This window comes from Mycolicibacterium sp. XJ870 (assembly GCF_053483975.1).
Genome location: NZ_JBEFTI010000012.1, coordinates 1 through 112502, shown reverse-complemented (window position 1 = coordinate 112502; position 112502 = coordinate 1). Strand labels below are relative to the sequence as shown.

The following is a 112502-nucleotide window of genomic DNA, read 5'->3' as shown; positions in this document are numbered from 1 at the left end:
GCGGCCAACGCGATCGACTGCCACAGCACGATTGCGGCGCGGGGGGCGCGCAGCGGCCAGGATGCTCGGGCCAGCATCGCCGGCACCGGCCCGACGAGGGCCAGCGCGACGAGAGTGAAGGCCAGCGCGGACACGCCGTAAGTGTCTCTCAGTCGGTGCTGGAATTGCCAGCCGGTGGTGGGATCCGATGCTTGCTCTCGAGCTCGTCGAGTGCTCGGCGAAGCGCCTCGGCCTCGTCGGCACCGACCCGTTCTACGAAGTGGACCAGCGCGGCCTGGCGGCTTCCGGTGTCCGCGGCCTGGTCGAGTGCGTCGACCATGAGGCCGGCGACCAGCTCGTCGCGGCCATGGGTCGGAGCGTAGCGATGTGCGCGGTCGTCGCGATGCTGGACGACGAGATTCTTCTTCGCCAGCCGCTGTAGCACGGTCATGATCGTGGTGTAAGCCAGGTCGCGGCGGGCGGCGAGCGCCTCATGGACTTGGCGCACTGTTTGGGGTTCGGGTGCCGACCACAGGTGGTCCATCACCTCGCGCTCAAGCTCCCCAAGACGCGTTTGTTTGGCCATGTTTCGTTCACTCTCCTGAGCAGTAAGGCCAGCGTACTACGGGCTTACTACCGTGTGTCGTATCCAAGTGCCACCGGCCGCCGCACCGCCTTTGGTGAGCGTTAATTGCAAGGTCACCGACCGTTCGCGGCCCTGTTGTGAATCGGGTCACAGCGACTGGTCCTCGATGAACTCTTCACTATAGTAAGGCTAACCTAAGTCACATTGGAGCCTTCGGAGGTGTCATGACGGTTTTGATCGAGGATCCGCTGATCGCGGGGATGGCCTTCACGCGGACACTGCCGCTGCATGAGTCGAGCCGGCGTCTGCGCGAGTTGTATCCGGAGTGCCCGCGGGTCTACGGCGTTGCCGTCATGGGTGATCTGTCGCGCAGACGGTGGTGGCCGCTGGCAGAGGCGCTCGGCGGTGACCGCCTGCAGGTGATGTTCGACGTCGCGAGCGCCGAGACCGACAACCGCGCCGCGGTGGCCCAGCAGTTGGCGGCCACCCTTGCGCACGTCGTCATCGGTCGAGTGGTGCCGCTGCTGGTGTTGGAGGGTCGCGCCTGGGATACCGGCCTGGAGAACCTGTGGGTACACGTCGACTCGGAGGGGGCTATCGACTGGGTCGGCGTTGTCGACCCGATCTTGCGGGCGCTGCCCGACGATCCGTACTTCCGGGGCGGGGTCACCCGGATCGCGAGCGCCGCGCGCGACGGGATCGTCGGGTTGCCCAATGAGGCGGCGCTGACCACCTGGGTGGCGCACCGCAGCCATCGTGCGCTGGAACCGCTTTTCCTGCGGTTGGCGGAAATCAGTGGCGGGGCCATGTCGGTTGCCGCCATGTGGCACATGGTCGGCGCTGCTGTTGTCAGTGCAGCCACCCAGGTTCCGCTGCTCGCCGGCTCCAGCGAGTTGGTCAGCATGCGCCGGGGTCAGGCGGTGCTCGACGCGCTGGTGGGGTTCGGTTTGCCCGTCCGCGGGGCCGGCCGGGCAGGGAAGGTCTTGCTTAATTAGGGCAGCCTTGCCTATTCTTTCGGTACGAGGCTAACGGACCGAGCCGGAGTCCTGAGGGCTGCAGAGACCCCCGGTCCACTCGAGGGCGGGTCCCGCGTTGAACGCGCGGGACCCGCCCGCATCTTTATCTGTAGGAGCCGTGTAGACACGGAGGCTGTGACCACAGCAGAGCCCGCCGGCCGCCCTGAAGGGCTCGGCAAAGGATTCGACACCGAACTCGGCCTCACCTATCTCGACCTCAGTGCGGACGGTGGCCGTGCCCAGCTGACAATTCACGACAAACTGTTGCAGCCGTGGGGGATTGTGCACGGCGGCGTGTATTGCGCGATCGTCGAGAGCCTGGCCAGTGTGTCCGGACATGTCTGGTTGTCGGAGAACGGCGGTGGAACCGTCGTGGGCGTCAACAACAACACGGATTTTCTGCGTGCCATCGGGTCGGGCACGGTAACCGCGGTATCGACACCCATTCACCGCGGACGCCGCCAGCAGCTGTGGCTGATCACCATCACCGACGAGAACGACCGTCCGGTGGCGCGCGGTCAGGTCCGCTTGCAGAACGTCCCCGACGAATCGAGCGCGGCGTAGCGAGTCTGCAGGCGAGCGCTGCTGATTTGCGCGCGTCATGGCAATATCGCGCACTATGCGTTTAACGCCGCATGAACAAGACCGGCTGCTGATCTCGTATGCAGCAGAACTGGCGCGCCGCAGGCAGGCTCGAGGGCTGCGGCTGAACCATCCCGAAGCTGTCGCCGTGATCACCGATCACCTGCTCGAAGGTGCACGCGACGGCCGCACGGTCGCCGAGTTGATGGTGAGCGGGCGCACTGTGCTCGGCCGTGCCGAGGTCATGGAGGGAGTGCCCGAGATGCTGTCCGACGTCCAGGTCGAGGCGACCTTCCCGGACGGCACGAAGCTGGTCACCGTCCACCAACCGATCGCTTGAGCCAGGCCCGATGATTCCAGGCGAAATCGTGTTCGGCCAAGGTGAAATCGAGCTCAACGCCGGTGCCCCACGCTTGACGCTCGACGTCGTCAACACCGGCGACCGGCCGGTGCAGGTCGGCAGCCATGTCCATCTGCCGCAGGCCAACGCGGCGCTGGACTTCGACCGGGCGGCCGCCCGCGGCCACCGGCTCGACATCCCGGCAGGTACCGCGGTGCGCTTCGAACCCGGTGTGGCCCAACGTGTCTCCCTCGTCCCGCTGGGCGGCAGGCGGGAAGTACACGGCATCAGTCTCGACCCGCCCGGCCGATTGGATTCGCCCTCATGACCGAACTGACCAGGGCACGCTACGCCGCGCTGTTCGGCCCGACGACCGGTGACCGCATCAGACTCGCCGACACCGACCTGTTCGTCGAGATCACCGAGGACCGCAGCGGGGGTCCCGCCCTCGCCGGTGACGAGGCGGTGTTCGGCGGCGGCAAGGTGCTACGCGAATCGATGGGGCAGGCCAGGGCCACCCGCGCCGATGGTGCCCCCGACACCGTGATCACCGGGGCGGTTATCATCGATTACTGGGGAATCATCAAGGCCGACATCGGTATTCGTGACGGTCGCATCACGGCCATCGGCAAGGCGGGCAATCCCGACATCATGACGGGCGTGCATCCCGACCTTGTCGTCGGCCCGTCCACGGAGATCATCGCCGGCAACGGCCGCATCCTGACCGCGGGCGCGATCGATTGCCACGTGCACCTGATCTGTCCGCAGATCATGGCCGAAGCGCTCGGCGGCGGAATCACCACGATCGTGGCGGGCGGCACCGGCCCGGCCGAGGGCAGCAAGGCCACCACTGTCACACCAGGCTCGTGGCATCTGGCGCGCATGCTGGAATCGCTGGACTCCTGGCCGCTCAACGTCGCGCTGCTGGGCAAGGGCAACACCGTGAGTGCCGAAGCGATGTGGGAACAACTCCGCGGTGGCGCAGCAGGTTTCAAGCTGCACGAGGACTGGGGCACGACGCCGGCAGCGATCGACGCGTGCCTGAGGGTCGCCGACGCGGCGGGTGTGCAGGTGAATCTGCATTCGGACACGCTCAACGAAGCCGGGTTCGTCGAGGACACCTTGGCCGCGATCAACGGACGCGCCATCCACGCCTATCACACCGAGGGGGCCGGTGGCGGCCACGCGCCCGACATCATCACCGTCGCGGGCCACGCCAACGTGCTCCCGAGTTCGACGAATCCGACCCGGCCGCACACCGTCAACACACTCGACGAGCACCTCGACATGCTCATGGTGTGCCATCACCTCAATCCCGCTGTCCCCGAGGACCTGGCGTTCGCCGAGAGTCGGATTCGACCGTCCACGATCGCGGCCGAAGACCTGCTGCACGACATCGGCGCCATCTCGATGATCGGCAGCGACTCACAGGCGATGGGCCGAGTCGGCGAGGTGGTGCTGCGCACCTGGCAGACCGCGCATGTGATGAAACGTCGGCGCGGAGCGCTTGAGGGGGACGGTCCCGCCGACAACAACCGAGCCAGACGCTACATCGCGAAATACACCATCTGCCCGGCCATTGCGCACGGCCTCGATGACGAGGTCGGCTCGGTCGAGGTGGGCAAGCTCGCCGATCTGGTGTTGTGGGAGCCCGCCTTCTTCGGGGTCCGCCCACACGCCGTGCTCAAGGGCGGAATGATCACCTGGGCGGCGATGGGCGATGCCAACGCCTCGATTCCCACCCCGCAACCGGTGCTGCCCCGGCCGATGTTCGGCGCTGCACCGGCGGCCGCGGCCGCCACCTCAGTGCATTTCGTGGCACCCCAGGCAATCGAGGATGGCCTGGCGGACCGTCTCGATATCCGTCGAAAGCTGGTTGCGGTCAAGGATGTTCGCAAAGTCGGCAAACGGGATATGCCGCTCAACGATACGCTGCCGCGTATCGAGGTCGAGCCGGACACCTTTACCGTGCGCATCGACGGCGACGTCTGGCAGGAACAGCCTGCCGCCGAGCTGCCCATGGCACAGCGATACTTCCTCTTCTAGATGAGCAGTCTCGCAACACTTCTGACCTTGGCCGACTCGCGCCTGCCGACCGGCGGGCACGTCCATTCCGGCGGTGCCGAGGAGGCGGTGACGAGCGGCCTGCTCACCGACCTCACCACGTTGCGTGCCTACCTCGTGCGGCGTATCCGCAGTCACGGCCTGGTGACCGCCTCGCTGGCGGTCGCGGTGCACACCGGTGCGCTGACGCGCGAGAACGCCGACGCCGAAACCGACGCGCGCACACCGGCCCCGGCGGCCCGCGAGGCGTCCCGGGCTCAGGGGCGCGGACTGGTCCGGCTGGCCCGGCGGGTGTGGCCGAGTGAGCAGTGGGCAGCGCTGGGCACCCGGCCGCATCTCGCGGTGGCGGCCGGAGCGGTGGGCGCTGCCGGTGGACTGCATCCTCCGCAGACCGCGCTGTCGGTCGTGTACACGACGATGACCGGGTCGGCCACCGCCGCCCAGCGGCTACTCGCGTTGGACCCCGGAGACGTGGCCGCATTGACATTCGAGCTGTCGGGACTGTGTGATGCAGTCGCCACCGAGGCCGCCGCCGGGCTGGCCGACCTGTCCGATCCGTTGCTCGACGTGCTGGCCCAGCGCCACACCGAACGCGAGCGTCCGCTGTTTGTCTCGTGAAAGGCCTGCCATGCCACCGCATTTCCTCGACGGAGAACCGCACACCCACGCCGATCGCCCGAAACGGGTACGGCAGCCCGGCGAGCCGTTGCGCATCGGTGTCGGCGGTCCCGTCGGCTCCGGCAAGACCGCCCTGGTGGCCGCGTTGTGCCGGCAGTTGCGCGACGAGCTCTCGCTGGCCGTCCTGACCAACGACATCTACACCACGGAGGACGCGGACTTCCTGCGCAGGCATGCGGTGCTGCCCGACGAGCGGATCGCGGCCGTCCAGACCGGGGGATGCCCGCACACCGCGATCCGCGACGACATCACCGCGAACCTCGACGCCATCGACGATCTGATCGAGGCCAACCCGGCCCTGGACCTGATCCTGGTCGAATCCGGTGGCGACAACCTCACCGCGACGTTCTCCTCTGGTCTGGTGGACGTGCAGATCTTCGTCGTCGACGTGGCAGGCGGCGACAAGGTGCCGCGCAAAGGCGGGCCGGGCGTGACGTATTCGGATCTGTTGGTGGTCAACAAAACTGACCTCGCCCCGCTGGTGGGCGCTGATCTGGACGTCATGCGCCGGGACGCGGCCAAGGCCCGTGCACACCGGCCGACGGTGCTCATCTCGCTGATCGACGACCCCTCGGCGGGCCCGGTGCTGACCTGGGTGCGTGAGCAGCTGGAGGCCGCGCAGGCGCAGTCGGTCTGATGCACTCCGAGGTCGTCATCGTGGCATGCCCCGGTCGGCTGCCGCGGATCGAGGCCGTCGGCGGGCTCACCGGTCGTCGTACCGAACTCGACACCGTGCACCTGGTGTCCACGGCCGCCACGCCGCTGGGCGGCGACTCGCTGACGGTGCGCGTGGTGGTCGAAGCCGGTGCTCGGCTGCGGATCCGGACGGTTGCCGCGACATTGGTGTTGCCCGGCGCGGAGACGCCGGCCTCGACCGCGCTCTGGGAGATCGAGGCGGCCGGACATTTGGACCTGGATCCGCAACCGACCGTGGTGGCCGGTGGCTCTGTGCATCAGACCACGACGCGGCTGCAGCTTGCCGACACCGCTCAGGTGCGGCTGCGGGAGCGGGTCCAGATCGGCAGATCCGGTGAGCAGGCGGGTTTTTGGGCCGGGACGCTGCACGCAGACGTGACATCAGCCGGTGACACCACACCGCTGTTGCGGCATAGCATCGAGCTGGGCTGCGGTGCCGTCGGCGACGACGCATTGGCCTCACCCCGCGCGTGCATCAGCGAATTGCGCTATCCCGCACCTTCATTCGAAGGGCTGGGGGCGGTGCTGACGCTGGCGCGCGGCGGCAGTCTGGCCACCTGGCAAGGCGACCGGCTACCGGCGTGAACGCTTAGGACGCCGCCTTCTCGGTCTCCTGCACCGAGGCCGCGATCTCTTCGAGTTCCTCGATCCTGGTGCGGGCATATGCCTGCTGCTCGGTGATGGTGAGTTGACCTCGCTTGGTGCTCAGGAAGGTCACCGTCCACGACAGCAGGGTGACGATCTTGGTCTTGAACCCGACCAGGTAGACCAGGTGCAGCACCAGCCAGCACAGCCACGCGAAGAACCCGGCGAATTCCAGCCTGCCGACCTTGGCCACTGCGGAGAACCGCGACACCGTCGCCATCGAGCCCTTGTCGAAGAACTCGAACGGCGCACGGATCTTCGGGCTGGTGCCGCTGACCTCGCGCTTGATCAACTTGGCGGCATACTTTCCACCCTGGATCGCGCCCTGCGCCACACCGGGCACGCCCTCCACGGCCGCCATGTCGCCGACCACGAACACGTTCGGATGGCCCGGAAGCGTCAGGTCGGGCTGAACCTTGACCCGGCCCGCCCGGTCGAGCTCGACTCCGGACTGCTTCGCGAGATCCGTGCCGAGCGGGCTCGCCGATACCCCGGCGGACCAGACCTTGCAGGCCGATTCGATACGCCGGAGAGTGCCGTCAGAGTCCTTGACGGTCAACCCGTTTCGGTCGACGTCGGTGACCATGGCGCCGAGTTGCACCTCGACCCCCATCTTCTCCAGACGCGCCTGTGCTTTCTTTCCCAGCTTCTCGCCCATCGGCGGGAGCACGGCGGGAGCGGCGTCGAGCAGGATCACCCGGGCCTCGGTCGGATCGATGTGGCGGAAGCTGCCGTGCAGGGTCTGATCGGACAATTCGGCGATCTGCCCGGCCATTTCGACACCCGTCGGTCCGGCACCCACCACCGTGAAGGTCAGCAGCTTGGCCCGACGCACCGGGTCGCTCGACCGCTCGGCCTGCTCGAATGCGCCGAGAATCCGGCCGCGCAGTTCGAGTGCGTCGTCGATCGACTTCATGCCGGGCGCGAACTCGGCGAAATGGTCGTTGCCGAAGTAGGACTGCCCTGCGCCGGCCGCGATGATCAGGCTGTCGTACGGAGTCGAGTACGTGTGGCCCAACAGAACGGAGTCCACGGTCCGCTTCTCGAGATCGATGTGGGTGACGTCGCCCAGCAACACCTGCGCGTTCTTCTGCTTGCGCAGGATGACGCGGGTGGCCGGGGCGATCTCGCCTTCGGAGATGATCCCGGTCGCGACCTGGTACAGCAGTGGCTGGAACAGGTGATGGGTGGTGCGTGCGATCAGCTTGACGTCGACGTCGGCACGTTTGAGGGTCTTGGCGGCGGTCAGCCCGCCGAAACCCGATCCGATGATGACGACTTTATGCCGATCCGACGCCGTAGCTCCCGGGTGGCTCATTGCTGCTCCTCGCGGACGTTTTCCCACTTGGTACAACCGATAGGTTAGTCGGCGCGATTCCCCTCGGTGCGGTGAGATGGGCAACCACGCCGAATGTTTACCCGGATATCAGTGGTTTCAACGCTTCGCCGACTGCTGTTACGCCGCCGGGCACGTAGCCGCCCATGGTCACCGGGCTCAGAATCACCCCGTCCACACCGGCGTCGAAGACCTTTGTCTTGAGCTGTTCCGCCACTTGCTCGGGACTACCGAACACCGCCTGCTGCTTGAAGTCATCCGGAATCACGTCCGCGGTGAAATGCTCACCGATCAACGCGACTACCAGCATGCTGGTCTCCAAAGTCGCGGGGTCACGGTCGATCTCCTCGCAGCTCTTGCGCACGACGTCCAGCTTGCGGGCCAATTCATCGAAGCCCGCGATGATGTTGAGATGGTCGAAGTGCCGGGCGGCCAGCGGGATGGTCTTCTTCTCACCGCTGCCGCCGATCATCAACGGAATGTGGTCGCGGAAGCGGGGATTGGCCACTGCCTCAACCGTCCGGTAGTACTTGCCGGAGAACGTCGGGCGCTCCCCGGCGAGCATCGGCAGGATGATCTGCAGGGCCTCGCCGAGCTTGTTGAAGCGGTCGGTGAATGTGCCGAATTCATAGCCGAGCTGGTCGTGTTCGAGTTCGAACCAGCCGGTGCCGATACCGAGAATCGCGCGGCCCTGGCTGATCACGTCGAGTGTGGTGATGGCCTTGGCGAGCAGGGTCGGGTTGCGGTAGGTGTTGCCGGTGACGAGCGTGCCCAGCTGAACGTTCTGCGTCGCCGTGGCGAGCGCGCCCAGAGCGGTGTATGCCTCAAGCATCGGCTCTTCGGGAGCGCCCAGTCCGGGCAGTTGATAGAAGTGGTCCATCACGAAGACGGAGTCGAAGCCGGCGGCCTCGGCTTCTTGGGCTTGGGCGATGACGGTGGGAAAGAGTTCCGAAACGCCGGTGCCGTAGGAGAAGTTGGGAATCTGAAGTCCGAGTCGGATTGTCACTTCTCCGACCCTAACGTGTTATCCCACAGAGGCGAGGACGCCGCGGCTGACGTGCAGTGTCTGCCCGGTGATGTGGCGGGCAGCCGGCGTGGAGAGGAACAGAGCCAGCCGGGTGAACTCGTCGGCGACCGACGGCGGCGTGCTGCCCAGCCCGTCGTAGCCCGGTTCGGCGCTGCGGCCCGAGGCGACGAGGTTGACGGTGATTCCACGGGTGCCGAAGTAACTCGCCTGTCCGGCGGTCCAATCGGCCAGAGCCGCCTTGACGGCGGCTTCCGCACTGCCCTGCCGCGGGCTTTCCGGCACGACGTTGACGATCGAGCCACCCGATCGCAGATGATCGCCGACCATCTGGACCGTCAGCGCGGCCGAAACCACGGTGGCGTCGAGCGCGTTGCGCCAGGCCGCGGCCAGATCGGTCATCGTGTAGGTGCGCGGATCCTTGGCTTCCCACAGCGGGGCCGGCACATTGACCAGCGTGTCGAGGTGGCGCGGGAACTGGCTGCGGGCCTCTTCGAGGCTCGCGGGATCGGTGTTGTCGAACACGATCGACTCCACGTCGAGTTCCTTGGCGGCGACCTCGAGGTCGTCGCGGCGAGAGCCGGCGATGACGACGTTGTGTCCGGCGTCCCGGAAACCTGCCGCAATCACGCGACCGAGTTCCGTATCGCCGCCGGTGACCAGCACCTCCGCCATGATGTACCTCCATGTACCAGGGATCGCCGCGCCGGTTGGGGACGATCAACGACCGATGTTACTGGACAGTAGCTAGGTCACGAAACTCAACGCGCCAAGTGCCGGTCATCCGGTTCACCTAGGGTTTCTCCAATGACGCAAACCAGCGCCCTCAGCAGGCCTTGAAGACCTCGCCCGGCCTGCCGCGCTGGATCTACCTGCCTGCCGCGCTCGGTGCAGGGTTCGTTGTGCTGCCGGTGGTCGCGATGGCCGCGCGCGTGGACTGGCCGCGGTTCTGGTCGCTGATCACCAGTGACGCGTCGACCGCCGCGCTGTTTCTCAGTTTGAAGACCGCTGCCGCGAGCACGCTGTTGTGCCTGGTGCTTGGTGTTCCGTTGGCGTTGGTGCTGGCCCGCGGCGACGGCCTGGTGGTGCGGTTCATTCGACCGCTGATCCTGCTACCCCTGGTGCTGCCTCCGGTGGTGGGCGGGATCGCGTTGTTGTACGCATTCGGCCGACTCGGGCTGATCGGGCGGTACCTGGAGGCGGCCGGCGTACAGATCGCGTTCACGACGGCCGCGGTGGTGCTGGCGCAGACGTTCGTGTCGCTGCCATTCCTGGTGATCTCACTCGAGGGTGCGGCGCGCACCGCGGGCGCGGACTTCGAGGTGGTCGCGGCAACGTTGGGAGCGCGTCCCGGCTCGGTGTGGTGGCGGGTGACACTGCCACTGCTCGGGCCCGGGCTGATGTCAGGCGCGGTGCTTGCCTTCGCTCGCGCGCTCGGGGAGTTCGGCGCCACGTTGACCTTCGCCGGATCCCGTGAGGGGATCACCCGCACGCTACCCCTGGAGATCTATCTCCAACGGGAGAGCGACGCCGACGCCGCCGTGGCGTTGTCGGTGTTGCTGGTCGCGGTGGCGGCAGTCGTCGTCGTGGGGCTGGGCAGCCGTCGGTTGCGGGTCGGCGGTTGGACATGACCCGCCTACAGGTGCATGCCGTCGTCGAGCACCGCGGTCTCGACGTCGAATTCGATGTGGCCGCAGGCGAGGTGCTGGCTGTGCTGGGGCCCAACGGCGCGGGCAAATCGACCACATTGCATGCGATCGCCGGTCTCGTCGATCCGCACCCCGGCCGTATCCAGGTAGGGGACAAGGTGCTGACCGACACTGCGGCGGGAGTGCAGATCGCCACCTACGCCCGCCGGGTGGGCCTGCTGTTGCAGGATCCCCTGTTGTTCCCACACCTGAGCGTGGCCGCCAACGTCGCGTTCGGTCCGCGCAGCACGCACCGTCTGGCCAGGGCGGAGGCCGCCGCACACGCGCAGCGGTGGCTGGCCGAGGTCGATGCCGCGGACCTGGCTCACCGGCGGCCGCGTCAGCTCTCCGGCGGGCAGGCGCAGCGGGTCGCGTTGGCGCGCGCGCTTGCCGCCGACCCCGAGGTGCTCTTGCTCGACGAGCCGCTGGCGGGGCTGGACGTTGCCGCGGCGGCTGCCATGCGCAAGGTGCTGCGCGGTGTGCTGACCCGCGACGGCCGGTGCGCGGTAATGATCACCCATGACCTGTTGGACGTGCTGACCCTGGCCGACCGGGTGCTCGTCCTCGATGCCGGAAAGGTGGTCGAAAGTGGTTCTACGGCAGCCGTTTTGGCAGTACCCAAGAGTCGTTTTGCCGCTCGGTTCGCCGGCGTCAACCTGGTCAGTGGCATGGCGGCGGGCGACGGCGTGCTCACCACGGCATGGAATGCACGCTGGCATGGCAGTCCAGCTGCCGGTGTCGTGGCGGGCGGTTCTGCGGTAGCCGTCTTCGCCCCGGCGGCGGTCGCCGTGTACCGGGAGCGGCCGCACGGCAGTCCACGGAACACCGTCGAAGTGACCGTGGCGGAGCTGGACAGCCGCGGGCCGGGAATCCGGGTGCGCGCCGACGAGCAACCCGACGGTGCGCCCGGGCTGGCCGCGGACATCACCGCGGAGTCGGCCGCCGAGCTGCGGCTGGCGCCAGGCGAGCGAGTGTTCTTCTCCGTCAAGGCTCAGGAAGTAGCTGTGCATCCGGCGCCGTAACGAGCTGCGGCCGGTCTCCGATGAACTGGTCAGTTCTCCGTCGCCGCGGGGTATGGGCCGCATCAGGCGGTCCGGGCGTGGCGCGCGGAGCCTTGCTGCGCCAGCAACGACGAAAATGCGTCTGGCATGGTCAGGTTCGGTTCACAGCAATCGCTCAGATAAACACTCTAAGAGCAACTCACACTTGCGTCACGGCGGTAACACGGTAGTTTCTTCCCCATGGACGAGTCGGACGCGATGTCACATCGACGCAGAGGCCTGTCACAGAAGCTGACGCTGGCCGCGGTTACCGGTGCAGTTGCGGTGGCCGTGGCGCTGCCGACGGTGGCGCATGCGGATCCTGAGCCGCCACCTCCGCCGCCTGGCAACACCTTCCTGCCCGCCGCGCCGGGCGCGGCGGCACCGGCGCCGCCACCACCCGCTCCGGGTGCACCCGCACCGCCACCACCCGCTCCGGGTGCACCGGCACCAGCACCCGCACCCGTGCCTCCTGGCGCACCCCTGGCTCCTGGCGCGCCCGCACCGGCGCCTGCACCGCCCGCCGATCCGAACGCTCCTGCGCCGCCGCCCGCTGATCCGAATGCGCCCCCGCCGCCTTCGGCACCCGAACCCGGCCGCGTGGACAACGCCGCAGGCGGGTTCAGTTATCTTGTGCCGCAAGGTTGGACGGTGTCCGACGCCACCCAGCTGTCGTATGGGCAGGCGCTGTTGACCAAGGTTCCGCCGGAGGGCACCCCGGAGCCGCCCAATGACACCAGCGTGCTGCTGGGTCGTCTGGACCTGAAGTTGTTCGCCGGAGCCGAGGCAGACAACAGCAAGGCTGCTGTTCGGCTGGCGTCGGATATGGGTGAGTTCTTCATGCCGTTCCCGGGGACTCGGCTGAACCAGGAGACGGTGCCGCTCGACGCGAACGGAATGACCGGCGTTGCTTCGTATTACGAGGTCAAGTTCACCGACGCCAACAAGCCCACCGGTCAGATCTGGGCGGGCGTGGTAGGCGCACCGACGCCGCCGGGAACTCCGCGCGGGCAGCGTGCGCCCGAGCGCTGGTTCGTCGTCTGGCTTGGTTCGGCCAACAATCCGGTGGACAAGGGTGCCGCTGTGGCCCTGGCCAACTCGATCCGGCCATGGGGTCCGCCACCGCCTCCGCCGGCGGACCCCAACGCACCGCCACCGCCGCCAGACCCGAATGCGCCACCGGCGCGTCCAGGCGTCGGCGTCCCGGTTCCGGTCACCGATGCTCCTCCGGAGATGCTGCCCCCGGCCTGACCCGCCGGGCGGGCCCTACGGTCCGACGTACGGCACGTTGCCGGCAAGGTTGTTGACGTTGAGCAGGTAGCAGTTGGTGCCACCGAAGCCCATCGCACCCGCGGTCACGCATCGCTGGAACGTGCCGTCATGGGCGATCGGCCCGTCGCACGTGGTGCCGCCGCCCCACGGGGTCCAGCCGCCCTGGCAGCCGGCACTTGCCGGTGACGCGGTCGCCAGTGCGATGCCGCTCGCTGCCAATGCGCCGACGGCCAATCCGATCAGTGCCTTCATCTCTGCCTCCTACGTCAAAGGCCTGTTATGTTTGCTGACTGCCAGCTGTTACTGGTGTGTCCGATGTGGCTGATGGGGCATATGTGAGATAGCCGCCGGCCGAACGAAGGCCGCCGCCTGAGGGGGCAGCGGCTTCGTGGTCATCGACCCGGCGCGACGTCTACGCTGCACATCGCCACCTTTCCCAAGCCGGCGGCGTCAGACTCGGTCGGCGCCACGCAGGTCAACAGCGAGTTGCCAGATATTGATGAGAGTAGTCAACCGCCGACCCCGCGACAATGTGATATTCGTTTGCCCACCCCGGCATTGGCTGCGCCGGGCCGCCATTCACCGAGCGCTGATCGTTCCCAATTAGCCAACCGAATCGTTACGTTCGCCGGGTACATCTGATGGATCAGCGGAAAGGGAGGCCCTCGTGGGAACCATCATTGGCACGATCATCTTCGGTGCAATCATCGGAATTCTGGCAAGGTTGCTCATCCCAGGGCAGCAGGCCATGGGATGGATCATCACCGTCGTAATCGGCATAGTCGGTGCGCTTGCCGGCTACTGGCTCTGGGGTTTGATCGCAGGTGAGGGCAATGCGGACACCGGCGGTATCGACTGGATCCGCTGGATCATCAGCATCGTCGTGGCGGTCGTACTGACTCTGGGCTACACCGCAGCAACGCGCAAACAGTAATGAGCCATCGGACAAATGGCCTTGGCTGAGCATTGTGCGGTCATATGAATCCATAAGGTCATGACCACGGCCACCATGGCCGCATGGCAGGTCGTCAGTCCCGGTCCGGTGAGTTCACGTCCGCTGCAACGCGTGACGGTCCCGCGACCCGAACCGGGTGCTGACGACCTGCTCGTCGCGGTACGGGCCTGTGGCGTCTGCCGCACCGACCTGCATATCGCCGAAGGCGATCTGGCCGTGCACCGGCCGCGCGTCATACCGGGCCACGAGGTCATCGGGGAAGTGGTCACTGTCGGTGCGAATGCCAGAGGCGTGTTCAGCGCGGGGGACCGCGTCGGGGTGGCGTGGTTACGCCACACCTGCGGTCGCTGCGGCTATTGCACCCGCGGCAGGGAGAACCTCTGTCCGCGGTCCTTGTACACCGGTTGGGACGCAGACGGCGGGTACGCCGAATTCACCACCGTCCCCGCGGCATTCGCGCACCGGCTCCCGGGCGGTTATTCCGACACCGAGCTGGCGCCGCTGCTGTGCGCGGGCATCATCGGCTATCGCGCTCTGCTGCGCACCGACTTGCCTGCCGGCGGGCGGCTGGGAATCTATGGCTTCGGCGGCAGCGCGCATCTGACCGCCCAGGTGGCGCTTGCCCAAGGCGCGCGGGTGCACGTGATGACCCGGAGCGAGCCGGCCCGCGCACTGGCGCTCGCCTTGGGTGCCTCGTCGGCACAGGGCGCGTCCGAAATGCCGCCCGAGCCGCTCGACGCCGCAATCCTCTTCGCGCCCGCCGGGGAACTGGTGCCACCCGCGCTGGCAGCGCTGGATCGCGGCGGCGTGCTGGCTGTCGCCGGAATCCACCTCAGCGATATCCCGGGCCTGAACTATCAGCAGCACCTGTTCCAGGAACGCGAGATCCGCTCGGTGACCGCCAATACCCGTGCTGACGCGCGGGATTTTCTGGCGTTCGTCGCGGAGCACCGCATCGAGGTCACCACGCCGCAGTATTCGATGGCTCGTGCCGACCAGGCACTTGACGATCTGAGCACTGGTCGCATTTCCGGCGCGGCGGTGTTGTCGCCGTAGCGCCGCCATGCGCTGAAACCGCCGTACGGATTTCGACCACTTCGTCGGTCTCGGCGAGACAGCAGGCTCAGAGCGCCGCGAGCGCTGCACCCAGCCTGCCGGTGAGATCACCGCGACCGTATGCATACAGCGGTCCGCTGCCGTCGCTCAGCACTCGATTCAGCCGCGCCATCCCGCGGGCGCTCACCGGCCGCGGCGAATGCAGCCGCAGCGTGATGGCGTCGATCATCGGCTCGGCCGCCGCGATGTTGGTGCGGTGCAGCGGGATCCGCGTGGACAGGTGCACGCTGGCGCCTTGTGGTTGTGCGGCTTCACTCACCGCGCGGCGCAGCGCGCGGGCGATCATCTGCCGTTCCGAGGTGGACGTCAGCCTGTCGGCGCGTACGGCAAGCGGGCTGCCCGACGGGGCCGCCACACCGACGGCCAGCATGGCGTCGAGCTTGCCCGGTCGCAGCCATGCCGTGAGCCGGGCATGTATCGAGGGTCGGCAGGCGGGATGCGCGTCGACCACGCGGTCGGTGGCGGGAGTCGCAGAAATTCGGTTGTCACTCATAGCCGCTACCTCGTAGTTTCTGGATGTCCGATCCTCTCGGATCGTGACTGCCTAAAACGTTACGCCAGTCATGGGTGACTGGTCAATCTGTTTAGCCGGTCACGGGTGACGTAGACTGGATGCATGACGCCGTGGGCCGGGGATGCCGAGACCAAACCCGCTCCGGGGCCGCTGGTGCGTGTGCAGGCCTTGGTGAACACCGTCGAGTTGCCTGACGGGCCGGACCGGTTGGCCGATCCGGCCGAGGCCGCGTCCTGGCTGGTCACCAACGGGTTGCTCGCTGCCGGCTCCGATCCGACGGAGGCAGAACTCAGTGTGCTGCGCGAAGTCCGGGAGGCGTTGCGCCGGTTGCTGATTCACAACGCGGGTGGCCCGCCCCCGGATGCGGCCGCACTAGAGACGCTGCGCCGTGCCGCCGCGGGTGCCACCGCGCGGGTCGATCTGGGTCCCGACGGTCGGATGGACCTGTTCGCGACCGGTGACACGGTGGCCGAGCGGCTGGTCGAACTGCTGTTGGTGGTCCGTGACGCGCAGAGGGACGGAACCTGGGCACGACTCAAAGCGTGTGCGAACGACGAATGCGCCTGGGCGTTCTACGACCGGTCCCGCAACCACGGCGGAACCTGGTGCGATATGGCCGATTGCGGCAACAAACTGAAGAACCGGCAGTTCCGAGCCCGCAAGCGCGCTGCCAGATCCGAGTCAGGTCGACAAATGCCACACCAGGGCGGCCGCCAGCGCGCCCATCCCGTTCAGTGACCAGTGCAACGCAATCGGAGCCAACAGGCTACCGCTGCGGCGACGTAACCAGGTGAAGACGAAACCAGCGATGCCGGTGGCCACCACAGCCAGAACCACGCCGGCGACCGTGCCGAGGATCCCACCGCCGAACAGTCGCGTGAACCCGACGTTACTGCTCGTCAAACCCAGGGACGTGCTGATGTGCCAGAGGCCGAACAGCAGCGACCCACCCGCGGCGACACCGCGAAAACCCCAGGCCCGGTTCAGTGCACCGTGCAGTACGCCGCGGAACGCGAGTTCCTCGGGAATCACGGTTTGCAGCGGGATGATGATCATCGACGCGATGAGCGCACCCGAGAGGGTCGCATAGTTGTCGTTCATGAACATCGGGCGCGTCCAGGGCAACAGCGCGCCCACGGCGATCACCGTGACCACGAGCGCCACCGCGGCCAGCGCGTACCCGGCGCCGGATTTCCAATGCTCTCGACCCAAGCCCAGCTCGGCCCACCCCAGGCCGCGTGCCCGCACCAGGGCCAGCAGACCGATCGCCGCGGCGGGGACGGTGGCGATGCTTGCCCACGGGGTGGTGAAGTGCGCGATCAGGTTGGTGATCGCCAGCACAACCACGACGATCGCGATGTCGGCGTATACCCGGAAATGGTGCAGTGCGGAAAGCTGGGCTACCAGTGGGTGAGGGGGTGCCGCCACGGCGCTCTGGTCAGACATTTGCCGCAATCATACCGGCGACCTGCCCACATTCAGTTGGGGAATTCGTCACAGTTTGCTGGCAGGGCGGTAGTCGGAGTCCCATGTCCACCCGGAGATCGCCGGATCGTCCTCGCCGTGCTCGCGGGTGTAGGCGCGAGCCGCCAGCCGGGCATCGGCCATTTCCTGGCGTAGCCCTGCCGCGCTGGCACCGAGTCCGTCGACGCGGTCGATGACGTCCATGACCAGATGGAAACGGTCCAGGTCGTTGAGCATCACCATGTCGAACGGCGTCGTCGTAGTTCCGCGCTCTTTGAACCCGCGCACATGCAGTTGATCGTGGTTGGCGTGACGGTAGGTGAGCCGGTGGATCAGCCACGGATAGCCGTGGTAGGCGAAGATGATCGGCTTGTCCGTGGTGAATATCGAATCGAACTCGTGGTCGGACAAGCCGTGCGGATGCTCCGACTCCGGTTGCAGCCGCATGATGTCGACGACATTGACCACCCGCACCAACAGGTCGGGCAGCTTCCGGCGCAAGATGTCGGCGGCGGCCAGCGTCTCCAACGTCGGGACGTCACCGGCGCAGGCCAGCACCACGTCGGGGTCACCTGAGGTACTTCCCGGGTCGCTACGCTCCTGCCCTCCGCCAGCCGTGCTGGCCCACTCCCAGATCCCCAGCCCGCGCGTGCAATGGGCCACGGCCTCGTCCATGGTCAGGTAGGTGAGCCCTGGTTGCTTGCCCGCTACGACGACGTTGATGTACTGGCGGCTACGCAGGCAGTGGTCGGCGACGGACAGCAGGGTGTTGGCGTCCGGCGGCAGGTACACCCGGACCACCTCGGGCCGCTTGTTGGCGACGTGGTCGATGAACCCGGGGTCCTGATGCGATGCGCCGTTGTGGTCCTGACGCCACACATGAGAGGTCAGCAGGTAATTGAGCGAGGCGATGGGACGGCGCCAGGACAGGTGCGAGCTGCTCGACAGCCACTTGGCGTGCTGGTTGAGCATCGAGTCGACGATGTGCACGAACGCCTCGTAGCAGCTGAACAGGCCGTGGCGGCCCGTCAGCAGATAGCCCTCGAGCCAGCCCTGGCACATGTGTTCGGAGAGCACCTCCATCACCCGGCCATCGGGCGCGAGGTTCTCGTCGTCCGGGCTGGTCTCGGCCTGCCAGGTCTTATCAGTGGATTCGAAGACCGCCGACAGGCGGTTGGACGCCGTTTCATCGGGGCCCATCAGCCGGAACCGGTCGGGGTTCCGCGCGATGACGTCGCGCAAGAACGTGCCGAGCACCCCTGTAGCTTGAGCTGCCTCGACGCCTGGTTTGTCGACGGCGACCGCGTAGTCGGTGAAATCGGGCAGGTCGAGGTCGCGCAACAGCAGCCCGCCGTTGGCGTGCGGGTTGGCGCTCATCCGGCGCGCACCGCTGGGCGCAAAGGCACGCAGGTCTTCCCGCAGCCCGCCGGTGTCGTCGAACAACTCCTCGGGTCGGTAACTACGCAACCACTGCTCGAGCTCGGCCATGTGCTCGGGATTGGTGCGGGTCTCCGACAGCGGCACCTGGTGTGCGCGCCAGGTGCCCTCGACCTTCTTGCCGTCCACCTTCGCCGGACCGGTCCAGCCTTTCGGTGTTCGCATGATGATCATCGGCCAGAGCGGACGGCCCGGCTCGCCGTCGAGTCGCGCCGCGCGCTGAATCGCGGCGATCTGGTCGAAAGCCTCGTCCATCGCAGTGGCCAACTGCTGGTGGACATTTGCCGGGTCGTCGCCGGCAACCGTGATCGGCCGGTATCCGTAGCCGAAGAACAGCGATTCGAGCTCCTCCTGCGGAATCCGGGCCAACACTGTGGGATTCGCGATCTTGTAGCCGTTGAGGTGCAGGATCGGCAACACCGCCCCGTCGGTGACGGGGTTGAGGAACTTGTTGGAATGCCAGCTGGTGGCGAGCGGTCCGGTTTCGGCTTCGCCGTCGCCGACCACACACGCCACCACCAGGTCGGGGTTGTCGAACGCGGCGCCGTAGGCGTGCACCAGCGCGTACCCGAGTTCGCCGCCTTCGTGGATCGACCCAGGTGTCTCGGCAGCCACGTGACTGGGGATTCCGCCGGGAAAAGAGAACTGGCGGAACAGTTTTCGCATGCCATCGGCATCCTGACCGATTCCCGTGTAAACCTCGCTGTAGGTGCCTTCGAGATAGGCGTTGGCCACCAGGCCGGGCCCACCGTGACCGGGTCCGGTGATGTAGATGACGCTGAGGTCGCGGTCCCGGATGATGCGGTTGAGGTGCGCGTAGAGCAGGTTCAGGCCCGGAGTCGTGCCCCAGTGTCCGAGCAGCCGGGGTTTGATGTGTTCAGGCGACAGCGGTTCGGCCAGAAGCGGATTGTCCAGCAGATAGATCTGTCCGACCGACAGGTAATTGGCGGCGCGCCAGTACGCGTCGAGCTGTTCGAGCTCCTGGTCGGTCAGGGCCGGGGAGAGGGTCGCGTCGCTCATATCTTCCATCGTGACTGATGTCGGTGAACAGCGGGTGCGATCGGGGTACCCGAATGGGCGCCGGATAACCACCTACCGCGTCAGCTAGGTTCTACTGCATGCCAATCGCCCCCAGGACGCCGGTGCTGGTCGGGTACGGCCAGGTCAATCAGCATGATGACAATCCCCAGGTGGAGCCGGTCGACCTGATGGCGGCGGCCGCCAAGGTAGCCGCAGATCCACGGCTGCTTCAGGCCGTCGACTCCGTGCGGGTCGTCAACCTGCTGTCCTGGCACTATCGCGACCCGGGTCTGCTTCTCGCGCAACGTATCTCCGCTACTGACGCCACGACGCGCTACACCGGGGTCGGCGGTAACGTGCCGCAGACCCTCGTCAATGAGGCCTGCCTGGACCTGATGGCCGGACGCGCCGGGGTGGTGTTGATCGCCGGTGCCGAGGCCTGGCGGACCCGTAGCCGGTTGCGGGCACGCGGGGCCAAACCGGACTGGACCCGGCAGGAGGACGCGGTGCCCGAGGCCCCCGGCGCCCACGAGGGCGTGCCGATGGCCGGCGACGCCGAGCTCCGCATCAACCTGGACCGCCCGGCGTTCGTCTATCCGATGTTCGAGCAGGCGCTGCGCATCGCGGCCGGGGAAACTCCGGATCAGCACCGCCGCCGGATCGGCGAACTGTGGTCGGATTTCAGTGCGGTCGCCTCTGGTAACGGGCACGCGTGGAGCCGGGAGCGGTTGACGGCCGAGCAGATCGCCGAACCCGGCCCCGGCAACCGGATGATCAGTTGGCCATACACCAAACTGATGAACTCCAACAACATGGTCGACCAGGGTGCCGCGCTCATCCTCACCACCGTGGAGAAGGCGACGTATTTGCAGATTCCCAGAGACCGTTGGGTTTTCCCGTACGCCGGCACAGATTCACACGACACCTATGCGATCGGCGAGCGTGCGGAGTTGCACCGGTCTCCGGCGATAAGGATCGCCGGGCGCCGAGTGCTGGAACTGGCCGAGACCGGTGTCGACGACATCGATCTGGTCGACGTGTATTCGTGCTTTCCGTCAGCCGTTCAGGTCGCGGCTGCCGAACTCGGTCTGCCGCTGGATGATCCGTCCCGTCCGCTCACCGTCACCGGTGGCCTGACCTTCGCAGGCGGTCCATGGAACAACTACGTGACCCACTCGATCGCCACCATGGCCGAGAAACTGGTGGCCGATCCGGGGACACGCGGCCTGATCACCGCCAACGGCGGCTACCTCACCAAGCACAGCTTCGGTGTGTACGGCACCGAGCCGCCGGAACATGAATTCCGCTGGGAGAACGTACAATCCACCGTCGACGCCGAGCCGGTTCGCAGGCTCGCCGTCGAATGGTCGGGCACGGGAACCGTCGAGTCGTGGACGACGCCGTTCAATCGCGAGGGGTTGCCCGACAAGGCCTTTCTGGCCGTGCGCACCCCCGATGACGCCCGCACGCTGGCGCGGATCACCGACGGATCGGAGGCCGCGGCGACCGTGGCGGCAGACATCGCCGGGGCCAAGGTTCAGGTGCACGCCGACGGCACAGCCACGCTGGTGTGAGCGGTTACTTGATGGTGTAGCCGCCGTCGATCAGCAGGTCGGCGCCGTTGATCATTCCGGCGGCATCCGACGCCAGGAACACGGCGGCGGCAGCGATCTCGTCCGGATATGCGAACCGGCCGGTCGGGATCAGCTTCTTGAGTGCGTCCCCGCGAGGACCGTCCCAAGCACGGTGGCCCAACTCGGTCAGCACCACGGTGGGCGAAATGGTGTTGACGCGGATGCCGCGGCCACCCCATTCGGCGGCAAGGACTTTCGACACTCCGACGACCCCGAACTTGGAGGCGCAGTACGCCACGTGTTGGTCGAGCGCGACCGTCGCGGCCTGCGAGGCCATGTTGATGATCGAACCGCCGCCGGCCTCCAGCATCCGGTTTCCCACCGCCTGACACATCAGGAAGGTGCCGCGCAGGTTGACTTGGATCGTGGTGTCCCAATCCGCCAGGGACAGTTGCTCGGCGGGTGCCAGGCGCGCGATACCTGCGCTGTTGACCAGAATGTCGATCCGCCCGAACGCTTCGGCGACGGCGTCGACCGCCTTGGTCACCGACTCGGGATCGGCGACATCACAATGGAATCCTCGGTTATCGGCACCGAGGGTGCGTGCCGCGTCCTCGGCGCCTGACGTATTGAGATCCAGGGCTGCGATGCGGGCTCCCTTGGTGGCGTACGCCGCGGCGATAGCGGCGCCGATCCCCGACGCGGCACCGGTCACCAGCGCCGTCTTGCCGTCCAGCCGGAAGTCGAAATCGACTGTGGGCTGCTCTGTTTCCGTCATCGGGACCCTTTCGGTGTTGTCGCTATTTGAGTACCGCGGCGGCGATTTCGACGTCGGTGACCAATGACGAAACCATTCCGGACCGCAGCACGGCCTGCGTCGCGGCGATCTTCTCGGGACCGGTGGCGATCGCGATGACCGTCGGAATCGCCCGAAGGGTGGCCTCGTCGATGCCCATCCGGCGGTCATCCAGACCGGCCAGCCGATTGCCATCGGCATCCAGCAGCAGGGCACAGGTTTCGGCGGACACTCCGGCAGCGTCCAGCTGCCGCACTTCCTCGCTCGTCAGTGACCCGTGGACCTGTGACGCACCCTCGATCCAGGCGCCCACCGAGACGAGGGCGCAACTGACTTTGGCGTGCTGGGAGAACGTTTCCTGAATCTGCTGATTGCCGGCCAGGCTGGCGGCGGTACGCGCATCCGATACCACCAGCGGGGCATAGAGCGGCCAGGGTTTGCCGCCGCTGACTTCGCTGATCCGGCGGACCAGGTCGGCACCGTTGTGGCTGATCGCTCCGGCCATGCCGGTGAGCTGTACGACGTCGCAGGGCGGCAGCGCGGTCAGGTGATCGGCGATGTGCGCCAGGGTGCGGCCGCAGTCCACGCCGACCACGTCGCCATCCCGCAGAATCGACTGCAGCAGTTCGGCTGTGGCCTTGGCCACCGCGGCGACCCGATTGGCGGTATCACTGGATTCGGCCGTCACCGCGTAGGCGTGGTCCAACCCGTACCGGCGTTGCAGGGCCGTGGACAACTCGACGTCGATGGCTCCCGGATTGTGGATCTTGATCTCCACCATGCCCGATTCGAGTGCCTCGTCGAGCATCCGCGCAACTTTGAAGCGGGAGATCCCGAACTCTTCGGCGATCTGGATTCTGGTGCGTCCTTCGAGGTAGTAGCGCCGTGCGACCACTACGCGTTGCAACAGCTCATCGGGCCCCATGCCGCATCCCTTCCCGCCCGTGTGCACATATGTGCAGTCCCGTTGACATATGAGCATAGATCATTGCATGATCCACCTCACAACAATCAGATGAGTGGCTGCATCAACAGATGAGCGACCGGGATCATGGAGGCGCGACGAGCATGCGGACCGAGGACACCGACCTGGCAGTGCTGGCCGGCACGGTGTTGTCCCGGGAATCCGCTGCCGTGGCCGCGCTGGCGGGAAGCGTTGAGTCGGATGTGGTCGCGGTGGCCCGTCGCATGCTCGCGATCACCGGCAAGGTCGTCACCACCGGCTCGGGAACCTCAGGGATCATGGCCGAGCGGCTGGCTCATCTGCTGTCGGTCTGCGGTACTCCGGCGGTCTACCTGCCTTCGATGGACGCCCTGCACGGCGGTATGGGCGCGATCACCGAAAACGACCTGGTGCTGGCCATTTCCAAGACCGGTCAGTCTGCTGAGCTGACCCGACTGGCCGAGCTGCTGACCAGTAGGGGAATCACGGTCGTGGCGATCACCGAAAGCCCGGAATCTCCGTTCGCCGCCGCCGCCGATGCGGTCGTCCTGTTGCCGCCGACAGCCGCTGATGCCGACCCGGGCGACATGATCGCCATGGCCAGCACGCTGGCGGTCGGCGCCTGGGGTGACGCGCTGGCCGTGGTGACGATGGCGCTGCGCGGTCACACCATGCGCGACGTCGTGGACAGTCATCCCGCCGGTGGTGTCGGTGTGCGCGGCGGGCGTCCCGGTGACGAGGCTGTGCCGGTGGTGCGCGCATGACCGAATACGCTGTGCTCGGGGTGGATTCGTCCACGCAGTCATGCAAGGTCGAGGTGCGCGAAATCGTCGGCGGGCGCCTGTTGGGTTCCGGCTCGGCGCCACACCCGCCCGCCTTCCCTCCGAGCAGTGAGCAGCACCCCCTCGAGTGGGTCACGGCGTTCGTATCGGCGGCCCGCGCCGCACTCGCCGACTGCGGGCAGGCACCCGTCATCAAGGCAATCTCGGTCGCCGCCCAATGCCACGGCCTGGTACTGCTCGACGAGCAGGGAAACCCATTGCGCCCAGCCAAACTCTGGAACGACACCACCGGAGCACCGGAGCTGGCCTGGCTGGTCGACCGCATCGGCGCGCAATCCTGGATCCGCAGTATCGGTTCGATGCCGACGGCGGCGTTCACGATCGCCAAGGTGGCGTGGGTAGCCACACACGAGCCCGATGTACTCGACCGGGCGGCCTCGGTTCTGCTGCCGCACGATTATCTGACGTACTGGCTGACCGGAGCTCGGGTGACCGACCGCTCCGAGGCATCCGGCACCGGTTACTTCAATACTGCAGCCGGACAATGGATCAGCGGGTACCTCGAGATGGCCGGCGGCGAGCGGGACTGGTCGTCCATGCTGCCCACCGTGCTCGGCCCCTGCCAGTCCGCCGGAACCATCCGGCCCACGGCGGCGCAGGCACTCGGGTTGGCCATTGACGGTGCCGACATTCTGGTGGCGCCCGGCGGCGGCGATCAGCATGCCGCCTACCTCGGGCTCGGCCTTGGCGACGGTGACCAGTACATCGGCATCGGAACCTCCGGTGTGGTCGCCACATCCTGTCGCACACCGGTGTTCGACCCGAGCGGAATGGTCGACGGGGTGGCCGATCTCACCGGCGGGTATCTGCCGCTGGTCAGCACGCTCAACGCGGCGCGAGTCGGTGAGGTGGCCGCCCGGCTGCTCGGCACCGATCTGGCCGACCTGGCGGACCTGGCGCTGGCGGCCGGCGACAATCCGGGGCCGGTGCTGGTGCCGTTCCTGGACGGCGAACGCAAACCCGATCGTCCGGCGGCCCGCGGGGCATTCGTCGACGTCACGTCACACACCACGCGCGAGGAGCTGGCCCGGGCATTTGTCGAGGGCCCCTTGCTGTCACTGCTCAGCGCGCGGGACAGCTTGCGCGCCTGCGGGGTTGACGTCAGTGGCGGTGCTGTCGCTGTCGGCGGTGGGACGCGTTCGAAGGCGACGCTGCAGCTGCTCGCAGATCTGCTGGACGACGAGGTGACGGTGCTCGACGCCGACGAGGCGACCGCCCGTGGGGCCTGCATTCAGGCGGCCGCGGTGGCGGGTGGGCTGGATGTTGCCGGGCTCGTCGACCTGTCGAAGCGCTGGCAGCCAGAAGTGCGCCTGCGAGTCTCGCCGCGCCACACCCGCCGCGACGTCGGCGCGTTGCGCGGGCGGTGGGCCGAGGTGGCCTTCTCACCACTGCTCGATTCGGGACATCAGCCGTGATCGCGCCGTGGCACGTCCACTATGCGAAGTGGCTTGCCGGATCCGTCTACGCGGCGCCGCCACCGCGCCGTGTCGCATTCGCCGGCGCACTGGCCGCCGCCGGGCTTGGCGTGCACGTGGACGTCATGGCCGAGGCCGAGGGATTGCCCGCCGGAGTGAGTATCGCGGAACTCCAGCAGATTTCGGACGACATCGGCTCATCTCGGCTGGAGGTGCACCTGATCGGTTCACCTGAGTTCGCCGACGAGATGCTGCCCGCCCTGCTGGCCCTGCGCCCGGCCCGGGTGTTCCTGCCCTGGTCGGCGTTCACCGTCGAGCGCGCAGCCGCGATCCGGTCCGCCGGCGTCGCGGCGTGGATCGCGATCTGGCAGGAATGGTCGGGCTGGGGCAGGGGTGGGACTCCCTGGCCCGCGGAACCCGACGGAGCGCTCGTGATGTTGATCGAGCCGGGCACCAGTGACCGCTGCGAAGTTCAGCGGCTTGATATCGCCGCGTCCTGCGCGCAGCGCCTGCCGGTGATCGTCGACGGGGGAGTAACCGAAGACATTGCGCCGCTGTGTATCACAGCTGGCGTCGAGGCCATGGTGGTCGGCCGGGCACTGCTCGCCGAACCGTCTGGGAGTCGAGGAAGGGACATGACATGAACGCCGTCGCAGCCGGTTCGGCCGGCACCATGCGCGCCAGCGTGATGACCGGGGTGGGCACGCTGGTCATCGAGGATCGGCCGGTGCCGTCGCCTGGACCGCACGAGGTGCTGGTCGAGGTTGCCGCGGTCGGAGTGTGCGGTTCCGACGTGCACTACTACCGCCACGGCCGCATCGGCGACTTCGTCGTCGAGGAACCGATGGTCCTCGGCCATGAATTGTCCGGCCGCATCGCCGCGGTCGGAGATGGGGTGGACCCAGCCCGAGTGGGCCAGCGTGTCGCGGTCGAACCGCAGCACGCCTGCCGTCGCTGCAAGCAGTGCAAGGCCGGGCGCTACAACCTGTGCCCCGAGATGAAGTTCTACGCCACCCCGCCGATCGACGGCGCGTTCTGCCGCTATGTCACCATCGACGACGACATGGCCCACCCTGTACCGGATTCCATGTCGGATGACGCCGCAGCGCTGCTCGAGCCGCTTTCGGTGGCAATCACCACGATGCGCAAGGCCGGCATCGTCCCGGGATCGTCCATCCTGATTGCCGGCGCCGGCCCGATCGGCGTGATCTGCGCGCAGGCCGCGCGTGCCTTCGGCGCGTCGCGCATCGTGGTGTCCGATCTGGTCCAGGCGCGGCGCGACCGCGTGCTCGAGTTCGGCGCCACGGAGGTGCTCGATCCCACGGTCGACGACGTCGCCGCGCTGGATCCGAAGGTGGACGCGTTCGTCGACGCCAGCGGCGCTGCACCGGCCGTCGTCAGCGGTATCAAGGCTGTCGCGCCTGCAGGCAAGGTTGTGCTGGTCGGGATGGGCGCCGACGATGTGTCGCTACCTGTCGGCTACATCCAGAATTGGGAGATCACCGTCACCGGAGTGTTCCGCTACACCGACACCTGGCCCGCGGCAATCCATCTCGTGACCTCCGGTGCTGTCGACCTCGACGCGCTGGTCACCGGGCGCTATGACCTCGAGCATGTCGCAGACGCTCTTGACAGCGACACCGACCCTGCCAGCCTCAAGTCGATTGTGAATCCCTCATGACATCTCCTCCACGGGCAAACCCGTTTGATCTCGCCGGCCGTACCGCCCTGGTCACCGGCGGTAACCAGGGCCTCGGTAAGGCCTTCGCGATCGGCCTGGCCGAGGCAGGGGCGCGGGTGGCCATCGCGGGCCGCAGCGCCGAACGCAACCAGACGGTGGTCGCAGAAGCAGCCGAGGTAGGCCACGACCTACACGCGATCACCGCCGACATCACGAAAGCCGAAGATGTGGACCGGATGACCGCTGACACGGTCGAGGCGCTCGGGCACATCGACATCCTGGTCAACAACGCAGGCACCTGCTATCACGGTGAATCCTGGACCGTCACCGAACAGCAGTGGGACGACGTGTTCGACCTCAATGTCAAGGCGCTGTGGGCGTGTTCGCTCGCCGTGGGCGCCCACATGCGGGAGCGGGGCAGCGGCTCGATCATCAACATCGGCTCGATGTCGGGCATCATCGTCAACCGCCCGCAGATGCAGCCCGCTTACAACGCGTCCAAGGCCGCCGTGCATCACCTGACGAAATCCCTTGCCGCCGAATGGGGCCCACTCGGTATCCGGGTGAACGCGCTGGCTCCGGGCTACTGCAAGACAGAGATGGCACCGGTGGACCGGCCGGAGTTCAAGCAGCATTGGATCGATGACACCCCGATGCTGCGTTACGCGCTGCCCGAGGAGATCGCCCCCAGCGTGGTGTTCCTGGCCAGCGACGCCGCCTCGTTCATCACTGGCTCGGTGCTGGTGGCCGACGGTGGGTACACCACGTGGTAGAAACTGGCGCGGTCAACAGAAGAGTCGTCGTCAATGCGATCGACGACGTAGACATCGAGAAGATCCCGCAACCCGAACCCGCGGCGGGCGAAGCACGAGTCCGCACAACGGTCGTCGGGATCTGCGGCTCCGATCTGCACGCCGCTTGCGGTCGCCATCCCTTCATCGAGTTGCCGTACCGGCCGGGGCACGAAGCGGTGGGCATCGTCGAGGCGGTGGGTGAGGGCGTCGATGATTCGTGGGTCGGTGCCCGCGTGACCATCGAGCCGAACCTGGCTTGCGGCGAGTGCTCCCAATGCCGCGCCGGCCGCTACAACATCTGCCGCGAGCTGTTGGTGTTCGGCTGCCAAACCCCTGGCGCACTGGCGGATTCGTTCACCATCGACGTAGGCCGACTGGTCGCACTCAATGACGATCTCGATGACCGGCACGCCATCCTCATCGAGCCGCTGGCCACACCGGTGCACACGGTGCGGCGCGCGGCCGAGGCGGTCGGTGACCTGTCGGGCCGACCGGTCGTGGTGATCGGCGCAGGCCCCATCGGCCTGTTCATGCTGCTGGCGGCCAAGCATGCCGGTGCCCGCGTCGTCGTCGCCGACCTCCTCGAATCGAAACGGGCGCGTGCCGAAAGGCTCGGCGCGGTCGGTACCTTCGACCCAGCCGCCCCTGGCGCTGTCGACACCGCGTTGCGGCTGTTGGGGGGTCCCGCCGCGGTGGTGATCGATTGCGTTTCCCGGGAGAGCTCGGTCGCTCAGGCAGTCGAGTTGGTGGACAAGGGCGGCGCGGTGATGATCGTCGGTGTCGCCGAAGGTGCCACGCCGGTGCCGCTCGGGCTGATCCAGGACCGTGAACTCGCCCTGATCGGCAACCTTATGTACGTCCGCCAGGATTTCACCGCGGCCATCGAGCTGCTCGCATCCGGGGCCGTCCCGGTCGACGAGATCATCAGCGCCGAATTCGATCTCGAGCAGTCCGATAAGGCATTCGCGGCCTCGGCCGACGCCGAGAACGTGAAAATTCTGGTCACCGTGGGGAGTTCGACATGACCCAGACGCTGGTTGAATGCACCGATATCGAAAAGAGCTTCGGCGGTGTCCCGGTGCTCAAGGGCATCAACCTGAAGCTCGAACCGGGCACGGTGACCGCGCTGGCCGGGGAGAACGGGGCCGGCAAGTCGACGCTGATGAAGATCGTCTCCGGCCAGTACAGCGCGGATCACGGCACGGTGTCGGTCCAGGGCCATCACCTGGCCGCGGGCAACACCCGCGACGCGGTCAAGCACGGCGTGGCCATCGTGCCGCAGGAACTGGCCTCCATCGAAGACATGACCGTGTACGAAAACTTGTTCGTCGGAAGGGAACTCAAGCGCGGACCGTTCCTCAACCGGCGGGCGATGATTGCCGAGGCCAAGGAGACCCTCGCGGTTTTCGACGTGGGGATATCGCCGACCGCCAGGATGGGCAGCCTGCCGGTGGGACTGCGTCAGATCGTCGAGATCGTCAAGGCAGCGCGCACCGGAGCGCAGGTGGTGATGCTCGATGAGCCCACCTCGGCCATCTCCGAGCGTGAGGTGGAAGGTCTCTACAAGATCGTGCGCCGGTTGCGCGACCGCGGCGTGGCGATGGTCTACACGACCCACAAGATGGCCGAGATCCGGGCCATCGCCGACCGTGTCGTGGTGCTCCGTGACGGTGGGTTGATCCTGGACAAGCCGATCGGCGGAGTGACCGACGACGAGATTGTGACCGCGATGATCGGCCGCGAACTCGACACGCTGTTTCCCACCAGGCCCCAACCTACCGACGAAACCGTGCTTGAAGTAGCTGACCTACAGGTCGAAGGCGCTTCCGGACCGGTGTCGTTCACCGTCAAGGCTGGTGAGATCGTCGGTCTGGCAGGGCTTGTCGGCGCCGGACGCACCGAACTGCTTGAGGCGATCTTCGGGGCCCGCCGCACCACAGCCGGTGACGTCGTGGTCCGCGGTCGCACGGTGAAGCGCAATCAGCCGGCCGCGGCGATCACCGCGGGCATGGCGATGGTGCCCGAGGACCGCAAGCTCTCCGGTGCGGTGCTGTCGATGAGCGTGCTCGACAACGGCACGCTGCCCCGGCTGTCGGCCTTCAGCGTGGCCGGCTGGCTGCGCGGCAAGGCGCGCACGCAGGCTGTTTCAGACGTGATGTCGTCGGTGCGGCTGCGCAGCCGGGGCCTGGGTCAGGAGGTGGGCACGCTCTCGGGCGGCAATCAGCAGAAGGTCGTGCTGGCCCGGTGGCTGACCGGAGACGTCAACGTCCTGCTGCTCGACGAGCCCACTCGTGGCGTCGATGTCGGCGCACGCAGCGAGATCTATCGCATCATCACCGAATTCGCAGCGCAGGGGATGGCAGTGGTGATGGCGTCCTCGGACATGCCCGAAGTGGTGGGACTGTCGCACCGCGCCTTCGTCATGCGCGGCGGTGCCCTGGTCGGCGAGCTCGACCGCGAAGCCCTCGACCATCCCGAGGTCCAGGAATCGGTGTTCCGGATGGCCACCGCTTTGGACGCAAAAGTTGAGCAAACAAGCCAGGAGGTCGCACCGTGACGACTGAACTCAAATCCGAAGACTCGGGAGCGGCCATCGTCATCTCGCCGACTACCGGCGAGCCCGTGAAGTTGTTCTCCAGGGACTGGTTCGCCGGGATCGCCGTGCGCTACGCGATGGTGTTCGTGATGCTGCTGGTCATCGTGTACTTCAGCTACCGCAGCGCGCGCTTCGCCACGCCGGACAACCTGATCACCATTCTCGTGGCGGCTGCCCCGTTCGCATTGATCGCGCTTGGGCAGACCCTCGTCATCCTCACCGGCGGCATCGATCTGTCGGTGGGCAGCGTGATCGCGGTGTCGGCCATGGCAGGCGCGGCGACCGCCAAGGCCAATCCGGGCCAGGTGTGGATGACAGTGCTCGTCGCGATGCTGGTCGGCCTGGCGGTGGGCTGCGTGAACGGATTCCTGGTGTCGCGCATCAACGTTCCACCGTTCATCGCCACCTTGGGCACGCTGACGGCGGGTTCAGGCCTGGCCTACGTGATCGGTGGTGGTGCCCCCATCAACGGGTTGCCCGCGGAATTCGGCGCCATCGCCAACACCAAGATCCTCGGCCTGCAGATCCCGGTGCTGCTGATGATCCTCGGCATCATCGCCCTGGCCATCATCATGAAACGCACCACCTACGGCATGCGCGTCTATGCCGTCGGCGGTAACCGTAACGCCGCCGAGATCGCCGGTATCAACGCCAAGAACGTGTTGTTCAGCGTCTACGCGTTCTCCGGTCTGCTGGCCGGCCTTTCCGGCGTGATGCTGGCCTCCCGGGTGATCTCGGGCCCGCCCAACCTCGGCCAAGGCTACGAACTCGATGCGATCGCCGCGGTCGTGATCGGTGGCGCCAGCTTGATGGGCGGACGCGGCACGATCTGGGGAACAGCGTTGGGCCTGCTGATGATTCAGACGCTCAACAACGGCCTGGACATTCTCGTCGTCCCGGCGTACTGGCAGGACGTCATCAAGGGCGTACTGATCGTCTCCGCTGTCGCGGTCGACGTGTGGTCGTCACGACGACGAACTTGACGCCCCAGCTCAACAATTCAAACAACGGGAGAGAAGGCAAATGAAACTGGGAACAACGGCGTTCGCCATTGCCTCGGCGGCAGCGCTCGGGCTCGGCGTGAGCGCTTGCGGCGCGGGTGACACCACCGCCAACAGCGACACCACCCGCATCGGAGTTTCGGTGTACGACATGAGTTCGTTCATCACTGCGGGCAAAGAAGGCATGGATACCTACGCCAAGGACAACAACATCGAGCTGGTGTGGAACTCGGCCAACCTCGATGTGTCCACCCAGGCCAATCAGGTCGACTCGATGATCAATCAGGGCGTGGACGCCATCATCGTCGTTCCCGTGCAGGCGGATTCACTCGGACCGCAGGTGGCGTCGGCGAAGGCCAAGGGAATTCCGTTGGTTCCGGTCAACGCGGCGCTCAACAGTCCCGACGTCGCGGGCAACGTGCAGCCCGACGACGTCGCCGCGGGCGCCCAGGAGATGCAGATGATGGCCGACCGCCTCGGCGGAAGGGGCAACATCGTGATCCTGCAGGGACCGCTCGGGCAGTCCGGGGAGCTGGATCGCAGCAAGGGCATCGAGCAGACATTGGCGAAATACCCCGACATCAAGGTGCTGGCCCGCGACACCGCGAACTGGAAGCGCGATGAGGCCGTCAACAAGATGAAGAACTGGATCTCGGGCTTCGGACCGCAGATCAACGGCGTCGTCGCGCAGAACGACGACATGGGGCTTGGCGCGCTGCAGGCGCTCAAGGAATCCGGCCGTGCCGACGTGCCGATCGTCGGTATCGACGGGATCGAAGACGGTTTGAACGCCGTCAAGAGCGGTGAATTCATCGGTACCTCACTGCAGAACGGCACCGTCGAACTGTCCGCCGGTCTCGCCGTCGCCAACGCGCTCGCCAAGGGTGAGCAGGTCAACACCGAACCGGTGTACATCATGCCCGCCATCACCAAGGACAACGTCGATGTCGCGATCGAGCACGTGGTGACGCAGCGGCAGCAGTTCCTCGACGGGCTGTCCGAGCTGACCAAGAAGAACCTCGAGACCGGCGACATCGCCTACGAGGGCATTCCCGGTCAAAAGCAGCCCTGATCCAGCGATTTGTGGAGTCTCAGCCGCACGCATCACGGCTGTAACTCCACGAAAACCGAAAAAAGAGAGCGAGAAACCAGATGAGATTGACCACCAAGCTCGGCGTCGCGGCGGCCGCCGGGATGCTCGGCCTCGGGATGACGGCGTGTGGCGCCGGTGACCCGAACGCCGGCAGCGACACCACCCGCATCGGGGTGACGGTGTACGACATGAGCTCGTTCATCACCGAAGGCAAAGAAGGCATGGATGCCTACGCCGAGGCCAACAACATCGAACTCGTGTGGAACTCGGCCAACAACGACGTGTCCACCCAGGCCAGCCAGGTGGACTCGCTGATCAACCAGGGTGTGGACGCGATCATCGTCGTTCCGGTGCAAGCGGATTCGCTCGGACCCCAGGTCGCCTCGGCCAAGGCCAAGGACATTCCGTTGCTGGCGGTGAACGCGGCGCTGGAGACTCCCGATCTGGCAGGCAACGTCCAGCCCGACGACGTCGCCGCCGGCGCGCAGGAGATGCAGATGATGGCCGACCGCCTCGGCGGCAAGGGCAACATCGTCATCCTGCAGGGCCCGCTCGGCGGATCGGGAGAGATCAACCGCGGCAAGGGGATCGACCAGGTGCTGGCGAAGTACCCGGACATCAAGGTGCTGGCCAAGGACACCGCGAACTGGAAGCGCGATGAGGCCGTCAACAAGACGAAGAACTGGCTGTCGTCCTTCGGCAATCAGATCAACGGCGTGGTCGCACAGAACGACGACATGGGCCTCGGCGCGCTGCAAGCCCTGAAGGAGGCCGGCCGCACCAATGTTCCGATCGTCGGGATCGACGGCATCGAGGACGGTCTCAACGCGGTCAAGAGCGGTGAATTCATCGGCACCTCACTGCAGAACGGCACCGTCGAGTTGTCGGCAGGCCTGGCAGTGGCCGACGCGCTGGTCAAGGGTGAGCAGGTCAAGACCGACCCGGTTTACGTGATGCCCGCGATCACCAAGGACAACGTCGACGTCGCGATCCAGCATGTGGTGACCGAACGGCAGAAGTTCCTCGACGGTCTGGTCGAGCTGACCAAGAAGAACCTCGAGACCGGCGACATCGCCTACGAAGGAATCCCGGGGCAGACGCAGCCCTAGCGCACCCTCGAAACCGGCGAAATGGTCGTAAAAACTCAGTGCGAGTGACCATTTCGTCGGTTTCGGCGTTCTAGCGGGAGATCAGTTCCCGCTGTGCCAGCTCCAGCACCTCATCGGTAGTCGGTGGGCTGGGCGGATGATGCGACAGGCACCACGGCGTCTGGATCTTGTGAAAGGCGTTGCCTTCCAAGGCCAGATAGAACTGGCCGGAACGCAGCCTGCTGATATCGGGCACCAAACCGCCCTTCACCCTGGCCATCTCCCTGGCCACCGCGATCTGAGCGGGGGAGTTCAGCAGCCCGTAGAACTGGGTGGCGGCATTGCCGGGAATGTGGTTGTGCAGTCCGCGCGGGGCCTGGGTGGCGAACACCAGCCCGAGCCCGTATTTGCGGGCCTGCGAAGACAATGCCAGCGTGCTGTGCGTGCACGCGGTGATGTGGCTCGACGGCGCGAAATTCTGCGCCTCGTCCATCACCAGCAGCCCGCCCAGGGGCCGCTCGCCCGCCGGGTTGCGCTTGATCCACGCGAACAGCGCCATCTGCAACTGGTTGACGAACCCTTCCCGCTGCTGCTCGCTGGTCAGGCCGACCATGCTGATCACCGAGACCCGGGCCCGGTAGCCCGGCGACGGCGTCAGCAGGGCACCCGGATCTGCCGCCGTCCCGGCGCCGCCGAACAGCGGGTCGTTGACGGTCGCGGCACGCAGATTCTGGCCGAGCTCAGCGGCCAGCTTGCGCGCGTCGCCCAATGCGCTGACGTCGGGCGGCAGATCGCTCAGCAGATCGATGAAACCACTCAACGTCACCGAGCGCCCGGCGCCGTAGAAGCGCAGCGCCTCGCGCAGCACTGCCCGGGATCGGGTGGCCTTGGGCGTGTTTCCGGCGATCAGCGCTCGCGGTTCCAGTGCGGCGACCGCGGACTCGACGGCATCGGAGAATTCGTCGGCGTCGTCGATCACGCTGGCGAAGTCGGGCAGCGGCTGGAACGCGAGCGGGCGTCCGGTCGAACGTCGCGGGGTCCACACCACGACCTCGGTATTGGCCAGGTAGTCCTCGCTGCGCTCGTCGTCGGCGGCGTTCCACCCAGGCGGCAACTCCGGCCACGGACTGCCCAGCCGAGACAAGTCGTTGTTGGGGTCGAGCACGATGGACGACACACCGCGCAGCGCGCATTCCTCGACGAGCCGCCGGATCAACACGGTTTTGCCCGACCCGGAGCCGGCGAAGATCGCGGTGTGTTTGCGCAGTGCGGCGAGATCGACCGAGACCTGCCTGCCGGCGGTCCCGTCGACGCCCAGCGTCACCGCGGTGGGCGAGTGCTCGAGCGCAGGCGCCTCGGGCACGGGCGCGGGTTGGCGTTCGGTTTCGGGAATCGGCGGCGGCGGGTCACCCGCGATGTCGCCGAGAGCCGCACGCAGCAGCACGATCCCGTGCCCCGGCTTACGCCTGCGCAACCATTCGGGCAGGTCGGGATGATTGTCGGCGATGAGATCGCGCAGGGCTGTCATCGTGCGAAGGTCGTCGTCGCTGATCGGCAGTACCCGGCCGCCGGCCGCCTCGAATTCGGCGATCATCGCCGCGGTCTTGGCGCCTTTGGGCCAGCCGGTGTTGCGCAACAGGAACAGCCGGCGCCGGTCCGGATTGAAACCTGTTGCTTCCCAAGCCTTCCGGACGCGGTTCTGCACTGCGACGGCATTGCCGGACGCGATCGCGCGAAACGCCCAGTGCCTCTCGTCGTCGGTGGTGGGGTCCAGACTCTGACGCAGCCGTGCATGCAGCACCACCCGTTGCCCGGGGGGTGGATCGGGGCGAAACGCTTGGTCGGCGTCGCCTAGTTCGGTGATCCACGCGTCCAGGGCTGCCGACAGCAGGCCGGGCATTGTGGTGTCCTCGCCGTCGGGGTCCAGGGCGGCAGCCGTCACCGCCCGGCTCCGGTAGTCGGCGAAGCGCCGGTCGAGTTCGCCGGTGTCCCCGCGCGGGGCGTCACCTCCGCCGGGCGCATGCGGTGCGGCCACTTCGCCGGTCAGCCGCGCCAGTTCCTCGACGGTGTCGCGTTCCAGGCAGCGGCGGACGTGGGCGTCGGCGCGCTTGAGCAGTTGCCGCGGGGTGTACTGCGTGGCCTCGTCGAATGCAGACGGCAGGATGGGCCAACTCGGATACGGGGCGGAGTAGCCCACGGCGTTGTAGCTGGCGGTGAACCGGCGCTCCAGGATTGCGCGGCCGACGTCGGGGGTCGGCAGACCCTCCAACAGAGCGGTAGCCCGGAACCGGTCGTGCACGGTGGCGGTGGCCCGGTCCTGGATCGCCTCCCACGCGGCGGGCAGGCAGGCGACCACCGGCACGGTACGGCGCATCGTCTGCCGAACCGACATGAGCCCGTGCGCAACATGTTCCAGGTCCCGGTTGTCGGGCCCGGAGAACGTTCCGCCGTTGTCGGTGCGTTGCGGGGACTGCGCCAGCAGCGTGTCTATCTGGTCGAGGGCCAGCACGGCCGGCCCGGCCAGGGCGATCAGCCGGGAGATGTCGCGCACTGATTCCTGCGGTGTCAGGGTGGGCGTGGGCAGGCCCCAGCCGTCCCGTTCACCGCGGCCGAAGTCGTCGTTGGCGGTCAGGAAGGCCTCGCCGATGTCCTGCAGTTCGAGGTCTGTCGCACCGAGCAGCACCATCGCGCGCAGCGTGTGGTGGGCACGCTTGACCGTTTGACGACGCGCCTTGTGCAGGGCATTGACGAAGTCGGTGAGGATGTCCGGCGTGAGCTCGTCGTCACCGATGATCGCGCGGCGATTGGCGCGCGAGATGTGGGCGACCGAGGACAGTTCCCACAGCAGGTCTTTGAGCTGGGTTTCGCGTTCGGACCCCGGCCGTCCCAGGCTTTCCAGGATGCCCGCCCGGGCGGATTGCCAGAAACTGGCCGCATCGAGCAGTTCGACCAGGAAGAAGAATCCACCGGCGGTCTGCACTTGTTCGCGGACCTGCCCGAGCAGGTGGGACTTGCCGGACCCGGCCGGACCGCGCACCACCACCCCGAGCGGGCTGGAATCGGCTTCTCGCGCCGCGTCGCCGAATGCGGCCATGACGTCTGCCATCGGCCGGTCGTGCAGACCGCTGACATGTAGTGCGCCCTGCGAATGCCACAGGTCGTCGGCGGTGGGCGCCCAGGTGAGGCGCAGCGCGCTGAGCGCTTCGCGTTGTTGAAGTTCCATCAGGACTCGATTGCGATCAGGTGTTTGTTCTGGTCGCCGATCCGTACGGCGGCGGCGCGGTCGGCGTCGGTCAGCACCTTCTGGTTCTCCTCAGGGATGAGGCTGACGCCAGGCTGCTGGTAGAGACTTATCAGCGCTGCGTCGACGTCGTTGCGGGGCAGGCTGGTTACTGCCTCACGCAGGTCGGCGAGGCTTACCCAGCCGCCCGCGTGATCGGTCAGCCGGGCGTAGGCCGCACGCACTTGTGCGTCCGGCGGCGGTGCGCCCGCGGCGGAAGCGGGTGGAGCGGGGGTGTCGTCGGCTGGAAGAAACACGTCAGCAGGTACCAGCTCGGCGCGGTCGAAGTAGCGGCGCAGGCCTTTGAGAACCGTGTAGAGGGCCTTGCCCTGTCCGGAGGGCCGCGGCGGCGTCTCGGCGCCGAACAACTCCCGGCACAGTGCCCATCCGGAGTCGGTCAGTTCGTGAACCAGCGGACGGCCGGTGGTCGTCTCGATCAGGCCGAGCCGGTTGAGGCGCTCACGCCCGGGCTTGTCCAGTTTCGGCCCGAGCCGATCGAGTTCCGGGTTGGGCACCGGTCGTGACTCCGCCATCAGCACCAGCAGAACCGCCTGTTCGGTGCCGGTCAGTTCGTCGGGGGCAACGCTCACTGAGTCACCTTCCTGCCGTCATCGGGTATTCCACGCCGGCCGGAAGACATTCCATGGACACCCCTTGCTGCCGCTGTCGGCTCATTCTGGCGCGGGTCGGCGCCGCACGCTGCGCGTCCGTCGGCGCCCCATGCACGTTACAGCGAACTCCTGCGAAGACGACAATATTGTTGAACCGCAGCGGAGTTGAACCGCAGTCGGTTTCCCCGGCCCAGCTACCCCGCGTTCAACGGTCGGGTCGGGTCGGCCAGGCGGCCGGGGTCGACCGCGACACGCGACCGGATCAGGGCTTTGACGTCGTCGAGCACATCCCACACGTTGACGTTCATGCCGGCGAGCACCCGGTCCTCGGCGTCGAGCCAGAACGCGACGAACTCCCGCGCGGCAACATCGCCGCGAAAAATGACGCGCTGGTAATCGGGCGCATGGCCGACGTACTCCATGCCGAGGTCGTACTGGTCGGTGAAGAAATAGGGCAGCTCGTCATACTCGGCCGGCTTTCCCATCATTGCGGCTGCTGCCACCGAAGGCTGTTTGAGGGCGTTGGCCCAGTGCTCGGTGCGGATCCGCACACCGAACAACGGATGCTGGGCAGCGGCGATGTCACCAACCGCGTAGATGTCGGGATCGCTGCTTCGCAGGGCGGCGTCGACCAGCACGCCGCCGTCGGCAGTGGAGAGCCCGGCGCGTTCGGCCAACCCGATGTTCGGTGCCGCGCCCACCGCAACCAAAACGGTGTCGGCGGCCACGGTGGAGCCATCGCCGAGGCGCAGGCCGGTTGCGGTGCCCCCGCTGGTGGAGATTTCCTCCACTGTCTGCTCGAGCCGCAGATTCACGCCGTGTTCGCGGTGCAGGCCCGCGAACACCTCGGCGGCCTCTGCACCGAGCGCACCGAGCAGTGGCAGTCGTGCGGTCTCGACCACCGTGACGTTGACGCCACGCTCGCGGGCCGCTGCCGCGACTTCAAGCCCGATCCATCCGGCGCCCACGATCGCCAGCGAGGACCCTTCGGTGAGGGCGGAGTTCAGCGCAACGGCGTCGTCGATCGTGCGCAGATAGTGCACACCAGCCGCGTCGGCGCCGGGGATCGGCAGGCGCCGCGAGGCCGATCCGGTGGCCAGCAGCAGCTTGTCGTACCGCACGGTGCTGTCGTCGGGCAGCGTGAGGGTGTGTTCAGCTGGATTGACGGCCGACACCTCGGTGCCCAGCCTGAGTTCGACGTGGTGATCGCGGTACCAGGCCGCGGGGTCGACGGTGAAATCCTGCAGGGTCTTCTTGCCCGCCAGATATTCCTTGGACAGCGGCGGGCGTTCGTAGGGCAGGTGCTCCTCCGCGGCGAACAGGACTACATGACCGTCAAAGTCGTTGTCCCGCAGCGCCTCGGCTGCCTTGGCGCCGGCCAGGCCGCCGCCGATGATCGCAAACGTGGATGGCGTGGTCATGCCGACTCAGCCTACTCGCGCGCCAGCAGCCGCTTGAGTGTTCGGGCGTTGTGGATGGCGTGACCGCCGAGGTCGTTGTTGAAGTACACGACGACGCGGTGGCCCTCGCCCTCCCAGTGGGCGATCCGGTCGGCCCACCATTGCAGCTGGTCGTCCGGGTAGGACGCGGCGTACATCGCGTGGTCCTCGGGTCCGTGCAAGCGGGCATAGACCAGATCGCTCGTGGCCACCGGCTCGCACAACAATCCCGGCCCACTCATGACGACGTAGGCGGCGCCGTGCCGGCGCAGCAGCGTGTAGACGGCCGGGTCGTTCCACGAGGGATGCCGCAGCTCCATGGCCACCCGGATGCGGTCGGGCATCTGCGACAGGAAATCGGTGAGCAGGTCGTCGTCACGCGCAACGCCTGGATGGAGCTGGACCAGGAGAGCTTCACTGCGATCGCCCAACGCGGTCCAGCAGCGGTCGAACCGTTCGATCCACGGCTCCGGTGAGCCCAGCCTGCGGTAGTGCGTCAAACCCCGGTGTGCCTTGACCGACATGGTGAATCCGTCGGGTAGCCGTTGCTTCCAGCCGGCGAAGGTGGTGTCCCGGGGCCATCGGTAGAAGCTGGCGTTCAGTTCGACGGTGCCGAACTCCTCGGTGTAGCGGGCCAATCGCGCCGAGGCCGGCGTGCCGGTTGGATACAGCACGCCGTTCCAGTGGTCGTATGACCAGCCCGAGGTGCCGATCCGGATCATCTGCCTGCGCTATGGGACGTCGGTGTATCGGAGTGTGTAGCCGTCACCGGAGAACGTGAAACCTTTGCCGGTCAATTCCCGCACGCAGGACACCCCCGTCTCTTCCTGCACGTTGCACCGAAACCCCGCGACCGCAAGCACTTTGCCGAACGGTAGGGCCTTTGCGGATGCCAGGGTGAATTGGGACTGCGGCAGCACGATCAACGCGGCCTCGTTCTCGCGATGAACCACGATCGCGTTGGCGGCGGTGGCTTCGCCGTCGACCACCACTTCAGGCGCTCCGGCGATGCCGATGCTCTCGCCGTTCGCGGACTCGCAGCCCGCCCGGTCGTGCGGGAGGATCGCGCACTGCCAGCGTCCACTGGGCGTGCTGAAGTAATAGCCGGTTCGACCCTCGACCTGGGCGGCATAGTCGGCGGCGTTCACCAGGTTCGCGGTGCCGAACTGGGGGATGGGTGTCGCCGAGCTGGGCGGGCTGTGTTGCGGCGTGTCGCCGGTGTTGATGACGGTGCCGGACGTACATCCGGGGAGCACCGCTGCCGCTGCGACGAGGACCGCACAAGCCTTCACGACGCTCGACCTTAACCAACAGTCTCAGATCGCTACGCACACCTCGCCGCCGATCAGCAGAATCGGCCACAACACGGTCACCTGGCCGAATGCCACCAGGTTGGCGCCGGCAGGTACCCGTGTGAGGAGTTCGCTTTCGATGAGTTGCACCTGGTCGGGGTGGAGGAAGGTCCACACCAGGCCGATCACGATGTACGGAATGGCCAGCCACAGCAGTGTTTCGATCAGCTGCTCGACGCTGACCTTATGACTCAGAATCCGTCGCACTCGATTCACCACCCGTTCAGATCAGCGGGCGGCCGGTTCGAGCCCGGCGGCGCGCGTCGGCCAGGAGCAGATAGCTACCGCCCTGCCGGACGAAAATCGGCAGGAACCGGTTGCCGAACGCCACCAGGAGAAACAACCACTCGAACAGCCGTTGGCGCCCGCGCCCCCAGCCGAAGCCGAGCGCGTCGCGGAAAACCGGCGCCAGGAAACCCGCGGTGAGGAACTTCAGCAGCGGCCGAAACGGTATCCGCAGCAGGGGATTGACCATCTTCAGGTTCACCAGGTCGCGCAGGTACTGCGCGACGACGTCGTCGACGGCCACCTGCTCACATGCGGTATCCCAATACACGTCGAAATCAGCTCGGGTGGGCGGCCACTGGTCCGCGGTGACCTGCAGCGTGGTGCCCAGCGTGGCCGCCGACGCGTAGAACTGTTCGGCCTGCTCGGGGGTCAGCGCCCCGCGCAGCAGCTGGTAGGTGTCCTCCAGCCCGACGAACAGGCAGGCCGCCACCCACATCTGCAGGTCTCGGTCAAATGCGTTGTAGCTCACCGGACTTGTCGGTCCGGACTTCACCTGCCGGTGCGCTACGTCGACGGCGTCACGGAACGCGACGCGATCCTCGGGCCGGCCGAGGATCGCCACGGCGAGGTATTGGAACGTGGTGCGGGCCCGCTTCCAGGGGTGCTTCAGCAGGTTTCCCGAATCCACTTTGCTCTCGACGACTCCGTGCCCGACTCCCGGCCGGGACATCTGCATGATGACGTTGGCGGCTCCGGCGGCGAAAGACCAGAAATCCATCGCATCAGCGACGGTGACGGGGCCGTCGTCCCAGCGCGCGGTGCGCCTGTTGACCCAGATCCGGGTGGCGCGGGTGTCGTCCCCGACAGACATCTGCGCGCCCGTCAGCTCATACAGACGTTGGTGAACAGCAGCACCGGCCACGACACGATCGAGCCGAGGAACGACACCACCGCATCGGCACCGTCCAGCCCCGCGAGGTGGCCGGTATGGGTCACTGACCAGATCATCCCGATGATCAGATAGGGAACGCCGAGGATGATCGCGGTGCCAATCCATTCCGCGATCGTCATCTGAAAACCGAGGATCTTGCGTACTGCGGTCAGCATGTAACCGATTCACCTCTCACCGACGTTGCCAGGCGCCCCTATGTTAATGATGATTCTGCGGTGGGTCGGGTAAACGGGTCAGATTGTCCGAACTCAGGCGTTGGCATCAGCGGGGTGCCGCGTGAGCTCAGCGCGCAGCTCGTCATCCAACGACGTGCGCACGAGCGCGGCGGCCAGCGGTGCGGTGTTGCTCGGAGCCAGCTTCGCCAGTGCGGCCGGATCGCTCGGCAGGCCCAAATCGTGGGCCGCACCGAGGGCCCGATCATCGAAGTACGGCCGCACCCAGGTCCAGGTGTCCTGTACCTCGCGCAGAAAGATGTCCGCTCCGGTATCACCGATTCCCTTGAACTGCTTCAGAAGCCGTTTCACCGCACCGATGTCCTGCTGGGCTTCGGAGGCGAGCCGGCGCAGGTCACCGTTGTAGCGGTTGGTCACCACCGTGGCGATGTCCGCCAGCCGGGTTGCCGAGCTTTCGTCGTAGCGCACGTAATGAGCGCGACCGAATGCGCGGATCATGTCCGATCGATCGGCCTCGAGTACTGCCCTCGGCGTCCGCAAGCCGCTGCCGAACAGTTCGCGGCCGGCTTGGGTCGCGATGCCGGCGTCGATCGGCTTGCTCGCGAGCATGCACAGCACCAGCAGTTCGAACAGCGGCATCGGCTTGTCCGCCAACCGAATGCCCGCATCCTCGGCATAGGTCTTGCCTGCGGTGCTCAACAGCCGGCGAACCACGTCCCGGTGTGTGTTGGACATGTCGGAGCGCATACCCGATCAGGTGGCGGGGAAACTCAGTTCACTTCGGCGGCAGGCTGTTGGCGTCCTTCCGCCGAGCGTGCGGGTCTGCCGGGCAACACGCCGTGTCGCCAGCAACAAACCCGCACGCTCGTGGAGTTTGGTCAGGCCGCTTGAGCCGCCTTCGCCCCGGCAGGCTCCAGTGCCTGCACGATGATGTCGGCCACATCGGTCATCGGCTTGACCTCCAGGGCCTCGAGCACCTCGGCCGGCACGTCGTCCAGATCGGGCTCGTTGCGCTGCGGGATGAAAACCGTTGACAAACCCGCACGTTGAGCCGCCAGCAGCTTCTGCTTGACCCCGCCGATGGGCAGCACCCGGCCGTTCAGCGTGACCTCACCGGTCATGCCGACGTCACCGCGCACCTGCCTGCCGGTCGCCATGGACACCAGCGCCGTCACCATCGTGACACCGGCCGACGGACCGTCCTTCGGAACTGCGCCCGCGGGCACGTGCACGTGGATCTGCCGGTCGAGCGTCTTGGGGTCGACACCGAGTTCCGACGCGTGGGCGCGCACGTAGGACAACGCGATCTGCGCGGACTCCTTCATCACATCGCCCAGTTGACCGGTCAGCTTCAGCCCGGGCTCACCCTCGTTCGAGTTCGCCTCGATGTAGAGTACGTCGCCGCCCAGGCCGGTGACGGCCAGGCCGGTCGCCACGCCGGGCACCGCGGTCCGCTCGCTGGACTCTGGGGTGAACCGTGGCCGACCCAGGTACTCAACGAGATTCGGCTCGTCGATGGTCAACGTTTCGGTCGCGTCTGCTGGTCCTCCGCGCGTGCGGGTGCCCAGCTTCGTCGTCACCTTCCGCAACGCCTTGGCCAGCAGTCGCTCGAACTGCCGTACGCCAGGCTCACGGGTGTAGTCCGCCGCGATCTTGCGCAGCGCCGCGTCGGTCACGGTGACCTCGTCCTGTGACAGTGCGGCGCGTTCCTGCTGCCTCGGCAGCAGGTAGTCGCGGGCGATCGCCACCTTGTCGTCCTCGGTGTACCCGTCGATCTGCACCAACTCCATGCGGTCGAGCAGGGCCGACGGGATGCTCTCGATCACGTTGGCCGTCGCCAGGAACACGACGTCGGACAGATCCAGGTCCAGATCCAGGTAATGGTCGCGGAACGTGTGGTTCTGCGCCGGGTCCAGCACCTCCAGCAGGGCAGCCGAAGGGTCGCCGCGGTAGTCCGAGCCCACCTTGTCGATCTCGTCCAGCAGCACAACGGGATTCATTGATCCCGCCTCGCCGATGGCCCGCACGATGCGGCCCGGCAGTGCGCCGACGTAGGTGCGCCGGTGGCCGCGGATCTCGGCCTCGTCACGCACCCCACCCAGGGCGACGCGGACGAACTTGCGGCCCAAGGCCCGGGCGACGGACTCGCCAAGCGACGTCTTGCCGACGCCGGGAGGCCCGGCCAGCACCATCACCGCACCGGACCCGCGTCCGCCGACGACGGCCATGCCGCGCTGAGCACGACGCGACCGCACAGCCAGGTATTCGACGATTCGTTCCTTGACGTCGTCGAGCCCGTGGTGGTCGGCGTCCAGAATTTCGCGTGCGCCCTTGAGATCCGTCGAATCCTCGGTCCGCACGTTCCACGGCAGGTCCAGCACGGTGTCCAGCCAGGTCCGGATCCAGCCGCCTTCGGGGCTCTGCTCGCTGGACCGCTCCAGTTTGCCGACCTCGCGTAGTGCGGCCTCGCGTACCTTCTCGGGCAGGTCGGCAGCCTCGACGCGGGCCCGGTAATCCTCAGACCCCTCGGGCTCACCCTCGCCGAGTTCCTTGCGGATCGCCGCCAACTGTTGACGCAGCAGGAACTCCTTCTGCTGCTTGTCCATCCCGGACCGGACGTCCTCGGCGATCTTGTCGTTCACCTCGACCTCGGCCAGGTGTTCACCCGTCCAGGCGATGAGGCTGCGCAGGCGCACCGAAACGTCCTCGGTTTCCAGCAGCTCACGCTTCTGCACGTCGGTCAGGTAGGACGCGTAACCCGCGGTGTCGGCCAGCGCGGACGGGTCGGTGATCTTGTTGACCACGTCGACGATCTGCCAGGCCTCGCGGCGCTGCAGCATCGCCAGCAGCAGCTTCTTGAATTCGGCGGCGAGCGCTTTCGTCTCGTCGTCCGAAGGCCCGTCGGCGACCTCGGTCACCTCCACCCACAGCGCCGCGCCCGGCCCGGTGGTGCCGGAGCCGATGTGGGCGCGCCGTTCACCGCGCACCACGGCGGCCGCGCCACCGCTGGGCATCCGGCCGACCTGCACGATCGAGGCGAGGACACCGTAGGTGGGGTAGCGGTCGTCCAGACGCGGGGCGATCAGGAGTTTTCCGGTGTCGGTCGCCTGGGCGGCGTCGACCGCGGCGCGGGCGGCGTCATCGAGCTCGATCGGCACCACCATTCCGGGCAGCAGAATCGGCTCGCTGACAAACAGGACGGGCACTGCGATTGGATCGGACATCAAACCTCCAAAGTTCAGTCTGATGCGCTCAACCTTGGCTGGCGTCCGTTTGTTCCCGCGGTGGCCGGCGTTCGCTCTGCGCGTACGGCGCGAAAGTTCGAGTAGCCGAGACCGTGCCCGCAGAGTCAACTGCCCGCCAAAGCAGGGAGCCTGCCGTCGGGGGTGGACGGCAGGCTCCCTGGGTGGGTGGATCTCTAGGTGACGGATTGAGCGCCCAGCACCCGCTGGATGTCGGGCTTCATCTGCTGCAACTGTGCACCCCAGTAGTTCCAGGCGTGCGTACCGTTCTGCGGGAAGTTGAAGACCGCGTTGGTGCCGCCCGCCGCAATGTAGTTGTCGCGGAACGTGACGTTGGTACGCAGTGTGAGTCCTTCGAGGAACTGCGCCGCCATCAGATTGCCGCCGGACGTGCCGGCATCCAGATCCGACGGGGTTCCGGTGCCGCAGTAGATCCAGATCCGGGTGTTGTTGGCGACGAGCTGAGCCATGTTCACCATCGGGTCGTTGCGCTTCCAGGCCGGATCGGTCGACGGTCCCCACATGCTCTCGGCGTTGAAGCCACCGGCGTCGTTCATGGACAGCCCGATCAGCATCGGCCACCAACCCTCGGACGGATTGAGGAATCCCGAAAGTGTTCCGGCGTAAATGAACCGCTGTGGGTGATGGATCGCGTACGTCAGGGCCGCGCTGCCGGCCATCGAAATGCCGACCACCGCGTTGCCGGTCTGCGACACGCCGCGATTGGTTTCCAGCCACGCAGGCAGTTCCTGGGTCAGGAAGGTCTCCCACTTGTAGGTGTAGTCCTGCCCATTGCCCTTGGACGGCTGATACCAGTCGGTGTAGAAGCTGGACTGGCCGCCGACGGGCATGATCGTGGACAGCCCCGACCCGTGGAACCACTCGAATGCCGGGGTGTTGATGTCCCAGCCGTTGAAGTCGTCCTGGGCCCGCAGGCCGTCGAGCAGGTAAACCGCGTGCGGGCCACCGCCCTGGAATTGCACCCGGATGTTGCGGTTCATGGATGGGGAGAAGACGTCGAGGTACTCGACCGGAAGGCCTGGCCGGGAGAATGCTCCAGCGCTCGCCGACCCCCCGGCGAACCCGATCAGACCAGGCAGCATCAGCGCCGCCAGGGCCCCGACCACCAACCGGCGCAGCCACATCACGCTCTTGAGGAACTTCATAACGGCAACCAACCCACCTTTCATCGCATGCCACAAGCAATTGCCGCTGCTTTGCGAGCAAAGTGAACCACTTGCCACACCAGTCACACACGTAACAACGCCGCATGTGCCGATCGCGGTTGGCTAACGATTAAGGCTCGGCGCCGACACCGCGCCGTGACGTCACCGAGATCTCGACGGCCGTCAATCGCCGGCCAGGGCCAGCGCCCGTTGGACGGTGGCTTTACGTTCTTCGATCGCGCGCCCGATCTCCTGTAACAGCAACGGATTTCGCAGGACCAGCGCCTCGATATGTTCACGGTCGACCTCGGCGACGGTGAGTTCCTCGAGCGCTCGGGCCGACGCCATCACGGGTTCGCGGGTCAACGTGGTCTGGCCAAGGTAGTCACCGCGCTCGAGGGTGCGAATGCCCACGGTGGCGTCGCTGTCGGTGGTCGCTGTGAGACGCACCCGGCCCGTCACGACGAATGTCATGTGGCTTGGCACCTCACCGGCGAACTGCACGGTTTCGTCGGCGCCGTAGCGCACGATCCGGATGTGGGGGAGCAGCGCCTCCTGATCGGTCCGCCCGATCCGCAGCGACTGCCGCATCACGGCCAGCGCGTCCTCGGCTACCTCCTGGTCGGGGAAGCCGTCTTCGGCGTCGTCGAGATGCAACTCGGCCCGTCGGGACGCATACCACAACCAGCGCAGGAACGTTGAGCGCGTAGCGGCGTCCGCGCCGGCGCTTCGCAGCGGGATCGTCGTGGTGTATTCCCCGGCGGCGCCCTTGGCGACTTCCGGTGCGGCATCGGGCCGCAACTGCGGCAGCAGTCCGGCCACCCTCGTCAGCACAGCGCACACCCGGTCGGGGGGATCGGATGTGGAGAAGATCGTGACCACTTCCATCGAGCGGCCGTCGCGCGGCAGGCTCAGGTTGATGAACCACTCAGTGGCCAGAAGCGAGTTGGGCAGTATGTACACGCCGCTTCCGGAATCGAGATGCGTTGCCCGCCAGTTCACCTCGACGACTCGGCCGCCCGGGAGCCACCGGGTGGCCACCAGATCGCCCAGCTGGAACGGCTGCTCGAACAGCACCAGCAACCCGGAGATGATCTGGCCGACGGAGTTCTGCAGGACCAGACCCAAGACGATGGACCCGACCCCGAGCGCGGCGAACAACCCGCCGACATTGGCTCCCCAGATCCAGGCGAAGATGAGCGCGATGCCGACAGCGATCACCACGAACCGCGCGACGTCGAGAAATATCGATGGCACGCGCTGGCGCCAACTGCCCTCCGGCGCGCCTTGGAACAGCGTGGCGTTGAGCCCGGACAACAACAGAACCAGAACCACGAACCCGAACCCGGTTGCGACGATCCGCACCGCCGTCGCCTCGGTCGCCACTTCGGTGGCCTTGACCAGCAGCAGCAACAATGCGCCCAGCGGCAGCACATAGTTGCGGATGAGATTCACCGGCCGCGCCAGATAACTGTTCCGCCGAACCAGAGCGTTGTGCAATTCGGTGAGGCAGACCAAAGCCATCGGCAGTCCGACCGCGATGGCAACAGCCCACCAGAACCACGGCGCCGAGAACAGCTCGCTCATCACTGCCGCTCCGACAGCCGCCAGACCGGCTCGCTACGTCCGTCCACGGTGATATCGCCCGCCGCGGTGAATTGTCTTGAGTCCCGCATGATCTCGAACACCTTGCCGGTGACGTACACGCCCGGCTCGGAGAACCCGCTCTGCACTTGATAGGCGAGATTGACTGCGGCGCCCCACATGTCGTAGGCCAGGCTGGTTCGGCCAACCAGTCCGCTGGTCACCGTGCCCGTGTTGATTCCCGCACGCAGCTTCAGGTGGTTGCCGCTCTCGCCGTTGAATCGATCGATGATGTGCTGCATTTCGATGGCGAAGTCGACGGTCCGTCGCACATTGTCCAGCCGCGGCACGTTGAGTCCGCAGCTGGCCAGGTAGCCGTTGTGCAGGGTGCGAATCTTCTCCACACCCAGGTTCACCGCTGCCGCGTCGAACTGCCGGACCAGCCGATTGACGATGGACACCGATTGGTCGGAGGACAAGTCGTTGGCGAGCGCGTCCAAGCCGACGATGTCGGCGAAGATCACCGTGACGTCTTGATGGTCCTGAGCGATGGTCTCCTCGCCCTCGCGATAACGCTGCACCACCTGTTCGGGCATCAGGGACAGCAGCAGCCGGTCGTTCTCCTGGCGCTGCTCGTTGAGTAGCTCCTCCTTGATCCGCAGGTTCCGGCTCATCTCGTTGAACGTGTGGGTGAGGTCGCCGAACTCGTCGCGCGAAACGACGGGCAGCGTGACGTCGTAGTCGCCGGCACTGATCCGGCGTGCCCCCGCCTCGAGTTGCCGAACGGGCCGCACGAACAGCCGCGCCAACAACAGCGCGGCGATACAGACGACGAAGATGATCACCGCAGTCGACAGCACCAGGGTCCGGGTGAATGTCGCCACCGGAGCGAAGGCTTCCGCGGTGTCGAGCTTCGCGACGATGGTCCAGTTCAGACCGGGCAGGTCGACCGGTGCATACGCCTGAAGGGTTTCGCGACCCTCATAGTCGGTGCCGATCAATGTCCCGCGTTGTCCCTGCAGGGCCAGACTCGCCGCCTCCGAGGCGACCGGCTGCACCAGCGTCGTGCCGTGCTGGCGGATCGCCTGGTCGGCGACGTCGGCCGGCGTGCCTGCCTGCACGACGTTCTCGCGGTACTGCTCGGCGTTCTCGAGATATATCCGGGAGTCGGACCGCAACAACTCGTCGGGCCCGACGATGAGCGTCTCGCCGGTCTTGCCCAGGCCGGCGGCCTCCCATTGCCCGCCGAACGTCATCACGCGGTTGAGTTTGGAGATGGGCAGTTGCAGCGCGAGGACACCCTGGATGCCTGCCGCCGGGCCGACGGGCGAGACCATCCAGGCGGCCGGCTCCTCGGAGGGCTGATAGTCGCCGAAATCGGTGACCGACACGTGGTCGAGCGAGTTGGAATTCAGTGCCTCGCGGTATGCACCGGTCAGGTTGCTGCCGCGATACGGACCGTTGAGGATGTTGGTGCCGAGGTCGACGCCCTTGTACGCGGAGTAGACGACATTGCCCCGGGAGTCGATCAGCAGGGCGTCCTCGAATTCGAATCGGTCGACGATCTCCCGGAAGTACTGGTTGTACCGTGCGCTCGCCGTCGACCAGGCGCTGCCGTCGCGGGCGTCGTCGAGCTTCAGCGCGGCGTCGCGGTCTTCGACGGGCGCTGTGTAATGGGCCTGCAGATACCGCTGTGCATTGGATTGCGGCAGCAGCGCGTCGACGTCGACTTCTGGGGCGCCGGCCCCGTTGCCCGGTGGGGCGAACCTGTCGGTGTAGTAATCGACCAGTGACTGCTGCTGCGGCGGGCCGATATTCGCGCCACCGAGTTCGGCGAACCCGGCGGTGAACGCGCGCATCGCGTCTTCAGTGGTGGCGCCGCGGGTGTAAACCACCATCGAATTCGTCAGGTTCCCCACGGTCGCCTCGAGATGGCGGGCTTGCGATTCGCGGATCTGGGTGAGCCGGTCGAACACCGAGTCGCGTAGTGACTCACGTCCGGACTGATAACCGATGAACCCCACAACGGCGGCCGACAAGACGCTGGTCAGCAGCAACATCACCAGCAGCTTCGATTGGATGCTGACCCTGGACAGCACACCGCGCCGGGGACTCCTCGGTTTCGGCGCAGTCACGGTTTCGGTGCGGGTCGTAGGCTCAGTGGGTGAGGTCATAGACCTTTTTCACGTTAGCGTGCGTCAGTTGGCGACGACACCGCTGGGGAGAACTTTTTGGTTAGCGTGGCTCGATGATCAGCCAGCCATGCGGGGGCACCTCGGTCTGGGAAACCACATCCTGCGGCGGAGCCCCCGAACCGGAGATCACCTGCCCGGACGGCACACCCAGCTCCGGGAGCGACAGCCGCAGCGGCGCATCGTCGATGTTGAGCGCCACCAGCAGTGCACCGGTGTCGCCGGCGGTTCGGTATACGTACTGCGTGTTGGTCAGCGCAACCGCCGAGGTGGTCGCGGTGTGCAGCCATGGATGACGGCGGCGTACTCCGATGAGGTACTGGTGCAGCCGCCGCATGTCGGCGCCCGGAGAATCCGAATCGCTTGGGGGAGAGGAGAATTCCGGACGAACCGCATCATCGCCACCGCGGCGGTCCTCCTTGACCCCGCGATAGGCCGATTCGTCGCCGGCGTAGACACTCGGTGTCCCGCCGGTGGTGAGCAGGATGACCAGCGCGTGCTCGAGATGCTGCGGATTCTCCAGCTGGCTGGCGATCCGGGTGACGTCGTGGTTGCCGATGAACGTCAGCGGCACAAAGGTTTCCAGGAAGTCGTTGTGCCGCTGCAGCGCCCAGTCGAGTTCGTGGAAGTTTCCGTCGTTCAGCGCGCTCCAGATGGCCTTCCAGAGTTCGTACTGGGTGACCGAATCGAAGGTCGCGGCGTGGACCGTCGCAGGGTAGTCGCCGTGGATCACCTCGCCGACGAACCAGGCGTCGCCGAATTCGCGGCGCACCGTCGGCAGTACCTGTGCCCAGAACCGGTCGGGCACCGCGTATGCCGCGTCCAGTCGCCAGCCGTCGGCGCCGCGGCCCAGCCAGTGCCGCAGCACGCCGGCTGTGTACTCCACCACCTCGGGGTTGTCGTGGTTGAGCGCGATCAGTTCGCCGTGGCCTTCGAACGTGTCGAACCCCGACTGCGCGCCGCGGCGGCGGAACCACGTGGACGCGGGATGGTCGCCGCCACCCTCGAGGGCTTCGCGGTACCTGCCGAAATCGGTGCCGACATGGTTGAACACGCCGTCGAGCAGGACCCGCAGCCCGCGCCGATGCGCCTCGGTGATCAGGTGATCGAAATCGGCGTCGTCGCCAAGCCTTTGATCGATGCGGAAATGGTCGGTGGTGTCGTAGCCGTGGGTGCGGGATTCGAACACCGGGCCGAGCGCGACGCCGGAGGCGCCGAGTTCCACTGCGTGGTCCAGCCATTCGACGATTCGGCGCAACCGGTGTTGGTCGGGCGTCGGCGCGGGGTCAGCGGGGAACGCGCCGACGAAACCCAGCGGATACACCTGCCACCAGATGGCGTGCGTCACCCATGCCGGCTCGCGCGAGGACCCTGTCGCGGACGAGCGCTTGCGCGAGGACCCTGTCATGCCCGAAACTTCTTTACGTACAACGCTTTCATGGCCTCGGCGAGTTCGGGAGCCGGTCCGTCGACCTCGGCGCCGGGAGCCACAGTGGTGATCGGCAGGGGTGCGACCGGTGCCGACGGTGCATCCCATTCGGCCAGCCAACCGCTCAATTGTGCGGACGAGGTCGCGTAGACGATGCGGCCCAATCCCACCCACGCATGCGCGGCCGAGCACATCGGGCAGTGTTCGCCGGAGGTGTAGACGGTCGCGGCTGCCCGTTGTCCGGGTTCCAGATGCCCGACGGCCCAGCGGGCGATCGCGAACTCGGGGTGCTGGGTGGCGTCGCCGTCCTTGACCCGATTGCGGTCCTCGAACAGCGTCCGGCCGGAGTCGTCGACCAGAATCGAGCCGAACGGTTCGTCGCCGACGTCGAGGGCTTCGCCGGCGAGCTCGACGCACCTGCGCAGATGCCGGAGGTCGTCATCGCTGATGGCCACAGCCGGAGTTTACGCGGGCGAGCCGAGGCGGCATGCGCACGACGCCGCGATCGGCACGTCGGCGCGGGCCACGGCCAGCTCCAACTGCCTGCCGATGATCGTGGCTTCGCCATCGCGGCCCAGCCGCTGCAGGCATTCGTGATAGCCGTGCAGGCTCCACACGTTGTTCGGATGCTGGCACGACCGGCTCAGCGTGGGATCGAGCCCGAGATCGGCGGCGTACACCTGTGCCGCCTCCTCGACGTGTCCCTGTTCCAGCAGCAGGGCGCCGTAGGCGTGCCGGGTCGGTTGCATCCAGCCCCACGGTTCGTCGTAGGGCAGTGCGTCGTCGAGTTCGATCGCCCGTCGCAGGTGTGCGAAACCGGTCTCGTGATCGCCTGCCCGGTAGGCGAGTTCGCCATCGAGCATTTCTGCGGCGATGGCCAGAATGTCGACGCTGGTGTTGTTGAACAGGTAGCGGCTGTCCGGGATGCGCCGGTATGCCGCGGTGAACGCTTCGCGCTCGGCCCGGGCCGCCTCAAGCTGCCCCGTCGCGGCATACGCAACGCCGCGGCCGTAGTGGATGGTCGCCGTCGTCGTGCAGTACAGCTCGGGGTCGGCGGGCAGCGGTTCGGCGATCAGGTCATCCCACCGGCCGAACCGGACCAGTACGTGGATGCGCAGCGGCACGAATGCCTCCAGCCAATCGGCCATCGGCGGTGAGGGCACGGACAGCAACTCGGGGGTGAGTTGGCGGGAAAGTTCGTCGGCGGCCTGCAGGGCGATCTGCGAACTGCCCTCGAACATCGCCGAATACACCACGAAATGCAGGTCGTGGGCGCGGTACAGCGAGTAGAAGTTCAGCGCGCCCTCCCGCTCCACGAACGCCCGGTCAGCGTGCACCGCAGCAAGATTCGCCACGATGGAGCTGCGATAGTCGCCGCACAGCACGTCGATGTGGCTGGCCATGTGCTGCAGGTGGCCTGCGTCGGGGACCAGGCCGCGGAGCAGGTCGGCGGCAGGCAACGCGGCTTGCGGCGTGGTCGACATCTCCATCGCGTGGATGTAGAGGTGCAGTGCCCCGGGATGTTCGCGCCCGGCCGGGGTACCCAGCACGCCGTCGAGGATCTGCTTGGCCTCGCGTACCCGGGAGCCGGGGGCGGGTTCGCCCGTGCGACCGTCCCACAGCGCCCATGCCGTCACGTTGAGCAGGGCATCGGCGGCCAGCGTCTGTACGTCGAGGTCGCCCGGAAGGGTGCCGGCCAGCGCCGCCATGGCGTCGGCGTAGTCTGCGTGGCCGGCCAGCAGGCCCGCGGTGTCGGTCGGATCGCCGGTGGGAAACCGCTTGTGCAGCGCCGAGATCAGATCGCGCTCCACCGTGGTGGCCCGGCCGCCCGCGGCCAGCTCGAGTTCGGCCCTGGCCCGGGTCAGCGAGGTCTCCAGGTCGACCGGGTCGAACGCCTCCCAGGCCTTGTTGTAGTTGGGGCCGATCGCATAGGCGATTCCCCAGTGGGCGATCGCCAGGTCACCGTCGAATTCCAGGGCCCGTTCGAAACAGCGGATGGCCTCTTCGTGGTTGAAGGCGTAGGCCCAGACCATGCCACGGTCGAACCAGGTCTGGGCCTGCGGCGAATCCGTCTCGATCGGCCGATGATAGGACCCGAGCTGGTAATACGGTTTGGTCGGAACAAGATCCGTCACCTTTGGCACGATAGTCCGCAGGCACTGTCGGAAGAAGACCTGCGGATCGGTTAGCCTTCCTCGGATGGCGGGTTTCACCCATGTTGAGGGCTTCAGTTCTGCCGATGTGCAGCGTCTGCGGTCGGTATACGAACCACTGGCCGCTTCGGTGCGGGAGCTCATTGACGCGACGATCCGCTCGGAGGTGGACGCCGACGAGGTCGAGGCCGCCAAAGCCCAGATTGACGCGGCGACCACGCGGCTGCGGGCCAAGCAGATCGACGGAGCGTTCGGCGTCCGCTACACCTCCGACGGTGATCGCATGCCATGGGGCAACCCGGCGATCGGCATCCGCAACGCGATTTCGCCGCCTTTGGTGATCGTCAAGGACGGGACTGGGGCGGTGTCGACAGACTTCCATCTCGGCGCGGCCTACGAAGGTCCACCGGGGCACGTGCACGGCGGCATCGTCGCCATGGTGCTCGACCATGTGCTGGGGGAGGTGGCGGCCAACGACCCGGTGAGTCCCCGTTTCACGGGCACCCTGACCATCCGTTACCTACGCGCCACGCCGCTGGGCAACCTGCACGGCGAGGGCCGAATCACCCGCACGGACGGGATCAAAGCCTTTGCCGCCGGCCATATTTCCGACGCCGACGGCATCACCGCCGAGGCCGAGGGCGTGTTCATCCTGCCGAAGTGGGCACGGAGTTGATCCGCTAGCGAGGCTCACCGGACGGCTCGACGCGGTCGACCGAGATCCCCGCGAGGCTGCGGGTGATGGTGGACAGCTCGGCCACCAGAATGCGCGCTGCGCCGTTGTCGGCGGCCAGGGTCGAGGCCACGTCGTGCACCCGCCGCAGGGCCGCCGACAACTCGGTGGTGTCCAGGGTCCACGGCACCGCCGGGCTCGGCGGTGCGCCGCGCAACACGTCCACGTAATCGTCTACGGCAGCGATGAATTCGCTGTGCAGCGCCGACGACGGATGGCTCGGCAAGTTGTTCTCCAGCGTGGTGCAGGCGCTGGTGACCGAGTTCAGCGCCGCGCGATAGGAACGCAGCCACCGGCGCAGAACCGGCGAGTCCAGCCGCGCTGCGCCCCACGCTGCCTCGAAAGCCGCCCGCGCGCGGAACGCCCGCTGCCAAGCCGCGGAGAGGGCCTCGGCGGGATGGTCCACCTCGTGCACGAAAGCCCGCACCACGAGTGCGGCGTAGTCGATCTCGGTCATCAGCAGCTCACCGGCACGTTGCCGCAACCGAACCAGCGCGTGATCGGGCAACACCACGTGTGCCATTACCGCCAAGCCGCCGCCGACGATGACGGCGAACAGTCGGTCGGCGATTCCCGACCATTCCGCTGCGCCGCTGACGCCGATGACGAAGAACGCGACCGCGCCCACGGCCACCCCGATCGCGAGGTACCCGAATCGGGCTACGGCGTATGCCACCACGACGAACAGCGCGGCGCACACCGCCGAGGCCATGCTGCCGGGCGCCCAGAGCAGGGTCAGCGCCGATGCGACGACGATTCCCGCGGCCAGCCCAGCCATCCGGCCCGCACACCTGGTGTAGGTGTGCGCGGTCTCCGGTCGCAGCACCACCACGACTGTCAGCGCGATCCAATAGGCGTGCTCCAGCCCGCTGAACCGCGCCACCGCCACGGCGAGCGCTGTCGTCGCCGACAACCGGAAGGCGTGCCGCAGAATCGGTGAGGTCCAGGTGAGGTGTGAACGGACCACCGCGGGGACCGACGCCAGTGATCCGATGACATCCGGCCGGTGCAACTGCCCGAATCGCAGTACGGCCGCCTCCCGCAACTGTTCGCATAACCGTTGGGCTAGTGCTGATTCCGGGCCGGCCACCCCGGAAGCCGCAGCATCGACCCTGGCCAGGGCATGCTCCGCATCGCGACGGGCGGTGTGCCCGTGGTCGGCGACCGCGTCGAGCAGTACCGCGGCAGCGGTCAACAACTGCGGCAGCCCGCTGTCGGCGTCCGGGGCCCGGTCGCTGTCCCGGTTTTCACCCGCGGTGGTCCGCAACGAGGCCAGCGTCGCCGCGATCCTCTCGGGCAGGCGGTATCCACCGTGATACGCCCTGGGGCGCTGGTTGACCTGGCTGTCGGCGAAGACCTCCCGCAGCCACGTCAACGGGGCGTCGTTCACGTCGGCCGTGCAGTCGGCGGCCACGCTGCGGGCGTCGGTCGCCAGCGACCGGTATGCCCGGGTCAGCCCATCCCGTTGGGCCCGCCAGCTGCGCGGTGGCCAGACCGCGATGAGCACCGCCTGCAGCACCCCGGCAAGAAACACCAATGTGGGCGCCAACAGGATGTCGCCCAACGTCGTGGCCGTGGGCGGCGTGATCACCAGAAGTGCGCAGGCCGCCGACGCCACCAGGCCGGCGTTCGCCCCGACCGACCACTGCATTCCCGCGGCGAAGCACCATGCCGCCACTGCCGCGACGAAAAGCATGCTGTGTGAGCCGGTGACGACACCGAGGAACACCACGATGGCCAGCTCGAGTGACGCGGTGATGACAAGCGGCACCCGTCCGCCCGGGCTGCGCTGCAAGGAGATTGCGCCCGCGATCACCCCGGCCCCGAGCGTCCACATGGCGGTCGGTCCAGAAGCCACCGCCAACGCCGCCGCGGTCACCACGAGGACGCCGATCAGACTGCGCGTCACTGCACCCGCGTCGGGGGTGCTCAACCGCAGCGCATCGGCTGGCTGTCCTCCCGTCTGCACCTTGTCATTCTCGCGCCATCACGGCCGCGAGGTGGTCAACTGGCCACACCTGGCGCGTTCGGTACCCGTCGACGGTAGGTTCCGGGGCGTGGAAAAAGTCATCGTCACGCTGCGAGCCGCTGAATCCGACGAAGGTTGGTGCGTGGAACTGCGGACCCGCGTCCGCGACGAGCTGCTCGCGACGGGGTTGGCCGGACTCACGGTCAACGTGCGTGACGACGTCGTGCGCGATTCCCTGATGACGCTGACGACGCTGGATCCGCCCGTGGTCGCGGTGGTGAGCATGTGGGTCCAGCAGTACTACGGAGAGCAGGTCCGCACGGCAATCGACCTACTGAGCGCGGAATGCGATTGTGCCGCGGCCTATCTGGTGACGGAGTCGGTGCCGCTGCCTGCGCCGCCGACGCTGCCGGGCGAGCGGACCGAGGGATTGGCCAACATCGCGCTGCTGCGCAGGCCCGCCGAGTTGGACGAGGCCACCTGGCTGTACCGCTGGCATGTCGACCACACCTCGGTGGCCATCGAAACCCAGGCCACCTTCGGCTACACCCAGAACACCGTCGTGCGCGCACTCACGCCGCAGGCCCCGGCGATCGCGGCCTTCGTCGAGGAACTGTTCCCGCTGCAGGCGGTGTCGGACCTGCACGCGTTCTTCGGCGCCGCCGACGACGACGAGCTCGCCGATCGCATGCGGCGAATGGTGGCCAGCACCGACGCTTTCGGCGCCAGCAGCAATATCGATACCGTGCCCACCAGTCGGTACGTCTACTCCAGCCCGTTCGCCGCACCGGTTGCCGCACCCGCCGGCGAATAGTGGAACGTGTTCTAGTTAGGCTGCTGTCGTGACCCTCCAGATCGACGATGCCAACCGGGTACGTACTCTCACGCTCAACCGTCCCGAGGCGCTCAATGCGTTCAACGAGGCGTTGTACGACGAGCTGACGAGCGCGCTACTGGCCGCCGCGTACGATCCAGACGTGGCGGTGGTGCTGCTCACCGGCGCCGGCCGGGCGTTCAGTGCGGGCAACGATCTGGTCGAGATGCAGACGCGCATCACCAATCCGGACTTCACGCCGGGGGAGCACGGCTTCTACGGCATGATCGAAGCGCTCACCGCGTTCTCCAAGCCGTTGATCTGCGCGGTCAACGGTGTCGGCGTGGGTGTCGGGACCACCATCCTGGGGTTTGCGGACCTCGCGTTCATGTCCGCCACGGCGCGGCTCAAGTGCCCGTTCACGAGCCTGGGCGTGGCACCGGAGGCGGCTTCGTCGTATCTGATGCCGAGGCTGATCGGCAGGCAGAACGCGGCCTGGCTGTTGATGTCCTCGGAATGGATCGACGCGTCCGAAGCGTTGCAGATGGGTCTGGTCTGGAAGGTCTGTGAACCTGCGGATCTGGTTGCGGAGGCGCGTCGGCATGCCGAAATCCTTGCCGCCAAGCCGATCTCGAGCCTGCAGGCAGTGAAGCAGACGATGGTCGCGCCGGTCCGCGACGCGATTGTGGCGGCCACCGAACGGGAGAAGGCGCTGTTCGTCGAACTCGTGGGTACTGCCGCGAATGCCGACGCACTGGCGGCATTCGCCGACCGCAAGGGGACAGGCAGCTAACCGCTGGCCCGCGACGGGCAGCCGTTGAACTGGGTGGTGCGGTCAGTGACCGCCTGCGCCTGATGGGCGGCGATGATCGCGCGGATGGTTCGCTTACACCGGCCGCAGTCGCCGCCGGCGCCGCAGGCATCGGCGACCTGCTTGGACGTGGTGGCTCCGGCCGCGACGATCTCGTTCACGACGTGACTCGTCGTACCGGTGCACAGGCAAACAAACATCAGCTCACCCGGTTATTCCGGCTCTGCGATGGTCATGATGTGAGCCAACTTGCCGACGAACAGGCTCGGGTACGCGCCGAAACCGGCCTTGGTCATCCACTCCGCCGCCGCGTCGGGATGATCGATCCATTGCCGGGCGCTGACCTCGTTCTCGACCTCCTGCAGGATCATCACTTCACGGCCGTCGTCGAGCGCCTGGTAAACCCAGATTTTCCGGATTCCACTGGTTTCGAAGCGGCCGATACCGTCGTGCACTTTGCGCATCAGCGTCGGCACGTCGTCGACCGCGGCCACCGCACCGACGATCACGCCGGCGACATATTCCTGCGGAGTCGGTTCAGCTAAGTCGATCTTCTCCACGACCTCGCCGCCGAATATCGGCGGGATGTCCTCGACACCGGATATGTCGAACCATTCGAAAATTGCCGGCGATCGCAGCACATCGCGTATGGAACGGGCATGTCGGATGCCGATCGTCACCAGTACGCGGCCCGGTTCCCAAATCGACTTATAGAGAACCACATGATGTGCGCCAATTGCCAATAATCCCGAACGATGTTTCTTCATCCATTTCCACATCTGTTCGACATCGTCGACCCGAAAATCGCAGGAAAGAATGAGCGAGTGCAAATCGTACTCACCCATTTTTACCGGCCTTTCTTGCCCACTTGGCGACATGTTAGCGGAGTCTAACCTTAGTTAGGACAGGCAGTCCAGCCTTAGTGGCCACGCATGGGGCGGCCGCGGTACCGCGGTAAGGAATCACTGCAAGAACATGCCGTCAACGCGGTTAAACATTGCGCCGCACAGGGCTTTCTGGACTAGATTGGAAGTGCACGGCAAACAGCAACACTTGATCAGCCCTCAAGGTGCTTAGGAGTGACCATGCAAGGCGACCCGGAGGTTCTGAAATTGCTCAATGAGCAATTGACGAGCGAACTCACGGCGATTAACCAGTATTTTCTCCATTCCAAAATGCAGGACAACTGGGGATTCACCGAACTAGCCGAACACACCCGTTCCGAATCGTTCGAAGAAATGCGACACGCCGAGACGATCACGGACCGGATCCTGCTGCTGGATGGATTACCGAATTATCAGCGGCTGTTCTCTCTACGCGTCGGGCAGACGCTGCGTGAACAATTCGAGGCCGATCTTGCGATCGAGTACGAAGTCATGGCGCGACTGAAGCCCGGCATTATCCTGTGCCGCGAAAAGCAGGATGCGACCTCAGCCCGGATCTTGGAGACGATCCTGGCCGACGAGGAATCCCACATCGACTACCTGGAGACCCAGTTGAAGCTCATGGACAAGCTGGGCGACGCGCTCTATGCCGCGCAGTGCGTCTCCCGGCCTCCGCAGTAGGCCTGCAGCCGCCTCTGGTTTCAGTCGAGGCCGCCCCGGGTAGCCGGTGAACCACCGGTTGCGCGGGGCGGGTTCGTTTGCCCTCGTAACTTTCATAGGTCATCTAACGATATGACTTCTGAACCGGCCGGCCGGCGAAAGGATGTCATGACGGACCAGGCGACGGCCGCCCACCCGCAATCGGGCGGTCTTCTGCTGACCCCCCGCCGGCGCAATCTGGTGTTCGTCGCGGTCCTGCTCGGCATGCTGCTGGCCGCACTCGACCAGACGATCGTGGCCACCGCACTGCCCACGGTGGTGGCCGACCTCGGTGGCGCGGGCCATCAATCGTGGGTGGTGACCAGCTATCTGCTCGCCTCGACGATCGTCACCGCGGTGGTCGGCAAGGTGGGTGACATCTTCGGTCGCAAAGTCGTCTTCCAGGCCGCGGTGGTGTTCTTCCTCCTCGGCTCCGTGCTCTGCGGGATGTCCGGTTCGATGGCCATGCTGGTGGCCGCCAGGGCGCTGCAGGGCATCGGCGGCGGCGCCATGATGGTCACTGCCACCGCGCTGATCGGCGAGGTCATCCCGTTGCGTGACCGGGGGCGCTATCAGGGCGCGCTCGGCGCGGTGTTCGGCGTCACCACGGTGATCGGTCCATTGCTCGGCGGTTTCTTCACCGATCACCTGAGTTGGCGATGGGCGTTCTGGATCAACGTCCCGGTCGGAATCGTGGTGCTCATCGTGGCGGCAGGCACCATCCCGGCGCTGGCCCGGACCGCGCGCCCCGTCATCGACTACACCGGCATCCTCTTCGTCGGCCTTGGCGCCTCCGGCCTGACCCTGGCCACCAGCTGGGGCGGCGGCGAGTATGCCTGGACCTCACCGACCATCATCGCGTTGTTCGTCGGGTCAACGATCGCGCTGGCGCTGTTCGTCCGGGCGGAAACCCGTGCGGCCGAACCCATCCTGCCGATGCGGCTGTTCGGCAGTCCGGTGTTCGCGGTGTGCTGCGTGCTGTCCTTCATCGTCGGGTTCGCCATGCTGGGGGCGTTGACGTTCCTGCCCACCTTCATGCAGTTCGTCGACGGCGTCTCGGCCACCGAATCAGGGTTGCGAACCTTACCGATGGTCGCCGGGCTGCTGATCACTTCGACCGGAAGCGGCGCCATCGTCAGTCGCACCGGCCGCTACAAGATCTTCCCGGTTGTCGGCACCGCGGTGATGTTCGTGGGCTTTGTGCTGCTGTCGCGGATGGATGCCGCGACCCCGATGCCGGTGCAGTCCCTGTACCTGTTCGTGCTCGGCACCGGCATCGGCCTGTGCATGCAGGTGCTCATCCTCACCGTGCAGAACACCTCGAACTTCGCCGATCTCGGAGTTGCGACCTCAGGCGTCACCTTCTTCCGGACCATCGGCAGCTCATTCGGAGCGGCGATCTTCGGCTCGTTGTTCGCGAACTTCCTGTCCGATCGGCTCGCCGGGGCGCTCGCGCTCAGCGGTGCTCCGCCGGAAGCCGGTGCATCGCCGAAGGCGTTGCACGATCTGCCGGCTGACGTCGCGGCCCCCATCGTGACCGCATACGCCGACTCGCTGGGCATGGTGTTCCTGTGTGCCGCACCGGTGGCGCTGCTCGGGTTCATCGTCGCCCTGTTCCTCAAAGAGGTGCCGTTGCAGGAGATGGACGCGACTGTCGCGTTGGACATGGGCGAGGGGTTCGGCATGCCGAGCAGCGAATCGGCGGAGAAGGTGCTGGAGACCGCGATCAGCCGCTTGATGCGCAATTCGCCGGAGATCCGGTTGCGCACGGTTGCCGGCGGACCGGGATGCGAATTGGACGTTGCCCGGTTGTGGGCGCTGCTGCAGATCTACCGCCACAGTCAGGTGTTCGGATCGGCCCGGTTGACCGACATCTCCGAGCGGTTGCACATCCCGCACGAAGTTCTCGAGCCGACATTCGCCGGCTTGGTGGCCGACGGGTATGCCCTGCGCACCGGTGACCAGCTGTGGTTGACCCAGTCCGGAGTGCGGCAGGTCGACGCCGTATCCACGGCGCTGGTCGGCCGCATCGTCGACAAGCTCGCGAGCTCACCGTCCTTCGAGGGCCGTCCGGACCGGGCCCAGGTGGAGGCGGCGCTGGAGCGCATCGCCCATCGGTTCCTCGCGCAACGCGACTGGGACGACGCGCGGACGGAACTCGCCGGGGCGGGGACGTCCGAGCGAAACTAGAACTTGTTCCAGATTCGCCGCCGCGCGCGTACGATTCGGGCCATGAGCCGCATTGGAGACTTTCCCGACGACGACGTCGCAGGCTGGATCCTCAAATCGCCCGATATCGGCACCGCCATGGCCAACTTCACCAATGCGGTGTACACCAAAGGCCGATTGCCGCTGCGGGTCCGCGAACTCGCGCGGATGGTCATCGCGCTCGACAACGAATGCGTGGTCTGCCAGAACACCCGGGACTCCGACGGCGCGGCGGCAGGGGTTGACGAGGATCTTTACGACCATGCCGCGCAATGGCAGACCTGGCCCGGCTACAGCCCGGCTGAACGCATCGCCGCCGAGTTCGCGCACCGCTTCGCCGCCGGGCACACCGAGCTTCGCGACGACGAGGATTTCTGGGAGCGTGCCGGCGAATACTTCGACGCGGAACTGCTGACGGATCTGGCGTTGTCGTGTGCCATGTGGCTCGGCATGGGTCGGGTGCTGCGCACGCTCGACATCGGGCAAACCTGCAGGATCACCCTGTAGCTTCGCAGTCGCGGCGCAGAATGGTTGCCGTGAGTTCCCGCTCAGCCAAACCACTCGCCGCAGCGGCCATCGCCCAACTCGAATCGGACGGCGTCGCGACACTTATCGGCACCGTCGTCAGTCCGGCCGGGCTGATCCACGCGAAAACCGTTCCGCTGCGCCGGATGGGCACCTTCGCCGATCCGGGCCTCGGCGCCAGCCCGGTCTTCCACACCTTCACCATCGATCAGACCGGGATCGTGTTCGGCGATGCGATCGGCGTCGTCGGTGATCAGCGCATCCGAATCGACCTGGGTGCGCTGCGTATCCTGGGCGATGGATTGGCCTGGGCCCCAGGCGCGTTCTTCAACCAGGACGGGTCGCCGGATCCGCACTGCAGCCGCGGGGTTCTGCAACGGGTAACGGATCGATTGGACAAGGCCGACCTCACCGCCCTGGTCGGCCACGAGATGGAATTCGTCCTGGTGGCTCCGGACGGAAGTCGACTGCCCTCGGTGTTGTGGGCGCAGTACGGTCTGGCCGGCCTGCTGGAGTTCGAGGGTTTCATCCGCGATGTCACGAACGCCGCGACCAATTCGGGCGTGGCGATCGAACAGTTTCACCCCGAGTACGGGGCCAACCAATTCGAGATCTCCCTGGCGCCGCAACATCCGGTGGCCGCGGCCGACCAGTTGGTCCTGATGCGCATCATCGTGGCCAGGGCGGCCCGGCGCCACGGTCTGCGGGCAAGCTTCTCGCCCCTGCCGTTCGCCGGGAGCGTGGGTTCAGGTTCTCATCAACACTTTTCGCTCGATAAGGGGGAGCAGCCGCTGTTCTCCGAGGGCTCCGGGGCGCGGGGCATGACGCCAGAGGGCGAGTCGGCGATGGCCGGGCTGCTCGCCGGACTGCCGGCCGCGGAGGGCGTGCTGTGTGGATCGGTGTTGTCGGGCCTGCGCATTCAACCCGGGTACTGGTCGGGCGCCTACAACTGCTGGGGCACGGAGAATCGGGAAGCCGCTGTGCGTTTCCTCATCGGCGGTCCGAGCAACCCGTATGGGGCCAATGTCGAGGTCAAGGTCATCGACCCGTCGGCCAACCCCTACCTGGCCACCGCGGCCATCCTCGGTTTGGCCCATCACGGGATCGAGCAGGGCCGCAAGCTCCCGCCGGAGACCACCGTCGACCCGGCTGCGCTCACCGATGCGCAGCGCGCGGAGAACGGAATCGTGCTGCTACCCAGCCGACAGGCCGACGCCCTGGCCGCCCTGGACGGCTCCGAGTTGCTGCGGGGGATTCTGGGTGACGAAGTGGTCGACGCGGTGCTGGCGGTGCGGGGTTACGAGCACGAGCACTTCGGTGACCTGGACCCCGAGCACCTCGCCGAGAAGTTCCGCATGGCTTGGAGCGTGTGAGTGTGTCTGAGCGTGTGTGAGCGTTCGGTTTGTCCTGTGCGCGCAGCGGCAATACGGCAGCCATGATCGGGAAGCTTCGTTCTGTCGTGTTGGACTGCCGCGATCCCCGTAAGCTGGCCGAGTTTTACGCCGGCGTGCTGGGCGGGGAGGTGGCCGCGCAGGACGACACCTGGGTGGTCGTGACGGATCCCGCCGGGCGCCGGTTGGCTTGTCAGTTATCGCCGGAGCACGCGCCACCGCGGTTCCCGGACCCGCAGGGATCCCAGCAGTTTCACCTCGACATCCAGGTCGACGATCCTGACGTCGCGCAGCGTCAGGTTCTCGAATTGGGGGCGACCCGGGTCACCGATGCCGTCGAGGACAGCACGTTCCGGGTGTTCCGGGACCCGGCTGGGCACCCGTTCTGCCTGGTATGGGATATCGGCTGACGCGGTCTGCCGCTCAGACCAAACCCGTCGCGTCGAAGACCCACGACATGTCCGCGGAGGCGAAGTCGGCCAGCCAGGTCGGCGGGGCGTGGTTGGCCAGCGCCCCCATGTCCCAGTAGTCCTTCCACAGCGTGACTTTGCCGCCCTCGACCCGGTGCACGGTGACGAATTTCAGTAGGGCCGATTCGCCGGTCTCCCAAAGCCATTCCTCGTGATGTTCGTACATGGCGTCGGGACCGTTCGCCACCAGCAGACCCGTGAAGTTCTGGTAGGACTCCAACGGTTCGAGACCGATCTTGAGGCGTTTGACGATGTCCTCGGGTCCCTTGGCCGCCGCGGTCGGCCCAACTGGCATGTCGAGATAGATACACTCTTCGGACAGGTATGTCTTGAGCAGTTCCCAATTCCGGTCGGACAATGCCTTCCACAGTCCAAGGACCGTATCCTCAACTGACACTGGCAAATTCACCTTTCTGGGTGGGCAGAGCCGGGCACCGGTGCGCGGCGCGCAGGAACCGGCCGGTCCGGTGCGCACCGACCAGCTCGGTCAATGCGCCGTCGAGGTACACGGCGCGCCCGCCGACCAGCACGGCCTCGACGGTGTCGTCGTTACGGTTCACCATCCGTGACAGCCCGCCGTATTGATCGACGGTGTCCTCGGCGTAGCCGTCGAGCGAGTTGTCGAGCCGGGCGGGGTCGATGACCACCACGTCGGCCCGGTCCCCGATGCGCAGGTGGCCCGCGTCGAGGCGGTACCAGTCGGCGAGTTCGCCGGTGAGGCGGTGCACGGCCCGCTCGACGGACATGAACGGCGTGCCGGCCTTCTCGGCGTCATAGACGTGTCGCAGCAGGCGCAGCCCCATGTTGTAGAACGCCATGTTCCGTAGATGCGCGCCGGCGTCGGAGAAGCCCATCTGGATCCCCGGATCACGGGCGAGCTTCTTGAGCACCTCGGGACGGTGATTGGAGATGGTGGTGTGCCAGCGCAGCTCGGTGCCGTACTCCAGCACGAGGTCCAGGAACGCGTCGACAGGATGCACGCCGCGGTCCAGTCCCACCTGTCCGAAGGACTGCCCGACCACTGACTCGTCGGGGCAGGCCACGATCTCGGCGTCGAAGAAATCGCGATGCCACACCCGCACGCCGAACTTGGCGTCGTAGTCCTTGCGGAAGCGACGGCGGTAGGACTCGTCACGCAGCAACTCGTTGCGTTGGACCTCGTCCCGTAGATGCAATGCTGCGGCGCCGGAGCCGAACTCCTCGAACACCACCAGGTCGATGCCGTCTGCGTACACCTCGAACGGCACCGGCAGGTGCTGCCAGCGGAAGTTGCCGCCGAGGGCGTTGATCACCCGGGCCAGTGGCCCCATCATCAGGATCGCGTACGGGTTGGCCTTGATGTCGGCGGCCGACAGCAGGCTGGTCTTGAGCGGGTTGCGGAAGATGCCGAGCGACTGTGCAACCTGAGAGGCCAGGTTGGCCGGATTCTGAATGTCGGGCCCGGACTGCAGCACCCGCCCGGCCCGGCGCAGCAGCGATTTGAGCCTGCGCAGTTCACGGGGTTTGGCGTAGGTGGACGGCAGCGTCCGCGACCGGCACACCTCCCCGTCGATCTTGTCGAAAAGTAGCTGCTGGGAGGACATTCCGACGAATCCGGCGTCAAGGGCATCGGTCAGCATCTGCTCCATGCGGGCCTGCTCGGCGCGAGTCGGCCGCTCGTCGGAGCGGGTTGCCCGGTCCAGTCCCATCACCGCGGTGCGCATGTCGGAGTGCCCGATGAAGGCGGCGAGGTTGGTGCCCAATGGCCGCGCCTCCAGAGCCGCGATGTACTCCTCGCAGTTCGTCCAGGTCTTGTTGTCGTCGACCGCGGCGATCACGTGCTCACGCGGGATGGCCTCGACGCGGCCGAACAGGTCGCCTGCGTCGACCCCGTCGACGTGCACCGTGGACAGCGAGCAGGAGCCCAGCATCACCGTTGTCACTCCATGGCGCAGCGACTCCGACAGCGATGGACCGCCCAGCACCTCGACGTCGTAGTGGGTGTGGATGTCGAGCATCCCCGGCAGTACCCACTTGCCGGTGGCATCGATGACCTGCGGGCAGTCGGTCGCATCGAGCTCGTGCGGCGAGATATCGACCAGATGCCCTGAGCGAATACCGATGTTGCGCACAGCTGACGGCGCACCGGTGCCGTCAAACCAACGGCCGTTGCGGATGATTGTGTCGAAGGTCACCACGACATAGAACAACCGGTAGAGCCAGGTGTCAACGAAATCCGTGAACAGATTTCTGAAAATGTCTACTAAATCGGGACCTGGTGAGCTGACCTGCGGTTATATCGGCACCCACGCGTCAGGCTGACGGCCGTCGAGATCCGTGAACCCATACTGGCGTGCCAGTTCGACCGAGCTGACCGAACGCTGATTCCAGCGAGCGCGACCCGGGTCGGCCGCGATCGCGGCAACTCCCCGGCCGACAAAGCGCGGGGTCTCGGATTCGGAGAAGCCGGGCGGGGCCATCGGGTAGCCGTCGGACCGCACCGGATCGAGCGCGTCGCGCCAATTCGTCTCGGTGACGCCGTAGTTTTCGAGCATCATTTCCGAACGCAGCCAGCCGGGCGTGACTGCCACCGCGGTGCCGCCGAACGCGGCTAGCTCGTATCCGTGGCTGAACGCCAACCGGTTCACGGCATTCTTCACCAAGTCGTAGAACACCGAGAGGCGGTAGTTCTCGACGTTGAATTCAGTTGTCCCGTCGGATATCTCGACCAGCAGGCCACCGGGCCGGGCGGCCAGCAGCGGGAGCAGGCAGTGCGAGGTGATCAGGTGGGTGTCGATGCCCAGGCGCAGGATACGCAGCCCGTCGTCGAGGTCGTGTTGCCACATCGGTTGTCCCCAGGTGGCAGGCGCACCCTTGAGGATCTCGGCGCCCCAGATGTCGTTGACCAGAATGTCGATGTGGCCGTACTCGGCGCTGATCCGTCCGGCCAGTGCGCGAACCTGGCCGATCTCGAGGTGGTCCACCTGCCATGCGACGCCCGTACCGCCCAGCGCGGAAACCAATTCTGCTGTTTCCTCGATGGTTTCGGGACGGTCGTAGTCGGAGGCGCAGTGTCCGGAGACGCTGCTGCGCCCGGTGCACACGACGGTCGCACCAGATTCGCCCAGCGCCGCGGCGATACCCCGGCCCGCCCCGCGCGTCGCCCCGGCGACCACCGCGACACGACCACGCAGTGCATCCGGCTGCGGTGTAGACCTCATCGGATGAGTATCGCGCTCCGAGCCGTTGCGCCACGGCGGTTCAGCATTACGGCGCATACTCGTGAAGGTGACTCCGTTGCAGCGTTACATCGCAGAGGAAATCGCCACCGATCATCTGGACGGCTTGTTGTCGCGGCGCGAGGCGTTACGTCGGCTGGGTCTGCTTGGCCTGGGCGCGGCCGCGGCCGGCGCACTGATCGCCGCTTGCGGCGAGCGTCAACCGGCCTCGACCGAGACGTCAGCTACCCAGGCCCCGGCTGCGTCGAGCCCGACGGCCGCCGTGACCCCACCAGGATCGCAGAGCGCATTGCCCACCGCCCCGGTCACCTGGGCCGGGCCGTCGGGCGAACTACGGGGGGCCTGGGCCCAGCCACCTGACCCAAGGGGCGGGGTGTTGGTGATTCACGAGAACAAGGGCCTCAACGACTACATCAGGTCGGTGACCGGGCGGTTCGCCGGCATCGGATACTCGGCCCTGGCGATCGACCTGCTGTCCGCCCAGGGCGGAACCTCGACATTCACCGACCCCGCCGAGGCGACCGCCGCATTGAGCAAGATCGCACCCGAGGAGGCGCTCGCCAACCTGAAATCGGGTATCGACGAGGTGCAGCGGCGGGTCGGTGACCGAAAGGTCGCCGCAGTCGGCTTCTGCATGGGCGGTGGGTATGTATGGCGGCTGCTGGATTCGGGTGTACCGCAGCTTGCGGCGGCGGTGCCGTTCTACGGGCCGACACCGGACAATCCGGACTTCTCCGGGTCGAGGAACGTGGCCGTGCTCGGGTTCTACGGCGCGCTGGACCAGCGGGTGAACGCCACCGAGCCGGTTGCCCGAGCCGCCCTGGAGAAGGCCGGGCTGGTACATGAGCTGGTCACCGAACCGGATGCGAACCACGCGTTCTTCAACGACACCGGGGACCGCTACAACGCCGCCGCGGCCGAGGACGCCTGGCGCCGGGTCCAGGACTGGTTGGCCGCCCACCTCGCCTGAGCCATTCGCCGCGGAGTTCAGGTGCTGTTCAGTCATCCGTTGGGGTCGCGTTGTTGACCGCACACACGGCCCGGATCTGATCGTGCAATGCGGGTTGTCCAGGTCGCAAACTTCTACGGCCCGCGTTCTGGTGGCCTGCGTACCGCGGTGGATCGCCTGGGCGCGGAATACTGTGCGGCCGGCCACGATGTGTACCTGATCGTTCCGGGCGCGCATCCGGAGCGTCACGTACTGGCCAGCGGCGTTGTGCGGATCTCGCTGCCTGCCAGGTTGATCCCGTTCACGGGGGGATACCGCGCCGTCCTGCCCAGCCCGGTCACATCATTGCTGCGCCGCCTGGAGCCCGACGCGCTGGAGGTGTCGGACCGGCTCACCCTGCGTTCGCTCGGACCCTGGGGCCGACGGCACGACGTCGCCACGGTGATGATTTCTCATGAACGGCTGGATCGGCTTGTCGGACAGGTGCTTCCGCCGCCGATGGCCCGCGCGGTCGCCAACTTCGCCAACCGCCGCACCGCAGCGAACTACGACGCCGTGGTGTGTACGACGGCATTCGCCCGTGAAGAGTTCGACCGGATCGGCGCAGAAAACGTCGCCACCGTGCCGCTCGGGGTGGATCTGGAGCAATTCCATCCCAGCCGCCGGTGTACACAGATGCGTAGCAGGTGGGCCGTCGCCGGGCAGACGCTGCTGGTGCATTGCGGCAGGTTGTCGGTGGAAAAACATGCCCACCGAAGCATCGATACCGTAGCTGCACTGCGTGATTCGGGAGTCGATGCACGGCTGGTCGTGGTCGGGGAGGGGCCGATGCGGGCCCGGCTGGAACGTCAGGCCGCACGGTTACCGGTGGCGTTCACCGGATACATCGGTTGCCGCGACACTGTCGCGACGATCCTGGCTTCGGCCGACGTGGCGCTGGCACCCGGCCCGCATGAGACCTTCGGCCTGGCCGCGCTCGAGGCGCTGGCATGCGGCACCCCGGCGGTGGTGTCGCGCACGTCGGCCCTCGCCGAGATCCTCACTTCGGACAGCGGCGCGACGGCCGACAACGATGCCCGAGCCATCGCCCATGCCGTCACCTCGGTGATCAGCAGGCCCGAATCACAGCGGCGCAACAGCGCCCGTCTGCGCGCCGAACAGTTCACCTGGCCGCGCGCAGCGGCCGGGATGCTCGGCGTTCTGGGAGCGCGCTGAGGCGGACCGCGCAGTATAGATCGGCCAAACCGGAGAATTCTCGCCGTCGCCGGGCCGATAATCGTCAACGAACGAACTCAGGGGGTCCTGATGAAGCGGATGACGATGTTCTGCGGGGCGTTCGGCGCGGCCGTGTGCCTGTTCGCGGCGGCATGTGGACAGTCGGACACAGAGGTGAGTGATCCCGGCGCGGCCACGCAGACGGCGAGCCCGACGGAAGCGAGTCCGACGGAAGCGAGTCCGACGGAAGCGAGTCCGACGGAAGCGAGTCCGACGGCTGAGCCGGCCCCCGGCGGTCCCACCATCACGATCGAAGGCATGGGCTTCAGCGGCGGGCTCACGGTCGCGCCGGGTGCGCAGATCACGATCGTCAACAATGACGAGGTGGAACATTCGGTGACGTCGCGCACCGCGGATCTGTTCGACGTCCACGTCGACGGCAAACAACGCGCGACGCTCACCGCACCGTCGGAACCCGGCGAATACGCCTTCTATTGCATCTATCACCCGGCGATGGTGGGCACCCTGACTGTCAGGTGACTCCAGCGGCCGTGCGCGGTGCGTACCGCAGCACCGCGCCGACGCCATCGGTGGGGGACTTGCCCTCAGCTGCTTCGATCAGGTCGGCACCCACCGAGATCGCGACCGCCGGCAGCGCTTCATCGGCGCGCAAGGTGTGAGTCGGCGCAGCGCCCAACTCGGACAGCACCTCGGCATTCGGGGCGACCGTCGCCACGTCGTCGGCAGTGACCACGGTGGCGTCTCCCACGTCGCCGAGAATCAATGTCTCGACCGCGCCGTCGCGCAGCGCTGCGCATACTCCGGGCAGCCCTTGGGTCGCGAAGCCTGACTTGCGGCCGATTTCAGCCGAGAAGCGTTGGGCCACACGGTTGGTCGCATCGGCGCGCCGTTGTTCGAGATGCTTGTCGATGGTGTTTTGCAGATCATGGCGATCGAACCCGCTGCGCCGGGCGCCGACCTGCAATTGGACAAGCCGTTCGGTCACACGCGGCGGCAGCGCTGCGACCAGGTCATTGCGGGACCGCACCTCGCCCACCACGAACACCACCTCCGGTGCCGCGTCGTCGACGAGTTCGGTCACCCGGTCGGCCGCGACACGGATGTTCTTCGACCGGCTTTCCTCGGCACGCGGTTGAGGATCGCCGTAGCCGGCGGTGTCCGCGCCGCTCGCCTTGTGCACCGGATAGCTGCCGCCTTCGACGGTGTGCGTGGTGGCCACGCCGCCGAGGCGCAGTTCGATATCGGCACCGCTGTGGTCGACCTCGACCACCAGGTAGCTCGGGTGCTCCACGCCGTGCTCGACGACCGGAAGCAGGTACGGCAGTTCCGAGACCCGAACGACGGTCGTGCCCGCCTGCCGGGTGAGCTGCTCGTCGAGGAGCACACCGTCGGAAGTGGCGACCATGGCGCGGGCGCCCCGGCCGATCGCGGGGCGCATTTCGGTGACGGCTTCCTCCAAGGGCCGAATGAGCTCGGGTCCGGCGCCCTGGCGTTCGAGTTCTTCGCGTAAGGCTCGCCATTTCAGGTCGATCTGGGCTGTGGCGTCCTCGGTGTCATGCGAAACATCGAAGTACACCGATGCGTACGGTCCGGGTGAGCTCAACAGGGGCCGAAAACGTTCGGAGTGCATGATCCTCCGTCCTTTGAATGTGCTGCTTCGTATGGGGTGCCCGCGCCACGGCGCGACAAACCATCGCCACACACCACCGCGATATCTGAAGGTCTAGCGCCAGGACACCGGCAGTCGCTTGATGCCGTGGATGAACGCCGACCGCAGCCGGTCCGGTTCCTCGGTAGCGGTGATGTCTGGCATCTGGCGGTGCAGCTCCTCGAACGCCACGGTGATCTCGCGCCGCGCCAGGTTGGCGCCGAGACAGAAGTGCGCACCACCGCCGCCGAACCCCACGTGCGGGTTGGGGTGGCGCGCGATGTCGAACATCCACGGGTCGGCGAACTTCGACTCGTCCCGATTGGCTGAGCCGTACCACAGCGTGACCTTGTCTCCCGCGGCAAGCGGTGTCCCACCGAGTTCGGTGTCGCGGGTGACGGTTCGGCGCATGTAGCTCACCGGGGACGCCCAGCGCACGATCTCTTCGACGGCGGTCGGAGCCAGCTCGTCGTACCGCGACCACCAGGCGTGGCGCTGCTCCGGATAGCGGGAGAGTGCGAGGACACCGTGGCTGATGGCATTGCGGGTGGTTTCGTTGCCCGCGACCACCAGCAGGATGAAGAAGGACGCCACTTCGGCCGAGGTCAGCCGCTCACCATCCACGTCGGCTTGCACCAGGCTGGTCGTCAGGTCCTCGGTGGGCGCCGACCGGCGCTCGTCGGCCAAGGCGGTCGCATAGGCGCCGATGTCCATCGCCACAGAGATGAACTCGTCGAAGTCCGTCGTGAATTCCGGGTCGCCGAAACCCAGAATGACGTTGGTCCAGTGGAATATCCGTTGGTGGTCCTGCTCGGGGATGCCCATCATGTCGCAGATGATCTGCAGCGGCAGTGGCCCCGCGAGTTCGGTGACCAACTCGGCATGGCCGTCCGGATTGCGGGCCACCATCTCGGCCACCAGGCGGCGCGCCCGGTCGCGCACCGAATCCTCGATCATGGCCAGGACTCGCGGGGTGAACGCGCTGCGCACGATGTTGCGCAGCCGGGTATGGCGCGGATCGTCCATGGCGATCATCGAGCCGAAATACTCGGCGAGCTCCGGGGTCTGATCACCGATCGTGATCCCGCCGGCGGAGCTGAAGATCTCCGGGTGGCGGCTGGCGTAGAACACGTCGTCGTACCGGGTGACGGCCCAGTGCCCTTGTCCTTGCGGATAGCCCTCTTGTTCGAAGGCCGGGTGAAACGAGATCGGCGTTTCCCGGCGTAGCGTTGTGAACGCGCCGTCGCGCACCTCATCGTCGAGACTCCAGAACTCCCAGGACCCGAGATTGATCTCCGAGCGCGGCACGTCCGGCGGAGCTGCCCCATTGACTCGCGGTGTGATACCCACTCAGCCAGAGTAGAGCCGCCTCGGCGCTTGCCACCGCATTCGATGATGCGCCGCGCCACATCGGACACAGCAGAACCACCTGAAACTCTCCTACCTCCCGTTCGAACAGCCTTGTCGCACAACGCGAAGTGAGGTACGCAGTAACGCCTGCGCCACCTGCCCCGATATGTCACAGGGGTGAACGTCTCACCGCGGTGAAACCGCAAGGCGTGCGGCGCCCGGCCAGGGGGGAATGGCCGGCGCCCGGGTCACTGCACCAGGAGGTTGTGGATGAGTTCCAAGACGACACTGTCGAAGTTCGTGGCGGCTACGTTGACCGTCGGCGCGCTCGGATTCGGTGTCACGGCGTTCGGTAGCCCGGCAGCGTCGGCAAGCCCTATCGCGCCGGCCCCGCTGAAGCCCGGGCATGACAACGACGGTTGCTTCCCGTTCTGCGACGGGGGGCCGGGCCGCGACTTCGACCGGGGACACGACCGAGGAAACGACCGGGGACCGGGCCGCGACTTCGACCGAGGACACGACCGAGGACCAGGCCGCGACTTCGACCGGGGACCGGGCCGCGATCATTGGGATGACAAGGGTCCGTGGTGGGCCAACAACCGCCACGACTGGTGGGATGACCGCCGAGGCGCGCCGCCGTGGGGTTGGGGACCGCCGCCCCCGGTGCACTGGAATGGACCGCTGCCGCACTCCATCAACTACTGGGGGTACAACCTGAATCCCGTCTGGGACAACGGTTTCCGCCAGTGGGGTGTGTGGTTCTTCGGCGTCTGGGTTCCGATTTTCGGCGTCGGATTCCGTTAAACCGCGTCGGACTCCACGACTGCCTTGATGCGTTCGAGCGTCTTGCGCATGTCGCGGATGTTGCGTCGTTTGCGCAGCGGGCCGGCCACCGCCCAGAACAGCCGGTTCGGCACCGACGCACTGAGTCGGAAGGACTCGGTGACGTCGGTGCCGTCTGCGCGCGGTGTGAACAGGTAGTGCCAGTTGTTGATCGGCTTGTCACCGAGCAACACCGCGAAGCCGAACTCTCGGCCGGGTTCGCATGCGGTGACCCGGCATGTCGTCCAGTAAACCGGCCCCATCTCGTTGCGCTTGACGTGGCCGCGGAAGCGGGCGCCCATCGCTGGTTCGGTCGCCCCGTCGAGCCACTCGGCTTCCATCACCTCGGGCGAGAAGCGGCCGGTGTTGCGCACGTCGGCGACCAGATCCCAGATTCGTTCGGCCGGTGCCGCCATGGACACCGTCACTGAAGCATGCATGCGGTCACACTATGTGTGAACCCGTCGGAACGACGCTCAGCCGCTTTCCCGCTCATCGAGTTCAGCATCCTCAACGTCGTGCCGCACGACGCGGACGCGGCCGTGCGGCAGGCACGCGGCGTAGCCGTGGTACTTGCCGTACAGCTCCCACGAGGTGTGGCGTTCGTCAGCGCGCACATCGATCCGGTGCCCGTCGGAGAACCGCAGATGCAGCCCGCCCTTGTCATCCCAGTCGGCGTAGGTGCAACGTTGGCCTGCGAAGTCGAACAACGGTCGAACTTCATTGCGCAACGCTTTCGGGTCGATCGGCACCACTTCGGATTCGTTGTGGCCGATGGCCGGCAGGGTCAGGTCGAAAGGCACCGAGACGACGACTTCGTTGTAGTCATTCAGGTTGAGGACCAGCCCATCGTGAAATGAGATCCGCTGGACCAAGCAACCTTGAATCCATTGTTCGGTCATTTTCTAACTGTGAACCTCGGACAGACGGGGCACAAGAGGCGGCCGAAAGGCGTTGGGAGTCGGTATGGCACTCGAAGCTATGAAAGTCCGGTTCGGCGTGGGACTCGGCGCGGACACCGGCCCGGCCGAGCTTGCGGGCATCGTCGATCAGCTGGAGAACACCGGAATCGACTCGCTGTGGTTCTCCGAACTGGTCTACACATCGGCGGTGGATCCGTTCGTCGGAATGGCCTATGCCCTGGCCCGGACGACGCGGTTGAAGGTGGGCACCTCGGTGGCGATCCTGCCGGGCCGCCATCCGGTGCTGGTGGCCAAACAACTGGCATCGCTCGCCGCGCTCGCGCCCAAACGGGTGCTGCCGGTGTTCGGGCTGCATTCGGCGCTGAGCGCCGAACGCGACGTCTTCGTGGTGCCGGACAACCGTCGTGGGGCGGTTTTCGACGAATCACTACACCTGCTCAGGTCTGTCCTGCAGCAGGAAGAAGTGTCGTTCGACGGAGAGTTCTTCACCGTGCAGTCCGCTCGGGTCCAGCCCGTGCCCGCCCAACCCATCGACATCTGGTTGGGTGGCTCGGGGCCCGCCGCGCTCTCACGCATCGGCCGGTACGGCGACGGTTGGCTCGGCAGCTTCCTCACCCCCGACGAGGCCGCCCGCGCGCGACAAGCCATCGAGCGTGCAGCTGCCGCAGCGGGTCGGGCGATCGAACCCGACCACTACGGCATCAGCCTTGCGGTCGGTGACGGAGAGCTGCCCGACGAGGTCCTCGATGCGGTGCGCCGCCGCAGGCCCGACGTGGATCCTGCCGACCTCGTCGCCGCGGACTGGCCGGCGCTGCACCGCCAGCTCGATGGGTACCTGGCGGCCGGTCTGACCAAATTCGTCATCAGGCCGACAGGGCCGGTCGATCGATTTCTGGAGCGGTTCGCCGCCGAACTGCTGCCCCGGCAGAACTGAAGTCGTGGCAAATCCCGCACCGATGAACTCCAACGTGCCTACCGTCGTGTTATGGGGTGTGCGGTACGCACGCGCGCTACACCCTGAGCAAAGGAGATGGTGCCATGAGGATCCGAATCCGGCGGAAACCCAAATCGTTGACCTTCGGCCTGGCCGGCGTCGTGGCCACGGCCGCGGTCGCCCTGACACTGGTTGCGGCGCCCACCGCGGTCGCCGACGACCGGTTGCAGTTCACCGGCACGACGCTGTCGGGTGCGTCGTTCGACGGCGCGAGTCTGGCCGGCCGGCCGGCGGTGCTGTGGTTCTGGACGCCGTGGTGCCCCTTCTGCAATACCGAGGCGCGTTCGGTGAGTCAGGTTGCCGCAGCCAACCCGCAGGTCACCTTCGTCGGTGTGGCGGCCCGCTCCGACGTCGCGGCGATGCAGAGCTTCGTCGACAAGTACAACCTGAACTTCACCAATCTCAACGACGCCGACGGATCCATCTGGGCCCGCTACAACGTGCCGTGGCAACCCGCCTACGTGTTCTACCGACCGGACGGCTCCTCGACGTTCGTCAACAACCCGACATCGGCTATGCCGCAACAGGAGTTGGCCGGCCGGGTGGCCGAACTGAGCAGCTAGCACCGGGGTGGAGCACGATCTGCTGGGGCTGGCGTTCGGAGCCGGACTGGTCGCTGCACTGAACCCTTGTGGATTCGCGCTGCTGCCCGGATATCTCGCCCTGGTGGTGCGCGGTGGCGCCACGACGGGAGGGTGGCGGGCGCTGACTCGCGCATTGGGCGCCACGATCGCGATGGCCGTCGGATTCATCGCGGTCTTCGGCACATTCGCGGCCCTCACAGTCGCCGCCGCGAGCACCGTTCAGCGTTATCTGCCCTATGTGACGGTGGTGATCGGGCTGACCCTGATCGGGCTCGGATGCTGGTTGCTGGCCGGACGACACCTCGGTCTGCTCATCCCGGGTGCATTGGCCCACAACGCCCGTTGGGCGCCGACGGCCCGACTGGGCTCGATGCTGTCCTACGGCGTCGGCTACGCACTGGCCTCGTTGTCGTGCACCATCGGCCCGTTCCTCGCGGTGACCGGGGCGGGGCTGAAATCGGACACGCCACTGCACGGAATCGCCGTGTTCTCCGCATACGCCGCAGGGTTCACCCTGATCGTCGGTGTGCTGGCGGTCGCGGCGGCGTTGGCCAGCACGGTCGTGGTCGACCGGATGCGCCGAATAGTCCCGTACGTCAACAGGATCAGCGGCGCGTTGCTCATCGCGGTCGGCGTCTACGTCGGTTATTACGGGTTTTACGAGATCCGGCTGTTCACGCTCGACGGCAGTCCCCATGACCCGGTGATCGCCGCCGCCGGCCGGATACAGGGTGCGCTGGCCGGCTGGGTCCATCAACACGGCGCCTTGCCGTGGCTGCTGGCTCTGCCGGTGCTGGTTTCGCTCGGTGCTGCGGTCAGGTTCGCCGCGAGACATCGCCGCGTAGATCCGGCCACGGCGGACGACGCACCATAGCCAGGGTGGCCAGGGTGGCTGCCGCCAGGCCGATCAGTTCGCCCAGCAACGCAATCCGGGTGGAGTCCACCGCGGCCACCCAGGTGGGTTTGCCGTCCTTGACCACGAACACCCCGAGCGGTCGGGCGACGAACCGGCCGCTGTCGGGCCGGTGCCGGATCTTGCTCACCGGAATGACCGTGGTTCCGTCGGGCGTCACATACGGCTCACCGAACACCCGGGACGGATCTGCATCGGAAGGCAGACGCTCGAGTGCCTCGGGTAACCGCATGTGGAGTCCTTCCTGGTCAGCGTTCGAACGCGAGCTCGTCGTCGAGCGGCACGACCATCGCTTGTTCCAACAGGTCTGCCTCGTCGGCATCCGCCGACGGCGAGATCCGTGTCAGGACTGGGTCCAGCGCCGCCTCGTCGTCCTCGTCAACCGCGACCGGTATGAGCTGTTCGACCGCGTCGGCTTCGGGCGCGAAATCATCGAACGAGTGATCGTTGGCCTGCATCATGTCCTCCGGCTCGGTCGGTAAACCGATCATCGACGATTGTCCTACCTATGAACTGGGGATTCAACGTTCTCAGCTACGTGGGGTAATCTCCGAACTCTGTGCTATATCGACGGGGGAGTGTTCCCTGGCAATTGGGGAACTCCAGTAAGCACCATCACATGTCAGAGGCTGCCGTGCCAGATAAAACCGCCGATGTCGTGGCTCTCACACCGCGCTTCGATGATGTCCAATCACACTACGATCTGTCCGACGAGTTCTTCCGACTCTTCCTCGATCCGACCCAGACCTACAGCTGTGCGTACTTCGAGCGTCCGGACATGTCGCTCGAGGAAGCGCAGATCGCCAAGATCGACCTCTCTCTGGACAAGCTGGGTCTGCAGCCGGGTATGACGTTGCTCGACGTCGGCTGCGGCTGGGGCGCGACCCTGCGCCGCGCGATCGACCGCTTCGACGTCAACGTCGTCGGCCTGACACTCAGCCGCAATCAGCAGGCGCACGTCCAGCAGACGTTCGACGCGCTGACCACCCCGCGGTCGCGTCGAGTGTTGCTCGCGGGTTGGGAGCAGTTCAACGAGCCGGTTGACCGCATCGTCTCGATCGGCGCGTTCGAGCATTTCGGCGCGGACCGCTACGACGACTTCTTCCGCATGGCCCATTCCGCACTGCCCGATGATGGCGTGATGATGTTGCACAGCATCACCAAGCCCAGCGCCGCGCAGATGGAAGAGCGCAAGCTGCCGCTGACCATGCGCAAGCTGCGATTCTTCAAATTCATCATGGACGAGATCTTCCCCGGTGGTGAGCTGCCGTACGTCGCACAGGTCGAGGAGCACGGGCAGCGGGCGGGTTTCCAGGTGAACCGCGTCCAGTCGCTGCGGCCGCACTACGCGCAGACGCTGGACATCTGGGCCGCTGCTCTGCGGGCGCGCCGGGCCGACGCAATCGCGCTGCAGTCCGAAGAGATGTATGAGCGGTATATGAAGTACCTGACCGGCTGCGCCGAGCTGTTCCGTGAGGGCTACACCGACGTCTGCCAGTTCACGCTCGTCAAGTCTCGGTGACGCAGCGGCGGTTCAGTAGCCCACCAGGGCAACGGAATTGAGTGCGCTGCGGAGTGGTTCGGGGACTGCCTGCTTGGTCCAGTCGGCGGTCGAGACCACCACGTAGATGTTGCGGCCGCGCACCGTGGGCCGTTCCGGGGTGTCAGGGTTGGCGCCCAGCACCGTGAAACCCAGAGTGAAGCTGGTGGTGCCGATGTGCTCGCAGGTCACCGCGACCCGCACGGCGTCGCGCCACCGCACCGACGCCAGGTAGTCGATCTCGCTGTGGACCACCTGCACGTCGTAGCCCGAGGCGATGAGGCCCGGGTAGCTCACCTGCAGGTGGTCGAGCAGCCCCGAGAAGGCTTCGTCGAACCACGTGAGGTAGTGGCCGTTGAAAACGACTCCCTGCTGGTCGATCTCGGCGTAGCGCGGAACGATCGGAAAGCTGAACCCGCTCACGTAATCATCCTCCGATTCGACGCGTTGTCGCTCCACGGTAAGTGATCGCGGGGCGGCCACGACGTTACTGATTGCGGGCGCATTTTGACCGCCGGACGCGACAGGTGAGACTGGACGTCGTGAAACTGGTGACCATCGACGATATCGGCGATGCGGCGCAGCGTATCGCCGCCGATATCGTCCGTACCCCACTGCTGCCCGCCGGTTGGGGAGACCCGGACCGTCCGCTGTGGCTGAAGCCGGAAAACCTGCAACCGATCGGCGCGTTCAAGATTCGTGGCGCGTTCAATGCGCTGGGCCACCTCGATCCCGACATCCGGGCGAGGGGAGTTGTGGCGTATTCGAGCGGGAACCATGCACAGGCCGTCGCTTACGCCGCGGCGGCCTACGGGGTGTCGGCCCACATCGTGATGCCGGAGGAAACGCCCAACATCAAAGTGCAGGCCACCCGCGGACACGGGGCGCAGGTGGTGCTGTGCGGCGCGGGCCGGCGCGAGCAGGTCGCTGCCGAATTGGTGGAAAGTACCGGGGGTGTGCTGATACCGCCCTTCGATCACCCGGACATCATCGCGGGCCAGGGCACCATCGGCCTGGAGATCGCACAGGACCTCGCCGATGTCGCCGCAGTTCTGATTCCGGTCAGCGGTGGCGGCCTGGCATCTGGAATCGGCACCGCGATTCGCGCGTTGTGCCCGCAGGCCAAGGTGTTCGGCGTCGAGCCCGAACTCGCGGCCGACACCGCCGAGGCTCTGTCCGTCGGTCACCGCGTGGAATGGCCGGTGGCTCAACGTAACCGAACAATCGCCGACGGACTGCGCTCGACACCGTCGGAGCTGACCTTCGCTCATCTGCAACGCGTTCTCGACGATGTCATCACGGTCAGTGAGGATGAGATTCGCTGCGCGGTAGCAGAATTGGCAAACCGCGCACACCTGGTATCCGAGCCCAGCGGGGCGGTGGCGCTGGCCGGCTACCGCAAGGTGGTGGCTCCCGCCGGGCCGACGGTTGTCATCGTGTCCGGTGGAAACATCGAGCCACCGCTGCTGGCCGACATCCTGTCGGGCGGTTAATGCACGCCTTCCATCAGGCGCGAGATCCGTGGTGACAACGCGAACACCACCAGGCCCGCGACGATGGCGACTACTCCAAGGATTCCGAAGTAGGCGAACTCGTGTGCCGGGTCGTAGCGCTGGGCCAGGACGCCGGACATCGCGGTGCCCAGGCCGACCGAGAAGAAGTACAGCGCCATCATCTGCGCCCGGAATGCTTCTGGCGCAAGCTTTGTCGTCACCGACAGACCGATCGGTGACAGCAGCAGCTCCGATATCGCGAACACCGCCATGATGCCGGCCACCAACAGCGCGGGCACGGCTTTACCGGTGGTGCCTGCCATCGGCAGGAACAGCAGGAACGCCGCGCCCATTCCGATGACGCCGTAGGCGAATTTGCGCGGGGTGGTCGGGGCGCGTTTGCCCACTCGGGTCCACAGCATCGCGAAAAGCGGTGACAGCACGATGATCCAGACCGGCTCGATGGAGCCGATCCAACTCGACGGTGCGGTCCAGCCGAATATGGACCAGTTCATCCGCTCGTCGGAGTACACGGCCAGCACCGTGAAGATCTGCTGGAACAGCGACCAGAACACCGCGTTCGCGATGAACAGTGGGATGAACGCGCGCACCCGGGTCTTTTCCACGGTAGTCACCTTGGCGCTGGTCAGCATCACCGCGAAGTACATCAGTGAGGCCAGCACGATCACCCCGGTGGTGACTTGGGACAAGTTCGCCAGCGTCACCAACCCGGAAAGGAAACCGGCCGCCACGATCAGCGCCAGTGCAACGACGGCACCGACCACTTTACCGATTGCGTTGGACGGCAACGGGTTCGCGACGATCCGGCCGTGGGAACCAAGGTTGCGCCGGAACACCACGTACTGGGCCAGGCCCAGGGCCATGCCGATTGCTGCAGCACCGAACCCGTAGTGGAAGCCGACGCGGGTCTGAAGCAACCCGGTTATCAGGGGACCGACGAAGGCGCCCAGGTTGATGCCGAGGTAGAACAGGGTGAAGCCACCGTCGCACCGCGGATCGTCCTTGGCGTAGAGGGTGCCCAGCAGGGACGAGGCGTTGGCTTTCAGTGCGCCTGAGCCGAGCGCGACCAGCACCAGGCCGATCCCGACGCCCCCGAGTCCCGGAATGAGGGCCAGTGCGATGTGGCCGGCCATCACGACGACACCGCCGTAGAACACGGTGCGTTCCATTCCCAACAATCGGTCGGCGACCCATCCGCCCAACACTGTTGACAGGTAGACCAACCCGCCGTAGGCCCCGACGATCCCGGTGGCGGTGCTCTGCGGTAACCCCAGGCCGCCGTCGGTGGCCGTGTAGTACAGGTAGTAGCCGAGGATGGTGAGCATCCCGTAGAACGAGAACCGTTCCCAGAGCTCCACCCCGAACAGATTGGCCAGCCCGATCGGATGGCCGAAGATCGTGCGCTGGGGTGCGTCCTGCACTGCCGCCATGCGGTCACCCTGCCACGCCGGTGGCCGCCCGCGTGGAATTTCGCCCGTTCGTCGGCAAACGGATGCCCGGCTGTGTCCACTGCGTTCTGTGGCACAGCACATTTGGCCGCGCCCGTCACCGCGGCGCAAGGTGTACTTGTGGTCGAGGGCACCGGTAATGTCACGTCCGAACAGGTGGACGACGGCCACAATTTTCAGGTCCGCGGTCCTTGGCGATGCTCCGGCGGACCACCGTTTTCGTGGCCACAGCTCCGAGGGGGTGCATGTGGACGCGGTGCTCGGCGTCTGTATGACCCCGTCCACTGTCGGCTTCGTCCTGGTCGAGGGCCAGGGGGCCGATGGCGCAACCATCGACCACGAAACGTTCGACATCGCCCGTCTCGAGCTGTCCCAGGAAACCGAGGTTCGCGATCGGATTGTCGCCGCAGTGGCACGGGCCGCAACTGTCGCCGCTGATCAGGGCTACTGCTTGCGCTCCATCGGGGTCACGTGGTGCGACGGTGCCGATACCGAGGCAACCCGGCTGCTGGAGTCCCTGGCTGATGCCGGCTTCCCGGATGCCGTGCCGCTTCAATTTCGGCAGGCTACCGATGCCCTGGCAGGTGGGATCGCCGACGTCGTGGGCTTCGACACCACCGTGGTCTGCGTCATCGAACCCGAGGTGGTGCTCGCCCTGACGGCGAGCCCCGGCGACGCACCGGTGCAGACTGCGGTGATGCACGGCATCGAAACCGTGCCGGAGCTGACGGGATGGCTCGGTGACTTCTTCCATTCAGCGGAGCGAGGGCCGGACGCGCTGGTGGTTGTCGGCTCGGCAGTCGACTTCGATGCGTTGATGCCGAAACTTCAGGCGGCGCTGGGTATTCCGGTGTTCACACCCGCCGAACACGGCATGGCGCTGGCCCGGGGAGCGGCACTGGCTGCAGCAGGAGGGGGTCGGTCGGCGTCCATGGCGGCCACCACCGGCATGTTGCGGAGACGCTGGACCGCAGCCGAACTCGTTCCGGCGGCGATGCTGGTGGTCGGCATGGTGACATTCGTCATCTCCCTGTCGCTGGCGATCAGTCAGCACGGTGCCCCCCAACAGGAGTCGGCTCCGCGGGAGTCCCGTCCGGTGGTCAGTACCACCGGGGCGCCCGCTGCGGTACGCCACGTACCGCCCGTGGTGATTCCGGCACCTCCCGTTCCTGAACCGGTGCAAGAGATTCCGCCGGTTTACAGCGAGCAGCCGACAGCAATACCAGTCGAGACCGAGGTACCGGAGTTCGTAGTCGAACCTGCCCCGACCGGGATGCCGGCCGACGCCGGATCACCGGTGCCGACCGCCGTTGCGCCAATAGTCCCGCCTCCGCCTGAGATCCAGGCGGTCCCGCAGCGGAAACCGGGGTTGCTGACTCGAATCCGTGATCGCCTCCGCGGCGAACCCGTTGTGCCTGGCCAACAACCGGTTGACGGTATGGCACCGCCACCGGGGGTCGCACCGCCACCCGGTGTCGCACCGCCACCGGGGGTCGCTCCGCCAGAACTGTTCCCGCCTCCGCCCTGAGTGCTCGGCTATTCTCGATTCGGTGAATGCAGCGGCGGTACGGACAGTACTGCGGATCGGGATTGTCGCCGCTGTGGTGCTGGCCGTCGTTCTGGTCGAGTTGTCAACCCGATCCGGTGTGGCGTGGCGCCTGATCACATTCACATATCAGGCCAATCTGCTGGCAGCGGCGTTCTATTCGTGGACCTTGGTCTCGCGGCACGCCGATGCCAAGGCCGGGCTGCGCGGCGCTGTTGTCCTTTACGTGTTGGTGGCGGGCGTGATCTGGAATCTCTTTCTCACCGACGTCAGCATGGGATACACGCCGGCGAATTTTCTTCTGCATGTGCTGGTACCCATTCTCGCCGTCGGAGAATGGCTGCTGGCGCGTGGTGTACAGGGCGCTATCCGGTGGTGGCAACCACTGAGTTGGCTGCTCTATCCGGTTGCGTACATCGGTCTCGCGTTGCTGGTGCTCAGCAGTGGACGACGCCGCGTGCCGTATTACTTCCTGGATCCGGGCGCTGTCGGCAAATGGGGAGTGCTGACCAACGTGGCGCTGCTCGGGCTGGTATTCGTAGTCTTCGGATACGCACTGATGGCGCATGCCCGCAGTTCGGCAACGGTACCGGTCGACGCCGGATGAAACGTTCTGACATGCCGAGTCGATGAATTGACCATGGGCTACTCACGTCGTCGTTCTGTTGCCGCAGCGGCGGGCCCTGACCTGCGCCTAACCGGTGCCACCGCGACCACGACCTACACTGGAGGAATGCTGAGCACTCAATGGCCTATACCCGGATCCGTTCGCGGCTCGGTACTGAAGGTGTTTGCGGTGATCGGTGTAGCTGTTGTCGCGCTCGCCACGTCGGTTAACGTCGCGGCGGCCGCCGTGAGCACCGGCCAATCGGTTGCGGAGATTACTCCGGCGGCGGGCACGGTGGTCGGCGTCGCGCATCCTGTCACGGTGACGTTCACCGCGCCGGTCACCGATCGCCAGGCGGCCGAGCGCAGCTTGCGTATCACCTCGCCGGCCACCCCCACAGGTGAATTCACCTGGCTCAGTGACGATGTCATGCAGTGGTCGCCTGAGCAGTTCTGGCCCGCCCACTCGAAGATGTCGGTGACCGTGGGAGGAGCCAAGACCAGTTTCGAAACGGGTTCCGAGGTGCTCGGGGTCGCTGACATCGACGCCCACACGTTCACCGTGAGCATCGACGGCGAGGTGATGCGCGAAATGCCGGCGTCGATGGGTAAGTCGAAGTTCCCGACACCACGGGGGACTTTCACTGCACTCGGCAAAGAGCCTGTCGTGGTGATGGATTCGCGGACCATTGGCATTCCGCTCAGCGATCCCGAGGGATATAAGCTCACCGTCTACGATGCGGTGCGGGTGACCTGGGGCGGAGTGTATGTGCACGGCGCACCGTGGTCGGTGGGGTCACAGGGCTATGAGAACGTCAGCCACGGGTGCATCAACCTGAGTCCGGACAACGCGTCCTGGTACTACGACACGGTCAGTGTGGGCGACCCGATCATCGTGCAGTCGTAGTCGCATGCAGGTTCTTGGCTGTCGGTGACGTCCGAATCGATGCCGGGTCGGGGCACGTGCCCAGGACGCGGTCGGCGGTACCCGAGCTGGTGACCGTGAACCAGTAGTGTTCGTTCTTGTAGTGGTGTTGACGGTGGTTGCGCCAGATCGCGCGGTACACAGCGGTTCTCGGCTTGTAGTCGCTATGGATGAGGTAATGGCACCATTCGTAGCCCAGGCCCAGCACGGTCAGGAACGCCAGGAACGTCAAGCCCAGGCCGAGGCGTGGGAAGGCCAGCAGCGTAATCACAACCGCGGCAGGAAGAATCCACAGCAGTGCCCGCCAGGGGATGAATATCAGCGGTATGTCGCGCGGGTCGACATGGTGTCGACGGTGGTCGCGTGCCAGTATCGAATCGATGGTGATGGGGCCGAAAGTCCTTGGCCTCCAGTGCAATATGAACACGTGAATGATCCATTCGAAGAAGGGGAACACGGTCAGCATCAGCACGGGTACCACCGCGTCGCTCAGCTGCCAGTCCTCGGTCGCCACCCGGGCGCTCACCGCGATGACCAGTGTCACACCGATCATCCACGGGGAGGGGTGTCTGGTGAATTCCCGTGCAGCGTCGCGCAACGTGAAGTCCTTGTGCGCCATCAGCTTTCCTCCAGCGCTGTCAAGGCGCGCAGCAGCGCTCCGGTAGCAGGCTCGAGCAGATCCTGGGCAGCCTGCCGGGCCGTGGCGGGCTCGCCGGCCGCGATGGCAACGGCGAGGCGGCGGTAGGCGGCGGGCCGGCCGACCTCCTCGGCCATCATGGTGGCCAAGGCAGGCAACGCCGGTTCGTAGGTTTCGCGAAGAGTGTTGTACATCAACCGGAATGCGATTGAATCCGCGCCGTCGACAACGTGATCCCAGAACATCATCGCGTGCCGCTGCAGTGCGATCGGATCCTGCTCGGTCTCCAGTGCGCGCAGCTCGGCTTCCAATAGCTCGACTAGGTCCGGTTTCCGGCGCAGGGCGGCCAGCTCGGCGACCTTGGGTCCGTTGTGCAGTCGGGTTTCCAGGATGCTGCGCACCACGGAGACGTCGAGTTCGCCCGCGTGGAACAGCAGCCGGGGGAGCAGATCCAGACCGGCATGCCGGCGGAAGTCGCGCACCGTCGTCGCGTCGCCTTGGCGCACCTCCACAAGGCCGGCCGCGGTAAGGCGTTTGATCGCCTCCCGTACCGCGGGGCGCGATACCCCGAGGACCTCCGCGAGCTTGCGCTCACTGGGTAGCGACTCGCCGGGTTGCATCTCACCGCTGAGCACCTCGGCGACGATCTGCTCGAAGACGTCCTCGGGCACAGATCGGCGGTTGACCGGTTGCAGGACCATGCGCCTATCGTGCCGCGGGAGCGGTAAGAGGTCAAGTGGTAAGACCAATTCACTTCTGTCTGCCTCAACGCAACGCGGCGGCAGTCCGCTCGTCGGCCGGCAGGAAGGCTTCGATGCTCAGCTCCGCGGCGGTGAGATCGAGTGCGGTGCCGAATGTCGTCACAGTGCTCAGGAAGGTCAACGTCTGGCCCTCGGGAGTCGCCAGCTCCAGCGGTACCACCACCCCGCCGAGGTCGCGGATCGGCTCCAATCCGCCGGGGTAGGACTCGATCTCGGCCAACAGCTCGGCGAGCTCAGCGGAACCGCTCACCGACACCTCGCGCCGCAGCCTGCTGATCAGATGGTGACGCCATTCGGCCAGGTTCCGGATTCGCGGCGCCATGCCGTCCGGATGCAGGGTGATGCGCAAGGCGTTCGGCCGGGCCAGTAGGTGCGGGGCGACGCCGTCGAGCATGAGTGCGCTACCGGCGTTGGCCTGCAACAAATTCCATCCGCGGTCGACCACCACGCAGGGAAAAGGGTTGTAGGCCTCCAGCACCCGGCTGACCCCTTCCCGCACGGGACCCATGTCGGGGTCATCGATAGCCCGCTCGGCGTACACCGGAGCCAGGCCGGCCGCCAACAGAAGTTGATTCTGTTCGCGCAGTGGCACGTCCAGCGCCTCGGCAAGGCGCAGCACCATCGCCCGGCTCGGCACCGACCGGCCGGTCTCGATGAAGCTGACGTGGCGGGCCGACACGTCGGCCTCGATGGCCAGATCGAGTTGACTGATCCGCCGACGCTGACGCCACTCGCGCATGAGCGAGCCGATGGACGTCTGAGTTGCTGCGCTGGTCACAACCCGAGTGTCGCCCATCGGGTGCGGGACGGCCACTACCTGACAGGTAATTGCACCGGTTACCCCGACGCGCGACGGTGAAGGCGTCGACGAGTAGAGGAGACGACGATGCAACGGGTACAGCAGGCAGGCAGTCCGGTTCCCCGCTGGCTGCGGTTCGTGATGACAGCTGATCGTGCCGGTTCGGCGTGGTACGTCGGAATGGGCTTCTTCTTCGCGCCGGTGCTGGCGATCGTGTCACCATGGCCCACGCTGACCACGGTCCTGTGGATCGTGATCGCGCTGGCCGGGCTGTGGCTGGGAGTGCTCGGCATCGCGATGGCCACCGGTCTGGCGATGGTGCTGCGGTCGAACACCGAGATCGGTGAGGACTATTGGCGTTCCATCATCGACTATCCGAGCACTAGTGCACGACAGGACATTTCGCGCCGGCATCGCCCCGGTAATCGACCTGCCAGTGTTTGATGCCGTTGAGCCAGCCCGACCGCAGCCGTTCCGGTTCGGACAGCGGTGTCAGGTCGGGCATCTCATCGGCGATCGCGTTGAACATCAGGTCGATCGTCATCCGCGCGAGATTGGCGCCGATGCAGTAGTGCGCACCAGTACCGCCGAAGCCCACGTGCGGGTTGGGGTCGCGCAGGATGTTGAAGGTGTACGGGTCGTCGAAGACGTCTTCGTCGAAGTTCGCCGAGCGGTAGAACATCACCACCCGTTGCCCCTTCTTGATCGGCACCCCGGCCAGTTCGGTGTCTTCGAGTGCGGTGCGTTGAAACGACGTCACCGGCGTGGCCCACCGCACGATCTCGTCTGCTGCGGTGGTCGGCCGCTGTTCTTTGAACAACTCCCACTGGTCGGGGTGGTCGGTGAAGGCCATCATGCCCTGGGTGATCGAGTTGCGGGTGGTCTCGTTTCCGGCCACTGCGAGCAGGATGACGAAGAACCCGAATTCGTCGTCGGAGAGCTTGTGGCCCTCGACATCGGCCTGAACGAGCTTGGTCACCAGGTCTTCACCGGGGTTCTTGGTGCGCTCGGCCGCCATCTGCATGCCGTAAGTGATCAACTCGACCGACGCGCTGATGGCGTCGTTGGTCGCGAACTCCGGATCTTGGTCGCCGACCATCTGATTGGACCAGTCGAACAGCTTCTTGCGGTCGTCCTGGGGCACGCCCATCAGGCCGGCGATGGCCTGCAGCGGCAGTTCACACGACACCTGCTCGACAAAGTCTCCGGTGCCCTCGGCGGCGGCGGTCCGCACGATGTTGTGCGCCCGCTCGGCCAACTCGCCGCGCAGGCGTTCGACCGCTCGCGGCGTGAAGGCCCGCGAGATGATCTTGCGCAGATGCGTGTGATGGGGCGCGTCCATGTTCAGCAACACGAACTTGCCCTGGTCGATCTGCTGCGGGACCGTGCCCTCGCGGTAGCGCGGCAGAGCTGTCTTCTCGAGGCTGGAGAAGACGTCGCTGCGGACCGATACGTCTTTGACGTCCTTGTGCTTGGTGACGACCCAGAATCCGCCGTCGTCGAACCCGCCCGTTCCTACCGGCTGTTCGTTCCACCAGATCGGTGCCAGCTTGCGCATTTCGGCGAGTTCCTCGACGGGCAGCCGCTCGGCATAGATGTCGGGGTCGGTGAAATCGAAGCCGGGTGGCAGGTGCAGGGCGGGATCGATGACGACCACAGGGTGTCTCCTCGGTACGGCGTCTAGTTCGCGTAACCCATTGCTACACCACGAAACGTTCTGTTCGCCGCGGGTTTCGGAAACTCCCGAAAACTTCCAGCGCGATGTACTGACACGTGTTCCACTGGATATGCCAGGAACACATCCGCCACAGGTGTAACACGAAGGCCGGGTCCGCAGAAGTACCCGTTAAGCCTGAGGAAAGGGGATCGCGGTGCTCAGTTCGGTTATCAGAAGCGCAGCAGGCGTCGCCGCCTGTTGCGGTGCGAGTCTCGCCGTCCTCGTGGCGGCCCCGTCCGCCGTCGCCGATCCGGCACCACCGCCGCCCGGACCGGCGGTTGGCGAGCCGGCTGGGGACACTCCAGAGGGCACACCGCACCTGGCGAGCCCCGACAACCTTCCCCCGGGTACCAGCGATGTCCCGGTCGGACCCCAGCAGGGCCGTGGGGTGTCTTATCTGCGCGACATCTGGCACGCCATGCAAACCCAGGACGTCACCTTCAACGAGGCGCTGTTCCTCCTGGCGCAACGCCCGCTCGACCCGGCTGCGCCGCCCCCGCCCGGGCTCGCGCCCGGACCGCAACCGGCGCCACCGCCCGCAGGCTGACGGCTATACCCGTTCGATACGGGCCGGGACGTGCTTGTGCCACGGCGTTCCGGCGTAGGCGTCGCGCCATTCGGTCGAGGTGAGCGCATTGGGCGCCACGCCGCGCACCCGCACCGCGTCGCCGTCTGGGTGTTCCAGGCCGTAGCCATTGGGCAGCGAGGCATGCCCTGGCAGCATCGCTTCGCTGATCTCGACGCTGGCCTCGGCGCGGCCCGCCGCGGTGGTGACCAGGGCCCGACCACCATCCACGAGCCCCAGTTCGCGCGCATCCTGCACGCTTATCCGCAACGCGCCGTCGGCATCGCGTTTACGCCACGCGGGATCGCGCAAGATGTCGTTGGCGGTGTAGGCGCGGCGTTCGCCCGCGGACAGCACGATCGGATACTCGCGGCTGGTCAGCGGCGGCCGGTCGGCACGCAGGGCGGCAATCTCGTCGAGCATCTCGGACATCTCGAGGGCGATCTTGTGATCGGGGTGGCCGATCAGGGCGAAATCGTCGGCGTACTCGTGGACGGTGAAGGTCACTCCCGACGGATTCGCCAGGATCGCCTCGAACAACGCGTTGCCGTCGGCATGCCCGGCGCGGCGCACGGCGTCCGGATAGGTCATGGCCGCCTTCTGGGCCAGGCCCCAAAGCGCCGCCGCACCGGCCAGTTCCTCGGGCAGCGTCGCGCCAAGCGTCTCGTACAGCACGTAGGGCAGCACCTTGGTCAGAGCCGGGTTGGCCGCCACGGTGGCGAGGAACTCCGCGGAGAACGCTTCCAGCCCGTTCTCGGCGGCCTTGCGAAGCGGGCGTAGTTCGGAGTCGTCGACGACTCCCAGCGCGCGCACCAATCGCGCCCAGATCTCGGGTTCCGGCAGCGTTCCCTCCAGCGGTTCGAACAACCGGTGCCGCAGATGGAACGTGTTGTGAGGGAATTCCAGGTTGAAGAACGTCGCTTCGGGCTTCTCGAACTGGGTGGCCGCGGGCAGGACGTAGTGGGCGAGCTGAGCGGTCTCGGTCATCGCCACGTCGATGACCACCAGCAGCTCGAGTTCGGTCAACGCGGCGCGTACGGCAGCCGAATCGGCGATCGAATGCGCCGGGTTGCTGCTCTCGACGATCATCGCGCGGAACCGGTCCGGGTGATCGGTCAGGATCTCCTGCGCCACCACGTTGCTGGGCACCAACCCGGCGATCACCGGGGCGCCGGTGACGGGGGTGCGTCCGACACCGGCCTTGCTGAACAGCGGTGCGAACGACGAATGCAGGTGCTGGGCACCGCGTTTGGCGAAGTTGCCGGTGAGGATCCACAGCAGCTTGTTGAGATACGAGCACAGTGTGGAGTTGGGCGATTGCTGGACACCGAGATCCTCGAACACCGCGACGCCGGCGGCACCGGCGATCCGGCGAGCCGCGGCGCGCACCAGTGGCTCGTCCACCCCGCAGCGGCGCGAATAGTCGGCGACATCGACCTCGCCCAGCACCTCCCGCACCTTATCGACCCCGGTGACGTGCTCAGCGAGAAATGTCTCGGCACAAAGGTTTTCCTGAACCAGGACGGCCGCCATTGCCGCCAGGCACCAGGCGTCGGTACCAGGCCGGACCCGCAGGTGGTAGTCGGCCATCTTGGCGGTGTCGGTGACAACCGGGTCGATCACGATCATGGATCGGCCCGGATCGTTGGCGATCTCGTTGAGCACCACCCGTGCTCGTGGGAAACTCTGCGACATCCACGGGTTCTTGCCGACGAACACAGACACCTCGGCGTGCTCGAACTCTCCTCTGGTGTGCCCGCCGTAGAGGTGGGCGTCTACCCAGGCCTCACCGGTCTTCTCCTGCGCCAAGGCATTCGAGCGATACCGCGAACCCAGCGCCTTCAGGAATGCCCCGCTGTAGGCGCCCCCCAGATGGTTGCCCTGGCCGCCGCCACCGTAGTAGAAGACCCGTTCGCCGCCGTGGCTTTCGGCGATCCGGCGCAAACCCTCGGCCACCTCGGTGATCGCGGTGTCCCAATCGATCTGCTCGTAGCTGCCGTCGGACCGCCGCCGCATGGGAGAGGTGAGACGGTTGGCGTTGTTCTGATAGTGATCGAGCCGCAGAGCCTTGTTGCAGGTGTATCCGCGTGATGCCGGGTGTTGCTTGTCGCCGCGGATCTTGGCCAGTGTGCGGTCTTGGACCTGCACGACGATGCCGCAGTTGCACTCACACAGGATGCACGCAGTCTGTTGCCATTCGTCAACGGTCACTCTGATGTCCCTTCTCGGCCACGAACTGCTGCCGTCAGCTGTTCACGGAGCTGACGATGGACCAGGTCGAGTGGTTTGACGTCGCGGGTGGCGCGCGCGACGACGACCGCCCCTTCGATGGCCGTGGTCATCAACATGGCGAGTTCCTCGGCGCGTTCGGCTCGGACTCCGTCGTCGAGCAGGCGGCGGGTGATCTGTCCGGTCCAGCGGTCGAACGCGGCGGCGGCCCGTTCCTGCACCGGACCGGGGACGTCTGCCTGCGGATCGCCGGCCTCGACAGCGACGGCGACGACGGGACACCCGGCCCGGAAGTCGCTGCCGCGGAGTTGTTTACCGAATCCGGCGATCATCCCGTCGAGCAGTTCGAGGGCACTGCGGGCCTTGTCGAGCCGTGCGGCCACCCGGTCACTGGCGTAATCGATTGCCTCGCACAACAGTTGGGTGCGACCGCCGGGGAAGTAGTGGTAGGCCGAGCCGCGAGGCGCACCGCTGTGCGCCAGCACGTCGGCAATCGCGGTCGAATGCGCGCCACGTTCCCGGATCAGCAGCGCTGCGGAGACCACCATGCGGTCGCGGGGACTGGTCACCCTGGCACCCTTCGTCGGTTATGTATGCAACCATACATAACCGAAAGCCGCGAAAACAACGCAATGGTCGATTCCTCGCAAGGAATCGACCATTGCGTCGTTTTCGGAGCTCTTCGGCTTACACGCCGGCAGCCTCGTTGAGGTTGTTGAGCGTCGAGGTGGCGTCGAGGTACTCCTGCACCCAACGCTCGATCACCGCAGAGGTCTTCTCGACCTTGCTGAACTGCCCGACCACCTGACCCACCGGGTTGAACGCGACGTCGACGCTTTCGTTCGGATACTTGTGGGTGGCCGCCACGGCCATCCCGGACACCATGTACTGCAACGGCATGCCGAGCGGCTGCGGGTTGTCCGGGTTCTCCCAGGCCTCGGTCCAGTCGTTGCGCAGCATGCGGGCCGGCTTACCGGTGAACGACCGGCTCCGGACGGTGTCACGGCTGGTGGCCTTGGCATACGCGGCGTGCTGCTGCGCGGTGTGCTCGGACTCCTCGACCATGACCCACTGCGAGCCGGTCCAGGCACCCGCGGCGCCCAACGCCAGGGCCGCCGCGATCTGCTGACCGCTGCCGATTCCGCCTGCGGCGAGCACGGGGACCGGAGCCACCTCCTTGACGACCTGAGGCCACAACACGATCGAGCCGACCTCACCGCTGTGACCGCCGGCCTCACCGCCCTGGGCGATGATGATGTCGACGCCGGCATCGGCGTGCTTGCGGGCCTGCGACGGCGAGCCGCACAGCGCGGCCACCTTGCGCCCGGCCTCGTGAATATTCTTGATCATGTCGGCCGGTGGCGTTCCCAAGGCGTTGGCGATGAGCGTCATCTTCGGGTGCCGCAGCGCGATCTCCACCTGCGGGGTCGCGGTGGCTTCGGTCCAGCCCAGCAGCTGGAGCGCGTCATCGTCACTGTGGTCGACGGGCACACCGTGGTCGGCGAGGATCTTGCGGGCGAAGTCCAGGTGTTCCTGGGGCACCAGGGACTGCAGCATGCCCTTGAGCTCGTCGGCGGACATGTTGGCGTCCATGCCCTCGTACTTGTTCGGGATCACGATGTCGACGCCGTAAGGATGGTCGCCGATGTGCTCATCGATCCAGTTGAGCTCGATCTCGAGCTGTTCGGGACTGAAACCCACGGCGCCCAGCACGCCGAAACCGCCGGCCTTGCTGACGGCGACCACGACGTCACGACAGTGGGTGAACGCGAAAATGGGGAACTCGATGCCGAGCTCGTCGCAGAGGGCGGTGTGCATACCTGCTCCTTCATTGGGCGGTGCGGGCCGAAGTCATAGCCGGATCGGAATTGGAACGTGTTCTAGTTTAGTACCCCTAGGAGGGTTCGCGGGCCCGGACCCGGGGGAATCAGGTCAGATCCTGGACGAAGGACACTTCGTTGCCGTCCGGATCGGTGACATCGAGGATGGCCACCATATTGGCGACGACCATTGGTTCTCCCACCTCGACGCCATAGTCGACCAGCGCCGTCATCGTTTCGGGGAGGTCTGTGACGCCGAACCGCACCGCCGACCGTCCGGCCCGGTCCCCGTCGGTGGCGAGCTGCAGCCAGGCGGTTGCGGTCAACTGCCATTCGGCGACGCCCTCGACAGGCTGCAGATCCGGATCCCGGCCGATGATGCGGGAGTACCAGGCGAGCGCCTCGCCGAACCGGCTGGTGGCGACCACGGCGGCGATGTCGTTGACCACGATGTCCTGCGGCGTTGCAGCCATAGGTCATTCTTAGTCCGGATTCGCCCGTGAGCCCAGACCCTTGGTGTACTTGTTTGATGGCACGCACCTTGTCGCCCCCCGAATCTCTCGCAGAGATCGGCTCGGGACCGGGCGGTGCGCGGGTCGGCGCGTTCTTCGACCTTGACGGCACCCTGGTCGACGGGTTCACCGCAACCGCCCACGCGCGACACCGCATCCGGCAGCGGCAGGCCGCCTTCGGCGAGATCCTCGGAATCATCGAGGCCTCGATCCGGTATCGCATCGGCCGGATGCCGTTCGAGCGGCTCCTGGGTCGCGCCGCCGGATACCTGCGCGGCGAATCACTGGGCGAGCTGGACGAGCTCGGCGAGCTGCTGTTCGCCGAACGCTTCGCCCACCGTGTCTACCCACACATGCGTGATGTCGTGCGGCGGCATCAAGACCGGGGCCACACCGTGGCGCTGAGTTCGTCGGCCCTGACCATCCACGCCGAGCCGGTTGCCCGCCACCTCGGCATCGACCACGTGCTGTGCAATCACTTCGAAACCGACGAGCACGGCGTGCTCACGGGAGCAGTCGTCCGGCCCGTTGTGTGGGGACAGCGCAAGGCCGCCGTCGTCCAGGAGTTCTGTGCGCGCAACGACGTCGAGCTGCAACAGAGTTACTTCTACGCCGACGGGCCGGAGGACAGCGCGCTGATGCGCGTGGTGGGCCAGCCGCGGCCGGTGAATCCGCGCCCGGGACTGACTGCTGCTGCCGCCGAACATGGTTGGCCCATCCTGTCGTTGGACCGTCCGGTTGCGCGGCGCCGCTAGCTGGTCCGGCGCGCCGGATTCCTCGCGGCGTCAACCCAGCCCGTACAAACCCTTACCGGTGACCAGCGGCATGTCCAGGGTGGTCCGGATTCCCGGCGGTGCGGCCACCACATCGGGGATGGCGTTGACGATGCGGCCGGCGGCGGCCACGATCGCGGCGTGGTTGTGGTCGCCCTTACGGCTGGTGGGGCAGATGTCGACCGCGTAGGACGGTTCGCCGACGATCTCGACGCGGTATGAGCCACCGGGTTGAGCCGGCTGCGCCCAGTCAGGTCGCAGGTCGCCGCGCAGCCGGGTGACGTGCTCGATGACGATCACCGGTTCGCCCTTGACCATGCCGCGGATCTCGAACCGCAGCGCCGCCACGGTGCCTTTCTCGACGTGGCCGACGGCGATGTCGAAGGCCTCGGGCGCCGGCTCCTTCTCGCACACTTCGGTGATGTCGTCGATCTCGATACCCAGCCCGGCGGCGAGCTGCCGGATCGAGGTACCCCACGCGATGCTCAGCACGCCCGGCTGGAACAGGATCGGCGTCTCGTCGAGCGGTTTGGCGAAGCCCATCACGTCGAACATGACGGTGGCGCCGTCGTACGTGGCGTAGTCGGCGATCTCCATGCAGCGGACCTGCTCGATGCTCTGGCACGTTCCGGCCAGTGCGAACGGGATCAGGTCGTTGGCGAAGCCGGGATCGACCCCGGTGATGAACAGGCTCGCGTTGCCGGCCTGGGCAGCCTCCTCGATGCCCGCGATGTATTTGCCGGGCATGAGTTTCCAGGGGAACTGCAGGCTGACGGGAGACGACCCGACGACATTGATGCCGGCAGCCAGCAGGCGCACCACGTCGGCGATGGCCTCGGGACCGCGGGTGTCGCCCATCGCGCAGTACACCGCGCAGTCCGGTTTGGCAGCGATCACGGCGTCGAGGTCGTTGACGGCGGCAACACCGGTGGAGATGTCCAGTCCGGCAAGCTCACCCGCGTCTTTGCCGACCTTGGCTTCGGTGGAGACGCACAGTGTCGTGAGCTCGTAGGCGGGGTTGGTGAGCAGCCCGGTCAGGGCCAGGCGGCCGACGTTTCCAGTACCGATGTGGGCGACGCGGATGGCCATGGGAACGAAGTATGCCCACTCGGCGAGAAAATTGGAACAGGTTCTAATTCCGGCACGCGCTGCGGTACCCTCACCCGTCATGGGACGGGTTGACGGAAAAGTTGCACTGATCAGTGGTGGCGCACGCGGTATGGGCGCCGAACACGCCCGGGCGCTGGTGGCCGAAGGGGCCAAAGTGGTCATCGGCGACATCCTCGACGACGAGGGCAAGACACTGGCCGCCGAACTCGGCGAGGCCGCCCGCTACGTGCATCTCGACGTCACCGAGGCTGACCAGTGGGACGCTGCGGTCGCGACCGCGACCACCGATTTCGGGCTGCTCAACGTGCTGGTCAACAACGCGGGCATCGTGGCGCTCGGGCAGATCGGCAAATTCGACATGGCCCAGTGGCAGAAGGTCATTGACGTCAATCTGACGGGGACGTTCCTCGGCATGCAGGCATCGGTCAAGGCGATGAAAGCCGCAGGCGGCGGATCGATCATCAACGTGTCGTCCATCGAGGGCCTCCGCGGCGCGGCCATGGTGCATCCGTATGTTGCCTCGAAGTGGGCGGTGCGCGGTCTGACGAAGTCGGCGGCGCTGGAACTCGGGGCGAAGCAGATCCGGGTCAACTCGATTCACCCTGGCTTCATCCGGACCCCGATGACCGAGCATTTCCCCGACGACATGCTGACCATTCCGCTCGGCCGACCCGGGCAGCCCGAGGAGGTCTCGAGCTTCGTGGTGTTCCTGGCCTCTGACGAATCACGTTATGCGACCGGAGCCGAATTCGTGATGGACGGCGGCCTCGTGAACGACGTTCCGCACAAGCTCTGAGACCCACCGGCGTGTGGCCGCAGCGGTGGTCGTGCCGATCGACCAGCGGGTCCGACGATAGGATCGGCCCATGACCACAACCGACGAACGCCAGGAACTGGGCCAGTTGGCCGAGTCGGGCGGATGGCTGCACCGGGACCTCGACCGAGTCGACGTCTACCACCGGGGCGCCAACCGGGTCCGGGTGGTCTGGCAGGGATCGAGCACGATCAGCGGTGCCACCCTGTACCAGGACGACATCATGACCACCTACACCCGCGACCTGCCGACCGTCGGCGCCTGGCTCAGGCGCTGATCAACCCGAAAATTCGGTCGCGGCGGAACGCCGCGGTGTGGCAGCGTCGACTTCTGTGATCGATACCGGTAGACCGCTGGCCGTGCAGAGCATCACCGACGCCGACTGGGCGCGGATGGCATTGCTGGGCGGTGTCGCGTTCGGCGGAATCGGCAACCCGGAGTCGGCGGCCGCGTGGCGGTCGATGGTGCCGGCCGATGGCGCCGTGGTGGTGCGCGACGGCACTGACGCCACAGCCGCCGATGCCGACATCGTGGGCCAGGCGATCTATCTGGACATGGCACTGACCGTGCCTGGCGGAGCGGTGCTTCCGATGGCCGGGATCAGCTTTGTCGCGGTCGCGCCGACGCACCGGCGGCGCGGCATATTGCGTGCCATGTACACCGAGTTGCATGAACGGATCGCCGACGCGAAGTATCCGATCGCGGCGTTGACGGCCAGCGAGGGCGGCATCTACGGCCGCTTCGGGTACGGCCCGGCGACGACCGTGCAGGAAGTGTCGATCGACCGGCGGTTCGCGCAGTTCCACCGGTCGGCCCCTGACCCCGGTGGCGTGCGGATCGTCAAGCCCGCCGACCACCGCGACGACTTCGCCGACATCTATGACCGTTGGCGCCGGGGCACACCCGGCGGGCTGGCCCGGCCGACGGCACTGTGGGATGACCTGCTCGCCGACCGGGAGAACGACCGCGGCGGCGGCACCGAGTGGTTCTCCTTCCTGCACCCCGACGGTTACGTGCTGTACCGGATACACGGCGACGACCCGAAGGTGGTGCGTGTCGGCGAGTTCACCGCCGTCACCGGCGGCGCACATGTAGCCCTGTGGCGCGCCTTGCTCGGCCTCGATCTGATGGAGAAGGTCATCATCGGGACTCATCCCGGCGATGCGTTGCCCTACCTGCTCAGCGACCCGAGGCTGGCGCGCGTCACCTCGAGCGCAGACGACCTCTGGGTGCGCATCATGGACATCCCGACCGCTCTGGAGGCCCGGCGGTATCAGGCCGACCTGACCACGGTGCTCGAGGTCGCTGACGGCTTCCGCAGTGACGGTGGACGATTCGCGTTGCAGATCGCTGGCGGCCGGGCCCGGTGTACGCCCACTGACGCGCCCGCGGACGTCCACCTCGATCTCGATGTGCTCGGCAGCTTGTACCTGGGCGCCCATCGTGCCGACGGCTTTGCGGCGGCAAACCGCTTGCGCAGCAATGATTCCGAACTGATTCACCGGCTCGGGGCAGCGTTCGTCAGCGACGTCCCGGCCGAGCTGGGCTACGGCTTCTGAGTCGCATCGACCGGGCGTTTCCCCGGTGCGTAGTGTGCAACTGGTGACCGTACGCGCAGGCATCGTCGTAACCGGGACGGAAGTCCTCACCGGCCGGATCCAGGATCGTAACGGGCCGTGGCTGGCCGATCAGCTCCTCGAGTTGGGGGTCGAGCTCGCGCACATCACGATCTGCGGCGACCGGCCCGACGATATCGATGCGCAGCTGCGGTTTCTGGCCGCAGAAGGGGTGGATCTGATCGTCACCAGCGGCGGCCTGGGGCCGACCGCAGACGACCTCACCGTGGCGACCGTGGCCGAGTTCTGTGGTCAGGAACTCGTTTTGGACGAGGCGCTGGAGGAACGGATCGCAGCGATCCTGCGCAAGCTGATGGGGGCGCGCGCCGATGTGGACTTCGACGCGGTGCGCGCCGCCAACCGCAAACAGGCCCTGGTGCCGGTAAGTGCGGAGATCCTCGAACCCGTCGGTACCGCTCCCGGCGTGGTCGTGCCGGGAAACCCGACGGTCGTGGTGCTGCCCGGCCCACCGCGCGAATTGCAGCCGATGTGGTCGCGGGCCGTCGCCACCGAGACTGTGCAGCAAGCCATCTCGGGCCGCACCGTGTACCGGCAGGAAATGGTACGCATGTTCGGCCTGGCCGAATCCGCTCTAGCCGAGACGCTGCGTGATGCCCAGCAGTCGATCGCCGGCTTCGACGCGCTCGAGATCACCACCTGCCTACGGCGCGGTGAATTGGAGATCGTCACCCGATATGAACCTTCCGCCGCAGAGTCCTACGCCGAACTTCTCGCGGTGTTGCGCGATCGGCACGGCGACGCGGTGTACTCCGAAGACGGCGCGACGGTGGACGATCAGGTCGCCGCGCTGCTGGCCGGCCGTCGCATCGCGACGGCGGAATCCTGCACTGCCGGGTTGCTGGCGGCCCGCCTGACGGATCAGCCCGGCTCGTCGGATTACTTCACCGGCGGGGTCGTCGCCTACGCCAACGAAGCCAAGGCCGAACTGCTCAACGTGGATCCGGTGCTGATCGCCGAGCACGGCGCCGTCTCCGAGCCGGTCGCCGAGGCGATGGCGGCCGGGGCACTGCATCACTTCGGCGCCGACACCGCGGTGGCGATCACCGGCATCGCCGGCCCCGGCGGCGGCACACCGGACAAGCCGGTCGGCACCGTGTGCTTCACGGTGCGGGCCGCCGGGGTGGCGCTCACCCGGACCGTCCGGCTCCCCGGCAACCGGTCTGACATCCGGGAGCGGTCGACGACGGTGGCGATGCACATGCTGCGCCGGGCGCTGACTGGGTAGACCACGTCGATCTCGATGCGGTGGCGTCCCGGTCAGCGCGTCACGGGAACCGTGGTCAGCGCCTCGGCCACGCAGTCCGACCACGCCCGCTCGCCGAGCACCGTGACGGCGTGGGCGCCGTATGCGCTGGAGATGACCACGTCGGGCTCCAGGGTCGCGAGCAGCTGCAGGCTCTCGGTCATCGCGCCCGCATCGCCGACTTCGGGGATGACGAACGTCGACCATCGGCCGTTGTCGTCGACGAACATGGTGTCGCCGGTGAACAGATACCGGCCCTCGGCACCGGTTACCAGGTAGCTGGTGCTCCCCGGGGTGTGCCCAGGCGTGGGAATCACCTCCACGGCGTTGCTGTCGACGTATCGGCCGGCCACTGGAACATCGATGTGCGCGTGGCGACCGATCGTCGCCAATTCGGCTGCCGGCGCGTGTAGACGCGCTCCGAACCGGTCGGCGACGCGGGCCAGCATCGGCCCTGCCTCGTCCTGATGCGACAGGTAATGGTCGTCCACCCCGCCAAGTGATTCGATGGCGGCGAAGTCGGCATCGGAAGCCGGGCAGTAGAACAACGCATTGGAAGAAGGCCTGTGCCCGTCGGCCTTCCACAGGTACGCGTGGGTGGTCAACCCTGGAAACGGTGAGTCGGTGCGGGTTTCCCAGAGGTCGGCCCGGATCTGGGTCATCGTGGCTGTCATAACCGCAGTTTCGACCCTCAACATTGGTTGAGGTCAAGCATGCTCAGATCCGCGAGTTGTCCCAGATGTCGGTCATGGCTCGCATGATGTCCTGTGCGCAGCCCAGCCCGCCGAGATGACTCTCGTAGGGCAATTCGGTGAGCTCTGCCTCGGGCAGCCTGGCGACTGCGTGCTGGCCGTGGGAGAACGGGACGATGTGGTCGTGGTCGCCGTGCCACCACCGCACCGGAACTTTGACCTCGTCGAGTCGGAAGCCCCAGTCCCGGGTGAACACCACGATGTCGTAGAACGGCGCGGCCAACTGCTTACGACTGCCGTTGAGCAGATCATCGAGGAACATGGCCTTGAACTCCGGCCGGGCTAGCATCCGCCGGTCGCCCTCGGGTGATATCCGCGCGTAGATCTCCAACGCGGGGGAGGCCACCGGACGAATGAGACGGATCAATCCCGACGCAGCCAACCGAATCGGCGCGCCCGCGAATTGGAGCAGCGGGGCGACCGCGGCCCCGAGTTCCATCAAGCCACTGCTGATGGCGTCGGGGCCGATCATCGGGGCGACGCCGCCGAGCACCCCGATGGCGACGACACGGTCGGGCATCGCGGCCGCGCACGCCAGGGTGTACGGCCCGCCTCCGGACAGACCGACGACCGCCATCTTGTCGATCCCCAGCGTGTCGGCGATCGTGCGTAGATCCTCGGCAAAATCCAGCACCGTCTCGTACTGGTGCGGCGTGGACGACCCGATACCGGGCCGGTCCACGCCGATCAGCCGAATGTGGTTCTGCTCGGCGTACAGCCGGGCCTCCGTCGGGATCTGGCGGCGCGCCCCGGGGGTGCCGTGCAGCCAGAAGATGGCCCGCCCCTGCGGATCACCGAACTCGGCGAATCCGATCTGGCGATCATCGCCGACGGCGATGTTGCCTTCCAGCTTGGGACGGTCGATCGGGATAACCATGTCTGCGCGTCCGCCGTTTTCGGGACTAGCCCGCGACCGAGGCGGTGTAGATCGACTGGATCGACTTGTCCAGCGTCGAGTTGAACTCGTCGTCGCTCTGCTGGGCGGACAAACCCTCGGTCAGCGCCCGGCTGAAGCTGGCGATGACGCCGCTGTTCTGCGCGAGCAGCGCGTTCGCGTCGTCGCGTGAGTAGCCACCGGACAGCGCGACCACCCGCATCACCTTGGGATGGTCGACCAGCGACTTGTAGTGGTTGGCCGCGGTCGGCAGAGTCAGCTTCAACATCACCTGCTGATCGTCGGGCAGCTCGTCGAGGTTCTTGGCGATCTCGTCGCGCAGCAGGTCCTCGGCCTCGGCCTTGTCCGGAATCGAGATCGTTACCTCGGGCTCGATGATCGGGATCAGCCCGTGCGAGAGCACCTGCTTGGCCACCTCGAACTGTTGGGCCACCGCCGCGGCAACGCCTGCGGGATTGGCAGCGCCGATCACGGAACGCTCCTTGGTGCCGAAGACGCCGTTGCGGACCGCGCGGGCCAACAGGTCGTCCAGAGCAGGCATCGGCTTCATCAGCTGCACCCCGTCGGCAGCCTCGGCCAGGCCCTTGTCGATCTTGAGCAGCGGCACGACGCCCTTGTCCTCCCAGAGGAAGGTCGCCGAGGGCTTGCCTTCGATGGAGCGGTCCATGGTCTGCTCGAACAGGATCGCGGCCAGTACCCGGTCGCCGGTGAACGCGGGCGAGGTGATGATGCGTGACCGCATCTGGTGAATCAGGTCGAACATCTCTTCTTCGGAGGAGTAGGCGCTTTCCTCCACCCCGTAAAGCCGCAGCGCCTTGGGGGTCGACCCGCCGCTTTGGTCGAGTGCGGCGACGAAGCCCTTGCCCGAGGTCATCTTGTCGGCCTGCTGCTGATTCACTTGGTTCGTCATGACGGGGTGCCCACTCCTTTGAAGACGTGTACTGCAGTTCGTCTCAGAGGATATTCGCAGGCGATCTGCACCCGGACCCCACCTCAGTTCGGTGCGCTCAGTGCGGTCCGAACGGCCTCGGCGATCGCAGTCGCCGACCGGTCCACGTCGTCGTCGCCGGTGGCCCAATTCGAGAACGACACCCGCAACACGTACTCGCCGTTCCAGGTGGTGCCGCCCAGCCAGCAGGTGCCGTCGGCCTGGATCGCCGCCACCGCCCGCCGGGTGGCCTCGTCACCACCGGGCAAGCGGACCAGCACCTGGTTGAGGACGACATCGTTGAGCACCTCGGCGCCGGGAACGCCGGACTGGAGCAGCCGCGCCATCCGGCGCGCCTGCGCGCAATTGCGTTCCACCAGGTCAGCGACGCCGACTCGGCCGAGTGAGCGCAGCGCCGCGTACACCGGCACCGACCGCGCCCGACGCGAACTCTCCGGAACGAAGTTGGTGCTGTCGCGCTGGCCGGGGTCTGCCACCAGATACGGGCCCGCCAAACCGGTCGCCGCCACATGCGCATCCGGGTCGGCCACGATCGCCATCGCGCTGTCGTAGGGAACATTGAGCCATTTGTGGGCATCCACCGCCCACGAGTCCGCCCGCACCGCGCCCGCGGTGAGATGGCGGGTGGAAGGCGCCGCCGCGGCCCACAGCCCGAACGCACCGTCGACGTGCAACCAGGCATCGTGCGCCGCGCACACATCGGCGATCGCCTCGAGATCGTCGAAGGCGCCGGTGGCCACGTTCCCGGCCTGCGCGCACACCACAACCGGCCCCTCGTCGTTGGCGAGTGCGGCCCGCAGTGCGTCCGGCCGCATCCTGCCCTGGTCGTCTGCCGCCACGCGCACCGCAGCCGCTTCGCCGAGCCCGAGCAGTCGCAACGAGGCGTAGATGGTGGCGTGGGCCTGCGCCCCGCAGAGCACCCGGAGCCGGGGAGCGCCGATCAGCCCGTCGCGGCTGACGTCCCAGCCGGCCCGGGCCAACACAGCGTGACGCGCGGCGGCAAGACCGGTGGTGTTGGCCGCCTGGGCACCGGTGACGAACCCGACGCTGGCGCTCGACGGCAGCCCCAGCAGCCCCAGCACCCAGCCCGCGGCGATCTCCTCGACAGCCGCCGCAGCCGGTGACAGCGAATGGAATGCAGCGCACTGGTCCCACGCGGACACCAGCCAGTCCGCACTCAGCGCAGCCGGCAGCGCGCCGCCGATGACGAAACCGAAGTGCCGCGGTCCGGCGCTGGCCACCAGGCCGGGCTCGGCTCCGGCGGCGAGCGCCTCGATGACGGCACCGGGATCCTCTCCACGTTCGGGCAGCGGGCCGCCGAGGCGGTCACGCACGGCCGCCGCGTCGCTGCGGGCGGCGACCGGCCGGTCATCGAGACCCGTGAGGTACGCCTCGGCGAGGGCGGCCGCGGTGCGCAGCCCGGCAGTGCGATCGGGGCGAGAATTCGGCATGAGCCGACCTTACGAGCTCGTCGTCAGGCGGTATCGCTGTTCGCCACCCACCGGGCGGGCTTGCGGGCGGCCCACGGCGCCACCTGCTCGAGTTGACACGCAAGGCTGAGCAGGATCGTCTCATCGGTGGCCATCAGCTGCACGCCGATCGGTAGGCCGTCTTCGGTCATTCCGAGCGGCAACGAAATCGCCGCCCAGCCGGTGATATTGGCCAGTGCCGTCCATCCGGTGGTGGCGAATTCGACGTCGAAGAAAGCCCGCGTGGTACCGCGCGGCTGGTTCAACAGGGCATAGGGCGGAGGGCCTGTCAGCAATGTGGGTACGAGTAGCACGTCGTGCCCGGCCATTCCCGCGGCGAAACGACGGGTCTGTGCGTGGATCGCGGCGATGGCGTCCGCATATGCGACGCCGCTGGTGGTCAACCCCTCGCGGATCATCACCCAGGTGCTCGGCTCGAACTCGTCCTCGCTCGGCTCGCGACCCAGATGGCCGGTGGCGAATGCGTGCAGCTGAGCATTGCTGACGTTGTGTAGCACTGCGATTGCATCGGCCACCGCATCCGGGTCGATCGTCGGTCCGCCGGTCTCGATCCGATGTCCGAGGCTTTCCAGGAGGCGTCCGGTCGATTCGACTGTCGCGACGACGCCGGGGTCGATTCGTTCTGTGGGAAATGGGGTTGCGGTCGACATCAGCACGCGCTGGGACTGCGGCGGCCGGTCCAGCGATTGCAGGAACGACGTATCGGGCATCGCGGCGGTGTACGGATCGCCGGGAGCGCTGCCTGAGACAACGTCGAGCAAAGCCGCGCAATCGCGCACCGTCCTGGTCAACGCGTGGTTGTTGACCAAGCCTTCCAACCCGTGACCGCCGTCCGGGGCGAATGAGGATCTGCCGCGGCGGGGCTTGAGGCCGACCAGGCCGCAACACGAAGCCGGGACGCGGATCGACCCGGTGCCGTCGCCACCGGATGCGGCGGGGACCACCCCGGCGGCGACCGCGGCTGCAGAACCGCCACTGGATCCACCCGGTGTGACTGCGGACGACCAGGGGTTGACGGTGGGCCCGAACAGCACGGGCTCAGTGGTGCAGTGGTTGCCCCACTCAGGGGTGTTGGTCTTGCCGAAAATCACCAGGCCGGCATCCAGATATTGCTGCACTGTCCACGCGGAGTCCGTTGCCATATAAGTGCGCAACGCCCGCGAACCCATTGCTTCTGGCGCTCCGGCCAACGCTGCGCCGAGATCCTTGAGCAGGAAGGGCACACCGGCCAGCGGACCGCCCTGACCGTTGCGTAGTGCCGCGGACGCGTCGAGCGCCGAGGCCTGAGTTCGTCCGCGCTCGAACAAATCGGTGATCACCGCGTTGAGCGATCGGGCTTCCTCGGCCCGCATGATCGCGGCGTCGAGCAGTTCGGCGGCAGTGAGGTCACCGGCGGAGACCAGGTCGGCCTGACCGACCGCATCGACGTCGGCGAGAGCGAACGCGAGCTTGGAATCCATTTGCACTACCGCGGGGCGAGGACCACCGGGGTCGAGAGCAACTCGCGGTACTCGACCATCGGCTCGCGCTTGATGACTGTGCTGCCAGAGGTGACAAGCAGCTCGGTGGGGGACACCGCATAGCTCACGCTGTGGTTGCGCGCGACGAACTTTCGGTTCTGGGACTTCTCGGCTTTCGCGGCCAGCGCGGCATCGTCAGTCAACCGGACGCCGTGGTACTCGAAACGTCCACTGCGGTCGAGGCATATCACCACCAGGGATCCTTCGGTACGACCGATCGCCCGTGCTGACTGGGTATCTCGGCAACGGGCATCCGAGTCGATGAATCCCGACTGGTCAAATGCATACGGTGTGACGAGGGCGGCGCCGGCCTGGTCGGTCACGTTCTTCCGCGACGGTCGATCCGGGCCGACCGCCAGCATCCTGGCGCCGACCGCCTGCACAGTGTCCCGCGTCGACAGCTTCGCGGCAAGTGTGGTGATGACGACGAAGGCGGTGAGCAACGAGCTGACGATCGCAGCAGCTGCCACGCCGATTCCGACAGGCAGCCAACGGCGTTCGGGTGGCTTTCGGTGCCTTCCACCGGTGCGCGGCTGATATGACATGGACGCTGGGTAGATGACCAAGCTCGCTCCCGTACGGCGATGTGGTGGGGTTTCACAAACCAAAGCTCGCTGACGCGACCTCATATTCTGCACGATGCTGCGGGCCTCGGTGGAGAACACCCGCAATTCGTCGTGAACCACCCATGTGCCCGGTGGTGATGTCCAGCCGATAGCACTTGGTCGGCATAGTTGCTGCCGGGGCGGCACCTGGGGCGGTGCGAAAGCAGCTCCGCAACAAACACATTGAGGCCGGCAAGACCGATGAGATCGGTATGTCGCAGGCCAGAGCTTTGTGGACGGACATGTCCGGCTCGTGCGGCAACATCGCCGCGGCCCATGAGAGGAGTCCCGCTGGAGATCGCCAGAGCCGCATTCACGTCACGCCGATTCAAACCGGTAACCCCTCGCTCGATCCTCGTTAGCTTCGAATGGTCGATAACAGCAGTCACTTTCGAGGGGAGCGTGGCGATGACTTCTTCCGCGACGACCACAGCTACAACGAGCGTCACCGAGCACAGTATCGAGATCACTCCGTTGTCCGGCTGGACGGGAGCGCAGGTCGACGGCGTCGACCTGTCAGCCCCGTTGACCGGCGATCAGCTCGCGGCAATCCGCGCGGCGCTGCATCGATGGAAGGTGGTGTTCTTCCGGGATCAACACCTCGACCACGCCGCCCAGATCGCCTTTGGCGCCCAGTTCGGTGAGGTCACTCCGGGTCATCCCTACGAGGGCGATTCCGCGCCGCCGGGATTCCCGCAGATCCACACCGTGTCACCGGCAGCCTACGATCATCGGTACGGCACCAGGTACCGAAAGCGGCAGAGCCCCAACGGACCCGGCTGGCATGCGGATGTGACACCGCTGATCAACCCGCCGTCGCACTCCATCCTGCGGGCCGAGCATGTGCCCGCCTACGGCGGTGACACCCAGTTCACCAACGTCGCAGCGGTGTATGCGGGCCTGTCCGAACCCGTGCGGGCGCTGGTCGACGAGTTGCGTGCTGAGCACCGCTTCGGCTCCACGGTATCCGCCGAGCGCAGCACCGAGAAGATCGGCGACCTCGTCCGCACCAACCCGCTTGCCTCGATCCATCCGGTGGTGCGGGTTCATCCGGAGACCGGGGAGAAGGTGCTCTACGTCAACCCGTCCTTCACCCGGGAGATCGTCAACCTCGCACCTCGGGAGAGCAGGCATGTCCTGGATCTACTGTTCGAGGAGATCGCCCGGCCCGAGTACTCCGTCAGGTTCAAATGGGAGCCTGGCAGCATCGCGTTCTGGGACAACCGGGCCGCGCTGCACCTCGCACCGCGCGACTTCGAGCACATCGAGGGCGACCGGATCCTGCACCGCATCACGCTGGTGGGCGATGTCCCGGTCGGACCCGATGGTGTTGCGTCGGAATCAATCTCAGGTGACTATTTCGGAGCTGCCTGAGATGGCGACGCTCCTGTCCAGGCCTGCGGGCACCGTCCGTACCGTTCCGCCCGCCGGACTCGTCGATCCGCGGGCAGCGGTGCGCAGGTCCCAGCGCAAGCCCATCGTCCCCCGGGCCGTGCAGCGCATGCTCGGCCCGGTGCTGTTGGTCGTCGCCTGGCAGGTGCTCTCGACAACCGGGATCTTCGATGAGCGCACCGTGCCGCCGCCCACCCGGGTGGTGCGAGCGGCGTGGGCGCTGATCGCCGACGGAACGTTTCAGGAACACCTGACGGCCAGCCTGCTCCGCGTCGGATACGGCTTGGCGTTCGGCATCGCGCTGGGCCTGGGGCTGGCTCTCATCTCTGGTCTGTCCCGGGTGGGGGAGAACTTCGTCGACGCCAATATGGAAGTCCTGCGGGCGGTTCCGAACTTCGCACTGGTTCCGCTGCTCATCGTGTGGTTCGGGATCAGCGAGGTGCCCAAAATCCTGCTGATCACCCTGGCTGTCGCCGTTGCGATCTACATCAACACCTTCAGCGCAATTCGCAGCGTCGACGCAACTCTGGTGGAGGCAGCACGATCCTTCGGCGCCGGCCGTACCGAGATGATCTACCGCGTCATCATTCCCGGCTCGCTGCCCGGCTTCCTGGTCGGCCTGCGGCTTGCGCTCACGGCATCCTGGCTCTCCCTGATCTTCGCCGAGACGATCAACGCGAAGAAGGGCCTGGGGCGGATGATGACCGACGCACGCGAGTACTTCCAGATCGATGTGGTGTTCGTGCTGATCGCGGTATACGCGATTCTGGGTCTGGTCTCGATTCTGGTGGTGCGCTTCCTCGAGGGCCGGCTACTGACCTGGAGGCGGGCATATGACGGCGACTGACACTCGGGCCACCCCCGCCACGGCCGACACCGTGGTGATCGCGAGAGGTGTGCGAAAGCGCTTCGGCGACAACGTCATCCTCAACGGACTCGAATTGGAGATACGGGCCGGTGAGTTCGTCGCCCTGCTCGGCCGCAGCGGTTCGGGAAAGAGCACGTTTCTGCGGGCGCTGGGCGCCCTGGACAGTGATGTCGACGGCGAACTGAAAGTGCCACAGCGTCGCGCGATCGTGTTCCAGGATCCGCGCCTGCTGCCGTGGCAGCGGGTGCTTGCCAACGTGACGATCGGACTGCCTGTCACCACCGCAGTGCAGCGAAGCGCACTCGCGGCCCTGGCCGAAGTGAACCTTGCGGACAAGGCAAAAGCTTGGCCGCGCACATTGTCCGGCGGCGAGGCGCAGCGGGTGGCACTGGCCCGCGCGCTCGTCCGGGAACCGCAATTGCTGCTGCTCGACGAACCGTTCGGCGCGCTCGACGCACTCACCAGGATCAAGATGCACGGACTGCTCCTGGACCTGTACCGCCGGCATACCCCTGCGGTCCTACTGGTCACCCACGACGTCGACGAGGCGATCGTGCTCGCCGACCGGGTGATCGTATTGACCGACGGCGTCATATCTCTCGACGTCGAAGTCGCAGTCACCAAACCCCGCACCCGTGACTCACGCGACTTCGCCACGCTCAGAAGGCGCTTGCTCGCCGAACTCGGCGTGTCCGAGGACCAGGCCTGAACCCGTGCCCCGCGAGATGGAAAGCCGACTGTGAACCCCAAAGCCCAAACCCGGTGGAAGTACGCTGCACTACTGGTGATCCCGTTGCTCGCCAGTGCATGCGGGCTGTCCGAGGACGACGCGGGCAACGCCATCGACACGGTGCAGATAGCCACCGACACCGAGGTCCCGCCAGGCACGGCGATCATCGTTGCCGAGCAGAACGCGACCCAGTCGCTGCCGTGGAACCTGGCCAACGCCGGCCACGACGCGTCGTATGAGGTCGAGTTCGCGGACTTCAGCGGTGGCGCTGCAGTGATCGAGGCGCTGCGCTCCGGTGCCGCCGACGTCGGATCGATCGGTGAGGCTCCGGTGCCCATCGCGGTCGACAGCGGAGTCACCGACCTGGTGACCGTTGGGCTGCAGGCCAATCCGGGAACCAGCGGCGGGTACTACCTCGTCGCCCGCCCGGACAGCGGTGTCAGCGAGATCGAGGACCTGCGCGGCAAACGGGTCGCCTACCCGCCCGGTTCGGGCCGCCACATGATCACCGCGGCACTGCTCAGGCAGCATGGACTGGACCTCAAGACCGACGTGCAGCCGGTGGAACTCGCTGGGGCCGAGGTGGTTCCGACCTTTGCTGCAGGCGCCGTCGACGCGGCGATCGTGCTCGGCAACCAGTATTACCAACTGGGCGAACCGCCGATTCTCGGTGACGGCAAGGGCATCAACACCGGCATCCAGACTCTCATCGTGCGCAGGGACGTGCTCGACGACCCGGCGAAGGTCGCCGCGATCGGCGACTATGTGGGCCGGGCGGTCGCCGCCAACAACTGGAAGGACACCCACTCCGACGAGTGGATCTCCGAGTACTACGTCAAGCAGCAGGGCATCACGTTCGACCAGGGCAAAAAGCTCTACGAAGAAGACGGAATCGCCTCGTACTACCCGATCGAGGCCGACTCCACTGCGCTGTTCCAAACGGTCGCCGACGGCCTGCACCAGACCGGGACGACCAAGACACACATCGACCTCACGCCTTACGTGGACGGTCGATACAACGACATCGTCAACGCGCAGAACAAACTCGACGGCATCACACCGAAATCACTCACGTCGTAGCACAGAGGGGAAACATTCGATGACTCAACTAGCGTCTGCCCTGAGCATCCGGCCGCAATCCGGGTGGACAGGAGCCGAAATCCACGGGATCGACCTCACCGCACCATTGCGCGACGAGCACATCGCGGAAATCCGTGCGGCACTGCTCAAATGGAAGGTGGTGTTCTTCCGCGACCAGTCCATCGATCACGATGACCACCTGAGATTCGCCCGCGCATTCGGCGCGCCGACGCCTGCGCATCCACTGTTCGACTCGATACCCGACCCGGACTACCCGACGATCTATCCGATTTTCCGGGACCGGTTCAAATCCCGCTACGGCAGCAGCCGCGGATTCGACAAACCCAACTGGCACGCGGACGTCACCGCCGCGGTGAATCCGCCGGCCGCCTCGATTCTGCGCGCCGAGGAGATTCCGCCGTACGGCGGCGACACGCAGTGGTCCAACACCGTTGCCGCGTACGCCGGACTGTCAGCACCGCTGCAGCGGCTGGCCGACCGTCTGCGGGCGGTGCACCGCTTCGCGCCGCCAGACGGGGCGACCGCCACCGACGACTATCGTCGCCGGGTGGGCCGCCGGCCGCTGCTGACGGAACACCCGGTGGTGCGGGTACATCCGGAGACGGGGGAGAAGGCGCTCTACGTGAACCCCGGCTTCACAAGCCATATCGTGGACGTTTCTCCCCACGAAAGTCGACGGCTGCTCGGTCTGTTCTACGACGAGATCGCCCGGCCCGAATACACCGTGCGGTTCAAATGGGAGCCCGGCAGCATCGCGTTCTGGGACAACCGGTCGACTGTGCACCTGGCTCCGTCGGATCTGACGCTCGACCACGACCGGAGGCTGTATCGGGTGACGTTGGTCGGCGATGTGCCGCAGGGGCCAGATGGGCGGGTATCGGTGGCTTTGGACGGCGAACCGTTCGACGCGATCTGAGCGGTCAGGCCGGTACCACGACCGTCAGCTCGTTGCCGTGGCGTTCCACGCGCATGCCGGCCCGGCGGGCGACCGCTGCCACCGCGGCGGCGTCCTCGGGCTCGGCTCTGGAACTGACCAGCGCCCTGGCCAGGTGGCCCTTGTGCGCCTTGTTGAAGTGACTGACCACCGTGCGACGGCCGTCGGCATGCTCGGCGAGGACCTGGACGCGGACGGCGTCAGGTACCCGGCCGAGCGCGGCGTAGGAGCCCGAGCGTAGGTCGACGATCAGTTCCTGGCAGGCCAGATCGGCCAGCACCGGTTCCAGGACCGGGCGCCACCGTGTGCTCAGTCCGCGTTGACCGGGCAGTTTCGCAGACGCGGACAGCCGATAAGCGGGTACCGGATCGTCCGCGCGGAGCAGCCCGAACAGCGCCGAGCCGACAGCGAGCCGGGCTCGGGCCCGTCCGATCGCAGCTCCGCGCAATGAGCCGACGTCGAGCGCGTCATAAAGCACCCCGGTATAGCGATTGATCGCGGGAAGGGTGGGCGCCTGCCGCAGTTCGGCATTGCGCCGGATCTCACTGTCCTGGGCGGCGGTGAGTCCGAGTGCCTTCCGGCTGGCCGTTGGATCGGCTGCCAGGCTGACCAACTCGTCGACCAGCTCCGAACGCAGCGGGGTGAGAGCGGTGGAGCTCAAGGAGTCCAGGCGCAGCGGCGGGCCGTCCCCGCCGGCGTGCTTGGTCTCCGACGGCGGCAGGAGCACGATCACCCGCCAGAGGTTAGCGGAGGGCTCGTATCGTCCTCACTCCGACAGGTGTGAACCCCCAGGGTCAGACGGGCATTCCCGGCGGTGGTGGCGGTAGCCCGGGTGCGGGTGGAGCGGGTGGCGGCGGCACGTCCAACACGAACGACGCAGGCATTACCCCGGGGGCGGGCGGTGGCGGTGGAGGCGCGAAGGGATCGGCCGGTGGCGGTGCCGCCATGGGGGCGGGCGGTGGCGGCGGCGGTGGTGCGAACGGATCGGCCGGTGGTGGTGGCGGCGGGCCCGGAGGCAGCGGCGCTGCAGGCGGTGGCGGCGCACCGAACGGCGGTGGCGGCACGGGCGCGGGCGCTTCGGCAGCCGGCAGGTACATGTGGTGGGTGAACTGCCCTTGGTAGGCGCCCCCACCACCGATCTTCACGCCCTTGCCGCCTTCGCCTGAGGACACCGGCGTGCCGTCGGGGAGGGTGACGGCGGTGTGGCCGCTGTTCCAGCCGATCACCAGGGCGCCGGGCTGCGTCCCGTATTTGAACCCACGGGCCAGCAGGGCGCGCTCCTGGTTACCGGTGTGGAACCTGTCCCCGTATACGGGTCGGCCGGTAGCGGCATTGCTGACCCAGGAGGCCAGACCAGAGCAGTCGGTGCCGGCCGGGCTGTCCCCACCGGAAATGTACGGCGTGCCCGAAACTTGCTGGACAAGCGCCATCAACGTCGCGATAGCAAACATGCGCCGGGACATTAACAGAGCCATTTTCGGCCGCCAAAATATGTGACTCCCTTCACTATTCATGCGCGGTATGGACTGCTTCACTCAACAGTGAAGGCAGTGTCATTGCTGGTAGCCGCAATTCGGGTCTGGATACCAGGTGTGCACACCGCCGTTTGAGCGCCTGTGACGGTTCCATTCAATGTTCTTGCGCCAGTGCAATTGTGCCCGTTCCGTCACGACGGGGCGGTCGTGTCAATCACGAACCGGCTGGTGCAAACATACTGGCGCACAGGGTGTTTCGCTCAATCGCAAAGATCGCGAGCCGGGTCGGTGCCCGCATCCGTACAGTGCTCGGTAAGCGCCGACATGACGGGCGCCCACCGTCGTCGCTTTTGGGCCGCGACTTTCGATCCTGGCGAATTTCTCGGAACTGAGCGGACGGTCAGAGTTATGGCGCTGACGGCAGTCGATGGCGTCATCCGAACCGCGCTCCGGCGTTGACAGGCAGCCATTCAGCTGCATAATGACCGTGTGCAGCCGGTCGGTTGCCTATGACCGGAACGGCGGATGGTGGACGAAGTCTTCAGAGCGCTGGCCGACCCGAACCGCCGGTTGCTGCTCGACAGTCTCAACGACCGCGACGGGCAGTCACTGCGGGACTTGTGCGCGGGGCTGTCGATGGCGCGGCAATCGGTCAGTAAGCACTTGGCGGTGCTGGAGGCCGCCAATCTGGTGACGCCGGTGCGGCGCGGGCGAGAGAAGCTGCACTACCTCAACGCCGAACCGATCAACGCCATGGCTGACCGCTGGATCAACCGTTACGAACAGATCCAGGAGCATGGCCTGGATCTCCAGACGTTGGATGCCATCACCACCGAGTTCGGCTATATCACCTACATCCGCACCACTCCGGAACGGCTGTGGCAGGCGATCACCAACCCGGCGTTCTCCAGCCGCTATCTGGGTCATGCCATCGAGTCCGACTGGCAGAGGGGATCGCGCTACACCTGGATCGAGAATGGGCTGCGGATCGAGCATCCCGATCAGGTGATCCTGGAGTCCGATCCCTACCAGCGGCTCGCCTTCACCTTCCACACGTTCACGCCCGAGTTCCGCGCAATCGCCCCTGACGTCTCCGAGGAGACGATCGCCCACGCCGCGGCCGAACGGCGTTCGCGAGTGTCTTTCGACATCGAAACGCACGGCGAACAGGTCAAACTCATCGTGGTTCACGACGAGTTCGACCCGGGTAGCGCTGTGCACCAACGGATCTCACAGGGCTGGCCACTGAAGCTGTCGAGTTTGAAGAGCGCACTCGAGCTGCCCGCGCCGTAGCGCGGCCGATCTACACCGCGGCGTCCTGCGGATCACGTTGGATCGGCGCCGGCCAGGGCGCAGGGAGAGGACGCTGCCTGACCTG

The 112502-nt window shown here is 66.5% G+C and carries 115 protein-coding genes and 1 pseudogene (1 of these 116 running past the window's edge); 58 read left to right on the top strand and 58 right to left on the bottom strand.

Annotated elements, in window-relative coordinates:
- Nucleotides 1-134, bottom strand: the 5' end (the start) of a protein-coding gene (locus tag ABQF30_RS28730) for a M56 family metallopeptidase (RefSeq protein ID WP_448470310.1). The gene continues 847 nt to the left of window position 1, outside the view; the window shows 134 of its 981 coding nt (coding positions 1-134); the start codon lies at nucleotides 132-134; its stop codon lies beyond the left edge, outside the window.
- A 14-nt stretch (nucleotides 135-148) separates the two neighbouring features.
- The gene (locus tag ABQF30_RS28725; protein ID WP_448470308.1) at nucleotides 149-565 is read right to left on the bottom strand and encodes a BlaI/MecI/CopY family transcriptional regulator; all 417 of its coding nucleotides are present in this window, start codon (nucleotides 563-565) and stop codon (nucleotides 149-151) included.
- 224 nt (nucleotides 566-789) lie between these two features.
- Between ABQF30_RS28725 and ABQF30_RS28720 the strand changes: the two genes are divergently transcribed.
- From ABQF30_RS28720 to ABQF30_RS28685, 8 genes are all read left to right on the top strand, one after another.
- A complete protein-coding gene (locus tag ABQF30_RS28720) occupies nucleotides 790-1560 on the top strand; it encodes an iron reductase (RefSeq protein WP_448470306.1) in 771 nt (256 codons plus the stop codon).
- A 156-nt stretch (nucleotides 1561-1716) separates the two neighbouring features.
- A complete protein-coding gene (locus ABQF30_RS28715; protein WP_448470304.1) occupies nucleotides 1717-2145 on the top strand; it encodes a PaaI family thioesterase in 429 nt (142 codons plus the stop codon).
- A 55-nt stretch (nucleotides 2146-2200) separates the two neighbouring features.
- Nucleotides 2201-2503 carry an urease subunit gamma gene (locus ABQF30_RS28710; protein WP_448470302.1) on the top strand — a complete coding sequence of 101 codons (303 nt, stop codon included), beginning with the start codon at nucleotides 2201-2203 and terminating at the stop codon, nucleotides 2501-2503.
- Nucleotides 2504-2513: 10 nt separating this feature from the next.
- The gene (locus ABQF30_RS28705; RefSeq protein WP_448470300.1) at nucleotides 2514-2831 is read left to right on the top strand and encodes an urease subunit beta; all 318 of its coding nucleotides are present in this window, start codon (nucleotides 2514-2516) and stop codon (nucleotides 2829-2831) included.
- Complete coding sequence (locus tag ABQF30_RS28700; protein WP_448470298.1) at nucleotides 2828-4549, top strand: urease subunit alpha; 1722 nt, start codon at nucleotides 2828-2830, stop codon at nucleotides 4547-4549. Before ABQF30_RS28705 ends, ABQF30_RS28700 begins: the two co-directional genes overlap by 4 nt.
- Complete coding sequence (locus tag ABQF30_RS28695; protein WP_448470296.1) at nucleotides 4550-5185, top strand: urease accessory protein UreF; 636 nt, start codon at nucleotides 4550-4552, stop codon at nucleotides 5183-5185.
- Between the two features lie 10 nt (nucleotides 5186-5195).
- Nucleotides 5196-5882 (top strand): urease accessory protein UreG, encoded by a 687-nt coding sequence (gene ureG, locus ABQF30_RS28690; RefSeq protein ID WP_448470294.1) that lies wholly within the window; start codon nucleotides 5196-5198, stop codon nucleotides 5880-5882.
- Nucleotides 5882-6526, top strand: a complete 645-nt coding sequence (locus ABQF30_RS28685) for an urease accessory protein UreD (RefSeq protein ID WP_448470292.1) — start codon at nucleotides 5882-5884, stop codon at nucleotides 6524-6526. Before ureG ends, ABQF30_RS28685 begins: the two co-directional genes overlap by 1 nt.
- Before the next feature lie 4 nt (nucleotides 6527-6530).
- Here ABQF30_RS28685 and ABQF30_RS28680 read toward each other — a convergent pair whose 3' ends face one another.
- The 3 genes from ABQF30_RS28680 to ABQF30_RS28670 all read right to left on the bottom strand — a co-directional run bounded on the left by ABQF30_RS28680 (nucleotide 6531) and on the right by ABQF30_RS28670 (nucleotide 9621).
- Nucleotides 6531-7904, bottom strand: coding sequence for a type II NADH:quinone oxidoreductase Ndh (locus ABQF30_RS28680; protein ID WP_448470290.1), 1374 nt, complete (start codon nucleotides 7902-7904; stop codon nucleotides 6531-6533).
- A 97-nt stretch (nucleotides 7905-8001) separates the two neighbouring features.
- Nucleotides 8002-8928: an LLM class F420-dependent oxidoreductase gene (locus tag ABQF30_RS28675; RefSeq protein ID WP_448470288.1), complete on the bottom strand. Its 927-nt coding sequence runs from the start codon at nucleotides 8926-8928 to the stop codon at nucleotides 8002-8004.
- Between the two features lie 18 nt (nucleotides 8929-8946).
- Nucleotides 8947-9621 carry an SDR family oxidoreductase gene (locus ABQF30_RS28670; protein WP_448470286.1) on the bottom strand — a complete coding sequence of 225 codons (675 nt, stop codon included), beginning with the start codon at nucleotides 9619-9621 and terminating at the stop codon, nucleotides 8947-8949.
- 161 nt (nucleotides 9622-9782) lie between these two features.
- On the opposite strand from ABQF30_RS28670, the gene ABQF30_RS28665 reads away from it, so the two are divergent.
- The 3 genes from ABQF30_RS28665 (at nucleotide 9783) to ABQF30_RS28655 (ending at nucleotide 12925) form a co-directional block, all read left to right on the top strand.
- Nucleotides 9783-10577, top strand: a complete 795-nt coding sequence (locus ABQF30_RS28665) for an ABC transporter permease (protein WP_448470284.1) — start codon at nucleotides 9783-9785, stop codon at nucleotides 10575-10577.
- Nucleotides 10574-11656: a sulfate/molybdate ABC transporter ATP-binding protein gene (locus ABQF30_RS28660; protein WP_448470282.1), complete on the top strand. Its 1083-nt coding sequence runs from the start codon at nucleotides 10574-10576 to the stop codon at nucleotides 11654-11656. Before ABQF30_RS28665 ends, ABQF30_RS28660 begins: the two co-directional genes overlap by 4 nt.
- Nucleotides 11657-11875: 219 nt before the next feature.
- Entirely contained in the window at nucleotides 11876-12925 is a 1050-nt protein-coding gene (locus ABQF30_RS28655) for an alanine and proline-rich secreted protein Apa (protein WP_448470280.1), read from the top strand.
- Nucleotides 12926-12940: 15 nt separating this feature from the next.
- Here ABQF30_RS28655 and ABQF30_RS28650 read toward each other — a convergent pair whose 3' ends face one another.
- A complete protein-coding gene (locus ABQF30_RS28650) occupies nucleotides 12941-13198 on the bottom strand; it encodes a CDGP domain-containing protein (protein WP_448470278.1) in 258 nt (85 codons plus the stop codon).
- 415 nt (nucleotides 13199-13613) lie between these two features.
- Here ABQF30_RS28650 and ABQF30_RS28645 point away from each other — a divergent pair, with 415 nt between their 5' ends.
- Nucleotides 13614-13880, top strand: coding sequence for a GlsB/YeaQ/YmgE family stress response membrane protein (locus ABQF30_RS28645; RefSeq protein WP_448470276.1), 267 nt, complete (start codon nucleotides 13614-13616; stop codon nucleotides 13878-13880).
- Nucleotides 13881-13940: 60 nt separating this feature from the next.
- Nucleotides 13941-14957: a zinc-binding alcohol dehydrogenase family protein gene (locus ABQF30_RS28640; RefSeq protein WP_448470274.1), complete on the top strand. Its 1017-nt coding sequence runs from the start codon at nucleotides 13941-13943 to the stop codon at nucleotides 14955-14957.
- 67 nt (nucleotides 14958-15024) lie between these two features.
- On the opposite strand, the gene ABQF30_RS28635 is transcribed toward ABQF30_RS28640, so the two are convergent.
- Nucleotides 15025-15510 (bottom strand): hypothetical protein, encoded by a 486-nt coding sequence (locus ABQF30_RS28635; RefSeq protein ID WP_448470272.1) that lies wholly within the window; start codon nucleotides 15508-15510, stop codon nucleotides 15025-15027.
- Nucleotides 15511-15633: 123 nt separating this feature from the next.
- Between ABQF30_RS28635 and ABQF30_RS28630 the strand changes: the two genes are divergently transcribed.
- On the top strand, nucleotides 15634-16269 hold the full coding sequence (locus ABQF30_RS28630) for a CGNR zinc finger domain-containing protein (RefSeq protein WP_448470270.1): 636 nt from the start codon (nucleotides 15634-15636) through the stop codon (nucleotides 16267-16269).
- Here the strand turns inward: ABQF30_RS28630 and ABQF30_RS28625 are convergent.
- Complete coding sequence (locus ABQF30_RS28625) at nucleotides 16213-16977, bottom strand: CPBP family intramembrane glutamic endopeptidase (RefSeq protein WP_448470268.1); 765 nt, start codon at nucleotides 16975-16977, stop codon at nucleotides 16213-16215. The two genes, ABQF30_RS28630 and ABQF30_RS28625, sit on opposite strands and share 57 nt — an antisense overlap.
- A gap of 48 nt (nucleotides 16978-17025) precedes the next feature.
- Nucleotides 17026-19452, bottom strand: a complete 2427-nt coding sequence (locus ABQF30_RS28620) for a phosphoketolase family protein (RefSeq protein ID WP_448470266.1) — start codon at nucleotides 19450-19452, stop codon at nucleotides 17026-17028.
- A 98-nt stretch (nucleotides 19453-19550) separates the two neighbouring features.
- On the opposite strand from ABQF30_RS28620, the gene ABQF30_RS28615 reads away from it, so the two are divergent.
- A complete protein-coding gene (locus tag ABQF30_RS28615; protein WP_448470264.1) occupies nucleotides 19551-21026 on the top strand; it encodes an acetyl-CoA acetyltransferase in 1476 nt (491 codons plus the stop codon).
- Between the two features lie 4 nt (nucleotides 21027-21030).
- Here ABQF30_RS28615 and dthD read toward each other — a convergent pair whose 3' ends face one another.
- Together dthD and ABQF30_RS28605 are read right to left on the bottom strand one after the other, a co-directional pair.
- Entirely contained in the window at nucleotides 21031-21804 is a 774-nt protein-coding gene (dthD, locus tag ABQF30_RS28610; RefSeq protein ID WP_448470262.1) for a D-threitol dehydrogenase, read from the bottom strand.
- Nucleotides 21805-21826: 22 nt separating this feature from the next.
- Complete coding sequence (locus ABQF30_RS28605) at nucleotides 21827-22747, bottom strand: sugar-binding transcriptional regulator (RefSeq protein WP_448470260.1); 921 nt, start codon at nucleotides 22745-22747, stop codon at nucleotides 21827-21829.
- A 110-nt stretch (nucleotides 22748-22857) separates the two neighbouring features.
- Between ABQF30_RS28605 and ABQF30_RS28600 the strand changes: the two genes are divergently transcribed.
- From ABQF30_RS28600 to xypA, 10 genes are all read left to right on the top strand, one after another.
- Complete coding sequence (locus tag ABQF30_RS28600; protein WP_448470258.1) at nucleotides 22858-23529, top strand: SIS domain-containing protein; 672 nt, start codon at nucleotides 22858-22860, stop codon at nucleotides 23527-23529.
- Complete coding sequence (locus tag ABQF30_RS28595) at nucleotides 23526-25022, top strand: FGGY family carbohydrate kinase (RefSeq protein ID WP_448470256.1); 1497 nt, start codon at nucleotides 23526-23528, stop codon at nucleotides 25020-25022. The genes ABQF30_RS28600 and ABQF30_RS28595 overlap by 4 nt, the downstream gene beginning before the upstream one ends.
- Nucleotides 25019-25666 carry a beta/alpha barrel domain-containing protein gene (locus ABQF30_RS28590; protein ID WP_448470254.1) on the top strand — a complete coding sequence of 216 codons (648 nt, stop codon included), beginning with the start codon at nucleotides 25019-25021 and terminating at the stop codon, nucleotides 25664-25666. The genes ABQF30_RS28595 and ABQF30_RS28590 overlap by 4 nt, the downstream gene beginning before the upstream one ends.
- Nucleotides 25663-26703, top strand: coding sequence for an NAD(P)-dependent alcohol dehydrogenase (locus ABQF30_RS28585; RefSeq protein WP_448470252.1), 1041 nt, complete (start codon nucleotides 25663-25665; stop codon nucleotides 26701-26703). The genes ABQF30_RS28590 and ABQF30_RS28585 overlap by 4 nt, the downstream gene beginning before the upstream one ends.
- Complete coding sequence (locus ABQF30_RS28580; protein ID WP_448470250.1) at nucleotides 26700-27476, top strand: SDR family NAD(P)-dependent oxidoreductase; 777 nt, start codon at nucleotides 26700-26702, stop codon at nucleotides 27474-27476. The genes ABQF30_RS28585 and ABQF30_RS28580 overlap by 4 nt, the downstream gene beginning before the upstream one ends.
- Complete coding sequence (locus ABQF30_RS28575; RefSeq protein ID WP_448470248.1) at nucleotides 27470-28522, top strand: zinc-dependent alcohol dehydrogenase; 1053 nt, start codon at nucleotides 27470-27472, stop codon at nucleotides 28520-28522. Before ABQF30_RS28580 ends, ABQF30_RS28575 begins: the two co-directional genes overlap by 7 nt.
- The gene (locus ABQF30_RS28570) at nucleotides 28519-30054 is read left to right on the top strand and encodes a sugar ABC transporter ATP-binding protein (RefSeq protein ID WP_448470246.1); all 1536 of its coding nucleotides are present in this window, start codon (nucleotides 28519-28521) and stop codon (nucleotides 30052-30054) included. Before ABQF30_RS28575 ends, ABQF30_RS28570 begins: the two co-directional genes overlap by 4 nt.
- Nucleotides 30051-31076, top strand: a complete 1026-nt coding sequence (locus tag ABQF30_RS28565; protein ID WP_448470244.1) for an ABC transporter permease — start codon at nucleotides 30051-30053, stop codon at nucleotides 31074-31076. Before ABQF30_RS28570 ends, ABQF30_RS28565 begins: the two co-directional genes overlap by 4 nt.
- Nucleotides 31077-31116: 40 nt before the next feature.
- Nucleotides 31117-32166: a sugar ABC transporter xylitol/D-threitol-binding protein ThpA gene (gene thpA, locus ABQF30_RS28560; protein ID WP_448470243.1), complete on the top strand. Its 1050-nt coding sequence runs from the start codon at nucleotides 31117-31119 to the stop codon at nucleotides 32164-32166.
- 80 nt (nucleotides 32167-32246) lie between these two features.
- Nucleotides 32247-33296, top strand: a complete 1050-nt coding sequence (gene xypA, locus ABQF30_RS28555) for a sugar ABC transporter xylitol/L-sorbitol-binding protein XypA (protein ID WP_448470241.1) — start codon at nucleotides 32247-32249, stop codon at nucleotides 33294-33296.
- Nucleotides 33297-33366: 70 nt separating this feature from the next.
- On the opposite strand, the gene ABQF30_RS28550 is transcribed toward xypA, so the two are convergent.
- The 16 genes from ABQF30_RS28550 to ABQF30_RS28475 all read right to left on the bottom strand — a co-directional run bounded on the left by ABQF30_RS28550 (nucleotide 33367) and on the right by ABQF30_RS28475 (nucleotide 53058).
- Entirely contained in the window at nucleotides 33367-36498 is a 3132-nt protein-coding gene (locus ABQF30_RS28550; RefSeq protein ID WP_448470239.1) for a helicase HerA domain-containing protein, read from the bottom strand.
- Complete coding sequence (locus ABQF30_RS28545; protein WP_448470237.1) at nucleotides 36498-37145, bottom strand: hypothetical protein; 648 nt, start codon at nucleotides 37143-37145, stop codon at nucleotides 36498-36500. The genes ABQF30_RS28550 and ABQF30_RS28545 overlap by 1 nt, the downstream gene beginning before the upstream one ends.
- 215 nt (nucleotides 37146-37360) lie before the next feature.
- Complete coding sequence (locus ABQF30_RS28540; protein WP_448470235.1) at nucleotides 37361-38587, bottom strand: NAD(P)/FAD-dependent oxidoreductase; 1227 nt, start codon at nucleotides 38585-38587, stop codon at nucleotides 37361-37363.
- A gap of 11 nt (nucleotides 38588-38598) precedes the next feature.
- A complete protein-coding gene (locus ABQF30_RS28535; protein ID WP_448470233.1) occupies nucleotides 38599-39327 on the bottom strand; it encodes a DUF72 domain-containing protein in 729 nt (242 codons plus the stop codon).
- 9 nt (nucleotides 39328-39336) lie between these two features.
- The gene (locus tag ABQF30_RS28530; RefSeq protein ID WP_448470231.1) at nucleotides 39337-39897 is read right to left on the bottom strand and encodes a hypothetical protein; all 561 of its coding nucleotides are present in this window, start codon (nucleotides 39895-39897) and stop codon (nucleotides 39337-39339) included.
- A gap of 24 nt (nucleotides 39898-39921) precedes the next feature.
- Nucleotides 39922-40164, bottom strand: coding sequence for a hypothetical protein (locus tag ABQF30_RS28525; RefSeq protein ID WP_448470229.1), 243 nt, complete (start codon nucleotides 40162-40164; stop codon nucleotides 39922-39924).
- A 16-nt stretch (nucleotides 40165-40180) separates the two neighbouring features.
- On the bottom strand, nucleotides 40181-41056 hold the full coding sequence (locus ABQF30_RS28520) for an oxygenase MpaB family protein (protein WP_448470227.1): 876 nt from the start codon (nucleotides 41054-41056) through the stop codon (nucleotides 40181-40183).
- A gap of 11 nt (nucleotides 41057-41067) precedes the next feature.
- The gene (locus ABQF30_RS28515) at nucleotides 41068-41292 is read right to left on the bottom strand and encodes a hypothetical protein (protein ID WP_448470225.1); all 225 of its coding nucleotides are present in this window, start codon (nucleotides 41290-41292) and stop codon (nucleotides 41068-41070) included.
- Between the two features lie 93 nt (nucleotides 41293-41385).
- Nucleotides 41386-42045 carry an HhH-GDP family DNA glycosylase gene (locus ABQF30_RS28510; RefSeq protein ID WP_448470223.1) on the bottom strand — a complete coding sequence of 220 codons (660 nt, stop codon included), beginning with the start codon at nucleotides 42043-42045 and terminating at the stop codon, nucleotides 41386-41388.
- Between the two features lie 143 nt (nucleotides 42046-42188).
- Nucleotides 42189-44534, bottom strand: coding sequence for an endopeptidase La (lon, locus tag ABQF30_RS28505; RefSeq protein WP_448470221.1), 2346 nt, complete (start codon nucleotides 44532-44534; stop codon nucleotides 42189-42191).
- 194 nt (nucleotides 44535-44728) lie between these two features.
- Nucleotides 44729-45718, bottom strand: a complete 990-nt coding sequence (locus ABQF30_RS28500) for an esterase family protein (protein WP_448470219.1) — start codon at nucleotides 45716-45718, stop codon at nucleotides 44729-44731.
- A 183-nt stretch (nucleotides 45719-45901) separates the two neighbouring features.
- Complete coding sequence (locus ABQF30_RS28495) at nucleotides 45902-47305, bottom strand: cyclic nucleotide-binding domain-containing protein (protein WP_448470217.1); 1404 nt, start codon at nucleotides 47303-47305, stop codon at nucleotides 45902-45904.
- The gene (locus ABQF30_RS28490; RefSeq protein ID WP_448470215.1) at nucleotides 47305-49476 is read right to left on the bottom strand and encodes an adenylate/guanylate cyclase domain-containing protein; all 2172 of its coding nucleotides are present in this window, start codon (nucleotides 49474-49476) and stop codon (nucleotides 47305-47307) included. The genes ABQF30_RS28495 and ABQF30_RS28490 overlap by 1 nt, the downstream gene beginning before the upstream one ends.
- A 61-nt stretch (nucleotides 49477-49537) precedes the next feature.
- A complete protein-coding gene (locus ABQF30_RS28485) occupies nucleotides 49538-50902 on the bottom strand; it encodes an alpha-amylase family protein (protein ID WP_448470213.1) in 1365 nt (454 codons plus the stop codon).
- The gene (locus ABQF30_RS28480; RefSeq protein WP_448470211.1) at nucleotides 50899-51378 is read right to left on the bottom strand and encodes a nucleoside deaminase; all 480 of its coding nucleotides are present in this window, start codon (nucleotides 51376-51378) and stop codon (nucleotides 50899-50901) included. Before ABQF30_RS28480 ends, ABQF30_RS28485 begins: the two co-directional genes overlap by 4 nt.
- 9 nt (nucleotides 51379-51387) lie before the next feature.
- Nucleotides 51388-53058, bottom strand: coding sequence for a tetratricopeptide repeat protein (locus tag ABQF30_RS28475; protein ID WP_448470209.1), 1671 nt, complete (start codon nucleotides 53056-53058; stop codon nucleotides 51388-51390).
- A gap of 64 nt (nucleotides 53059-53122) precedes the next feature.
- Here ABQF30_RS28475 and ABQF30_RS28470 point away from each other — a divergent pair, with 64 nt between their 5' ends.
- On the top strand, nucleotides 53123-53752 hold the full coding sequence (locus ABQF30_RS28470) for a PaaI family thioesterase (protein ID WP_448470208.1): 630 nt from the start codon (nucleotides 53123-53125) through the stop codon (nucleotides 53750-53752).
- Between the two features lie 4 nt (nucleotides 53753-53756).
- Here ABQF30_RS28470 and ABQF30_RS28465 read toward each other — a convergent pair whose 3' ends face one another.
- The gene (locus ABQF30_RS28465; RefSeq protein WP_448470206.1) at nucleotides 53757-55778 is read right to left on the bottom strand and encodes an FUSC family protein; all 2022 of its coding nucleotides are present in this window, start codon (nucleotides 55776-55778) and stop codon (nucleotides 53757-53759) included.
- Nucleotides 55779-55866: 88 nt separating this feature from the next.
- Between ABQF30_RS28465 and ABQF30_RS28460 the strand changes: the two genes are divergently transcribed.
- Both ABQF30_RS28460 and ABQF30_RS28455 read left to right on the top strand, forming a co-directional pair.
- Entirely contained in the window at nucleotides 55867-56592 is a 726-nt protein-coding gene (locus tag ABQF30_RS28460; protein ID WP_448470204.1) for an EthD domain-containing protein, read from the top strand.
- A gap of 28 nt (nucleotides 56593-56620) precedes the next feature.
- Complete coding sequence (locus ABQF30_RS28455) at nucleotides 56621-57385, top strand: enoyl-CoA hydratase/isomerase family protein (RefSeq protein WP_448470202.1); 765 nt, start codon at nucleotides 56621-56623, stop codon at nucleotides 57383-57385.
- Here the strand turns inward: ABQF30_RS28455 and ABQF30_RS28450 are convergent.
- Nucleotides 57382-57603, bottom strand: a complete 222-nt coding sequence (locus ABQF30_RS28450) for a (2Fe-2S)-binding protein (RefSeq protein ID WP_448470200.1) — start codon at nucleotides 57601-57603, stop codon at nucleotides 57382-57384. The two genes, ABQF30_RS28455 and ABQF30_RS28450, sit on opposite strands and share 4 nt — an antisense overlap.
- A 12-nt stretch (nucleotides 57604-57615) precedes the next feature.
- On the bottom strand, nucleotides 57616-58248 hold the full coding sequence (locus ABQF30_RS28445; RefSeq protein ID WP_448470198.1) for a fatty-acid--CoA ligase: 633 nt from the start codon (nucleotides 58246-58248) through the stop codon (nucleotides 57616-57618).
- A gap of 240 nt (nucleotides 58249-58488) precedes the next feature.
- Between ABQF30_RS28445 and bfr the strand changes: the two genes are divergently transcribed.
- The 5 genes and pseudogenes from bfr (at nucleotide 58489) to ABQF30_RS28420 (ending at nucleotide 63520) form a co-directional block, all read left to right on the top strand.
- Complete coding sequence (bfr, locus tag ABQF30_RS28440) at nucleotides 58489-58968, top strand: bacterioferritin (protein WP_448470476.1); 480 nt, start codon at nucleotides 58489-58491, stop codon at nucleotides 58966-58968.
- An 87-nt stretch (nucleotides 58969-59055) separates the two neighbouring features.
- A pseudogene (locus ABQF30_RS28435) lies at nucleotides 59056-61176 on the top strand (DHA2 family efflux MFS transporter permease subunit); the annotation flags it as partial.
- 42 nt (nucleotides 61177-61218) lie between these two features.
- Nucleotides 61219-61701: a carboxymuconolactone decarboxylase family protein gene (locus ABQF30_RS28430; RefSeq protein ID WP_448470196.1), complete on the top strand. Its 483-nt coding sequence runs from the start codon at nucleotides 61219-61221 to the stop codon at nucleotides 61699-61701.
- A gap of 20 nt (nucleotides 61702-61721) precedes the next feature.
- Nucleotides 61722-63092, top strand: a complete 1371-nt coding sequence (locus ABQF30_RS28425) for a type I glutamate--ammonia ligase (protein WP_448470194.1) — start codon at nucleotides 61722-61724, stop codon at nucleotides 63090-63092.
- A 62-nt stretch (nucleotides 63093-63154) separates the two neighbouring features.
- Entirely contained in the window at nucleotides 63155-63520 is a 366-nt protein-coding gene (locus tag ABQF30_RS28420) for a VOC family protein (protein WP_448470192.1), read from the top strand.
- A 13-nt stretch (nucleotides 63521-63533) separates the two neighbouring features.
- Here the strand turns inward: ABQF30_RS28420 and ABQF30_RS28415 are convergent, their stop codons facing one another.
- The 3 genes from ABQF30_RS28415 to ABQF30_RS28405 form a co-directional block, all read right to left on the bottom strand.
- Nucleotides 63534-63977, bottom strand: coding sequence for a nuclear transport factor 2 family protein (locus ABQF30_RS28415; protein WP_448470190.1), 444 nt, complete (start codon nucleotides 63975-63977; stop codon nucleotides 63534-63536).
- Entirely contained in the window at nucleotides 63967-65754 is a 1788-nt protein-coding gene (locus ABQF30_RS28410) for an N-acyl-D-amino-acid deacylase family protein (protein WP_448470188.1), read from the bottom strand. The genes ABQF30_RS28415 and ABQF30_RS28410 overlap by 11 nt, the downstream gene beginning before the upstream one ends.
- A gap of 99 nt (nucleotides 65755-65853) precedes the next feature.
- Nucleotides 65854-66780, bottom strand: a complete 927-nt coding sequence (locus ABQF30_RS28405) for an SDR family oxidoreductase (protein ID WP_448470186.1) — start codon at nucleotides 66778-66780, stop codon at nucleotides 65854-65856.
- 67 nt (nucleotides 66781-66847) lie between these two features.
- Here ABQF30_RS28405 and ABQF30_RS28400 point away from each other — a divergent pair, with 67 nt between their 5' ends.
- The 3 genes from ABQF30_RS28400 (at nucleotide 66848) to ABQF30_RS28390 (ending at nucleotide 69502) form a co-directional block, all read left to right on the top strand.
- On the top strand, nucleotides 66848-67768 hold the full coding sequence (locus ABQF30_RS28400; RefSeq protein WP_448470184.1) for a dienelactone hydrolase family protein: 921 nt from the start codon (nucleotides 66848-66850) through the stop codon (nucleotides 67766-67768).
- Nucleotides 67769-67855: 87 nt separating this feature from the next.
- Entirely contained in the window at nucleotides 67856-68962 is a 1107-nt protein-coding gene (locus tag ABQF30_RS28395; protein ID WP_448470182.1) for a glycosyltransferase, read from the top strand.
- 90 nt (nucleotides 68963-69052) lie between these two features.
- A complete protein-coding gene (locus ABQF30_RS28390) occupies nucleotides 69053-69502 on the top strand; it encodes a cupredoxin domain-containing protein (protein ID WP_448470180.1) in 450 nt (149 codons plus the stop codon).
- Here the strand turns inward: ABQF30_RS28390 and ABQF30_RS28385 are convergent.
- A complete protein-coding gene (locus ABQF30_RS28385) occupies nucleotides 69495-70613 on the bottom strand; it encodes an Rv2629 family ribosome hibernation factor (protein ID WP_448470178.1) in 1119 nt (372 codons plus the stop codon). The two genes, ABQF30_RS28390 and ABQF30_RS28385, sit on opposite strands and share 8 nt — an antisense overlap.
- A gap of 93 nt (nucleotides 70614-70706) precedes the next feature.
- Nucleotides 70707-71981 carry a cytochrome P450 gene (locus ABQF30_RS28380; protein WP_448470176.1) on the bottom strand — a complete coding sequence of 425 codons (1275 nt, stop codon included), beginning with the start codon at nucleotides 71979-71981 and terminating at the stop codon, nucleotides 70707-70709.
- Between the two features lie 270 nt (nucleotides 71982-72251).
- Between ABQF30_RS28380 and ABQF30_RS28375 the strand changes: the two genes are divergently transcribed.
- The gene (locus ABQF30_RS28375) at nucleotides 72252-72785 is read left to right on the top strand and encodes a hypothetical protein (protein WP_448470174.1); all 534 of its coding nucleotides are present in this window, start codon (nucleotides 72252-72254) and stop codon (nucleotides 72783-72785) included.
- On the opposite strand, the gene ABQF30_RS28370 is transcribed toward ABQF30_RS28375, so the two are convergent.
- Nucleotides 72782-73243 (bottom strand): SRPBCC family protein, encoded by a 462-nt coding sequence (locus ABQF30_RS28370; protein WP_448470172.1) that lies wholly within the window; start codon nucleotides 73241-73243, stop codon nucleotides 72782-72784. The genes ABQF30_RS28375 and ABQF30_RS28370 overlap by 4 nt on opposite strands.
- 36 nt (nucleotides 73244-73279) lie before the next feature.
- Nucleotides 73280-73705 (bottom strand): DUF6188 family protein, encoded by a 426-nt coding sequence (locus ABQF30_RS28365; protein WP_448470170.1) that lies wholly within the window; start codon nucleotides 73703-73705, stop codon nucleotides 73280-73282.
- Between the two features lie 79 nt (nucleotides 73706-73784).
- On the opposite strand from ABQF30_RS28365, the gene ABQF30_RS28360 reads away from it, so the two are divergent.
- The 3 genes from ABQF30_RS28360 to ABQF30_RS28350 all read left to right on the top strand — a co-directional run bounded on the left by ABQF30_RS28360 (nucleotide 73785) and on the right by ABQF30_RS28350 (nucleotide 76178).
- Nucleotides 73785-74660: a TIGR03854 family LLM class F420-dependent oxidoreductase gene (locus ABQF30_RS28360; RefSeq protein WP_448470474.1), complete on the top strand. Its 876-nt coding sequence runs from the start codon at nucleotides 73785-73787 to the stop codon at nucleotides 74658-74660.
- Nucleotides 74661-74764: 104 nt separating this feature from the next.
- The gene (locus ABQF30_RS28355) at nucleotides 74765-75283 is read left to right on the top strand and encodes a protein disulfide oxidoreductase (protein WP_448470168.1); all 519 of its coding nucleotides are present in this window, start codon (nucleotides 74765-74767) and stop codon (nucleotides 75281-75283) included.
- A gap of 7 nt (nucleotides 75284-75290) precedes the next feature.
- On the top strand, nucleotides 75291-76178 hold the full coding sequence (locus ABQF30_RS28350) for a cytochrome c biogenesis CcdA family protein (protein WP_448470166.1): 888 nt from the start codon (nucleotides 75291-75293) through the stop codon (nucleotides 76176-76178).
- On the opposite strand, the gene ABQF30_RS28345 is transcribed toward ABQF30_RS28350, so the two are convergent.
- Together ABQF30_RS28345 and ABQF30_RS28340 are read right to left on the bottom strand one after the other, a co-directional pair.
- Nucleotides 76120-76449, bottom strand: coding sequence for a hypothetical protein (locus ABQF30_RS28345; RefSeq protein WP_448470164.1), 330 nt, complete (start codon nucleotides 76447-76449; stop codon nucleotides 76120-76122). The genes ABQF30_RS28350 and ABQF30_RS28345 overlap by 59 nt on opposite strands.
- Nucleotides 76450-76465: 16 nt before the next feature.
- Nucleotides 76466-76708, bottom strand: a complete 243-nt coding sequence (locus ABQF30_RS28340) for an Rv3202a family protein (RefSeq protein WP_448470162.1) — start codon at nucleotides 76706-76708, stop codon at nucleotides 76466-76468.
- A gap of 143 nt (nucleotides 76709-76851) precedes the next feature.
- Between ABQF30_RS28340 and ABQF30_RS28335 the strand changes: the two genes are divergently transcribed.
- Nucleotides 76852-77739 (top strand): cyclopropane mycolic acid synthase family methyltransferase, encoded by an 888-nt coding sequence (locus ABQF30_RS28335; RefSeq protein ID WP_448470160.1) that lies wholly within the window; start codon nucleotides 76852-76854, stop codon nucleotides 77737-77739.
- A 12-nt stretch (nucleotides 77740-77751) separates the two neighbouring features.
- Here the strand turns inward: ABQF30_RS28335 and ABQF30_RS28330 are convergent, their stop codons facing one another.
- The gene (locus ABQF30_RS28330; protein ID WP_448470158.1) at nucleotides 77752-78180 is read right to left on the bottom strand and encodes an acyl-CoA thioesterase; all 429 of its coding nucleotides are present in this window, start codon (nucleotides 78178-78180) and stop codon (nucleotides 77752-77754) included.
- 119 nt (nucleotides 78181-78299) lie between these two features.
- Between ABQF30_RS28330 and ABQF30_RS28325 the strand changes: the two genes are divergently transcribed.
- Nucleotides 78300-79250 carry a threonine ammonia-lyase gene (locus ABQF30_RS28325; RefSeq protein ID WP_448470156.1) on the top strand — a complete coding sequence of 317 codons (951 nt, stop codon included), beginning with the start codon at nucleotides 78300-78302 and terminating at the stop codon, nucleotides 79248-79250.
- Here ABQF30_RS28325 and ABQF30_RS28320 read toward each other — a convergent pair.
- A complete protein-coding gene (locus ABQF30_RS28320) occupies nucleotides 79247-80701 on the bottom strand; it encodes a peptide MFS transporter (RefSeq protein ID WP_448470154.1) in 1455 nt (484 codons plus the stop codon). The two genes, ABQF30_RS28325 and ABQF30_RS28320, sit on opposite strands and share 4 nt — an antisense overlap.
- On the opposite strand from ABQF30_RS28320, the gene ABQF30_RS28315 reads away from it, so the two are divergent.
- From ABQF30_RS28315 to ABQF30_RS28305, 3 genes are all read left to right on the top strand, one after another.
- Nucleotides 80700-82247 carry a DUF7159 family protein gene (locus ABQF30_RS28315; RefSeq protein WP_448470152.1) on the top strand — a complete coding sequence of 516 codons (1548 nt, stop codon included), beginning with the start codon at nucleotides 80700-80702 and terminating at the stop codon, nucleotides 82245-82247. The genes ABQF30_RS28320 and ABQF30_RS28315 overlap by 2 nt on opposite strands.
- Nucleotides 82248-82269: 22 nt before the next feature.
- A complete protein-coding gene (locus ABQF30_RS28310) occupies nucleotides 82270-82872 on the top strand; it encodes a Pr6Pr family membrane protein (protein ID WP_448470150.1) in 603 nt (200 codons plus the stop codon).
- A 126-nt stretch (nucleotides 82873-82998) separates the two neighbouring features.
- Nucleotides 82999-83778 carry a L,D-transpeptidase gene (locus ABQF30_RS28305; protein ID WP_448470148.1) on the top strand — a complete coding sequence of 260 codons (780 nt, stop codon included), beginning with the start codon at nucleotides 82999-83001 and terminating at the stop codon, nucleotides 83776-83778.
- Here the strand turns inward: ABQF30_RS28305 and ABQF30_RS28300 are convergent.
- The 3 genes from ABQF30_RS28300 to ABQF30_RS28290 form a co-directional block, all read right to left on the bottom strand.
- Nucleotides 83762-84415 (bottom strand): sterol desaturase family protein, encoded by a 654-nt coding sequence (locus ABQF30_RS28300; RefSeq protein ID WP_448470146.1) that lies wholly within the window; start codon nucleotides 84413-84415, stop codon nucleotides 83762-83764. The genes ABQF30_RS28305 and ABQF30_RS28300 overlap by 17 nt on opposite strands.
- Entirely contained in the window at nucleotides 84415-85134 is a 720-nt protein-coding gene (locus tag ABQF30_RS28295) for a FadR/GntR family transcriptional regulator (protein ID WP_448470144.1), read from the bottom strand. The genes ABQF30_RS28300 and ABQF30_RS28295 overlap by 1 nt, the downstream gene beginning before the upstream one ends.
- Before the next feature lie 64 nt (nucleotides 85135-85198).
- Entirely contained in the window at nucleotides 85199-85990 is a 792-nt protein-coding gene (locus ABQF30_RS28290; protein ID WP_448470472.1) for a helix-turn-helix domain-containing protein, read from the bottom strand.
- 90 nt (nucleotides 85991-86080) lie between these two features.
- Between ABQF30_RS28290 and ABQF30_RS28285 the strand changes: the two genes are divergently transcribed.
- Entirely contained in the window at nucleotides 86081-86437 is a 357-nt protein-coding gene (locus ABQF30_RS28285; protein WP_448470142.1) for a hypothetical protein, read from the top strand.
- On the opposite strand, the gene ABQF30_RS28280 is transcribed toward ABQF30_RS28285, so the two are convergent.
- Nucleotides 86376-87650 (bottom strand): cytochrome P450, encoded by a 1275-nt coding sequence (locus ABQF30_RS28280; RefSeq protein ID WP_448470140.1) that lies wholly within the window; start codon nucleotides 87648-87650, stop codon nucleotides 86376-86378. The genes ABQF30_RS28285 and ABQF30_RS28280 overlap by 62 nt on opposite strands.
- A 283-nt stretch (nucleotides 87651-87933) precedes the next feature.
- On the opposite strand from ABQF30_RS28280, the gene ABQF30_RS28275 reads away from it, so the two are divergent.
- Nucleotides 87934-88257 (top strand): dopamine receptor D4, encoded by a 324-nt coding sequence (locus ABQF30_RS28275; protein ID WP_448470138.1) that lies wholly within the window; start codon nucleotides 87934-87936, stop codon nucleotides 88255-88257.
- Nucleotides 88258-88260: 3 nt separating this feature from the next.
- Here ABQF30_RS28275 and ABQF30_RS28270 read toward each other — a convergent pair whose 3' ends face one another.
- The 4 genes from ABQF30_RS28270 to ABQF30_RS28255 form a co-directional block, all read right to left on the bottom strand.
- Nucleotides 88261-90486, bottom strand: coding sequence for a molybdopterin-dependent oxidoreductase (locus ABQF30_RS28270; RefSeq protein ID WP_448470136.1), 2226 nt, complete (start codon nucleotides 90484-90486; stop codon nucleotides 88261-88263).
- A complete protein-coding gene (locus tag ABQF30_RS28265) occupies nucleotides 90483-91073 on the bottom strand; it encodes a TetR/AcrR family transcriptional regulator (protein ID WP_448470134.1) in 591 nt (196 codons plus the stop codon). Before ABQF30_RS28265 ends, ABQF30_RS28270 begins: the two co-directional genes overlap by 4 nt.
- A gap of 118 nt (nucleotides 91074-91191) precedes the next feature.
- On the bottom strand, nucleotides 91192-92322 hold the full coding sequence (locus ABQF30_RS28260; protein ID WP_448470132.1) for a nitronate monooxygenase: 1131 nt from the start codon (nucleotides 92320-92322) through the stop codon (nucleotides 91192-91194).
- A gap of 109 nt (nucleotides 92323-92431) precedes the next feature.
- The gene (locus ABQF30_RS28255; protein WP_448470130.1) at nucleotides 92432-92797 is read right to left on the bottom strand and encodes a VOC family protein; all 366 of its coding nucleotides are present in this window, start codon (nucleotides 92795-92797) and stop codon (nucleotides 92432-92434) included.
- A 56-nt stretch (nucleotides 92798-92853) separates the two neighbouring features.
- On the opposite strand from ABQF30_RS28255, the gene ABQF30_RS28250 reads away from it, so the two are divergent.
- Entirely contained in the window at nucleotides 92854-93591 is a 738-nt protein-coding gene (locus ABQF30_RS28250; protein ID WP_448470128.1) for an HAD family hydrolase, read from the top strand.
- A gap of 30 nt (nucleotides 93592-93621) precedes the next feature.
- On the opposite strand, the gene ABQF30_RS28245 is transcribed toward ABQF30_RS28250, so the two are convergent.
- The gene (locus tag ABQF30_RS28245) at nucleotides 93622-94698 is read right to left on the bottom strand and encodes an NAD(P)H-dependent amine dehydrogenase family protein (protein WP_448470126.1); all 1077 of its coding nucleotides are present in this window, start codon (nucleotides 94696-94698) and stop codon (nucleotides 93622-93624) included.
- A 79-nt stretch (nucleotides 94699-94777) separates the two neighbouring features.
- On the opposite strand from ABQF30_RS28245, the gene ABQF30_RS28240 reads away from it, so the two are divergent.
- The 4 genes from ABQF30_RS28240 to ABQF30_RS28225 all read left to right on the top strand — a co-directional run bounded on the left by ABQF30_RS28240 (nucleotide 94778) and on the right by ABQF30_RS28225 (nucleotide 98395).
- Nucleotides 94778-95515 carry a glucose 1-dehydrogenase gene (locus ABQF30_RS28240; RefSeq protein ID WP_448470124.1) on the top strand — a complete coding sequence of 246 codons (738 nt, stop codon included), beginning with the start codon at nucleotides 94778-94780 and terminating at the stop codon, nucleotides 95513-95515.
- Between the two features lie 70 nt (nucleotides 95516-95585).
- Complete coding sequence (locus ABQF30_RS28235; RefSeq protein ID WP_448470122.1) at nucleotides 95586-95810, top strand: hypothetical protein; 225 nt, start codon at nucleotides 95586-95588, stop codon at nucleotides 95808-95810.
- A gap of 55 nt (nucleotides 95811-95865) precedes the next feature.
- Nucleotides 95866-97092: an enhanced intracellular survival protein Eis gene (locus tag ABQF30_RS28230; RefSeq protein ID WP_448470120.1), complete on the top strand. Its 1227-nt coding sequence runs from the start codon at nucleotides 95866-95868 to the stop codon at nucleotides 97090-97092.
- A gap of 43 nt (nucleotides 97093-97135) precedes the next feature.
- Nucleotides 97136-98395 carry a competence/damage-inducible protein A gene (locus ABQF30_RS28225; RefSeq protein WP_448470118.1) on the top strand — a complete coding sequence of 420 codons (1260 nt, stop codon included), beginning with the start codon at nucleotides 97136-97138 and terminating at the stop codon, nucleotides 98393-98395.
- 32 nt (nucleotides 98396-98427) lie between these two features.
- Here the strand turns inward: ABQF30_RS28225 and ABQF30_RS28220 are convergent, their stop codons facing one another.
- The 6 genes from ABQF30_RS28220 to ABQF30_RS28195 form a co-directional block, all read right to left on the bottom strand.
- Complete coding sequence (locus ABQF30_RS28220; protein WP_448470116.1) at nucleotides 98428-99087, bottom strand: MBL fold metallo-hydrolase; 660 nt, start codon at nucleotides 99085-99087, stop codon at nucleotides 98428-98430.
- 43 nt (nucleotides 99088-99130) lie between these two features.
- A complete protein-coding gene (locus ABQF30_RS28215) occupies nucleotides 99131-100042 on the bottom strand; it encodes an alpha/beta fold hydrolase (protein ID WP_448470114.1) in 912 nt (303 codons plus the stop codon).
- A gap of 25 nt (nucleotides 100043-100067) precedes the next feature.
- Nucleotides 100068-100970, bottom strand: coding sequence for a fructose bisphosphate aldolase (locus ABQF30_RS28210; RefSeq protein ID WP_448470112.1), 903 nt, complete (start codon nucleotides 100968-100970; stop codon nucleotides 100068-100070).
- Between the two features lie 83 nt (nucleotides 100971-101053).
- Nucleotides 101054-102460, bottom strand: coding sequence for a pyridoxal phosphate-dependent decarboxylase family protein (locus ABQF30_RS28205; protein ID WP_448470110.1), 1407 nt, complete (start codon nucleotides 102458-102460; stop codon nucleotides 101054-101056).
- 23 nt (nucleotides 102461-102483) lie between these two features.
- Entirely contained in the window at nucleotides 102484-103959 is a 1476-nt protein-coding gene (locus ABQF30_RS28200; RefSeq protein ID WP_448470108.1) for an amidase, read from the bottom strand.
- A gap of 5 nt (nucleotides 103960-103964) precedes the next feature.
- The gene (locus ABQF30_RS28195) at nucleotides 103965-104564 is read right to left on the bottom strand and encodes a hypothetical protein (RefSeq protein ID WP_448470106.1); all 600 of its coding nucleotides are present in this window, start codon (nucleotides 104562-104564) and stop codon (nucleotides 103965-103967) included.
- Between the two features lie 468 nt (nucleotides 104565-105032).
- Here ABQF30_RS28195 and ABQF30_RS28190 point away from each other — a divergent pair, with 468 nt between their 5' ends.
- The 5 genes from ABQF30_RS28190 to ABQF30_RS28170 are packed head-to-tail and all read left to right on the top strand — an operon-like array spanning nucleotide 105033 to nucleotide 109631.
- Nucleotides 105033-105998 carry a TauD/TfdA dioxygenase family protein gene (locus tag ABQF30_RS28190; RefSeq protein ID WP_448470104.1) on the top strand — a complete coding sequence of 322 codons (966 nt, stop codon included), beginning with the start codon at nucleotides 105033-105035 and terminating at the stop codon, nucleotides 105996-105998.
- Between the two features lies 1 nt (nucleotide 105999).
- Nucleotides 106000-106863: an ABC transporter permease gene (locus ABQF30_RS28185; RefSeq protein WP_448470102.1), complete on the top strand. Its 864-nt coding sequence runs from the start codon at nucleotides 106000-106002 to the stop codon at nucleotides 106861-106863.
- A complete protein-coding gene (locus tag ABQF30_RS28180; RefSeq protein ID WP_448470100.1) occupies nucleotides 106850-107593 on the top strand; it encodes an ABC transporter ATP-binding protein in 744 nt (247 codons plus the stop codon). Before ABQF30_RS28185 ends, ABQF30_RS28180 begins: the two co-directional genes overlap by 14 nt.
- A 30-nt stretch (nucleotides 107594-107623) precedes the next feature.
- Nucleotides 107624-108694, top strand: a complete 1071-nt coding sequence (locus ABQF30_RS28175) for a PhnD/SsuA/transferrin family substrate-binding protein (protein WP_448470098.1) — start codon at nucleotides 107624-107626, stop codon at nucleotides 108692-108694.
- A gap of 19 nt (nucleotides 108695-108713) precedes the next feature.
- A complete protein-coding gene (locus ABQF30_RS28170) occupies nucleotides 108714-109631 on the top strand; it encodes a TauD/TfdA dioxygenase family protein (RefSeq protein ID WP_448470096.1) in 918 nt (305 codons plus the stop codon).
- 4 nt (nucleotides 109632-109635) lie between these two features.
- On the opposite strand, the gene yaaA is transcribed toward ABQF30_RS28170, so the two are convergent.
- Together yaaA and ABQF30_RS28160 are read right to left on the bottom strand one after the other, a co-directional pair.
- Nucleotides 109636-110382 carry a peroxide stress protein YaaA gene (gene yaaA / locus ABQF30_RS28165; protein ID WP_448470094.1) on the bottom strand — a complete coding sequence of 249 codons (747 nt, stop codon included), beginning with the start codon at nucleotides 110380-110382 and terminating at the stop codon, nucleotides 109636-109638.
- A gap of 61 nt (nucleotides 110383-110443) precedes the next feature.
- Nucleotides 110444-111100, bottom strand: a complete 657-nt coding sequence (locus tag ABQF30_RS28160) for a peptidoglycan endopeptidase (RefSeq protein WP_448470092.1) — start codon at nucleotides 111098-111100, stop codon at nucleotides 110444-110446.
- A 552-nt stretch (nucleotides 111101-111652) separates the two neighbouring features.
- Here ABQF30_RS28160 and ABQF30_RS28155 point away from each other — a divergent pair.
- Nucleotides 111653-112417 (top strand): ArsR/SmtB family transcription factor, encoded by a 765-nt coding sequence (locus ABQF30_RS28155; RefSeq protein WP_448470470.1) that lies wholly within the window; start codon nucleotides 111653-111655, stop codon nucleotides 112415-112417.
- Nucleotides 112418-112502 lie beyond the last annotated feature (85 nt).

Bases quoted from the DNA above. Each gene is read 5' to 3' on its own strand.
- ABQF30_RS28650 (WP_448470278.1), bottom strand. From the start codon at position 13,198: ATGAAGGCACTGATCGGATTGGCCGTCGGCGCATTGGCAGCGAGCGGC.
- ABQF30_RS28285 (WP_448470142.1), top strand. From the start codon at position 86,081: ATGCAACGGGTACAGCAGGCAGGCAGTCCGGTTCCCCGCTGGCTGCGG.
- ABQF30_RS28300 (WP_448470146.1), bottom strand. From the start codon at position 84,415: ATGGCGCACAAGGACTTCACGTTGCGCGACGCTGCACGGGAATTCACC.
- ABQF30_RS28390 (WP_448470180.1), top strand. From the start codon at position 69,053: ATGAAGCGGATGACGATGTTCTGCGGGGCGTTCGGCGCGGCCGTGTGC.
- ABQF30_RS28430 (WP_448470196.1), top strand. From the start codon at position 61,219: ATGAGCCGCATTGGAGACTTTCCCGACGACGACGTCGCAGGCTGGATC.
- ureG (WP_448470294.1), top strand. From the start codon at position 5,196: ATGCCACCGCATTTCCTCGACGGAGAACCGCACACCCACGCCGATCGC.
- ABQF30_RS28680 (WP_448470290.1), bottom strand. From the start codon at position 7,904: ATGAGCCACCCGGGAGCTACGGCGTCGGATCGGCATAAAGTCGTCATC.
- ABQF30_RS28305 (WP_448470148.1), top strand. From the start codon at position 82,999: ATGCTGAGCACTCAATGGCCTATACCCGGATCCGTTCGCGGCTCGGTA.
- ABQF30_RS28695 (WP_448470296.1), top strand. From the start codon at position 4,550: ATGAGCAGTCTCGCAACACTTCTGACCTTGGCCGACTCGCGCCTGCCG.
- ABQF30_RS28445 (WP_448470198.1), bottom strand. From the start codon at position 58,248: ATGGGTGAGTACGATTTGCACTCGCTCATTCTTTCCTGCGATTTTCGG.
- dthD (WP_448470262.1), bottom strand. From the start codon at position 21,804: ATGACGGAAACAGAGCAGCCCACAGTCGATTTCGACTTCCGGCTGGAC.
- ABQF30_RS28615 (WP_448470264.1), top strand. From the start codon at position 19,551: ATGCCAATCGCCCCCAGGACGCCGGTGCTGGTCGGGTACGGCCAGGTC.
- ABQF30_RS28205 (WP_448470110.1), bottom strand. From the start codon at position 102,460: ATGCCGAATTCTCGCCCCGATCGCACTGCCGGGCTGCGCACCGCGGCC.
- ABQF30_RS28355 (WP_448470168.1), top strand. From the start codon at position 74,765: ATGAGGATCCGAATCCGGCGGAAACCCAAATCGTTGACCTTCGGCCTG.
- ABQF30_RS28190 (WP_448470104.1), top strand. From the start codon at position 105,033: ATGACTTCTTCCGCGACGACCACAGCTACAACGAGCGTCACCGAGCAC.
- ABQF30_RS28210 (WP_448470112.1), bottom strand. From the start codon at position 100,970: ATGACGAACCAAGTGAATCAGCAGCAGGCCGACAAGATGACCTCGGGC.
- ABQF30_RS28340 (WP_448470162.1), bottom strand. From the start codon at position 76,708: ATGATCGGTTTACCGACCGAGCCGGAGGACATGATGCAGGCCAACGAT.
- lon (WP_448470221.1), bottom strand. From the start codon at position 44,534: ATGTCCGATCCAATCGCAGTGCCCGTCCTGTTTGTCAGCGAGCCGATT.
- ABQF30_RS28495 (WP_448470217.1), bottom strand. From the start codon at position 47,305: ATGAGCGAGCTGTTCTCGGCGCCGTGGTTCTGGTGGGCTGTTGCCATC.
- ABQF30_RS28180 (WP_448470100.1), top strand. From the start codon at position 106,850: ATGACGGCGACTGACACTCGGGCCACCCCCGCCACGGCCGACACCGTG.
- ABQF30_RS28490 (WP_448470215.1), bottom strand. From the start codon at position 49,476: ATGACCTCACCCACTGAGCCTACGACCCGCACCGAAACCGTGACTGCG.
- ABQF30_RS28635 (WP_448470272.1), bottom strand. From the start codon at position 15,510: ATGAGTGACAACCGAATTTCTGCGACTCCCGCCACCGACCGCGTGGTC.
- ABQF30_RS28620 (WP_448470266.1), bottom strand. From the start codon at position 19,452: ATGAGCGACGCGACCCTCTCCCCGGCCCTGACCGACCAGGAGCTCGAA.
- ABQF30_RS28710 (WP_448470302.1), top strand. From the start codon at position 2,201: ATGCGTTTAACGCCGCATGAACAAGACCGGCTGCTGATCTCGTATGCA.
- ABQF30_RS28550 (WP_448470239.1), bottom strand. From the start codon at position 36,498: ATGGAACTTCAACAACGCGAAGCGCTCAGCGCGCTGCGCCTCACCTGG.
- bfr (WP_448470476.1), top strand. From the start codon at position 58,489: ATGCAAGGCGACCCGGAGGTTCTGAAATTGCTCAATGAGCAATTGACG.
- ABQF30_RS28725 (WP_448470308.1), bottom strand. From the start codon at position 565: ATGGCCAAACAAACGCGTCTTGGGGAGCTTGAGCGCGAGGTGATGGAC.
- ABQF30_RS28705 (WP_448470300.1), top strand. From the start codon at position 2,514: ATGATTCCAGGCGAAATCGTGTTCGGCCAAGGTGAAATCGAGCTCAAC.
- ABQF30_RS28470 (WP_448470208.1), top strand. From the start codon at position 53,123: ATGGCGGGTTTCACCCATGTTGAGGGCTTCAGTTCTGCCGATGTGCAG.
- ABQF30_RS28570 (WP_448470246.1), top strand. From the start codon at position 28,519: ATGACCCAGACGCTGGTTGAATGCACCGATATCGAAAAGAGCTTCGGC.
- ABQF30_RS28245 (WP_448470126.1), bottom strand. From the start codon at position 94,698: ATGGCCATCCGCGTCGCCCACATCGGTACTGGAAACGTCGGCCGCCTG.
- ABQF30_RS28360 (WP_448470474.1), top strand. From the start codon at position 73,785: ATGAAAGTCCGGTTCGGCGTGGGACTCGGCGCGGACACCGGCCCGGCC.
- ABQF30_RS28580 (WP_448470250.1), top strand. From the start codon at position 26,700: ATGACATCTCCTCCACGGGCAAACCCGTTTGATCTCGCCGGCCGTACC.
- ABQF30_RS28630 (WP_448470270.1), top strand. From the start codon at position 15,634: ATGACGCCGTGGGCCGGGGATGCCGAGACCAAACCCGCTCCGGGGCCG.
- ABQF30_RS28320 (WP_448470154.1), bottom strand. From the start codon at position 80,701: ATGGCGGCAGTGCAGGACGCACCCCAGCGCACGATCTTCGGCCATCCG.
- ABQF30_RS28255 (WP_448470130.1), bottom strand. From the start codon at position 92,797: ATGGCTGCAACGCCGCAGGACATCGTGGTCAACGACATCGCCGCCGTG.
- ABQF30_RS28385 (WP_448470178.1), bottom strand. From the start codon at position 70,613: ATGCACTCCGAACGTTTTCGGCCCCTGTTGAGCTCACCCGGACCGTAC.
- ABQF30_RS28640 (WP_448470274.1), top strand. From the start codon at position 13,941: ATGACCACGGCCACCATGGCCGCATGGCAGGTCGTCAGTCCCGGTCCG.
- ABQF30_RS28540 (WP_448470235.1), bottom strand. From the start codon at position 38,587: ATGACCACGCCATCCACGTTTGCGATCATCGGCGGCGGCCTGGCCGGC.
- ABQF30_RS28220 (WP_448470116.1), bottom strand. From the start codon at position 99,087: ATGACAGCCACGATGACCCAGATCCGGGCCGACCTCTGGGAAACCCGC.
- thpA (WP_448470243.1), top strand. From the start codon at position 31,117: ATGAAACTGGGAACAACGGCGTTCGCCATTGCCTCGGCGGCAGCGCTC.
- ABQF30_RS28670 (WP_448470286.1), bottom strand. From the start codon at position 9,621: ATGGCGGAGGTGCTGGTCACCGGCGGCGATACGGAACTCGGTCGCGTG.
- ABQF30_RS28160 (WP_448470092.1), bottom strand. From the start codon at position 111,100: ATGTTTGCTATCGCGACGTTGATGGCGCTTGTCCAGCAAGTTTCGGGC.
- ABQF30_RS28605 (WP_448470260.1), bottom strand. From the start codon at position 22,747: ATGGGGCCCGATGAGCTGTTGCAACGCGTAGTGGTCGCACGGCGCTAC.
- ABQF30_RS28260 (WP_448470132.1), bottom strand. From the start codon at position 92,322: ATGCACACCGCCCTCTGCGACGAGCTCGGCATCGAGTTCCCCATTTTC.
- ABQF30_RS28450 (WP_448470200.1), bottom strand. From the start codon at position 57,603: ATGTTTGTTTGCCTGTGCACCGGTACGACGAGTCACGTCGTGAACGAG.
- ABQF30_RS28585 (WP_448470252.1), top strand. From the start codon at position 25,663: ATGAACGCCGTCGCAGCCGGTTCGGCCGGCACCATGCGCGCCAGCGTG.
- ABQF30_RS28240 (WP_448470124.1), top strand. From the start codon at position 94,778: ATGGGACGGGTTGACGGAAAAGTTGCACTGATCAGTGGTGGCGCACGC.
- ABQF30_RS28170 (WP_448470096.1), top strand. From the start codon at position 108,714: ATGACTCAACTAGCGTCTGCCCTGAGCATCCGGCCGCAATCCGGGTGG.
- ABQF30_RS28500 (WP_448470219.1), bottom strand. From the start codon at position 45,718: ATGAAGTTCCTCAAGAGCGTGATGTGGCTGCGCCGGTTGGTGGTCGGG.
- ABQF30_RS28250 (WP_448470128.1), top strand. From the start codon at position 92,854: ATGGCACGCACCTTGTCGCCCCCCGAATCTCTCGCAGAGATCGGCTCG.
- ABQF30_RS28595 (WP_448470256.1), top strand. From the start codon at position 23,526: ATGACCGAATACGCTGTGCTCGGGGTGGATTCGTCCACGCAGTCATGC.
- ABQF30_RS28700 (WP_448470298.1), top strand. From the start codon at position 2,828: ATGACCGAACTGACCAGGGCACGCTACGCCGCGCTGTTCGGCCCGACG.
- ABQF30_RS28520 (WP_448470227.1), bottom strand. From the start codon at position 41,056: ATGTCTGTCGGGGACGACACCCGCGCCACCCGGATCTGGGTCAACAGG.
- ABQF30_RS28370 (WP_448470172.1), bottom strand. From the start codon at position 73,243: ATGCATGCTTCAGTGACGGTGTCCATGGCGGCACCGGCCGAACGAATC.
- ABQF30_RS28195 (WP_448470106.1), bottom strand. From the start codon at position 104,564: ATGTCATATCAGCCGCGCACCGGTGGAAGGCACCGAAAGCCACCCGAA.
- ABQF30_RS28420 (WP_448470192.1), top strand. From the start codon at position 63,155: ATGATCGGGAAGCTTCGTTCTGTCGTGTTGGACTGCCGCGATCCCCGT.
- ABQF30_RS28660 (WP_448470282.1), top strand. From the start codon at position 10,574: ATGACCCGCCTACAGGTGCATGCCGTCGTCGAGCACCGCGGTCTCGAC.
- ABQF30_RS28535 (WP_448470233.1), bottom strand. From the start codon at position 39,327: ATGATCCGGATCGGCACCTCGGGCTGGTCATACGACCACTGGAACGGC.
- xypA (WP_448470241.1), top strand. From the start codon at position 32,247: ATGAGATTGACCACCAAGCTCGGCGTCGCGGCGGCCGCCGGGATGCTC.
- ABQF30_RS28365 (WP_448470170.1), bottom strand. From the start codon at position 73,705: ATGACCGAACAATGGATTCAAGGTTGCTTGGTCCAGCGGATCTCATTT.
- ABQF30_RS28515 (WP_448470225.1), bottom strand. From the start codon at position 41,292: ATGCTGACCGCAGTACGCAAGATCCTCGGTTTTCAGATGACGATCGCG.
- ABQF30_RS28720 (WP_448470306.1), top strand. From the start codon at position 790: ATGACGGTTTTGATCGAGGATCCGCTGATCGCGGGGATGGCCTTCACG.
- ABQF30_RS28600 (WP_448470258.1), top strand. From the start codon at position 22,858: ATGAGCGACCGGGATCATGGAGGCGCGACGAGCATGCGGACCGAGGAC.
- ABQF30_RS28315 (WP_448470152.1), top strand. From the start codon at position 80,700: ATGCGGTCACCCTGCCACGCCGGTGGCCGCCCGCGTGGAATTTCGCCC.
- ABQF30_RS28485 (WP_448470213.1), bottom strand. From the start codon at position 50,902: ATGACAGGGTCCTCGCGCAAGCGCTCGTCCGCGACAGGGTCCTCGCGC.
- ABQF30_RS28200 (WP_448470108.1), bottom strand. From the start codon at position 103,959: ATGGATTCCAAGCTCGCGTTCGCTCTCGCCGACGTCGATGCGGTCGGT.
- ABQF30_RS28625 (WP_448470268.1), bottom strand. From the start codon at position 16,977: ATGTCTGACCAGAGCGCCGTGGCGGCACCCCCTCACCCACTGGTAGCC.
- ABQF30_RS28345 (WP_448470164.1), bottom strand. From the start codon at position 76,449: ATGCGGTTACCCGAGGCACTCGAGCGTCTGCCTTCCGATGCAGATCCG.
- ABQF30_RS28215 (WP_448470114.1), bottom strand. From the start codon at position 100,042: ATGGTTATCCCGATCGACCGTCCCAAGCTGGAAGGCAACATCGCCGTC.
- ABQF30_RS28235 (WP_448470122.1), top strand. From the start codon at position 95,586: ATGACCACAACCGACGAACGCCAGGAACTGGGCCAGTTGGCCGAGTCG.
- ABQF30_RS28685 (WP_448470292.1), top strand. From the start codon at position 5,882: ATGCACTCCGAGGTCGTCATCGTGGCATGCCCCGGTCGGCTGCCGCGG.
- ABQF30_RS28185 (WP_448470102.1), top strand. From the start codon at position 106,000: ATGGCGACGCTCCTGTCCAGGCCTGCGGGCACCGTCCGTACCGTTCCG.
- ABQF30_RS28405 (WP_448470186.1), bottom strand. From the start codon at position 66,780: ATGAGGTCTACACCGCAGCCGGATGCACTGCGTGGTCGTGTCGCGGTG.
- ABQF30_RS28295 (WP_448470144.1), bottom strand. From the start codon at position 85,134: ATGGTCCTGCAACCGGTCAACCGCCGATCTGTGCCCGAGGACGTCTTC.
- ABQF30_RS28375 (WP_448470174.1), top strand. From the start codon at position 72,252: ATGAGTTCCAAGACGACACTGTCGAAGTTCGTGGCGGCTACGTTGACC.
- ABQF30_RS28290 (WP_448470472.1), bottom strand. From the start codon at position 85,990: ATGGGCGACACTCGGGTTGTGACCAGCGCAGCAACTCAGACGTCCATC.
- ABQF30_RS28655 (WP_448470280.1), top strand. From the start codon at position 11,876: ATGGACGAGTCGGACGCGATGTCACATCGACGCAGAGGCCTGTCACAG.
- ABQF30_RS28510 (WP_448470223.1), bottom strand. From the start codon at position 42,045: ATGTCCAACACACACCGGGACGTGGTTCGCCGGCTGTTGAGCACCGCA.
- ABQF30_RS28425 (WP_448470194.1), top strand. From the start codon at position 61,722: ATGGTTGCCGTGAGTTCCCGCTCAGCCAAACCACTCGCCGCAGCGGCC.
- ABQF30_RS28395 (WP_448470182.1), top strand. From the start codon at position 67,856: ATGCGGGTTGTCCAGGTCGCAAACTTCTACGGCCCGCGTTCTGGTGGC.